101 protein-coding genes and 2 tRNA genes are annotated in these 115,343 nt (G+C 55.0%); 55 read left to right on the top strand and 48 right to left on the bottom strand.

The window, feature by feature from the left end:
* Positions 1–41 precede the first annotated feature (41 nt).
* On the bottom strand, positions 42–695 hold the full coding sequence (locus tag VFA09_11075) for an SOS response-associated peptidase (protein HZU67807.1): 654 nt from the start codon (positions 693–695) through the stop codon (positions 42–44).
* Between the two features lie 298 nt (positions 696–993).
* Between VFA09_11075 and VFA09_11070 the strand changes: the two genes are divergently transcribed.
* The 3 genes from VFA09_11070 to VFA09_11060 all read left to right on the top strand — a co-directional run bounded on the left by VFA09_11070 (position 994) and on the right by VFA09_11060 (position 3,751).
* Positions 994–1,983, top strand: coding sequence for an ABC transporter ATP-binding protein (locus tag VFA09_11070; GenBank protein ID HZU67806.1), 990 nt, complete (start codon positions 994–996; stop codon positions 1,981–1,983).
* Positions 1,980–2,945 (top strand): ABC transporter permease subunit, encoded by a 966-nt coding sequence (locus VFA09_11065; GenBank protein HZU67805.1) that lies wholly within the window; start codon positions 1,980–1,982, stop codon positions 2,943–2,945. The genes VFA09_11070 and VFA09_11065 overlap by 4 nt, the downstream gene beginning before the upstream one ends.
* A gap of 413 nt (positions 2,946–3,358) precedes the next feature.
* A complete protein-coding gene (locus VFA09_11060) occupies positions 3,359–3,751 on the top strand; it encodes a response regulator (GenBank protein HZU67804.1) in 393 nt (130 codons plus the stop codon).
* Here the strand turns inward: VFA09_11060 and VFA09_11055 are convergent.
* The 3 genes from VFA09_11055 to VFA09_11045 all read right to left on the bottom strand — a co-directional run bounded on the left by VFA09_11055 (position 3,748) and on the right by VFA09_11045 (position 7,354).
* Positions 3,748–5,133, bottom strand: a complete 1,386-nt coding sequence (locus tag VFA09_11055; GenBank protein HZU67803.1) for a serine/threonine-protein kinase — start codon at positions 5,131–5,133, stop codon at positions 3,748–3,750. The two genes, VFA09_11060 and VFA09_11055, sit on opposite strands and share 4 nt — an antisense overlap.
* A 211-nt stretch (positions 5,134–5,344) precedes the next feature.
* The gene (locus VFA09_11050) at positions 5,345–5,611 is read right to left on the bottom strand and encodes a hypothetical protein (GenBank protein HZU67802.1); all 267 of its coding nucleotides are present in this window, start codon (positions 5,609–5,611) and stop codon (positions 5,345–5,347) included.
* Positions 5,612–5,923: 312 nt separating this feature from the next.
* A complete protein-coding gene (locus VFA09_11045; GenBank protein ID HZU67801.1) occupies positions 5,924–7,354 on the bottom strand; it encodes a PQQ-binding-like beta-propeller repeat protein in 1,431 nt (476 codons plus the stop codon).
* A gap of 331 nt (positions 7,355–7,685) precedes the next feature.
* Here VFA09_11045 and VFA09_11040 point away from each other — a divergent pair, with 331 nt between their 5' ends.
* Positions 7,686–9,053: a dipeptidase gene (locus VFA09_11040; GenBank protein ID HZU67800.1), complete on the top strand. Its 1,368-nt coding sequence runs from the start codon at positions 7,686–7,688 to the stop codon at positions 9,051–9,053.
* A gap of 65 nt (positions 9,054–9,118) precedes the next feature.
* Here VFA09_11040 and VFA09_11035 read toward each other — a convergent pair whose 3' ends face one another.
* Positions 9,119–9,832: a tryptophan 2,3-dioxygenase family protein gene (locus VFA09_11035; protein ID HZU67799.1), complete on the bottom strand. Its 714-nt coding sequence runs from the start codon at positions 9,830–9,832 to the stop codon at positions 9,119–9,121.
* A 283-nt stretch (positions 9,833–10,115) separates the two neighbouring features.
* Between VFA09_11035 and VFA09_11030 the strand changes: the two genes are divergently transcribed.
* From VFA09_11030 to VFA09_11010, 5 genes are all read left to right on the top strand, one after another.
* Positions 10,116–11,339: a sigma-70 family RNA polymerase sigma factor gene (locus tag VFA09_11030; protein HZU67798.1), complete on the top strand. Its 1,224-nt coding sequence runs from the start codon at positions 10,116–10,118 to the stop codon at positions 11,337–11,339.
* Positions 11,336–12,460 (top strand): hypothetical protein, encoded by a 1,125-nt coding sequence (locus VFA09_11025; protein ID HZU67797.1) that lies wholly within the window; start codon positions 11,336–11,338, stop codon positions 12,458–12,460. Before VFA09_11030 ends, VFA09_11025 begins: the two co-directional genes overlap by 4 nt.
* An 85-nt stretch (positions 12,461–12,545) precedes the next feature.
* The gene (locus VFA09_11020) at positions 12,546–13,298 is read left to right on the top strand and encodes an HAD family hydrolase (GenBank protein HZU67796.1); all 753 of its coding nucleotides are present in this window, start codon (positions 12,546–12,548) and stop codon (positions 13,296–13,298) included.
* Positions 13,299–13,517: 219 nt separating this feature from the next.
* Entirely contained in the window at positions 13,518–14,729 is a 1,212-nt protein-coding gene (gene menA, locus VFA09_11015; protein ID HZU67795.1) for a 1,4-dihydroxy-2-naphthoate octaprenyltransferase, read from the top strand.
* A gap of 411 nt (positions 14,730–15,140) precedes the next feature.
* Positions 15,141–15,626, top strand: a complete 486-nt coding sequence (locus VFA09_11010; GenBank protein HZU67794.1) for a hypothetical protein — start codon at positions 15,141–15,143, stop codon at positions 15,624–15,626.
* On the opposite strand, the gene VFA09_11005 is transcribed toward VFA09_11010, so the two are convergent.
* Positions 15,610–15,939, bottom strand: coding sequence for a cupin domain-containing protein (locus tag VFA09_11005; protein HZU67793.1), 330 nt, complete (start codon positions 15,937–15,939; stop codon positions 15,610–15,612). The two genes, VFA09_11010 and VFA09_11005, sit on opposite strands and share 17 nt — an antisense overlap.
* 299 nt (positions 15,940–16,238) lie before the next feature.
* Here VFA09_11005 and VFA09_11000 point away from each other — a divergent pair, with 299 nt between their 5' ends.
* The 4 genes from VFA09_11000 (at position 16,239) to VFA09_10985 (ending at position 21,850) form a co-directional block, all read left to right on the top strand.
* Positions 16,239–16,958, top strand: a complete 720-nt coding sequence (locus VFA09_11000; GenBank protein ID HZU67792.1) for a C4-type zinc ribbon domain-containing protein — start codon at positions 16,239–16,241, stop codon at positions 16,956–16,958.
* Between the two features lie 39 nt (positions 16,959–16,997).
* Positions 16,998–17,070, top strand: a tRNA-Thr gene (locus tag VFA09_10995).
* A 504-nt stretch (positions 17,071–17,574) separates the two neighbouring features.
* Positions 17,575–19,092: a sialidase family protein gene (locus VFA09_10990; protein HZU67791.1), complete on the top strand. Its 1,518-nt coding sequence runs from the start codon at positions 17,575–17,577 to the stop codon at positions 19,090–19,092.
* Positions 19,093–19,276: 184 nt separating this feature from the next.
* Positions 19,277–21,850: a type ISP restriction/modification enzyme gene (locus VFA09_10985; GenBank protein HZU67790.1), complete on the top strand. Its 2,574-nt coding sequence runs from the start codon at positions 19,277–19,279 to the stop codon at positions 21,848–21,850.
* Between the two features lie 9 nt (positions 21,851–21,859).
* Here the strand turns inward: VFA09_10985 and VFA09_10980 are convergent, their stop codons facing one another.
* Complete coding sequence (locus tag VFA09_10980) at positions 21,860–23,578, bottom strand: LuxR C-terminal-related transcriptional regulator (GenBank protein HZU67789.1); 1,719 nt, start codon at positions 23,576–23,578, stop codon at positions 21,860–21,862.
* A 523-nt stretch (positions 23,579–24,101) separates the two neighbouring features.
* Positions 24,102–24,626: a hypothetical protein gene (locus VFA09_10975; GenBank protein HZU67788.1), complete on the bottom strand. Its 525-nt coding sequence runs from the start codon at positions 24,624–24,626 to the stop codon at positions 24,102–24,104.
* Between the two features lie 422 nt (positions 24,627–25,048).
* Between VFA09_10975 and mazG the strand changes: the two genes are divergently transcribed.
* Together mazG and VFA09_10965 are read left to right on the top strand one after the other, a co-directional pair.
* The gene (gene mazG / locus VFA09_10970) at positions 25,049–26,620 is read left to right on the top strand and encodes a nucleoside triphosphate pyrophosphohydrolase (protein ID HZU67787.1); all 1,572 of its coding nucleotides are present in this window, start codon (positions 25,049–25,051) and stop codon (positions 26,618–26,620) included.
* Positions 26,621–26,656: 36 nt separating this feature from the next.
* Positions 26,657–27,472 (top strand): MBL fold metallo-hydrolase, encoded by an 816-nt coding sequence (locus VFA09_10965; protein ID HZU67786.1) that lies wholly within the window; start codon positions 26,657–26,659, stop codon positions 27,470–27,472.
* A gap of 320 nt (positions 27,473–27,792) precedes the next feature.
* Here VFA09_10965 and VFA09_10960 read toward each other — a convergent pair whose 3' ends face one another.
* The 3 genes from VFA09_10960 to VFA09_10950 all read right to left on the bottom strand — a co-directional run bounded on the left by VFA09_10960 (position 27,793) and on the right by VFA09_10950 (position 30,919).
* Positions 27,793–29,514, bottom strand: coding sequence for an AarF/ABC1/UbiB kinase family protein (locus VFA09_10960; GenBank protein ID HZU67785.1), 1,722 nt, complete (start codon positions 29,512–29,514; stop codon positions 27,793–27,795).
* Between the two features lie 131 nt (positions 29,515–29,645).
* On the bottom strand, positions 29,646–30,665 hold the full coding sequence (locus VFA09_10955) for a hypothetical protein (GenBank protein ID HZU67784.1): 1,020 nt from the start codon (positions 30,663–30,665) through the stop codon (positions 29,646–29,648).
* A gap of 56 nt (positions 30,666–30,721) precedes the next feature.
* Positions 30,722–30,919 (bottom strand): hypothetical protein, encoded by a 198-nt coding sequence (locus tag VFA09_10950; GenBank protein ID HZU67783.1) that lies wholly within the window; start codon positions 30,917–30,919, stop codon positions 30,722–30,724.
* A gap of 268 nt (positions 30,920–31,187) precedes the next feature.
* Between VFA09_10950 and VFA09_10945 the strand changes: the two genes are divergently transcribed.
* Positions 31,188–33,869, top strand: a complete 2,682-nt coding sequence (locus tag VFA09_10945) for a M1 family aminopeptidase (protein HZU67782.1) — start codon at positions 31,188–31,190, stop codon at positions 33,867–33,869.
* Positions 33,870–34,037: 168 nt separating this feature from the next.
* Here VFA09_10945 and VFA09_10940 read toward each other — a convergent pair whose 3' ends face one another.
* The gene (locus tag VFA09_10940; protein HZU67781.1) at positions 34,038–34,544 is read right to left on the bottom strand and encodes a hypothetical protein; all 507 of its coding nucleotides are present in this window, start codon (positions 34,542–34,544) and stop codon (positions 34,038–34,040) included.
* A gap of 240 nt (positions 34,545–34,784) precedes the next feature.
* On the opposite strand from VFA09_10940, the gene VFA09_10935 reads away from it, so the two are divergent.
* The 3 genes from VFA09_10935 to VFA09_10925 all read left to right on the top strand — a co-directional run bounded on the left by VFA09_10935 (position 34,785) and on the right by VFA09_10925 (position 37,976).
* Positions 34,785–35,180, top strand: a complete 396-nt coding sequence (locus tag VFA09_10935) for a hypothetical protein (protein ID HZU67780.1) — start codon at positions 34,785–34,787, stop codon at positions 35,178–35,180.
* 56 nt (positions 35,181–35,236) lie between these two features.
* The gene (locus tag VFA09_10930) at positions 35,237–36,640 is read left to right on the top strand and encodes a DNA repair exonuclease (protein ID HZU67779.1); all 1,404 of its coding nucleotides are present in this window, start codon (positions 35,237–35,239) and stop codon (positions 36,638–36,640) included.
* A gap of 598 nt (positions 36,641–37,238) precedes the next feature.
* Positions 37,239–37,976, top strand: a complete 738-nt coding sequence (locus VFA09_10925) for a hypothetical protein (GenBank protein HZU67778.1) — start codon at positions 37,239–37,241, stop codon at positions 37,974–37,976.
* A 14-nt stretch (positions 37,977–37,990) separates the two neighbouring features.
* On the opposite strand, the gene VFA09_10920 is transcribed toward VFA09_10925, so the two are convergent.
* Together VFA09_10920 and VFA09_10915 are read right to left on the bottom strand one after the other, a co-directional pair.
* Positions 37,991–38,194 (bottom strand): hypothetical protein, encoded by a 204-nt coding sequence (locus VFA09_10920; protein ID HZU67777.1) that lies wholly within the window; start codon positions 38,192–38,194, stop codon positions 37,991–37,993.
* A gap of 380 nt (positions 38,195–38,574) precedes the next feature.
* Positions 38,575–39,240, bottom strand: a complete 666-nt coding sequence (locus VFA09_10915; protein HZU67776.1) for a transaldolase family protein — start codon at positions 39,238–39,240, stop codon at positions 38,575–38,577.
* A gap of 165 nt (positions 39,241–39,405) precedes the next feature.
* Between VFA09_10915 and VFA09_10910 the strand changes: the two genes are divergently transcribed.
* From VFA09_10910 to VFA09_10880, 7 genes are all read left to right on the top strand, one after another.
* A complete protein-coding gene (locus VFA09_10910) occupies positions 39,406–40,428 on the top strand; it encodes a methyltransferase (GenBank protein HZU67775.1) in 1,023 nt (340 codons plus the stop codon).
* Positions 40,429–40,434: 6 nt separating this feature from the next.
* Entirely contained in the window at positions 40,435–41,010 is a 576-nt protein-coding gene (locus tag VFA09_10905; protein ID HZU67774.1) for a hypothetical protein, read from the top strand.
* Complete coding sequence (locus tag VFA09_10900; GenBank protein ID HZU67773.1) at positions 40,979–41,899, top strand: DMT family transporter; 921 nt, start codon at positions 40,979–40,981, stop codon at positions 41,897–41,899. Before VFA09_10905 ends, VFA09_10900 begins: the two co-directional genes overlap by 32 nt.
* Positions 41,900–41,918: 19 nt before the next feature.
* Complete coding sequence (locus tag VFA09_10895) at positions 41,919–43,586, top strand: amidohydrolase (GenBank protein HZU67772.1); 1,668 nt, start codon at positions 41,919–41,921, stop codon at positions 43,584–43,586.
* 294 nt (positions 43,587–43,880) lie between these two features.
* Positions 43,881–44,393, top strand: coding sequence for a hypothetical protein (locus tag VFA09_10890; GenBank protein HZU67771.1), 513 nt, complete (start codon positions 43,881–43,883; stop codon positions 44,391–44,393).
* 350 nt (positions 44,394–44,743) lie between these two features.
* Positions 44,744–46,003 (top strand): transcription termination factor Rho, encoded by a 1,260-nt coding sequence (rho, locus tag VFA09_10885; GenBank protein ID HZU67770.1) that lies wholly within the window; start codon positions 44,744–44,746, stop codon positions 46,001–46,003.
* A gap of 2 nt (positions 46,004–46,005) precedes the next feature.
* On the top strand, positions 46,006–46,776 hold the full coding sequence (locus VFA09_10880) for a 2-phosphosulfolactate phosphatase (protein HZU67769.1): 771 nt from the start codon (positions 46,006–46,008) through the stop codon (positions 46,774–46,776).
* Between the two features lie 56 nt (positions 46,777–46,832).
* Here the strand turns inward: VFA09_10880 and VFA09_10875 are convergent, their stop codons facing one another.
* On the bottom strand, positions 46,833–47,690 hold the full coding sequence (locus tag VFA09_10875) for an endo alpha-1,4 polygalactosaminidase (GenBank protein ID HZU67768.1): 858 nt from the start codon (positions 47,688–47,690) through the stop codon (positions 46,833–46,835).
* Between the two features lie 251 nt (positions 47,691–47,941).
* Positions 47,942–48,667 (bottom strand): DUF1259 domain-containing protein, encoded by a 726-nt coding sequence (locus tag VFA09_10870; protein ID HZU67767.1) that lies wholly within the window; start codon positions 48,665–48,667, stop codon positions 47,942–47,944.
* 305 nt (positions 48,668–48,972) lie between these two features.
* On the opposite strand from VFA09_10870, the gene VFA09_10865 reads away from it, so the two are divergent.
* From VFA09_10865 to msrA, 4 genes are all read left to right on the top strand, one after another.
* On the top strand, positions 48,973–50,043 hold the full coding sequence (locus VFA09_10865; GenBank protein ID HZU67766.1) for a metalloregulator ArsR/SmtB family transcription factor: 1,071 nt from the start codon (positions 48,973–48,975) through the stop codon (positions 50,041–50,043).
* Between the two features lie 42 nt (positions 50,044–50,085).
* Positions 50,086–50,448, top strand: a complete 363-nt coding sequence (locus tag VFA09_10860) for a hypothetical protein (protein ID HZU67765.1) — start codon at positions 50,086–50,088, stop codon at positions 50,446–50,448.
* Positions 50,449–51,708, top strand: a complete 1,260-nt coding sequence (locus VFA09_10855; protein ID HZU67764.1) for an MFS transporter — start codon at positions 50,449–50,451, stop codon at positions 51,706–51,708.
* 85 nt (positions 51,709–51,793) lie between these two features.
* Positions 51,794–52,345, top strand: coding sequence for a peptide-methionine (S)-S-oxide reductase MsrA (msrA, locus tag VFA09_10850; GenBank protein HZU67763.1), 552 nt, complete (start codon positions 51,794–51,796; stop codon positions 52,343–52,345).
* An 82-nt stretch (positions 52,346–52,427) separates the two neighbouring features.
* Here the strand turns inward: msrA and VFA09_10845 are convergent, their stop codons facing one another.
* Both VFA09_10845 and VFA09_10840 read right to left on the bottom strand, forming a co-directional pair.
* A complete protein-coding gene (locus VFA09_10845) occupies positions 52,428–52,871 on the bottom strand; it encodes a hypothetical protein (GenBank protein ID HZU67762.1) in 444 nt (147 codons plus the stop codon).
* A gap of 176 nt (positions 52,872–53,047) precedes the next feature.
* On the bottom strand, positions 53,048–53,410 hold the full coding sequence (locus tag VFA09_10840; protein ID HZU67761.1) for a translation initiation factor Sui1: 363 nt from the start codon (positions 53,408–53,410) through the stop codon (positions 53,048–53,050).
* 263 nt (positions 53,411–53,673) lie between these two features.
* On the opposite strand from VFA09_10840, the gene VFA09_10835 reads away from it, so the two are divergent.
* The 5 genes from VFA09_10835 to VFA09_10815 all read left to right on the top strand — a co-directional run bounded on the left by VFA09_10835 (position 53,674) and on the right by VFA09_10815 (position 59,866).
* A complete protein-coding gene (locus tag VFA09_10835) occupies positions 53,674–54,987 on the top strand; it encodes a serine/threonine-protein kinase (GenBank protein HZU67760.1) in 1,314 nt (437 codons plus the stop codon).
* A 148-nt stretch (positions 54,988–55,135) separates the two neighbouring features.
* A complete protein-coding gene (locus VFA09_10830; protein HZU67759.1) occupies positions 55,136–57,154 on the top strand; it encodes a protein kinase in 2,019 nt (672 codons plus the stop codon).
* 184 nt (positions 57,155–57,338) lie between these two features.
* On the top strand, positions 57,339–58,409 hold the full coding sequence (hemE, locus tag VFA09_10825) for a uroporphyrinogen decarboxylase (GenBank protein ID HZU67758.1): 1,071 nt from the start codon (positions 57,339–57,341) through the stop codon (positions 58,407–58,409).
* Between the two features lie 15 nt (positions 58,410–58,424).
* Positions 58,425–59,357: a ferrochelatase gene (gene hemH / locus VFA09_10820; protein ID HZU67757.1), complete on the top strand. Its 933-nt coding sequence runs from the start codon at positions 58,425–58,427 to the stop codon at positions 59,355–59,357.
* 5 nt (positions 59,358–59,362) lie between these two features.
* Complete coding sequence (locus VFA09_10815; protein ID HZU67756.1) at positions 59,363–59,866, top strand: NUDIX hydrolase; 504 nt, start codon at positions 59,363–59,365, stop codon at positions 59,864–59,866.
* A 28-nt stretch (positions 59,867–59,894) separates the two neighbouring features.
* Here the strand turns inward: VFA09_10815 and VFA09_10810 are convergent, their stop codons facing one another.
* Positions 59,895–61,286 (bottom strand): GH1 family beta-glucosidase, encoded by a 1,392-nt coding sequence (locus VFA09_10810; protein ID HZU67755.1) that lies wholly within the window; start codon positions 61,284–61,286, stop codon positions 59,895–59,897.
* Positions 61,287–61,648: 362 nt separating this feature from the next.
* Between VFA09_10810 and VFA09_10805 the strand changes: the two genes are divergently transcribed.
* Positions 61,649–62,032: an SPW repeat protein gene (locus VFA09_10805; GenBank protein ID HZU67754.1), complete on the top strand. Its 384-nt coding sequence runs from the start codon at positions 61,649–61,651 to the stop codon at positions 62,030–62,032.
* A gap of 122 nt (positions 62,033–62,154) precedes the next feature.
* Here the strand turns inward: VFA09_10805 and VFA09_10800 are convergent, their stop codons facing one another.
* The 6 genes from VFA09_10800 to VFA09_10775 form a co-directional block, all read right to left on the bottom strand.
* Positions 62,155–63,417: a hypothetical protein gene (locus VFA09_10800; protein ID HZU67753.1), complete on the bottom strand. Its 1,263-nt coding sequence runs from the start codon at positions 63,415–63,417 to the stop codon at positions 62,155–62,157.
* Positions 63,418–63,726: 309 nt separating this feature from the next.
* Complete coding sequence (locus tag VFA09_10795; GenBank protein HZU67752.1) at positions 63,727–64,158, bottom strand: FixH family protein; 432 nt, start codon at positions 64,156–64,158, stop codon at positions 63,727–63,729.
* A complete protein-coding gene (locus VFA09_10790) occupies positions 64,155–65,009 on the bottom strand; it encodes a Rieske 2Fe-2S domain-containing protein (GenBank protein ID HZU67751.1) in 855 nt (284 codons plus the stop codon). Before VFA09_10790 ends, VFA09_10795 begins: the two co-directional genes overlap by 4 nt.
* A 50-nt stretch (positions 65,010–65,059) precedes the next feature.
* Entirely contained in the window at positions 65,060–65,653 is a 594-nt protein-coding gene (locus VFA09_10785) for a sigma-70 family RNA polymerase sigma factor (GenBank protein ID HZU67750.1), read from the bottom strand.
* 216 nt (positions 65,654–65,869) lie between these two features.
* Positions 65,870–66,400, bottom strand: coding sequence for a DinB family protein (locus tag VFA09_10780; GenBank protein ID HZU67749.1), 531 nt, complete (start codon positions 66,398–66,400; stop codon positions 65,870–65,872).
* A gap of 35 nt (positions 66,401–66,435) precedes the next feature.
* Positions 66,436–67,155 carry a histidine phosphatase family protein gene (locus tag VFA09_10775; protein HZU67748.1) on the bottom strand — a complete coding sequence of 240 codons (720 nt, stop codon included), beginning with the start codon at positions 67,153–67,155 and terminating at the stop codon, positions 66,436–66,438.
* Positions 67,156–67,673: 518 nt separating this feature from the next.
* On the opposite strand from VFA09_10775, the gene VFA09_10770 reads away from it, so the two are divergent.
* The 3 genes from VFA09_10770 to VFA09_10760 all read left to right on the top strand — a co-directional run bounded on the left by VFA09_10770 (position 67,674) and on the right by VFA09_10760 (position 70,132).
* Entirely contained in the window at positions 67,674–68,048 is a 375-nt protein-coding gene (locus VFA09_10770; GenBank protein HZU67747.1) for a hypothetical protein, read from the top strand.
* Between the two features lie 178 nt (positions 68,049–68,226).
* Positions 68,227–68,931: a hypothetical protein gene (locus VFA09_10765; protein HZU67746.1), complete on the top strand. Its 705-nt coding sequence runs from the start codon at positions 68,227–68,229 to the stop codon at positions 68,929–68,931.
* Positions 68,932–69,514: 583 nt separating this feature from the next.
* Positions 69,515–70,132 (top strand): hypothetical protein, encoded by a 618-nt coding sequence (locus tag VFA09_10760; protein ID HZU67745.1) that lies wholly within the window; start codon positions 69,515–69,517, stop codon positions 70,130–70,132.
* Between the two features lie 115 nt (positions 70,133–70,247).
* Here VFA09_10760 and VFA09_10755 read toward each other — a convergent pair whose 3' ends face one another.
* Together VFA09_10755 and VFA09_10750 are read right to left on the bottom strand one after the other, a co-directional pair.
* Positions 70,248–70,709 (bottom strand): GNAT family N-acetyltransferase, encoded by a 462-nt coding sequence (locus tag VFA09_10755; protein ID HZU67744.1) that lies wholly within the window; start codon positions 70,707–70,709, stop codon positions 70,248–70,250.
* Between the two features lie 156 nt (positions 70,710–70,865).
* On the bottom strand, positions 70,866–71,474 hold the full coding sequence (locus VFA09_10750) for a hypothetical protein (protein ID HZU67743.1): 609 nt from the start codon (positions 71,472–71,474) through the stop codon (positions 70,866–70,868).
* A 408-nt stretch (positions 71,475–71,882) separates the two neighbouring features.
* On the opposite strand from VFA09_10750, the gene VFA09_10745 reads away from it, so the two are divergent.
* The 6 genes from VFA09_10745 (at position 71,883) to VFA09_10720 (ending at position 79,448) form a co-directional block, all read left to right on the top strand.
* Positions 71,883–73,118: a sugar ABC transporter substrate-binding protein gene (locus tag VFA09_10745; protein HZU67742.1), complete on the top strand. Its 1,236-nt coding sequence runs from the start codon at positions 71,883–71,885 to the stop codon at positions 73,116–73,118.
* 3 nt (positions 73,119–73,121) lie between these two features.
* Positions 73,122–74,075 carry a sugar ABC transporter permease gene (locus VFA09_10740; GenBank protein HZU67741.1) on the top strand — a complete coding sequence of 318 codons (954 nt, stop codon included), beginning with the start codon at positions 73,122–73,124 and terminating at the stop codon, positions 74,073–74,075.
* 23 nt (positions 74,076–74,098) lie between these two features.
* A complete protein-coding gene (locus tag VFA09_10735; GenBank protein HZU67740.1) occupies positions 74,099–75,001 on the top strand; it encodes a carbohydrate ABC transporter permease in 903 nt (300 codons plus the stop codon).
* A gap of 9 nt (positions 75,002–75,010) precedes the next feature.
* Positions 75,011–76,915, top strand: a complete 1,905-nt coding sequence (locus VFA09_10730; protein HZU67739.1) for a hypothetical protein — start codon at positions 75,011–75,013, stop codon at positions 76,913–76,915.
* A gap of 355 nt (positions 76,916–77,270) precedes the next feature.
* The gene (locus VFA09_10725; GenBank protein HZU67738.1) at positions 77,271–78,065 is read left to right on the top strand and encodes a DUF899 family protein; all 795 of its coding nucleotides are present in this window, start codon (positions 77,271–77,273) and stop codon (positions 78,063–78,065) included.
* 294 nt (positions 78,066–78,359) lie between these two features.
* Positions 78,360–79,448: a GrpB family protein gene (locus tag VFA09_10720; GenBank protein HZU67737.1), complete on the top strand. Its 1,089-nt coding sequence runs from the start codon at positions 78,360–78,362 to the stop codon at positions 79,446–79,448.
* A 223-nt stretch (positions 79,449–79,671) separates the two neighbouring features.
* On the opposite strand, the gene VFA09_10715 is transcribed toward VFA09_10720, so the two are convergent.
* The 4 genes from VFA09_10715 to VFA09_10700 all read right to left on the bottom strand — a co-directional run bounded on the left by VFA09_10715 (position 79,672) and on the right by VFA09_10700 (position 83,108).
* Entirely contained in the window at positions 79,672–80,820 is a 1,149-nt protein-coding gene (locus VFA09_10715) for a hypothetical protein (protein HZU67736.1), read from the bottom strand.
* A 12-nt stretch (positions 80,821–80,832) separates the two neighbouring features.
* Positions 80,833–81,216, bottom strand: a complete 384-nt coding sequence (locus tag VFA09_10710; protein HZU67735.1) for a VOC family protein — start codon at positions 81,214–81,216, stop codon at positions 80,833–80,835.
* A gap of 179 nt (positions 81,217–81,395) precedes the next feature.
* The gene (locus VFA09_10705; GenBank protein HZU67734.1) at positions 81,396–82,556 is read right to left on the bottom strand and encodes a hypothetical protein; all 1,161 of its coding nucleotides are present in this window, start codon (positions 82,554–82,556) and stop codon (positions 81,396–81,398) included.
* A gap of 15 nt (positions 82,557–82,571) precedes the next feature.
* Positions 82,572–83,108, bottom strand: coding sequence for a sigma-70 family RNA polymerase sigma factor (locus tag VFA09_10700; protein HZU67733.1), 537 nt, complete (start codon positions 83,106–83,108; stop codon positions 82,572–82,574).
* Between the two features lie 167 nt (positions 83,109–83,275).
* Between VFA09_10700 and VFA09_10695 the strand changes: the two genes are divergently transcribed.
* Positions 83,276–84,052 carry an NAD+ synthase gene (locus VFA09_10695; protein ID HZU67732.1) on the top strand — a complete coding sequence of 259 codons (777 nt, stop codon included), beginning with the start codon at positions 83,276–83,278 and terminating at the stop codon, positions 84,050–84,052.
* Between the two features lie 189 nt (positions 84,053–84,241).
* Positions 84,242–85,879 (top strand): CocE/NonD family hydrolase, encoded by a 1,638-nt coding sequence (locus tag VFA09_10690; GenBank protein HZU67731.1) that lies wholly within the window; start codon positions 84,242–84,244, stop codon positions 85,877–85,879.
* A gap of 306 nt (positions 85,880–86,185) precedes the next feature.
* On the opposite strand, the gene VFA09_10685 is transcribed toward VFA09_10690, so the two are convergent.
* From VFA09_10685 to VFA09_10670, 4 genes are all read right to left on the bottom strand, one after another.
* On the bottom strand, positions 86,186–86,614 hold the full coding sequence (locus VFA09_10685; protein HZU67730.1) for a plastocyanin/azurin family copper-binding protein: 429 nt from the start codon (positions 86,612–86,614) through the stop codon (positions 86,186–86,188).
* Positions 86,615–86,716: 102 nt separating this feature from the next.
* Entirely contained in the window at positions 86,717–87,346 is a 630-nt protein-coding gene (locus VFA09_10680; protein HZU67729.1) for a plastocyanin/azurin family copper-binding protein, read from the bottom strand.
* Positions 87,347–87,490: 144 nt separating this feature from the next.
* Complete coding sequence (locus VFA09_10675) at positions 87,491–88,273, bottom strand: type III pantothenate kinase (GenBank protein ID HZU67728.1); 783 nt, start codon at positions 88,271–88,273, stop codon at positions 87,491–87,493.
* A gap of 40 nt (positions 88,274–88,313) precedes the next feature.
* Positions 88,314–88,994: a hypothetical protein gene (locus tag VFA09_10670; protein ID HZU67727.1), complete on the bottom strand. Its 681-nt coding sequence runs from the start codon at positions 88,992–88,994 to the stop codon at positions 88,314–88,316.
* Between the two features lie 292 nt (positions 88,995–89,286).
* Between VFA09_10670 and VFA09_10665 the strand changes: the two genes are divergently transcribed.
* Positions 89,287–90,306 carry a Virginiamycin B lyase gene (locus VFA09_10665; protein ID HZU67726.1) on the top strand — a complete coding sequence of 340 codons (1,020 nt, stop codon included), beginning with the start codon at positions 89,287–89,289 and terminating at the stop codon, positions 90,304–90,306.
* Positions 90,307–90,482: 176 nt separating this feature from the next.
* Here the strand turns inward: VFA09_10665 and VFA09_10660 are convergent, their stop codons facing one another.
* The 3 genes from VFA09_10660 to VFA09_10650 form a co-directional block, all read right to left on the bottom strand.
* A complete protein-coding gene (locus VFA09_10660; GenBank protein ID HZU67725.1) occupies positions 90,483–91,610 on the bottom strand; it encodes a Virginiamycin B lyase in 1,128 nt (375 codons plus the stop codon).
* A gap of 34 nt (positions 91,611–91,644) precedes the next feature.
* On the bottom strand, positions 91,645–92,514 hold the full coding sequence (locus tag VFA09_10655) for a hypothetical protein (protein HZU67724.1): 870 nt from the start codon (positions 92,512–92,514) through the stop codon (positions 91,645–91,647).
* Between the two features lie 171 nt (positions 92,515–92,685).
* Positions 92,686–93,348, bottom strand: coding sequence for a helix-turn-helix transcriptional regulator (locus tag VFA09_10650; protein HZU67723.1), 663 nt, complete (start codon positions 93,346–93,348; stop codon positions 92,686–92,688).
* Positions 93,349–93,630: 282 nt separating this feature from the next.
* Here VFA09_10650 and VFA09_10645 point away from each other — a divergent pair, with 282 nt between their 5' ends.
* Positions 93,631–97,320 (top strand): UvrD-helicase domain-containing protein, encoded by a 3,690-nt coding sequence (locus VFA09_10645; protein ID HZU67722.1) that lies wholly within the window; start codon positions 93,631–93,633, stop codon positions 97,318–97,320.
* Between the two features lie 30 nt (positions 97,321–97,350).
* Here the strand turns inward: VFA09_10645 and VFA09_10640 are convergent, their stop codons facing one another.
* Positions 97,351–101,112 carry an AAA family ATPase gene (locus VFA09_10640; protein HZU67721.1) on the bottom strand — a complete coding sequence of 1,254 codons (3,762 nt, stop codon included), beginning with the start codon at positions 101,110–101,112 and terminating at the stop codon, positions 97,351–97,353.
* Positions 101,113–101,211: 99 nt separating this feature from the next.
* Here VFA09_10640 and VFA09_10635 point away from each other — a divergent pair, with 99 nt between their 5' ends.
* The 3 genes from VFA09_10635 to VFA09_10625 are packed head-to-tail and all read left to right on the top strand — an operon-like array spanning position 101,212 to position 103,108.
* A complete protein-coding gene (locus VFA09_10635; GenBank protein ID HZU67720.1) occupies positions 101,212–102,147 on the top strand; it encodes a VOC family protein in 936 nt (311 codons plus the stop codon).
* 49 nt (positions 102,148–102,196) lie between these two features.
* Complete coding sequence (locus VFA09_10630; GenBank protein HZU67719.1) at positions 102,197–102,637, top strand: ester cyclase; 441 nt, start codon at positions 102,197–102,199, stop codon at positions 102,635–102,637.
* 48 nt (positions 102,638–102,685) lie between these two features.
* Positions 102,686–103,108 carry an ester cyclase gene (locus tag VFA09_10625; protein ID HZU67718.1) on the top strand — a complete coding sequence of 141 codons (423 nt, stop codon included), beginning with the start codon at positions 102,686–102,688 and terminating at the stop codon, positions 103,106–103,108.
* Positions 103,109–103,145: 37 nt separating this feature from the next.
* Here the strand turns inward: VFA09_10625 and VFA09_10620 are convergent, their stop codons facing one another.
* From VFA09_10620 to VFA09_10600, 5 genes are read right to left on the bottom strand one after another with little or no spacing between them, the layout of a single operon-like run.
* Positions 103,146–103,955, bottom strand: a complete 810-nt coding sequence (locus tag VFA09_10620; protein HZU67717.1) for a lysophospholipid acyltransferase family protein — start codon at positions 103,953–103,955, stop codon at positions 103,146–103,148.
* Positions 103,952–104,650, bottom strand: a complete 699-nt coding sequence (gene cmk / locus VFA09_10615) for a (d)CMP kinase (GenBank protein HZU67716.1) — start codon at positions 104,648–104,650, stop codon at positions 103,952–103,954. The genes VFA09_10620 and cmk overlap by 4 nt, the downstream gene beginning before the upstream one ends.
* A gap of 49 nt (positions 104,651–104,699) precedes the next feature.
* Positions 104,700–105,440 (bottom strand): pseudouridine synthase, encoded by a 741-nt coding sequence (locus VFA09_10610; protein HZU67715.1) that lies wholly within the window; start codon positions 105,438–105,440, stop codon positions 104,700–104,702.
* A complete protein-coding gene (locus VFA09_10605) occupies positions 105,437–106,654 on the bottom strand; it encodes a DUF2851 family protein (GenBank protein ID HZU67714.1) in 1,218 nt (405 codons plus the stop codon). Before VFA09_10605 ends, VFA09_10610 begins: the two co-directional genes overlap by 4 nt.
* Position 106,655: 1 nt before the next feature.
* Positions 106,656–108,101, bottom strand: coding sequence for a hypothetical protein (locus VFA09_10600; GenBank protein ID HZU67713.1), 1,446 nt, complete (start codon positions 108,099–108,101; stop codon positions 106,656–106,658).
* Between the two features lie 527 nt (positions 108,102–108,628).
* Here VFA09_10600 and VFA09_10595 point away from each other — a divergent pair.
* Together VFA09_10595 and VFA09_10590 are read left to right on the top strand one after the other, a co-directional pair.
* Complete coding sequence (locus VFA09_10595) at positions 108,629–109,630, top strand: hypothetical protein (protein ID HZU67712.1); 1,002 nt, start codon at positions 108,629–108,631, stop codon at positions 109,628–109,630.
* Positions 109,631–109,651: 21 nt separating this feature from the next.
* Positions 109,652–110,257 carry a hypothetical protein gene (locus tag VFA09_10590; protein HZU67711.1) on the top strand — a complete coding sequence of 202 codons (606 nt, stop codon included), beginning with the start codon at positions 109,652–109,654 and terminating at the stop codon, positions 110,255–110,257.
* 288 nt (positions 110,258–110,545) lie between these two features.
* On the opposite strand, the gene VFA09_10585 is transcribed toward VFA09_10590, so the two are convergent.
* A tRNA-Phe gene (locus VFA09_10585) sits at positions 110,546–110,618 on the bottom strand.
* Positions 110,619–110,935: 317 nt separating this feature from the next.
* Here VFA09_10585 and VFA09_10580 point away from each other — a divergent pair.
* On the top strand, positions 110,936–111,643 hold the full coding sequence (locus VFA09_10580) for a LysM peptidoglycan-binding domain-containing protein (GenBank protein ID HZU67710.1): 708 nt from the start codon (positions 110,936–110,938) through the stop codon (positions 111,641–111,643).
* 87 nt (positions 111,644–111,730) lie between these two features.
* On the opposite strand, the gene VFA09_10575 is transcribed toward VFA09_10580, so the two are convergent.
* The 3 genes from VFA09_10575 to ppk1 form a co-directional block, all read right to left on the bottom strand.
* Positions 111,731–112,381 carry a TMEM175 family protein gene (locus tag VFA09_10575; GenBank protein ID HZU67709.1) on the bottom strand — a complete coding sequence of 217 codons (651 nt, stop codon included), beginning with the start codon at positions 112,379–112,381 and terminating at the stop codon, positions 111,731–111,733.
* A gap of 176 nt (positions 112,382–112,557) precedes the next feature.
* Complete coding sequence (locus tag VFA09_10570) at positions 112,558–112,953, bottom strand: response regulator (GenBank protein HZU67708.1); 396 nt, start codon at positions 112,951–112,953, stop codon at positions 112,558–112,560.
* 139 nt (positions 112,954–113,092) lie between these two features.
* Positions 113,093–115,234: a polyphosphate kinase 1 gene (gene ppk1 / locus VFA09_10565; GenBank protein ID HZU67707.1), complete on the bottom strand. Its 2,142-nt coding sequence runs from the start codon at positions 115,232–115,234 to the stop codon at positions 113,093–113,095.
* Positions 115,235–115,343 lie beyond the last annotated feature (109 nt).

Raw genomic sequence — 115,343 nt, 5'->3', positions numbered from 1 at the left:
CAACTCTATTATCGAGCCCCACATCCCCGCTCTAAACGCTGTCAGGCCAGCAACTCCGCGCTGTCGTGCTTCGGGTCGTTCACCAGGCGCGATACAGGGCGCGCCGTCATCTGATTCGATGGATAAGGAGCCAGCAGCTTTGTCAATTCATGCTCATCGCGCAAATCTGGATTGAGCCAGAGGTCGCGCGTATCGGGCAAGAGAATTGCCGGCATGCGATTATGAATGGGGGCTACTACATCATTAGGCTCCGTCGTAATGATTGTGCAGCTCAGAATCTGCTGTCCATCGGGAGCCTTCCAATGATCCCATAGGCCCGCGAAGGCGAACGGCTCCCCGTCCTTGAGGGTAATATACCAGGGAACCTTGCCGCCATGCTCCTGCTTCCATTCATAAAAGCCATCCGCAATCACCAGGCAGCGTTTGGAGCGCAAGAGTCCGCGAAAACTCGGTCTCTCCGCCAGCGTTTCCGCTCTGGCATTGATCATCTTCGAACCAACCGATTCATCCTTTGCCCAGGATGGGATCAGGCCCCAGCGTAACCATGCCAGGTGCGCCGACCCGTTACGCATGATGGAGACGACATCCTGCGTCGGCGCCACATTGTAGCGCGGCTGCGTATCAATCGTTGGCGGCACGCCGAACGTCTCGGCGACGGTTTTGATGTTGACGGTGAGTGTATAACGACCACACATGTGTTTCTCTCCTCTTCTCCATACAAGAAACATATCCATCTATCTATTACTATTGTATTCTTTTTTAGCATAACGCATCCGGTCTATCCTGTGAAAGGATGACATAGGGAGATACATACGCCTGGATAAGGACACATTAGCAAAATAGTCCCTCGCTGTTTACCTGCTACGATGAGTATCGATATTAACGATAGTACAGCCATTGCCTGTACAGGGGGGAAGCGTGTTGTTGAGCGAAGAACGGCAAAGCGCGTTTCCGCGTTGAGACAAATGAATATGTAGAAAGAAGGCACGTGTGATGTTCTATCCCGGTACTCAAGACATGCCTCAAACAGCGCGTGGGGAATGGCCCTTTCAGCAGGCGGCCCAGCCACCGCGCGAAGTCATCCTGCAAACAATCGGATTGACGAAAGCTTACGGCAAACGATTGGCAGTCAACAATCTGAACCTCGAAGTAGCACGTGGAGAGGTTTTTGGTTTTCTTGGCCCAAACGGGGCCGGTAAAACGACGACCATCCGTATGCTCCTCAACCTGATTCGCCCTACGGCGGGCGAAGTACTGCTCTTCGGTGAGCCACTACAACAAAATGCCCGTGGCCTTCTGCCAAGGGTAGGAGCGCTTATCGAGCAACCCGCCTTTCAATCCTATTTGAGCGGGCGCGATAATTTGATCGCCGTCGGAGGCTATACCGGCGGTATTTCACAGGAGCGTGTGGACGAGGTACTCAACATCGTCGGCCTGGGCGAACGAGGTCGCGACCGCTACTCCACGTATTCGCTCGGTATGCGGCAGCGCCTGGGTATGGGAGCTGCGCTGCTGACCGATCCCGAACTGTTGATCCTCGATGAACCCGGCAATGGCCTCGACCCCGCCGGTATTGTCGAGATGCGTGAATTGATCCGCAAACTTGCGCAATCAGGTAAGACCATCTTCGTCTCAAGCCATATCCTCGCCGAAGTGCGCCAGGTCTGCACGCGCATCGGCATCATTCGTGGTGGCCAGCTCATCGCTGTGGGCGGCGTAGAAGACCTCTTGCGCTCCACAAGCCGCTGGGAGATCGAAGTCCCCAACCCCGAACGGGCCAGTCAATTGCTGGCAAGAGTGCCCATCCTGCGCTCGGTCAGTATCGAAAATGGGCTCGTCGTACTCAACGCTCCCAGTGTTCGCGGGCGCGATCTCATTTACTATCTGACCCAGAACAGTATCTGGCCGGAGAGCGTGAAACGCAGCGAGGAAGATCTTGAACACATCTTCTTGCGGCTCACAGAAAAGGAGGCAGGACTATGAGCCAGACGATCTGGCCGTCAGCGCCGGTTCCTTTCCAATCAACAGCCGAAGCTCGTACCGCTACGCTCTGGGAATTGACGCGCAATGAACTGTTCAAACTCTGGCATCGCCGGCTGGTCTGGGGCATGCTGATCCTTGATCTCGTCTTCGTTTTTGCCGCGTGGTGCGTCCTCGTTTACTATGCGACAAAAACCTCGGATGGGTTTACCCCTGGACATTTACTGGGTGGAGCAAACGGGCTGAGCGACGCTATCGGCCAGCCGATGACGTTGGGCAGGCGCGCTGGTGAATTCATTGCCGCCGCCCTTGGAGCGCTCACCTTCGGTGGCGAATTCAGCAGTGGCTCTATACGCCTGGTACTCAGTCGTGGCGTCAACCGGGCCTCTTACCTTGCGGCCAAGTACATCGCGCTCGCTATAGCCTGTGTCGCGCTGGTGATTGCCGGCCTGCTGATGAGTATGCTGCTCACCAACTTTCTGCTGATTGTTCACCGGCCCGCTCCTACCCTGCTCAACCTTAATGGGCCGACTCTGCTGACGATACTCGCTATGTGCGGCGGTACGCTTGAGAATTTCCTGTTCTGCCTGCTCTTCGGCGCAACCCTCAGTATACTCGCGCGTTCGGCCGCTTTCGGCATCGCTGCCTCATTTGGCTACCTCATCGGTGAGGATATCGCGGCAGCCGTATTGCCCGTTATAGGAAAATCACTGCACACACCACTCGGCAACCAGCTCGCCAATCTGCTCTTCACAACCAACCTGGACGCTTTTTACGCCAATTCGCTGCCCACATTCCTGGCAAAAGGACTTGACCAGCTCGATGGTGTCATTGCCTGCAATCTGACAGCGAAGGCTTGCGTTCCCGTCAACATCGGCCAGTCATTTGCCGTGGCCTTGATATGGGCGCTGGTACTGGGGGCTATTTCAACGTACCTCTTCATTAAGCGCGATGTGTTGCAGTGAATAAGTAAAGCCTGATCACCGATCAAATCGGCGGTCAGGCTTTTCAATCTCTTTGATCCTTTCAAAAACATTTTTATTCTTACTGCTTTTCTGTTACCCTTCCTGCTCTAATCAGTACCAGGAAACATGCACATTGTGAGTGAAATTAAAAAGTGTTATGGAATGATATAACACATTAAAAAAATATAAATAATAATTATTGCTGTTGTTACTCTTGAATTTAACCGAATTCTTGGGTAAAATTACCAGAGTCAGGTAACTTTCACTGTCGAAATATATCCGCGTAGCATGGATGTTACATAAAGTCTTGGAACTGGCTAGGACTGTGTAGTATCAAAAAAGCGCTGCCTGTCCACTACAGCGCTTTTCTGTCAGACATGAACCGGGGGAGGTTTCTCAGAACGGAGTTTCATATGACGGCTTGCATCCTTGTAATTAATGACCAGCCCGCCATTCTGGACCTCTATTATGACCTGTTGAACAGTGACGATTACGAGCTTGAGCTATCCGACTATACATTTGAAACCCTGCAGACTATCGAGCGCCTCAACCCGACGCTCATCATCCTGGATTTTCCGGTATTGAATCGTGCCAGGGTCTGGCAGTTGCTGGACCAGTTGAAGATGCACCTGGCCACGGCTTCAATTCCGCTTATTCTCTGTTCTGCCGCCAGGAGTGATGTCCGGGAACAGGAGGACTATCTACAGCAGCAAGGCATAGTTATTTACTACAAGCCTTTCCATCCTGAGGCTTTTATCCAGACGGTGCAACAAATGATACATAGTCCTATACGCAAAGCATGCTAATGGCCGCGCTTTTTGCCATGCTTCCGGGGCGTGAGGGGTGTCTTATTTCCACGCGGGGCATCTTTCCGCCTGTGCTTGCCTGTCCCGGCATGCGATCTATGCCCTGATTTTGGCACCGCTTTCGCCGGATGGAACCCACGAACATGCCCTGGAGACTTCGCCGGGCCGGAAGGCATGACAAATGTGACTGCTGGCTTCGCCCGTGGTAACCCGGCGCCTGCGTCGATTGTTTTGTCCGGCTGTTGTGTCGCATCATTACCGGCATGGGCGGGTTTTCCCTGGCTCATAGAAGAGGCTATAGCATTGCCGGCTACCGCGTCATTATCCAGTAAAGATGAACTGCTATGCGCGAAATCTCTCTCCAACAATAAACCTAACGAAAGTGGTAGCGCTATCAATACGAGCATGGAGAGCGATAGGGTTCTCTTTCTTCTCGCTTGCCATGAGCCATGCAGCCAGGGCCCTTTATGTACTGCCCGGCTTTCTTCTCTGCTATGCTGTATTACCTGTACCGGAGGGAGCGAAAGTGTGACAGGGTCCGGCAACGCGCCCTGCCTGTTGTCCCCCGTCAAGGCCCGCGTATATGCCAGGGTCATTGCCTGCGCGTCAGGAAAACGCTGCCGCGGGTTCTTGTCCAATGCGCGCAGGATCACCTGCTCTACCGCTTGCGAAATATGTGGATTCAGGGCCGAGGGCAGCGGCGGCGACTCCTGCGCATGCTTCCAGCAGATGGCGAGGGCATCAGTACCGGTAAAGGGGAGCCTACCCGTCAACATCTGATAGAGCAGGATACCCAGCGCGTAAATATCGCTATGAATGCTGTAAGGCATCTCAGCCAGCTCTGGCGCCATATAGTGCGGCGTGCCGATCAGGCAACCAGGTTGGGTGATGCCCGTCTCCACAGCCAGCGTCTTTGCCAGGCCGAAGTCGGCCAGATAGACATACTCTTCATCGGCTGTATCGAGCAACACGTTCGAAGGTTTGATATCTCGATGGACGATTCCATGCTCATGCGCGCACTGAAGCGCCCCTGCCAGTTGCGCCAGTACATTGCCCGCCTCTTGCTGTGTCATTGTCTCCCGCGCCAGTCGTTCGCGCAAATTGCCTCGCCGCATATAGGGCATCACCAGGTAACAATAAGCGCCGGTACAGCCATCATCCAGCAGGGGTAAAATATGTGGATGGGCAAGTGCGCGCAGGATAGCAATCTCACGTTGCAGGCGCCGGCTATATTCCTGAGAATCGCTGGCGACCAGCTTGACAGCGACTTGCCGGCGCTCCTGCTCGTCAAGGGCCAGAAAGACTTCCGACATGCCACCCTGGTGCAGGGCTTGCAGCAAACGATAGCGTCCCCCAATAACCATAGTGCAATCTTCAAGCATTATATCTTCTCTTTCCCTTGCATCCTGCCCCACTACACAATCGCCTGCCTGAGCACAGAGCATTGAGGAAGGACAGGCTGCATGGATTGGTACAGGGGCTAACTTCTTCTCACTTCACACATGTTATACGGCCTCTCCCATTTTTTCGTGACGCCATAAATCGGGATATAACGTTTCTTTGTCACCATCCTGCCCCGCCGCACGTGTCATTTTACGAGAATACCTTGTGAATGGAGTTGAATGTATCGATGCTGATGGAGGGGAAGGAGATACTGGCCCGGCTCACCTGGCAGCCGCGCCTGGCACGCCCAGCATAACTATCTTTGGCGCGGCCAGAGTCGAGGATTGGGCAGATAGTGACATAATGCGACATCGCTCGCTGTCGGTGCCGCTTCCCTGCCGCCCGTGCTACTTCAGCGAATGTCCCATTGGCTACCTGTGCTTGCAGAGTATCACGGTAGAAGATGTCATCTCCCACTCCTCGAATTTGTTGGAGAGATGCGCGGTGTCGCAGCCACATAGGGGCCGGTGATGGAGTTTACCAGGCAAAATTGGTCAGAACCGCCTGTCCCTGTCATTCTGAGCTTGCCGGGCTTTTGCGCGGCCGCAACTGTTCGACTAAAGTCGATCAGAACCGCCTGTCCCTGTCATTCTGAGCGACAGCGAAGAATCTACATTGCCCGACGACTCGCACGCCCAGACCGCGGATTCTTCGCTGTCGCTCAGAATGACAGGGCAAGGGAGTATTTACCGGTTTTGCTTGTGAAAATTCATCACCGGCCCCTCAAATCTATTGCTTCAACCCGGGCAAAGAGAAGGCATACATGACCCCATTGATACCGACATAGAAGAAGCCGTTGGCTACAATGGGATTGCTAAGACCGAATCCTCTTCTGCTATAGGTCCACAACTGCGTACCTTTTTTAGCATCGAGCGCAAAAAGGTTTACCTGCGGGTTACTGGTATATTCGCTGCGCGTACTGCCCACATAGACAACCCCGTTCGCTACTACAGGCGAGCCTGTTACGACATCCCCTATGACTTTGTACGCCCAGATGAGCGCGCCGGTCTGTGCATCCAGCGCGTACAGGTGTTTATCACGCGAACCGATATAGACTGTTCCATTCGCTACGGCAGGTGTGGAGAGGATAATTCCGCCAGTTGAAAATTTCCAGATGAGTGTACCAGTTTGGGCATTCAATGCGTACACATCCTGGTCACGTGTGCCAAAGTAAACCACTCCATTCACTACAGATGCCGTAGACTGCACAAGCCCACCCGGGGTGAACTCCCAGATGAGCGCTCCGGTCTGCGCATCCAGCGCGTACATGCCGTCATCTCCAAAGTAGACCACTCCATTCGCTATGGCCGGCGCACCCAGTACTTCACCCGCAGAATACTTCCAGATGAGCGCCCCGGTCTGCGCATTCAGCGCGTACATGCCATCTTCTCCAAAGTAGACTATCCCGTTAGCCACCACAGGCACAGGAGTCGGATCGTAGGTGAATCCTGTCGAGAAGCTCCAGATGAGCGTACCTGTCTGTGCGTCTAAAGCGTACAGCTGTCCATCGTCGCTGGTTCCGTAGACGACCCCATTCGCAACGGCTGTTGCTAATACCCTTATGTTAGACTTCCAGATAAATTTGCCCGTCTGGGCATCAAGTGCTTGTAAGTTTCCATATCCACTCACATAGAGTACTCCGTTGACTTCGGAAGTCGCGTTAGCGTCTTTAATTCCTTGAGTATAACTCCAGTTGAGTACCAGGAATTGGACATCGGATGGGCTGAGAACGTTCTCATAGATATTGTCACGCGAGTTTTGCGCATCGAAGCCAATTGAGGGCCAATCCGTGTTGATGAAGAAGTTTGCCTGGGCGCTCAGGCCGCTGCTCTGCCCGGTAGCCTGCACCGGGGTGACGCCTGGACCATAATTCTTGGGAATGGTGATTTTTGCCGTAAAGTCTCCCTGCTGGTTGGTTTTCGACTTGCCGGCAGGCTCATTATCAATCGTGATAACGATCTGCTCTTGAGAGCCAAATCCCGTTCCTTTTACTGTGACTTTCGTAGTAGGTGGGCCATAGGCGGGCGAAAGCGTAATGCTTGGGCTGCCGCCTGATGCATGAGCAACAGGCCGCGGCGAACTCAGGAGGGTCATACCGATCAAGCACATGAGCAGGAGCGCGACCCCGGGTACTCCTTTGAGGCGGAAAACAGGCACCATGACGAGTCCTTTCTTTTTTCGTAGAGTGAGAGAGGGGTGAGAGGGTTCCCCATTGACATTGCCCTCTGACCTCCTCTCGTTTCGGATCAGCAGAGCAAATATGGCTATACTGAGTATAGAAGATGTAGGGCTTTTTATCAAGAGAAGCAGAGTAGAGATTTCGTAAAATTGTTGACTTACCGGTATTTTGGATGAGAGAGGTGAAATGTGGATAAGTATGTAGACAAATGTTCTAATTTGTGGAAAAATCAGGCGATCCACACATTCCTGCTACCTACTTGACGACCACACGCTACGGGCGTATGCTTAAAGAAAAGAAAGGATACTCTCTATGACGCAATTAGAAAGCTATATAACCGAGCATGAAGCGCGGTTTCTGGACGATCTGAAAGGCTGGCTGCGCATCCCCAGCATCAGCACGCTGCCAGAATATGCCGGTGATATCCGGCGCGCGGCAGAATATGGTGCGAATCAGCTGCGCGGCATTGGTTTTGACAACGTCGAGGTAATTCAGACACAGCATCATCCGCTCATCTATGGCGAATGGCTCATGGCGCCCGGCAAGCCCACTGTTCTGATTTATGGACATTATGACGTGCAGCCGGTTGATCCTATCGAATTATGGAACACGCCGCCGTTTGAGCCAACCATTCGCGGCGATAATCTGTACGCACGCGGGGCATGCGATGACAAGGGGCAGACCATGCTGGTATTCAAAGCCCTTGAATCGTTGATGGCCGTCAATGGCAAACTGCCGGTCAACGTTAAAGTGTTGATCGAGGGCGAGGAAGAGGCCGGCGGCGAATCCATTGACCACTATGTCAGGACCCATCCTGAGCGCTTGCAGTGCGATGTGGCTTTTATTTGCGATACCGGCATGCCCTCCAAGGACATTCCAGCGCTCGTCAATGGGCTGCGCGGCATCGTCTATACCGAGGTCGAGGTGCGCGGGGCGAAGCGCGACCTGCACTCGGGCGAATTTGGCGGTGTGGCTCCCAATCCCCTGCACGCGCTGGCGTTGATCATCAGCGGCCTCAAAGATGCCCAGGGGCATATCCATATTCCAGGTCTGTACGACAAGGTGCGCCAACCGACACAGGCGGAAAAGGAATTCTGGCAGAACGACCCGCTGCATATTAATGAATCGCTGCTCGAAGAGATGGGGGTCTCACAATTCTCAGGTGAGAACGAATATCCCCCCATGGAGCGCATTGCTGCCCGCCCGACGTTAGAGGTGCATGGCATCAGCGGTGGCTTCACGGGCGAGGGCGCTAAGACGGTCATTCCCGCCGTCGCCAAAGCCAAGATCAGCCTGCGCCTGCCCGCCGATTTGAAATCGGACGAAGTCTTTACGCTCTTCGAGCGGCGGGTGAAAGAACTGGCCCCGGCGGGAGTCCAGGTTTCCGTTCAGAATGTACACGGCGGTGAAGGCGTGCTATTCCCGGCGGATAGCGCGCCCATCCAGGCGGCGGCGAGCGCGCTGAAGGAAGTATACGGCAAAGAGCCGATTTTCTTGCGCGAAGGTGGCTCCATCCCCATCGCGGCGCTGTTCTACGAAATCTTGCGCGCCTCTGTCGTCATGATGGGCTTTGGCCTGCCGGACGATAACCTGCACGCGCCTAATGAAAAATACTCGCTTTCCCAGTTTTACAAGGGCATTCGCAGCGTAGCCAGCTTCTTGCAGAAGCTAGGTGAATAGTCAAATCTGGTTGAACAGGCAATTTTTATCCGCAGGGCAAAGATTGCCTGTTCAACCAGATTTGACTATCTCAATCCCTGCTCATCGGCGATCTTCGTCAACTGGTTGCGCACCTCCCACAATTCGGGGTAGAAGACATCTTTCAGGGTAAGTTCGAGAAGTTCCATCGGGGTGCCACCGGTGCCGACTGAGCCTGGGCCGATCATGCGCCGTGCCAGCTTGAAATGCTGGGTGCGGAACATCTGGAAAACCTCGTCGTAATCGGTCAGCGCCTCGGCCAGCGCCATCAGCAGCGGATACTTATCCGCGTGAATATATACTTCTGGCAGTGTGACATGCTCGTGTTCGAGCAGCGCGACAAAATCATCCCATAAGAGCGGCGAAATGGTCATCAATGCATGAAAGCCGGGTGAGTCCGTGCCCGCGCCATCGCCCAGCACCTTGCGGAAGCCATGGAAATCCCAGGGCGTCATCGTCTCCAACATGCGCAGATTAGCCAGCATCAGGTGTTGCGTCTTGATTACGCGCTCCATCAGGCGCAGTGCCGGGGGTATATTGAACTGCTGGAGCAATGTGCGGATGGTGCGCAGCTCGAAGGCCGACTCTTTCCACCACAACTCGAACACCTGGTGAACCACCTGGAACTGTAACTCATCATGATGAGCCAGCTCGCTCTCGGGTTTCTGCAGCGAGAGGAGTTCTTCTGTACGCAAATAGCGCTCGTACACGCTCTCTCCGGGCGCGCGTTTCGCCTTATGGGGAGCCATATTCTTTACCATAGGATAGCGGTTCCTTCCTTCTCTGGAATGCCAACAAAGACTCCGGCGTCTCTCTATCAAAAGCATATCACACAACCTTCAAGAGGGTAAGGGTATAACTATCCATTCTCTGATCGCTTTCTGACAAATTTTGATGACCAAATCGGGTGATATCCCACCCCGTGCTGTAGGGACAGCGGCTGTCCCTACAGTAACCTTTTGCGACAAACCTGGGACTTTAGAATAGAAGATGTAAGAGCGTACCCTTGTGGTCGCCCTCCAATTTCTCTGAACAGGATCAACTATGGAAGCACTACCATTGCTGGTGATAGCCGCTCAAAATGGAGACCTGGATGCCTTCGCACGAATCGTGCGGCGTTTCCAGGGCATGGCTTTCACACTGGCATACGCCATGCTGGAAGACGCGCAACTGGCCGAGGATGTGGCGCAAGAGGCCTTTATCGAGGCGTACCTGAACCTGCCGAAATTGCGCGAACCTGCTGCCTTCCCTGGTTGGTTCCGGCGCATCGTCTTCAAACAGGGAGATAGAGTAGTGCGCGGCAAGCACATCACAACCGTACCGCTCGAGCCTGCAATGCCTTTTGATATCGCGCTGGAGCATCTGAATCCGGCGCACCTGGCCGAACATTCCGAGATGCAGGATTTCGTGCGCGGTGCGATAGAGACGCTTCCCGAAGGCGAGCGCATCGTCACGCTGCTTTTCTACGCCGGTGACTACACGCTCAAAGACATCTCCGTCTTCTTAGAAATACCCATTACTACCGTCAAAAAAAGACTGTACGACGCCCGCAAAAGGCTGAAGGAGCGCCTGATGGATGAAGTACGCGATACTCTACATGGGCAGCAAACAGGCTCCTCGCGGCACTATCCCGACAAGATACTGCTGTTCATCAACATTCGCCGTGGCGACTTTGATGCTGTCAAGGCGCAGATCGAACGCGACCCGACGCTTGTGACGATGAAGATGGGCTGGGATGTAACGGCCACGCTGCGCTACCAGATCGTGATACCGGGCGGAAATACTGCCCTGCACGCGACGGCAGAACGCGGAAATGTTTCTATTGCCGAACTGCTCATCGATTACGGGGCTGATGTGAATGCCACGACACGCAGTGGTCTTACACCAATGTACAACGCGATTTTAGGACACCATACCGGCATGGTGCAGCTATTATTGGCGCGAGGCGCGAACGTCAATGCTACCATTGCCAATGGGCTGGCTCCATTGCATCTCGCGGCCATGAAAGGCTATAGTGATATCGCCGCGCTGTTGCCCGACAACCGGGCGCAGGTAAACGCGCAGAGCCGCGCAGGTCGCACTCCGCTGCACTGGGCAGCAATCAACGGGCATGGAGCAATTGTACAATTGCTGCTGGAAAAAGGGGCAAATCTCGAAGCCCGCGACGAATTGGGCCGGACGCCTCTGGATTGGGCGCTTGCGAGAGGTCAGCGCGAGGTAGCTCTCATGTTGCAGCAATATAGTCATGCAGGAAAGGAACTATCATGAATAACGATACAATGATTGCGGATGTCGAACACCTGCTGGGACGTGTAATCAACAGCCAGGGCGAGCCAATCGATGGTCGTGGAGCAATCTACGCGCCGGCTCGTTTGCCGTTGTATGATTTCAGGACAGGCGAAACGAAGGGTGGAGTTACGCCAGTTTCGATGTTTGAGACAGGCATCAAGGTTGTTGATCTGCTCGCACCTATGCCCCGGGGTGGCATTACTGCGATGCATAGCATGCCGGGCGTCGGAAAAGTCGTGGTGCAGCAAGAGATAATCCATAACCTCACAACGCACTACGATGGCTATGTAGTGGGTGCCGGTATGGATGAAAGCTTGTACGGAGCCAGTGAACTGATGGCGCCGCTCGAAGAACTATCGGACAGGCAGAAATTGGTGGTCGTCTTCGAGCAAATGAGCGATGCGCAGCAAGTTCTTGAGCGCATCCTTCGCACCGCGTTGACGATTGCCCGCGAGCTTCGCAAGCAGGGACACGAAGTAATGTTCGTGGTCGATAAAAATATCGTGGCCAGGGCAGGCGGGCCAATGCTGAATGCACTAAAGCGTGCGGTTCAGGAACATGGATTGATCGCGCTCTTCCTCACTCGCGAAGAAGAGGAGGGCAACGCGCCTGGTGACGAAGAAAATGATGCATCGATTATCCCGGATACGCGCATCTTTTTTCGCCGCGAACTGGCGAAACAGGATATCTGGCCCGCCGTAGACCGCATAGCATCAACCTCTCATTTACTCAGTAGAGGCGACGGCTTGCCTCGCCCTGGAGCCATGGACGACGACTCGTCTCCCCTCACTGAGGAGCATAAACAAATAGCGCGACAGGTACGAGAGTTGCTGCAACGTTATGGCTCATCACAAGGCTCAGCAGGAGATGAGCAGATGGTGGGCCGGGCGCAGCGCGTGCAGAAATTTCTGACCCAGCCTTTCTTTGTAGCCGAGGCATTTACGGATATCCCAGGCGAATTTGTCCCGCTCTCCGGCACCTTACAAGGCTGCAAGGAACTGCTAGAGGGCCGTTATGGTGATGTGCCTGTAGAGGCATTCTACTTCACCGGCACGATTGAGCAAGCGCTGGCGAAAGTACGTCGAGGCATATCCGAATAAGAAGCACTCCCTGGTTTGTACCCCATGTTATACTGTTGCATATGGCCTCTCCTGATGAACTTTGTGATAGAAGCAGATAGGAGGTATGCAACATATGACCGTGCCACGCGCCGTGATTTTCGATTTAGGTGGTACGCTGCTGGATTGGCCCGATTGGGAGGAGGGCGTGATCCGCAGTTGGGGACAATCCTACGATCAGCTCGTTGCCAGCGCCCCCGGCAACCATTGGCCCGAACGTGATGCCTATATTCAGGCGATGTGCGAGGCCGAACAGGCACACTGGCGGCGCGTGGTCTCCGAGCAATGGAGCGGCCCTCCCTCTTCGTTGATCAGCGAGGGATTTCGCCTGCTCGGTCTGCACGCCTCTGAAGCAGAGATACTGGCCGCTCTCGATGGGTACGCCCGCGCGGTCGATGGCTGGGCGGAGGTTTTTCCTGATGCGCGCGAGACGTTGCTGCTGCTGCGGGAACGCGGATATCGCATCGGATTGCTCTCGAATACCTGGTGGGCAGCCGAATGGCACAATGCCGACCTTGCCGCCCACGGTCTGAGCGGGCTGTTCGATGAGATGGTTTACACCTCGGATTTGCCACACTCTAAACCACATCCGTCCGTATTTCTCGAAGTCGCAGCGCGCCTTGCCGTAGAATCTGCCGCCTGTGTCATGGTGGGGGATCGCATGATAGACGATATTGGCGGTTCCCTGGGAGCCGGTATGCGCGGCGTGTGGAAGCAGACGGATTATCCATGGCCCAAAGCGGAGCATATTATTCCCACAGCCGTGGTCACTCATCTTGCCGAAGTGCCAGGATTGCTGCGCGAATGGGGAGGAAAGTAATCATACTGGAACTTTTTTCTCTTCTAGCACGTCTTACATGGTAGAAGGTATACTCTTCCTATGCATCCGATACCCAGGAGACGAGGAAGAGGGCGACTACAAGGGTACGCCCTTACAACGGTAGACTCTTCCTATGCATCCAGTACTCAGGAGACCTATTTTTATTTCAATACATACATCTATCATACTCTACACATTTCTACGCCAGAAGGGGGGCGTATGCAAAGCGATCATCAATCTCAGAACAAGGATACCCTCGACCAGGAAGCAAAAACAATCAGGGTAAACTCGGCTTCATCTACTACTTCTTCTCATATTGTCACCGCGGACGCGGTACAGGCTGAAGAGGTTCCTACCATCCCATTAGGATCACTGCAGACGCTCAGCACCCTGCAGCCCGAAGTTTCCGTGCATGCTGTAGACTCAGACGCTGCGAGGGTTATGCCTGCTCCGCTGGTTGTTCAACCGTCGGAGTATCGCCGCGGCATCGGAGAATGGCTGCAGTTATGGTGGGAAGGCATTCGTCCTGGCTACCTGCCGCTCTCGCTGCTCCCGGTTATTTTAGGAAGCGTGCTGGCATGGACACAGAGCATCTCTACTCATATTCCTCGAGGAACCTTTCATCCCTTGCGCTTCGTCGTCTTGCTGATAGCAGTCTTGCTGCTACAAGCAGGCGCTCACCTGGTCAACGATTATTACGATCACATCCGGGGCATTGATAGAAGTAATTCTCTAGGTCCGGGTGGATTGATTCAACAGGCGCTACTTAATCCCAGGCGAGTTCTCTCCCTGGGGTTGGCTTCCCTCATTGTAGGAACGGCGCTGGGCATAGTCGTGGCCAGTGCAGCAGGCCTTCTCTTCCTGGTATTTCTGGTGATAGGCGCGCTCTGCGCGTATTTCTACAGTGCTACCGCGCGGGCTTTGTCTTCGTTGGCATTGGGCGAACTGGTAAGTTTCTGCATCTTTGGCCCTCTACTCGTCCTGGCATCTTATGTGGTGCAGACCGGCCAGGTGAGCCGGACGGCGCTGCTGTATAGTCTCCCCCTCGGTCTACTGGCGGCCGCAATCATCCTTAGCAATGATATGCGCGATATTGAAAGCGATTCTCAGGCCGGCAAACATACCCTGGCCTACATCCTGGGGCTTAAATGGAGCCGGGCGCTGTATGTAGTGTTGCTGTTTGGAGCTTACGCCCCGGTGATTGCCTTAGCAGTGCCACGTGGCGCACCGCATCTGCTGTTGATCGTTTTATGGACGCTACCGCTGGCGATGGTGGCGCTGACGGGAGCTATACGCACACAGGCCACGACTGGCTTTCATCTTGTCATGCGCGAGACGCTCAAAATCGAAATCTACTTCACGCTCTTACTCGTGGCCGCGCTGATCGTTTCTACTTTCATGGGCATTCTTCCCCATCTCCCTATTCTGTAGGCAAGTTGAAACACCAGAAGACTGGCCGCATGAATCGGCCCCTACGGCTCGTAGGGGTCGATTCATCGTGCCCATCGCCGATTGATCGGCCTTTCGTCCATCGCTCGATTATTTTGTCAAATGCACTACCGGCCCGCGCCCTTCGACGGTTTATTGGGTTAAAACTCATTACCGGCTCCCGGTTGCCATGGTAATTTGTCAAACTCTATTGTTGTCCATCCCCTCGTCCTTCCTCTTCTTTGGTGTTGAAAAATTCATTGTGCTCAACACCATTTACAAGGATGGAACACTGTGTTACACTGCCTGTGAGGAAGTGGACCATTCGTGGCAGTTATTTCGACCGCAGGGACGCAACGGAGTAGAATGTAACGCATTTCAATTCGTCCGTCCACTTTAAAGGAGGGTACTTCTATGCCTGGCTGGGAACATGAACTGGCCGAGTTGTTACAAGAGCTAGGGGTCACGCAAGAAGAACCCAGAACGCACCGCCGGCCGGCAAGTAAATCTGTGTGGCGGAATATCAAACGCCGGTCGCAAGCAAACGAAGCTCTTATTTTTGGCGATACTGAGGATACTGCTGATATCGACAGGCTCAACGATGTTGGAGATGTCGAAGATGAGGATGAAGACGACGAGGCGTGGCTAACCGATCTCAGCTTGATGCGCCGTGAAGTAGACTCGATTGTACGCCAGGTCATCCGTCTGATGCAGCGCGGAGACCTGGATGAAACCCTCAAAGACGATGTAATGGTGGTGTTGCGCGCGCTGCGACGGCGTGCTATGGTCACAGAGCAGGCGGCAGCGAGCGAGGCCGCTTATATAGAGGCGGCCGCCGCCATGCTGCATTTCTGTCGTCTCGTGCTACAGCTAAGTGAAACCGCTATCGAAGACCTGTGACCTGGCGCGTAGCCTCCAGGCACACGACACCTTTCGGGCCAACTTCGGCGCTGTGACGCGTCCCCGCTGGCAGAATCATGCAATCACCGGGGAAAAGATCGATGGCGCGCTCTGCCTCAGGTAGATCCGGAAGTATGAAGCGGATGGAGCCGCGCACGCAGTACAACACTTTTTCATATGTATGGCTATGAACGGCATACGTATCACCGGGAGCATTCGACCACGAGTACGGAGACAATCCCTCCTGCTGCATGCGTTTGCGTAATACCTGTTCCTCGGGCAAGGTGGCTTCTTGCCAGCGAATGATCTGCATCTAGACTCTCCTTCCTCAAATCAAACTTTCTCTTAGTATATACTCGCGTAAAGAGTTTGCGATAGCAATCCAAAAAACGTGAAAGAGCAGGTTAGTGTTTCTAGTGATTACGCATAAGCAGACAAGGCCAGGAGTGCGGAACGAAAAAGCCGAGGAGATTCTTCGCTTCGCTCAGAATCTCCCGTCACTTATAGATAAGCGCCAGGGTTTTTCTCTTGCGCTTATCCTCTTGCGAAGGTACAATAAAAGCCGGACCCCACCACGCTTCGTCGGTCGCTCGGAAAGGAGATCGTCTATTCATGAGCACGACACAAAGTGCCGCCACACTCTACCAGTTACAGCAACTTGATCTCGAATTGGAACGCCTGGTTGCTGAACAACAGGCCCTGGCAACCACGTTACAGGCAAATACGCAGTTGAAGAAATTGCGTATGGATCATACCAGGGCCGAACAGGAGCTTCGCGCCGGTCTACAAGCGCAGAAAGATGCAGAATGGACGCTTGAGGAGTTGAACCGGCGCTTGAATACGCAAGAACAGCGCCTCTATAGTGGCAGTATTACGAATCCCAAGGAACTCGCTACCTTGCAGCAAGAAGTACAGCACCTGCGAGCCCAGCAAAGCCGCCAGGAAGAAATAGCGCTTGAAATCATGGAAGCCGCGGAAACGCTGCAAGAAACAACGGACCACGCAATGGATGCGCTGCGCAAGGCAGAGGAAGAATGGGCCAGGAGTAATGCCGCGGGACTGCTACGTCGCGACCAATTGGAGACAAAACGCCAGGAGCTACAAGCAAAGCGCGCGCAGCTCGCAGCTGCTGTAGATGCTGAACTCCTCAAACGCTACGAAGCCTTGCGCCGCTCGAAACAGGGACGGGCCATCTCCAGGGTCGAGCAGAACTCCTGCCAGTGGTGCCGCGTCATCCTCACTCCCAGCGAAATGCAGCGTGTGCGCACCAGTTCAGAACTCCAGACATGCAGCAACTGCGGGCGCATTTTGTATTACGACCGCCAGGTTTGAGAAAAGCCAATCTTGACAACTATGATATGCTAATTTTGTGCCGATGTAGCTCAGCTGGTAGAGCAGGCGATTTGTAATCGCCAGGTCGCGGGTTCGAGTCCCACCATCGGCTTAAAGTTCCTCATCTCCACCAGAAAAAACCTCTGCTTCCCTTTACTTTTGAAATTTTACAGGTTATACTTTTCTATGTAGAGAACACATCTAATGGGAACGAATAGTTTTCTCGCCCATTGTATTGTGCGAGAAGGGTGCCTAAAAAACCGTGTTTCCGAATACGTAGTGACTATGATAGTGGGGGCTATCGGGCAGCGCGAGGTATCAGGATAGTAGGAAGCCTGCTCAACGTACCTCGTGGCATCAAATTACCCTTGTTTCACTTAAAGGCTCTAGAGCTACCCGCATGTTCTTTTATGCCAGGTATCATCATGCCAGCCCGGTGAAACATCTTGCATACCAGCCCCGTATGTATGCTTCGCTTGAGGGTAGAGAAAAGGTCTTGCCATCTAATTATGGCATCACCCCTGCTGGTGGCCCCCACATTTATAGTAGAGATTGTTTGTCCTTGTGTCCAATTGTCTATCAATGATAGACAGGTATTTGGAGGAAACAAAACCACATGAAAAAAATCATCAGTGTCCTGGGGGCCCCTCTGTTCATCGGAATGCTCCTGCTGGTGGCTTTCGCGGCGCCGGTCAGCGCGCAAAGTAACGCTAATCCTGGCTTCAAGCTGCCAAATAGCCCCGTTTCAACGAGCGTTCTGATCGCGCAGGGCATCCGCAATGGGACCATCCACCTCAAGGGTGGTGCTTCCGGAGGGGATATCTCAACCGATCTCAAGTGCAAACCTGCCCCTTGCGCGTTCAAAGACAGGCAGGTTTCGGAGGGTGGACGGCCCGCCAACGAAACGCCGATCGCGGCCAATCCCAAGAACAATAAGGACCTGCTGACCGGTGCGAACGACTATAACTGCCCCAATATCCAGGGCTTCTATAGTTCGACCGATGGCGGCAAGAAGTGGTCTACCTTCTGCATGCAGAGCTATGCCGGTGGTTCAGGCGATGGCGATCCGACGGTTGGCTACGACCTGAATGGCAACTCCTACATCGGCGGTATCGATACGGGTACACCCGATGGCAGCGACATTGTGTTCCAGAAGTCCAGCAATAACGGTCAGACCTGGAGCGCTCCCGCCCCTGCTGTGAAGCCGCTCTTCTCCGGCGGCCTGACCGACAAGGACTGGATGCAGATCGATGACAACTCCAGCAGCCCATTTGCCAATGCCATCTACATTTCTGTGACGCAGTTCAATTCGAGCGAGACCGGGGATGCGATCTCGGTGTCGCATTCGGATGATGGCGGCAACACCTGGAAGACCGTGCAGGTAGACACAGTGCAGAACCTGCCCAATCTTGACCAGTTCAGCGACCTGGCGATTGGTAAAGATGGCACCGTCTACGTCAGTTGGATGCGCTGCCTGACCAGCGGCCCGGCTGGTGACTGCGGTGGCACGAAAGTCAACGAACTGGTGTCCAAATCGACTGATGGTGGCAACACCTGGAGTAGCCCGGTCACCATTGCCCAGGTCCAGCTGGTTCCCGATAGCTGCAGCTGCGCCTACTATGGTAACATCCCCAACACTCGCGAGCGCGTCAGCAATATCCCCGCCATTGATATCGACAACAGTGGCGGCAGTCACAAAGGCAACCTCTACGCAGTGTTCTACAACTGGACCGGCAGCCAGATGCAGGTGGAAGTCGCCACCTCCACTAACGGTGGGACTACCTGGGGCGCGCCGGTACGTGTGACGAACGCGGCCAACGACGAGTTCTTCCCCTGGCTGACCGTCAGCGCAACCGGCGTTATTGGCGTCTCCTGGATGGACCGCCGCAACGACAAGAGTAACCTTTCCTACGAGGAATTTGGGGCGCTCTCAACTGACGGCGGAGCCACCTTCGGGACGAACTACCAGCTCGCCTCCAAGCCCTCCAATCCGAATAATGATGGTTTCGGAGGCTCGTTCATTGGCGACTACACCGGCAACTACTGGGCCGGCAAGAACCTGTATGCCGTCTGGACGGATACTCGTACCGGCAATGACCAGGAGTTCATTGGCGGCATCAAGAGTAAATCGTAGTAGGAACGGCGCCTGGTGCCTGCCCGCGTTAAGGGGTGCAGGACAGGTACCAGACCTGTTCCTACAGGGACGGCTATAGAAAAGGGCGAGTCGTGCAACGGGGCAACGACTCGCCCTTTCCCTTGCAATCGATCATGCCGGGCGCTACACTAGAGGAAATGAAATTACTGGCAGGAGATTGCAGGTGCTTGCAGGCAACCCCTCACAAGAGCAGGGAAACGATAGTTATAACACGGCGGAAAAATTGGCCGGGCAGATGGCCGCGCTCGCCCATAAAATGCGCGAACACATCATTACTCTCTTTGAGAATGGCACCAGTTCCTGCATGCTACAAAGCCTGTTCGAGGCATGCAAACGAGAGTTACAGCCGGGCCTGTCGATAGCCGATTTCGCCGATCTCTACGCCCAGGCAATCACCTATGGACTCTTCGCCGCGTATTCTCAACCCGATCTTTCCTCTGGCCAGCGAATAGCCCCGGTCTCATATGAAACGTTCCTGGCGCAGTATGATCCACGATTACGTGGTAAGCGCGGCGTTTACTATACACCGCGGCCCGTCGTCTCCTATATTGTGCGCTCGGTAGATACCCTTCTACGTGCCCATTTTGGCCGTCGCAACGGTTTGGGCGGCCCATTCCCTCTGTCTGATGAGCCACGAATGCTGCTACTTGACCCTGCCTGCGGCACGGGCGCTTTTTTGTCTACTGCCATAGACCTTATGCGAAAGCCATATCGCGATACAGGTAATGCTGACATGTGGCGAGAGTATGTGCGGAAGCAGCTCTTGCCGGGTATGGTGGGCTTCGAATTGTTGCTGACCCCCTATATGATCGCGCACCTTAGCTTGAGCAGGCAACTGGCCGCGCTCGATTTACCGGAGGCCGAGCGCCATGATTTTGCCTATCGTTTCGAAAATGGCGAACACCTGCACATCTATCGCGGTAATGCGCTGGAAGGAACCATTTACGAGCGAGGGGACAGGGACAAGCCGCTGTCCCTACAGGCTCCGATTATGGTAGTATTCGGCAATCCACCGTTCGCGGGGCATTCGATGAACAAGGGTACGTGGATTGCCTCTCAGCTAGAGGCATATAAGGATGGCTGTCCTGAACTGAAGAAACCGGCGCAGGCGAAATGGCTCAGCGATGACTATGTAAAATTCATACGTCTTGCTCAGTGGTATGTTGAGCAATCAGGGCGAGGCATTGTCGCATTTGTGACGAATCACAGCTATCTTGATAATCCCACATTTCGAGGCATGCGCCGCAGCCTGCTGCAGGCATTCGACGATATCTACATCCTTGATCTGCATGGCAATAGCAAGAAAAAGGAACGCTCCCCTGATGGTTCAAAGGATGAAAACGTTTTTGATATTCAGCAGGGAGTCGCCATCGGTATCTTCGTGAAATGGCGCGAAGAACAAAAGAATAGTTTTGCCGTCCTACATCACGCCGACCTGTGGGGAACGCGCGAAATGTATCAACTGGATGCGCAAGGCCAATCCAAACTGGTAGGCGGCAAGTACGACTGGCTCGCAAAAAATGATCTCGCCAGCACGAGATGGACGATCATGCCAACGGACGAGCCGCACTATCTCTTCGCGCCACGAAAGACCCAGTATCTCACGGAATATGAAGCGGGTTGGAGCATCCCCGCTATCTTTCAATTGAGCGGCGCCCCTGCACCCGGCATCATTACCTGCCACGATGATTTCGCGATATCCTGGAGTAAAGATGAGGCCGCGCAAAAAGTCGAGCGATTGCTGGCAACGCGAACGGAGGCCGAGGCACGGCAACTTTTCCGTCTCTGCTCGCAAGACCAGTGGCAATATGAGCGCGCAAAAAAGGAACTGGCGCAGGAGAACTGGCGCCAGGACATCGTGGAGATTCTTTATCGTCCTTTCGATAGACGCTGGACGGTCTTCAATCGCTCTGTCGCGGTTCACAGGCGCGACCGTGTCACGCGACATATGCTGCACGGAAGAAATATTGCGCTGGCGATTGGGCGAGCCGGACAAGTCATTCATCCAGAATCATGGGACATTGTATTCTGCACGCGCCATATCACTGAATTCAACCTTTTCCGTCGTGGTGGGAACTATCTCTTCCCGCTTTACCTCTATTCACCTGGCGGAGAACGCCACGTGAATCTGGCACCGCAGTTCATCGAAGAACTATCGTCCTGCTTAAGCATGCTCTGGCTATCCGAAGGACGTGGTGACTTACAGCAAACATTCGGGCCAGAAGATGTCTTTGCCTATATCTACGCTGTACTATACTCCCCGGCCTATCGCGAACGTTACGCGCCATTTCTCAAGCGGGATTTTCCTCGCGTACCTCTGACCTCGAACGTTCATCTTTTCCGCACATTATGCGATCTCGGCAGCAGGCTGCTTCGTGTGCATTTGATGGAGGATGTTCAAAAAGAGGAGGATAGGCCATCAATCTCACAAGGCAGCAATGTTGTTGAAACGGTGCGCTACGAATGTGATAAGACCGGTGAGCGTGAAGCAAAAGGACGCATCAGAATAAATGGTGACCAATATTTCGCAAATGTGCCGGTAGAAGTGTGGACATTTTCCATCGGTGGCTACCAGGTTTGCCAGAAATGGCTGAAAGACCGCCTGGGACGGAAACTTGGGGATGATGAGATAATGGAGTACAGGCAGATCATTGAGATATTGAGGGAGACGATCCAAATCATGCGTCAGATTGATGGTGTGATTGAGCAATATAGTGGATTTCCATTTTCAACCTGATCCTCTTTCTTACAGCCACTTTTGCCTCGTCGCCACCACCGCGGCCTGCGTCCTATCCTTCACCTGCATCTTCTGCATGATGTGATGCACGTGCGATTTCACCGTCTCGACGCTGACCGAGAGCTTTTGCGCGATTGCGCGATTGGTTGCTCCCTCGACTAGCAATTGCAGCACCTCTCGCTCGCGCCTTGTCAGGATACGCGAGGACTCACCAAGCGGGAAACGGGCCTTCACGGTCGTTCCTTTGCCAGGCTTACTCGATATCTCTACTATTCCGCCGGCCTGCCGCACACGCTCCTGCATTGTTTTCAAGCCGAAGGTGACAGCTGCCGGTTGGGCATGCAGGTCTTTTTTAGAGCGAGAAGTGGCGGCTTTCCTGGGAGCCCTTTCTGTCTTCTGCCCGGTGCTGAAGCCAATGCCATTATCGCTTACCTGCACAATGAGCAAACCGGTCAACGCACGAATGCGAATCGTTACATGCGTGGCATTGGCGTGCTTGCGCACATTATTGAGTGCCTCCTGCACCAGGCGGTATACAGGCACTTCCAACGAGGGAGGGCAGATATCAAGATTTTCTATCTCGTAATCAACCTTGATCGCCGGTTCGTTTCGCCTGAACTCGTGCAACAATCCTCGCACAGCCGCCGCGAAACCCTGTTCCTGCAATTGTGCCGGCAGCAGTGATGAGATGCCCTGGCGCAAATCTTTCAGTGTATCGATCAGCACATCACGCGCCCTGCTCAGTTCTCGCTGAGCGCCCTGCGGCTGCCGCTCGTATATACGCCGCACCAGTTCCAATCTGTGAATCACATGCGCGATATTCTGGGCTACTCCATCGTGCAGATCACGAGCGATACGGCTGCGTTCCTGATCGATAGCAGTTTGTATTTCGACAGCACGCGCTTGTTCTTCGCCCCGCGCCCTGTCATTCTGAGCGCAGTCCTCCATCTCATTCTGAGCGCAGTCCCCCATCTCATTCTGAGTGTAGCGAAGAATCTCACTGGCCCTCGCCTCAGATTCTTCGCTGCGCTCAGAATGATGGGGCGCGGGGGCACTTATCGATCCTGATAGTTGATATTCAACATCGCGAAGCGATGGCTTTTCCCCCTCAAGGCTAGCTTCTTGAGAGCTGGTGAGATAAGCGGATAGCAGCGAAATGCAGATGAGTAAATCGCCTTCTTCAAGCGCTTTCAGCTCAATTGCTGGCTGTTGCGGACCAAAACAGAGGACGAGTACGCCCAGGGCATCGCCTGCTGTTCGCCCTATGCCCACGGCGCCAACAATTCCAGGGCCCTCACGCCATACCCAGTACCTTTCCTCTTCAAGCGTGCGCGGATCACCATACATATCTGGAATGTACTGCAGTCCCGGCGTACTCAGAGCGGAGCCAAAGAGTCCATTCAAGGGAATCTCAATACGTTCAGCATGTCCTTGAACTAACGACGGCATACCATAAGATTCGTTCTTATTCGCCTGAATACTTCGTAGCTTGTCTGAGGCCTGCTGTTCCATGATCGCATCTTTGCCAGGAAAAGTATGATGCGGAGGGCGCCCGCTGCGCTCCAAAAGGGCAAGCACATGGCGCTTCTTATGAAACAGGAACAGGAGGGCCAGGCGCGCGCCACTGCTCTTACGCGTATAATCCAGCAAAACCCGCCGTCCATGGGCAATTGAGGGATCATGTTGTAGTTGCGCGACGAGTTGTAAGAGCATATTCGATGCTGCCACAGCTTTCTCTATCCAATGTTGTATCTTCTTCTGTCTTCAGCATACAGGAAGGAAAAATAGGGGGAGGGCCCCTTTTGCGCATTCGCCAGCCCTAAAAGGAGGAAGAAATCTGGCGGCGAGCGCGCAAAGGAGCCCGGTAGAAAGGGGGAAAGCGGGCGTGGAGGAGCGCCCGTGGTGGGACAATCTAAGAAGGGACACATTACAGGGAGGACGGAGCACGCTGGCCGAGGGAACTGGCCAGGCTCTTTACAGTTCACCGCTCGCTTGCTATTCTCAAGTATAGCTGATCGATTGTAGAAAATCAAGCAACCTGCGTGGTAAATTAGTACTAAGTATTTCTATGGAGCCTGCGGATAGAAACAAGGTGAACAGCCTTTTTACCATGAGTCCGGTAAAAGAGTTGTTCACCCTGTAGATTCTTCGCTGCGCTCAGCATGACAGGCCCCGGAGACACCTGGCTGTTTCCGGGGCCTGTCATGCTGAGCGCAGCGAAGAATCTCTAATGATTCTGCCAGGAAAACATTTATTTATGGGTGAGAGTGGCCGATGACGAGGATGGATGTTCCATGGGCGTTTTGTCAATGGTAAGCAGAGTCCTCAATTCGGAATCCGTTACTGTCTTGTTCGTCTCAGGGTCAAAGACCACGTTATCGCGCGCGCAGTAATACAGGCGGTCATAATGCGCCATCGCGCGGTCGTATGCAGGCAGGTATAGCGTCGATTCGTTATCACCCTTTACCACCCGTAGAAAAGCCATCAATGATAATACCAGAGCCACAACGATAGCTATCATTGTGATGATCACCTGCGCCAGGTTCGCGGCTTCCCCTGTGGTTTCTGACCCAACCAGGACGAAAATAAAAAATACACCAATACCAACCAGGAGTATCGCAGCTATCATATATTTGAGCATGGATACGCTGCCTACTGGCAATGCTGGCGGCGCGAGTCGCTCAACACCTGCCTCGTAGGCTGTCTGTAATTTTTTTACTTGATCCGCCCGGTTGCATACCGGGCAAAGGGGTTTCTGACTGATAGAAGATGCCATAATCGAAATAACCTCCTAGTCTTATCGCCTCTGTAGGGGCAACGGCGATAAACCATCATTCTACTGCTATGAAAAGCATATCACGAAGTCACTTATTCGACAATGCCAGATCTGTTATTTAGTACGCGCGATTGCTAAAACTCAAAACATCGCTGGCATAAGGCTGTCGCAAGATGATGTGCTACTTAGAATTGTAATACATATGCTTACAAAAAAGAAAGCATGCACCTTCTACTGTGACTATTGCTGGGGTATAAAACCGGGCTCTACCCTTTTCCAGATTCCTGCATTATACCAGAATTACTCCTCCATGCTATTTCGCTGACGCTTCAGGCTACAGGAAATCGGAGTTGCCTTACATTTGACACGTAGCTCTCTACTCGCTACACTACAGTCAGGTATGTAAAGAGAGAGGAAGAGGCATGACAACACCGGCAGTAATCACTATCCTGGGCCTTGGCCCTGGCCGCTATGACGATCTCACCTTGCAGGCACACGCATTGCTCGCTCAAGCGGCCAGAGATGGACAAACGGTCTACTTTCGCACGCTCATTCACCCCACCGTTGAACCAATCCGGCAGGCTTTGCCAGGTCTGCGCATCGAGTCTTTTGATTCTTTTTATGATGAGTCAACCGATTGGGACAGCCTCTACAGTCAGATTGCTGAGCAAGTCTGTTCGCTGGCCGCTCAATCGCCAGTAATTTACGCGGTGCCTGGTCATCCTTTAGTGGGAGAAGCCTCGGTGCAGCTGGTGATGCAGATGGCGCGAGAGCGAGGCCTCAGTATGAGTATCATTGCCGGCCTCTCATTCCTTGAACCCGTTTTTACCACGTTAGAACTCGACCCGCTTGCAAAAGGCACGCAGATTCTCGATGCGACCAACCTTGCGGCGCTGCAACAGGACGAGATAGCGGGCAAAATTATTCCCACCGCTCCTCTAGTGGTAGCGCAGCTCTATAACCGGCGCCTGGCAAGCGCGGTAAAGCTGGCGCTAGGCGAGATTTATCCCGATGAATGGCGTGTGAAACTGGTGCGGGCAGCGGGCGCCGGTGCTGGAGAAACCACTGCCGCCAATGACCAGGCGGTGATCGAAATGCCGCTCTATGAGCTTGATCGCAATCACTTCCCCAATCACCTCAGCACGCTCTACGTTCCGCCCGTGGATGAACTCACCGCGCTGCGGATGCCTGAAACCCTGCGCTATATTACGATGCGGTTACGTCGCGAGCCGGATGGCTGCCCATGGGATCGACAGCAGACGCACGCGTCGTTGATCCGTTACGTAATTGAGGAGGCATACGAGGTCGTAGAGGCGATTGAAAAGAACGATCTGGAAGGGTTGTCCGATGAACTTGGCGACCTGCTGCTCCAGGTTTACCTGCATTCCGAAATTGCGCGCCAGCACGATGAATTTACGCTGGGCGATGTCTATGAACATGTAAATGCGAAGTTGATTCGCCGTCATCCTCATGTCTTTGGTCAGGTCGAGGTAGAGAATGCCGGTCAGGTCGTGCAGAACTGGGAGGTCATCAAGCAACAGGAGCGCGCAGCTGCCGGTAAAGACGTGAAGACTGAAAGCGTACTGGATGACGTGCCCTCGGGCCTGCCCGCGCTAATGGTAGCGCAGGAATACCAGAAGCGGGCTGCCAGACTGAGTTTTGATTATAAAAATACACAGCAGGTGCTGGCGAAGCTGGAAGAGGAATTACAGGAATTGCAAGAGGCCAGCACGCCCGAAGAGCAACTTGATGAAATGGGCGATGTTTTGTTCATCGCGGCTCGCCTGGCCCGTGCCTTACATGTTGACGCGGAAGAGGCGCTGCGCCATGCCAATCGCAAATTTCGCCGCCGTTTCCAGGCCCTGGAACAGCTTATTCGCGATGAATCGGGTGATGGAGGACGGCCACAAGGGTATGCTCCTAATGCGTATACTTTAGAGCAATGGCTTGAGTTATGGAGAAAGGCCAAAGACTCAATACAGGCCGAACCTTAATAGAAACCCAATATATCGCATCACTGGAGATTGAAGATGCAGCAGCCATACACGATCATTCTGGCCCCCAATCCCTCGATTATGACGGGTCCGGGCACCAATACCATCGTTCTGGGCGATGGAGTCGAAGGGGCAACGGTTATCGACCCGGCGATAGACGATGTTGCCTATCTCGATGCCATTTTGCGCGAGGGAGCGGAACGTGGCGCTATCCGACGCATTCTGATCACGCACGGCCATCCAGACCATATTGGAGGTATCAATGCCTTGCGCAAACGCCTGGGGACGCATCTCGTGCATGTCTTCGCCTTCAATCGAAAGGGCACGCCGGATATCGACGAAGAGGTCCCGGATGGAACCATATTTCCGGCGGGTGATGACACGCTCCGTGCCATTCATACCCCCGGCCATCGCTTCGATCACCTGAGCTTTTACCTGGAAAAAGCGCGCGTCCTCTTTGCCGGTGACCTCATTTCCGGCATCACAACCAGCGTGATCGCGCCTCCCGAAGGTGATATGCTGGACTATCTCAACTCACTCAAGCGCTTACAGGAACTGGACATAGCGGAGATAGTGCCCGGTCACGGCCCAACCATACGCGACCCACAGGCGAAGGTAGCGGAGTATATCGCCCATCGCCGCTTGCGCGAGCAGCAGGTGATGGAGGCATTAGAAGATTTACCGCGCGGCACGAAGATTCCAGAGATCGTCAAACTCGTCTATACCGATGTCGATCCAAAGCTGCACTCGATAGCAGCCTGGTCGGTAGAGGCTCATCTTATTAAGCTGGAACGCGAGGGGTTGGCGGAGCGAGTGGATAATGGGTGGGCATTGGTTGAGCCAACGGCTTGATGCGGATTACTGAAATTTGCGATCTCTTTAAAGAAAGATGGTAAGATTTATTGCCACCTGGATATGCGTTTGCGGCACTGATCTTTAAAGAGGCACAGCAATATATGCGTTCAGTGGGCAAAAAGAGAAACGATTTGAACAGGCCGAGGTAGCGGTTGCTATCCACGTAACTTGCTTCCCCTGATGAATTTTACCTTTCAAGATCGAGAAGTACCTTCAGGCCGTGTCATTCTTCGCTGCGCTCAGAATGACACGGCCTGGATCGCTTAGATTACCAATCCTATTGGCAAAATTCATCGGGGTAGAGCGGAATCTGTTGATTACCGCCTCACTAACAATCTCAATGCCGTCAAGGCGGAGAGCCCTAGAAATATCCAGCTGGCGATAGCCTGGTGGATATCGCTCAAAATGATGCCGCCGGCCAGAGAGGCAGCGAACATGACTATCCAGGTGAGCTCGCTCAAAGAAGAGGTTGTTCCATTGCTCAACCCATTGACCTGACCATTCCTCCTCCCACGCCTGGCGTTGCCCCGTGACCTGTGTTCGGGCAGACCTACATGAGCTTTCACCTCGAGTTGTCCGGCATCTATTTTATTCAGCAACTGTTCGATTGAGCGCGGCAGGGTCAGTAGTATGCGGCCCGATTCCAGCAGTTGGTTCAAGAGCTGCTGGACAGACTGACCAATACCCTCGGCATCAAGTCCAAGGAATTTGCGCGCGTAAGGAGTTGCCACATCAACAAAATTGAACTCCGGCGCCAGGCCGGTTGCCACACCTACCAGCGTACCGATTGCCTTCCCTGTAAAGGCGAATTGGGCGGGAATCTGAAATGGCTGGCCATATAACAACCGTCCCACCTCATCAGTTATCTCAGAAATATCTAGCTCGCGCGCCTCACCCAACGTCATGCCATAGTACTGCTCCATCATGATCGAGATGCCGCGCTCGATAGAGGCTATATTCGCACCCTCGCCGATGAAGCCCAGGTGACTCAATGCCTCTACCAGTCCATGTGAGTCGCGTGTGACAAAGCTCAAGAACAGGTCCTTCAGAGCCTTCTTCATGCTTTTGTTTAAAGAACCTACCATACCGAAATCGACGAATTCGATAATTGGGCCGGTACCGGGTGGTCCTTGTTTGACAAAAATGTTTCCTGGATGCGGATCGGCATGGAAGAAGCCCGCCTCGAAAAACTGGTAGAAATAGGTGTTGACCGTGCGCTTCGCCACCTCGAGGCGGTCGATACCGGCAGCATCCAGCGCGGCATAATCGTTGATCTTGATCCCATCTATCCATTCCAGCACCAGCATGCGGCGCGAGACATAGTCCTCATAGACCCTGGGGATATAGATCGTTGGATCATCTTTGAACATCTCTTTGAACCGCTTCGCGTTCGCCGCCTCGGAGACAAAATCGATCTCCTCATAGACGGTACGCCGAAATTCACGGTAAAAGCCCATCAGGTCGATGAACTCGCCGGTATCGACGAAGCGGTTGATTACCCAGATAACGAACTTCAGTGTACTCAAATCCATGCCGACAAGCCGCTCGATGTTGGGCCGCTGAACTTTGACAGCCACGGTTTCGCCGGTTGATGCAAGCACAGCTTTATGCACCTGGCCGAGCGAAGCGGCTGCGGTGGCCTTTTGCTCCAACACGCTGAAAACCTTCTCGACCGGCCTGCCGAGTTCTGACTCGATCACATCAACAATATGGCTGAACGGTTCCGGTGGCACTTCATCCTGCAATGAAGACAGGACTACCAGCGCCCGCTCCGGTAGAAGATCAGCGCGGGAACTGAGGAACTGTCCCAGCTTGATCATCAGGACACCGAGTTTGATGGCCGTCTTGCGAAAAGCAACCAGCACCTCGATCAGCACATCAACATTCGGTTGTACTTCGTAATTACCGCGTTCACGGGCGCGAACCACGCGCCGGCGTTCGCGATAAATAACCCATATTGTCCATAAGAGCAGGCGCGAAACGCGTAGAAAGCGTACAATTTGCGAAAATCTATTTATTCTCGGAGTATTTCTTCGCATCGAAATGCCTTTCAATTCTATGTTAGCATATCATGTACGATGGATGGCGGATAGGGGTTTGAAAGGCTGGGGGAATATCGCAAGGCAAAGCAATTTGAGGATTCGAGGTGCCCTACGATATGAAAAAAGGGTTATTTTTTCTTCTTCCTGCCGTTCCTGACAGGACGCCGACCATTCTGGTGCTGAGTAATCATAGAAGCTGATTGAGGTGCCTGTTGCTGTGGAATTTGCTGCTGGGCAATCTGTAGCATACCAATCATCGCTTCATTATTACCATTTTCAACGATCTTATATGCTCCTGTGTTAGCAAAGGTAAGTGTGATAGCTGTATAGAGATCACGAATTGCTTCATGAAGATCTGGTACTGTTCTCAAATCAAGTATCTTAACCCCTAAAGCCTGAAGTTCCGCCATTCCTACTCGTCGACCATGGGAACGGAAATTATTATGGTTTGCAAGATAAGTAGCAATTCGTTCGGCCTTTTGATTCGCATCTGGCTCATCTGCAAACATGTATTGCTCTAGCCACTTGAAAACCAGTTCTTTTGCAAGAGCGAGATGATTATCACATTGTGCTAATAATGCTGGACCATACCAGCCGAGAATAGGAACCCAGGCAGGAAGTTTTTTAGGATCGCCATTTATTTCATCCTGAGCAGCTTTAAACTGATCTTTAATTGCTTGTGCCGGGGCAAAAATGGTTCTTCCATCCTGAACGAAAGTCATTTGTGGATCAGTGGGACCTAATTCTGATCGTTCGTCCATTAATAATACTTCGCCCGACATAGCGAGCATAGTAGCAGCGCTCTTTGCCACATTAGGAATAATAAAGCGAATATGGGAAAAGCGATCTCGCAAAAGAGCTACTATTGATTCTGTTGCTTCTGCCGATCCTCCTGGACTATGCAGGAGGATATCAATGCCTGCTCCATGAGGAAGATTGCGAGTCACCTCATCAAAACCATCTTTATCGGCTAGCGAAATAATAGTCAAGTTACCAGTAAACTGAGCTTTGAGAGGGTTTGGAGTAATGAAGTCCGTTGCGTAGACAACCAAAGAACGACCTGTTATGTTCTGAACATCCGTAATTTTTTGACGACGGACAACATCAATAGCGTCAGACCTATTAAGTCTGACTATTTCTTCTTGCACACTATTCCAACTACTCATCTTACTTACTACGTATCCAATCTACACGGTACGATCTACTAATGATTCTGCTTATCTATGCTCGTTGTAGAGGTGCTCTGATATATATGGGGACCATATAAAGCGTTTAAGGTCTCCTGGTATTTTGCCAGGGATATTCCAAAGAGTTTCATCGCCTCAGCAACTTGAGGATTTTGGCGTTTGAAATCGGCCAGTTGTTGCGGTAATGTAATTTCGCCTTCCTTCTCTTCTGGCATTTTTTATACTCCCTTCATAAGGCAAGCCAGGACAGATTTCTTTCATGTAATCAATCCTACCAGGATATAGGCTCAGATGTCAACCCGCCCGAACAGTATTCTTCAGAGCCTCTAAAAGTCTTGTACATGAGCGTAAATTTGTCCTGTTCTCGTGAAGATTTGACTTTAAATGACTCTGCGTCCCTCAACGTTGCGCTCCAATCTCCCACGTACTATGATTAAGAGTAGTAGTAATCCCCTGAGAAAAGCTAGTAATTGGAGGTCTCCTTTGGAAAGTTGTACGTGTGGATACGATTTCTATGAACACGATCTGAATGTATCCGGTTCTTATGTCAAGGCGCGCTCCTTCTCGCTACCAGAAGATCGACCGCATTATGCCCCTGACCGGCCCGCCGACGACCGGCATATCCGTCTCGAAATCGTGCTTGACTTCGAGAACGAAACGGTGAGCGGGACCGCCTTTCATACCTTCTCTACCCTCTATGAAGAGCTGAAGACCATCACATTAGACGCCGTAGAACTGCATATCGAGCAGGTCAGCTTGATGGATGGAACGCGCTTACAATATAACGCCGATGGCAAAAAGCTCACCATAACGCTGGATCGTACCTATCATCATGGTGAAGAATTTACCATCGCCGTACGGTATTCTGGAAAACCGCGTACAGGTTTGCATTTCATCAAGCCTGGACCGGAAGATGCGTCGCGTCCCGTCCAGGCCTGGTCTATGGGGCAACCGCGCTATGCCAGCTACTGGTTTCCCTGTCTTGATGCGCCAGGCGAACGCGCTACCAGCGAGATCATCGTCACCGTCCCAGCGCGGTTCCAGACCATCTCCAACGGCGTTTTGCTTGATGTAACGCAGAATGATGCCGATTCCCGGTTGGGAGGGATACCCACGAAGACCTATCATTGGCGGCACAACATACCAACCGCGGCCTACCTGATTTCACTGATAGTGGGAGAATTTGCCGTCATTGAAGATTCCTTCAGGGGCAAACCCGTTCAATACTACGTAAGGCCTGACCGCAAGGACGATGCTCTGCTGCTCATGGGCAAGACGCCGCAAATGCTGGAATTCTTTTCAGAATATACGGGCGTTGAGTATCCCTATGACAAGTACGCGCAGACGGTCGTCGAACTCTATACCGGCGCCATGGAGCATACATCGGCGACTACCCATAGTTTCATGCTGTTGTTGGACCAGCGCGCGGCCCTCGACTTCAACACGGTTGCGGTTGTTGCCCACGAACTGGCGCACCAGTGGTTCGGCGACCTGGTGACATGCCGGGATTGGGCCAGTGGCTGGCTGAACGAAGGCTTCGCCACCTACTTTGAGGAGCTATGGACCGAACACGACCTGGGAAATGACTACTTCAAGCAGTCGATGCTCAATCTCAAACAACGCTACCTGGGAGAGGACCGCAACTATCGCCGTCCCATCGTCTACTACGTCTATCATGACCAGGGATTTGAGTTATTTGACCGGCACATGTACGACAAGGGTGCCTGGGTCTTACACATGCTGCGCCACCGGTTGGGCGATGCCGCGTTTCGCCGCGCTATCCATGCCTACCTTGAACGATACCGCGAGCGCGAAGTTGTCACTGCCGATCTTGAACGCACAATAGAAGAGGTCACCGGGCATAGCCTGGAGCGGTTCTTCGAGCAATGGGTCTATTCAGGCGGCTATCCAGAGTTTGAGGTGAGCTATGCCTGGGATAATGAACACTCTATGGCAAAAATAAAGATTCGACAGGTACAAAAGGTGGATGACCTGACACCCTGCTTTGTCACGCCTGTTGATCTTGCTTTTACGCTCCCATCATCCGGCAACCCCACCAATAATACCGGCGCACCGCAAACGCACACTGTGCAGATGCGCGTAGTGGTTGGCGAGGATGGGCAAAGCGAGCAGACTTTCTACTTTCCCCTGGAACGCGAGCCGGTCATGGTACGTTTTGACCCCGACGGCTGGTTGCTTAAAACGCTGAAATTTGATCGTCCTGACTCCATGATGCGCTACCAGCTCGCGCATGATCCCGATATCCTGGGACGCATTGAGGCCGCCGAAGCGCTGGGCAAGAAAGGCGGCGATGAAAATATCGCTGCTCTTGCAACAGCGTTGTTCCACGACCCATTCTGGGCTGTAAGCAGGGATGTCGCCAAAGCTCTGGGCGCTATTGGAACCGCGAAGGCGCAGGATGCTCTTTTGCAAGGATTGCAACAACTCGATCCGGCCCAATTCTCACGCGTGCGCGCTGCCATCGCCACCGCTCTGGGAGAGTTTCAAGCGCCCGAGCAGGCGGAACTGGCGCAGCGCTCGGCCCAGGCGCTCAGCACTTTATTGCAAAAGGGAGATACCAGCTACCTTGTAGAGACCGCGGCAGCGGAGGCGCTGGGAAAGACGCGCACGCCTGGCAGCGTTGAACTGCTGGAAAAGCTCTTGTCGCGGCCAACCTGGAACGCGACGGTCGAAAAAGGCATCCTCACAGGGCTTGCGCTGTCAGGCGAAGACCGCATTGTCGAAATTCTCAGTTCCTGGTTGGCAGATACCCACCGCCGTCCTACCGAGCGCCTCGCGGCGGCTTCCGCCATCGAAGTCATGGGCAAGCATCGCTACCTCTACAGTGAAACGGCCTGCCAGCGAGCCATCACGGCGCTGTGTATGGCGGTTGAGCATGATAACTGGCCGCGCGTACGAGCCGTGGCAGCGCTGGCGCTGATGCCATTTGGCGATAAACGTGCCATTGCGCCCTTAGAGCGAGCCGTAAGCCACGAACTCGAATCGCGCGGGGAGCGTAATATGCGCACTGCCATAATGGCTCTCCGTTCCGGTGGCAGCAGCGATGAACAGTTAAAAGAACTGCGCCAAAACCTGGATCGACTGCGCGAGGAGAACCGCAAGCTGCAAGAGCAATTGAGTGCTCTGGAAGCCAGGATTTCCTGACTTCTGTCATCCACACAGTGCCGATAATGAAGTTTTGCCATCAAAATTGGTAAGCGTCCCTGGTCGTGTCATTCTTCGCTGCGCTCAGAATGACACGACCAGGGACGCTCCGATTGCCGGTTTTGGTGGTAAAACTTCATCATCGGCACTGTGTGAATTATCTACAGGCTACTGTGCAGTTGCTACCGGTACAAAAACATCGCCTTCAGAGCCGCAGGAGCTCACGTGCAACCCATCATTTTTCAGTGCTGCGCTGCCGCATGTATATGTTCCCGTTGTACGCGGCTTATTGGGAGCGATATACATCTGAACCGTATCGGTTATAGTACACTTGCCATTCTGATTCTTGATTGAGAAGTTATGAATGGTGCCCGTGTCCAGGCTGCTTTGCGAAAAGGTCAATATGGCAGGATGACAGGCTGCATAGGCCTGGGCGAAGCAACTCTCGTCTTGCTTCGCGGTACTTCCTTCAGTCGGTACCACGAGATCACGGATTGTATGCACCATACCGCAATTCCTCACCACCGGCGGCTGCGCTGTAGGTGTCGGAGTAGGCGGAGTAGATGGCTGGCTGCCAACAGTAGTGCCGTTATAGCCACAGGCGCTCAGTAGCACCATCAGAAGCAAGATACCCCCTCCAACCAGAAATGCCCGTATTTTTTCCCCTTTCAACATGCGTTTTCCTCCTTTTTCTTTGTTTGTCCGTAGTTGTTTGTTTCTGCCGGGGTGCATCTCGATGATCGCCCCTCCCTTACTCATAGGTAAGACGCTGGCGACCGCCAAAAGTTCCCGTACTTGTCTTCAGGGCATATTCGCGCTATAGTAGGGCTGGCGGAAATGATTCCGCATTTTTCACCGCGAAAGAGAACAATGAGAATAGATACGCCGCAATCAGTTGCGGCGTTGGAGTCAATAATGGTAGATATCATTGCTAATCTGCACTTTCTTAATATGGTGCTGGTGCTGGCAACGGGAGCAATATCCGCTATCTGGGGCTTCATCCTTTTTTTTCTGAAGAAGGCTATGAACAGGCCATGGCGCATCATGCTCATCATCACCGGCATCGATACAGCGATCCAGGCTTTGCTTGGCATCACACTGGTGCTGCTGGGCCAGAGGCCAGGCGCTCCTGGTGATAGCCTGTACTATCTACATTATGTGTATGGTGCTATCGTGGCCCTGGCCATTCCGATTGCCGTTACCTATGCCACCGGCGGCAAGAATCAGCGGCGCGATGTACTGATTTTTAGCATTGCCGCATTAATACTTGTAGCGGCGGCCATTCGTGCCCTCATGACAGGGCCATCGTAGGGGCCAGATTTATCGCGCTCCAGGGAACTTAGTTCGAATAGAGGTAGGAGAGAAGGATGCGGGCCTCGTTTATCCATATCGCGGATACTCATCTCGGCTACGAGCAATATGGTGTGCGCGAGCGATTCAATGATTTTAGCCGGGCATTCTGGGATATCATCGATGACGCGCTCAATCGCCGCGTCGATTTTATGGTCATTGCCGGCGACCTGTTCAATAAACGCGCCATTGACGCGCTTACGCTGATTCATGCTATCGAAGGGCTGAAGAAGCTCAAAGAGCGCGGTATTCCCGTGGTGGCAATCGAGGGCAACCATGACCGCAGCTATTATCGCGACGGTATTTCCTGGCTGCAATTCCTCTGTCACCAGCAATACCTGATGCTGCTCGCGCCGCGTATGCGCGATGGAGTCCCGCAACTCGCTTCCTGGGACCCTCACACGATGGTCGGCTCCCATGTAGACCTGCTGGATGGTCGCCTGCGCGTTTATGGCCTACCCTGGCAGGGCGCCGCTACACTGCGCAGCATGGATGGACTGGCAAAGGCAATGGAGGCGGTTCGTGACGAGGAAGAAGCCGCCGGCATCGAGTACCGCCTGCTGATGATGCATACCGGCCTGGACGGTATCGTACCGCGCATCCAGGGGCTGCCAACCATGGCACAATTCGAGCCGCTGCGCCACCAGGTCGATTACCTGGCCCTGGGTCACGTACATAAACCGTATGAATTCTACGATTGGATGTATAATCCTGGCTCGACCGAGACCTGCGGCGCAGAAGAATCGGCATGGGAGGACCGCGGCTACTATTATGTCGAAATCGATACTGAGCATCCAGAAAGCATCATCGACCCGCACAAGCAGGCACGCTATCATCGTGCCACACACCTTGTAAGCAAACGCCGCCCATTCATACGCCACGACTTGCGCGTCGATGGCCTGCAAGAGCCAGGCGAACTCTATACGCGCCTTGATGAGTATTGCCGCCGACATGGGCCTGACCACGATGAGGATGCCGTGCGCCCGCTGGTGCAGATAAACCTGGTAGGAACGCTGGCCTTTGACGCCGGTTCGCTTGACACAAACTATATGGAGGAAATAGTACGCAACCATTTCGCTCCTCTCCACGTGCGCATTGACAACAATACCAACGACCAGGACTATGTTCCTGATGACGGCGATATCGATGGGCGCGACCGCTCGACCTGGCACGAACTGGAGCGCCGCATCTTCGAGGAACTGATCGGTCGTGATAGTCGCTATCTACCTGCACGCGAGCAATGGAGCAGGGTCCTTGCTGAACTGAAACAGATGGCGCTGCAAAAGGACGATCCCACCCGGATCGCGCTCCACTTGCGGGAGAAGCGCGCAGAACTTCTAGTTTCAATCTCCAACGGGGTGTCGGGCAAAGGCCCGGTTCCTGCCGCTTCTCCGCGGGGAGTGTATAGTGACCAAACCTGAATATGTCTGGTGCAAATGCATAGGCATCTAGGGGCCGATTCATCGCGCCCATCGGCGATTGATCGGCCCCGCATCAATTCCTACGATGTTTCATCAAACTGCATTTCCTGGCCCCTACATCCCCTATGGACGGAGAACCAGGTAGTACTTTTTTCTTGACAAACAACTATACCAAAAGGTATACTTGTGTAGTAAGTTGAGTTAGTCAATCAACTTACTACACTTCGGGTTATTGGAGATAAGTACCTGTGACACGTTGAACCGGCTCAGTCTATAGCAGTTTCTTGACGCGAGACTGCACGGAGTCGTTTGCCATCGTCATCTCCTCTGAGCCTTTCACATGCACAAAAGCCTTGCCGGCCTTATCTCCATAGACCCGTTTTTTCTAAGAAACTCAGGTAAAGGTACTGATTAGCCTGGTCTAACCGGGCAAAAGAACAAAGTGCCGCTCCAGGCTTGCCTCAAAATCGATCTAGATTACCTTTCGACCAGTTTTTCTGCGACTTGAAATTTTGTTCCAAAAACCCCTTGACATAGAATATTTGTTCTGCTACTATTACGCATGTGGAACAGAGTTTCTTAAAAAGGAGGTATTCCTATGGGGGCAACACAGGCTAAAAAACAGCTCGCACCGGTAGATTTTGACGAAGAAGAAGATGACTCTATCTATCAAACACGGCCTCCTAGCAGCGCCCGCAGGTACATACAACCTGTAGAGCATGACACGCTAGAAGATACAGATATTCAAAAGGCTCCGTTCATCCAGAAGCGGCGCTCCAGCGCGAACGCGACCACCAGCACGGGCATGATTTCGCAGGCGATTGGCCCCAAGACAACTGCCCCCCGGACCTCCGTTCCTCCTCCAAGGGCAAGCTGGAGGTATCGAAGCGTAATTCGTCGTTTCCCCCTGGTAGCTCTTATCATCGGAATGCTGCTTATGGCCCTGCTGGCGTATCTCTTAAGCTCGTTCGGTACATGGTGGCAAATTCATCAGGATGATGTAACCTATGGTCGGCCTCGCACTTTCCAGGTTGACGCGGCCGTAGGGCACAACGATGGTTCCGCGAACCCATCGCACTTTATCTTTCTTAACCTGAACCGCCATGTTGAAATCATCGAATTTCCCGGCGGGGACGCCACGCACGCGCATATCTATATCGGCCCCACCTTGTTTGGCGATGGGCAGGATTTAACCCCCATTACGGGTGAATTCCGCGATGTGAATGGCGATGGCAAGCCGGACATGATTGTGCATATCCAGGACCAGGTTCTGGTGTATATCAATACGGGTACCGAATTCCGCCCGGCGCAACCCTCTGACCATGTACATTTGTGACGTCATGTTCTGTTTCAGTCGGTCGCGCCTTTATTCTCGCGCCGGCTCAGGCTAAAGTACGAAAAGGATATAACGAAGACAAACATGCCGATCACTATGTACGCGGTCTGAAAATCCACCCCTGCCGCAAGCGCGAAGCTACCCAGGATAATGAAAGCGCCAATGAGGAAGAATAGAACACCGAGAGCCGCATACAAGTTGTTGCTGCGATAGACCATGGCGATTACTCCTTCCTACATATTCTTCTATCTAAAAGAAGTATACAACAAGAAAAAGCCTGAAGGAACTCACCCTTCAGGCTTCCACCCTACCACCTGGCCACCACAAATACCGCTACATCTGACAACAATTCCTCTAGGCTTTTCCCCCTACCACTTTACCACTACTCCCAGGATGCCTAAAAATCCCCTCCCTAAACTATCTTCCCCTGGCATACTATCCTGAGCTTCTCCCCGCCTTTTGTCTGTTGTCACTTGAAAATCCCCATTCGCTTGTTACAGGACATACTATACCATGTCAACCTGACGAACCTATGAAAAGGGATAAGTGAAGTATGACAAATTTTTCATATTTCGATCAACTGATCAATTTAAAAACATTACAGTTTATTCATTTTTTGCCAATCCTGGGAAAATCGCTCGATGGCCTCTTCGGTCAGGGGATCTGTGATCATGTTTAGCAGCACTTGAGGTGCGATGGTTAAATCATCCGCCCCGGCAAGTAGAGCGCGAGCGGCATCATCTCCCGATTTGATGCTGGCAACCAGAATGCGCGTGGGAAGACCGGCGTTGTGCAGCACACCGGCTATTTCAGAGATGCGCTCGCTTGCGTCAATGCCCGAACGTTCCATACGCCCATAATATGGTATAACGTAATCGGCTCCGGCCATGGCCGCGCTATACGCCTGCGCAACCGATGTGACGGCCGTAAACGCTATACGATGCTGCTGGCGCTTCAAACGCTGCGCCACGCGCATACCAGTAAAAGTCATCGGAATCTTGGGAATGACACGACCTGGGTTAGCCTGGATATATGTCAGGGCCTCCTGATACATATCCTCGTCTGTAGTCGCGCCCGGCTGTATAAAGATCGCGCCATCCATTAGATGCAGCAATTCGTTGAGGACGCGCTGGGGACTTAATTCCTGGCCGCGCTCGCGCGCCTGCAACAAAATAGTCGGGTTGGTGGTTACGCCCGCCAGGGGTACCGCCTGAACCACGTTCGTGATATCCTGGAGAAACGCGCTATCGACGTAAAGAGCCATGCCTGTACTCCATTCCAGCCTATGATGTTCTATCGTTGTATAACCATTATACGAGAATGTTTCAGGGCTTGACACGCTTTACCTCTTGATGAAGCGGGATATATGAGGCATACTGAGTGCATATCAAAGAACTTCTGTACCTGTATGTAGAGGCAAACAATTAGTATGGCGGCATTTCATTCCTGTTTATTATGTGAAACTGTCCAGCTGGCTATTGACGATCACGTACTGATTCTGAACTCGGCGGAAGATGAATTCGTAACAATGGCGGCCCAGCAAATTCCGAGAGGCAGACTTATACTTGCCGAAGATAATCTAGCTGCCCTGTCGCGCTTTGAACAGTCCCGAGAGCGTAATGCGCCTGGCGCATACGAACACATCCCCTTTCACGAATACACCGTGCATGCAGCACCGGCAACCATCGATATAGCAGTGATGAACATCCTTTACCAGCCGGGCAATGCCTGGATACACTATGGCTTGCAGCTAGCCAGGTACGCGCTGAAGCCGGGGGGACATCTGTATGTCACAGGGGCTAAGGACCGCGGCATCCTTTCAGTGACAAAACGCATGCAGGAATCCTTTGGCAATGTTGAGACGGTGATGATCAGCAAGGGGCGGCGCGTGGTCTGCTCGCGCAAAGATGAAACTCTGGTCCGTGGCGAGGTCCAGGTGGTGAAGCCAATGCTTACTCCTTTCGCGGACGGCGATTTAGATGAGGGGACACGTCTATTGTTAGAGGCCTTAGAGGTGCATGCGACCGATGTGGCCCTGGATATCGGCTGCGGGGCCGGGTACATCGGCATGCATATCGCGCATTTAGCCAGGAAGGGGCAGGTGACGATGGTCGACACAAGCCTGGCCGCGGTAGATGTGGCGAGACACAGGGTGGAGCAGAGCGGTCTGACCAACGTGCAGGTTCTACCCAGCGACGGCATCCAGGCAGTTCGCTCGCAACGCTTCGACCTGGTTGCGACGAACCCGCCATTCCACCTGGGCGGCGTCCAGACCACCGAAACGGCGCAACGCTTCATTCGCGAAGCCGCGCAGGTGCTGCGCCCTCGCGGGCGTTTCTACCTCGTCGCGAACCGCTTTCTGAAATACGAGCCTGTGATGCGGGCCAATTTCAAGATGGTTGAGGAAGTTGGTGGAGATACGAAATATAAAGTGCTACGCGGACTGATTTGAAAGCCAATGCTTGAATTTCATTTCATTGTGATAGAATTAGCTAAGATGACACCGGATGATTTCAGGCAGCTAGGATTGCCAGGCATCCAGCCATTTATGATCCTGACAATGGGCGGCGCGACTCGTGAAGTGGCAGATGAGATTTTCAATAATCTTAAGGAGGCAGGTAGGGAAGAAACATTGCCTGCCGCGTTTACATTAGTATCGTTAGCGTTCGGCAAGGGAAATATAGCAGACCAGCAATGGCTGAGAGAGAGGTTTAGAATGCATAACGTATTACGTGAAACACCTATCTATCAAGAAATGACAAAGGAAGCTCGCGAGGAGGGCTTGCAACAAGGCTTGCAACAAGGCCTACAGCAGGGTTTACAACAGGGCCAGCTGCAGGGCATTCGCGAGACACTGCTGGACATAGTTCAGGAACGCTTTCCAAAATTGCTTCGTCTGGCCCGCAAGCAGGCCGAAGCCATTGATAAACCTATACTCTTGCGACACCTGATCGTAAAACTTACTGCGGCACAAACAGCAGAGGAGGCAAAACTCTACCTTCTTGAGGCGGGCGAGGACGAAGACGCAGAATAAATCACGCCCTCGCGCCACCCTTGCCTGGCTCCTGCTCATCCTGGCCAACATTCTCTGGGCGTGCAGCTATGTTGCTGCTAAATATGCCCTGCGCGATGCCTCGGTTCTGGTCATGAACGCGCTCAGGATGATAATCGCCGCTATTGTCCTGCTGCCGTTCCTCATCGCCATGCGCAAAGATTTGCGGCTAACCCGCAGAGATTTGCCGCAACTGGCGCTACTTGCTTTCATCGGATTGGTCATCAATAAAACTTTTGAGTATGGCGGATTATCATTATCCACAGCTTCAGATGTCGCGCTGCTCATTACCAGCGAATCGTTGTATACGGCGATCTTCTCGTGGCTATTGCTACGCGAGCGCTTCAAGCCGCTCGCGGTTATCGCGCTGCTACTTGGCTTTGCCGGCGTCTACCTGATCGTCGAGCGCAGCCCGTTACCGAACATTCCCTCGGGTGGGGGTATTTTGCGCATGGTGGGTGACTTGATGGTTGTGCTGGCATTGATCTTCGAGGCATTTTATACTGTACGTGGGAAGGCGCTGCTGGTGAAGCACTCACCCTTATTGATCACCGCCGCGACCATCGTGGGCAGCACTATTTTCTGGATTCCGATTGCCGGCAGCGATATCCTGCTCAACGGCTGGCACCCGTTAGGCCTCGCGGCCTGGCTGGGAATAGGCTGGCTGGCGCTGATGTCCACGGTGATTGCCTATTTAGCCTGGTTTAAGGGGCTGGCAACCGTCGATGGCTCCGCCGCCGCGTCGACGCTGTTTATCCAGCCGCTGCTCGGTACCGTCCTGGCAATTCTTCTGCTGCACGATCAGCTGCTTCCCACAACAATCGCGGGTGGAATATTGATCATCGCCAGCGTCTATTTGATTTCGAGATAGTGCAACTGGGGATATTAGAATGACGACGATACTTTATTTGAACGGTACGATCTATACGATGGATGCGGCGCAGCCGGGGGCGCAGGCCATGGCTATCGATAGCGCCAGCGGGCGCATCCTGGCCGTTGGCGACAACGACGAAATACGCCGCATGGCGGTCAGAGACAGCGAAATGATAGACCTGCGCGGCAAAATAGTCCTGCCCGGCTTTACCGACGCCCACATTCACCTCATCGAGGCAGCCTATCGCAGGCACTACATCGACGCCAGTGGAACGAGCAGCGAGGCAGAGGTGGCAAGACTGGTGCAACAGCGCGCAGAGCAAACTCCACCCGGCCAGTGGATACAGGGCGGGCGCTGGGATAAAAATCTCTGGCCCGGCCAGCAGTTTCCCAGCCGCGCCTCGCTCGATGCCGTCGCGCCTGCCCATCCCATCGCCCTATGGAGCAAAGATGGGCATCTGCTATGGGTCAACTCCCTGGCCTTGCAGCGAGCCGGCATCACCAGGGCAACACCCGATCCGGCCAATGGAGCAATCCTGCGCGATAGCAATGGCGAACCCACCGGCGTTCTAGAGGAAGAAGAGGCAACCTCGCTCGTCTACCGCGTTATCGACAAACGCGATCCCATTCTGACTCGACACCTGACGCAAAATATCATCAAAGACTTGCAGCGTTCCGGCATAACCAGCATTCACGATATCGAGGCTAGAGAATCCTTCACCCTGTTCCAGCAACTGCGCGACGAGGGACAACTGGGCGTGCGCGTGGACATGTTCTTGCCCCGTCACATGCTGCCGGAGCTGCGCGAAATAGGATTACGGGCAGGCTTTGGCGATGATTTGCTGCGCTTTGCCGGTATCAAAATCTTTGCCGATGGCACGCTTGGCTCGCAGACCGCGGCCATGCTCGAAGGCTTCGAGGGCAATCCCAACAACAAAGGTATCCTGACATTGCCGGAAGCAGAGATGAAAGAGACGGTCAGCGCCGCCGCCGAAATGGGCATTAGCATTGCCATTCACGCCATCGGTGATCGCGCGGCCCATGTGGCGCTGAATTCCATCGAATACGCGCAACGATTGTTGGCCGATCAATCGGCGCTGGGCGCGATCAATCGGCCCCTACAGGGACCGGGGATTGGTTCGTCGTCCGGGGGTAGGACGAGGCGCTTGCGCTACCGGTTGGAACACGTGCAATTAATTACGTCCGAGGACCTTGAGCGTATGAAGCGGCTCGGCGTAGTGGCCTCAGTGCAGCCATTCCATGCCGTCGCGGACCGCGATATCGCCGAACGCTACTGGGGCAGGCGCTCTCGCCACGCCTACGCCTACCACACCATGCAGCAGATGGGCATCCCGCTCGCGCTCGGCTCCGACGCACCTGTCGAGACATTTGATCCAATTCGCATCCTCTATGCCGCCACCATGCGCAACGACACCGCTACGCCACAGCGTCCGCCCTGGCTGCCCGATCAGGCCTTGCCGGTGGCACAGGCGCTCTGGGATTACACGATGGGCGCGGCCTATGCTGCCGGGCAGGAGGATCACAAGGGGTCGCTAACCCCTGGCAAACTGGGCGATGCAGTCGTTTTGCACGAGGATATTTTGAGCGTGCCACAGCAGAAAATGGCCGAGAATGGAGTGCAGGCGACGATTCTGGGGGGCAGGATCGTGTATGGGGAGATCTAACATGAGGGGCGTCCTCACCCCAGGGCGCGATGATGCAGTTTGACGAAATACACTGGTAATAGGCATGGGGCCGATCAATCGGCGATGTGTACGGTGAACCGGCCCCTACCCCTTATTTTATGCCCCTCTGTATACTGGACTCACAAGGAACTTGACGACTGCCAGTCAGGAACCGGAGCAACTACAAGGGTTTACCCTGTAGGGACGGGCGTTCTTTCCTTAAAACCTGCACAGGTGACGAGGACAGGCACAAAGCACTGTCCCTACATTTTTTTGCCAGGAGTCCAGAAATCCATGCTAGTAGAATCAGGACAGGCACAAGGTGCTGTCCCTACAATCCCTGAGCCGGAACGCCTGCCAGAATGCGAAAGAAATCTCGATTTGTATCTCGAGCAAATCTGGTATCACTATTTCTTTGATGTACCGCGAGCGAATATTGTGAAGATCGCCTATTGCCATCCCTGGAAACGGCGGCTCGGCCTGATCCGGCTTTCCCTCGATAACACGATATCATTTATTGGCATCAATGCTTTGCTGCGCAACCGGCAGGTACCAGAATATGTGCTGATTACAACCATCGCGCACGAACTGACGCATTATGCGCACGGGTTTGGCTCGCCTTTGCCGCGTATCCATAAGCACCCGCATGCCAATAACATTGTGAATCGCGAACTTGAAAAGCGCGGCTTAGGAGAATTGGCCCATCAATGTGATGAATGGATTGACAAATACTGGTTCGCGTTCTATGATATTGAACGTGGGTCTGGCCGGAAGGAATCCCCCGGGTTGATGACGGGTGGGGCATAAGGGCCTCAGAGGAGCGATGCGAGGCGCGTTTCAATCTCTCGCGCCTGGGTGCGACGCTTCTAACTACCACGCGCTGCTGGTAACCCACGTACACGATCATTCGTATTATTTCCAGATGGCCGGAATACAGGAAAAGCTCTTGACATCTGCCTTTACGTATGATATATTCCTGCTAGCTCCTGAGGTATGTATCGCGCCATTCCAAAGTTCCGCAGGTCTTTCTGTAATGTAGTGTTGTTGTAAACAGCCGCGTATTTTCCATTAAATTCCAGGTTCATCAAAGAAAGGAGAAAGGGCGTGTCACTTTCCATACTTCCCACGGTTGTGGATTCGCCCCGCCCTAGAACAACGTGAATATTGCCGAACTAGAAACCAAAACCATAACGGAGCTGCGCGACATCGCTCGCGACCTCGAACTCTCCGGTTACACCACCCTCAAAAAACAAGACCTCGTCTTCCGACTTCTCCAGGCCCATACCGAACAACAAGGCAACATTTTCAGCGCGGGGGTTCTGGAAATCGTTGAAGATGGATTTGGCTTCCTGCGACAGGAACGCTTCCTACCCGGCAACATGGATGTCTACGTCTCACAATCACAAATTCGCCGCTTCGGCCTGCGCACAGGTGACATGGTCTCCGGCCAGGTTCGACCGCCCAAGGACAACGAAAAATACTACGGTCTCTTGCGCGTCGAGGCTATCAATGGAGTCGATCCCGAAATTGCCAAGCGCCGCCCGCATTTTGATGTCTTAACGCCGATCTTTCCACGCGAAATGTTCAATCTCGAGACGGGTCCCTCGAACATCTCCGGGCGTATCATCAATCTCGTCGCTCCTATCGGGCGCGGACAACGCGGTTTGATCGTTTCTCCCCCCAAAGCCGGCAAGACGATGCTCCTCAAATCCATCGCCAACTCCATTACCGAAAACTACAACGATGTCCATCTCATGATCGCGCTCATCGGCGAGCGTCCAGAAGAAGTCACCGACATGAAACGCTCGGTCAAGGCCGAGGTCATCAGTTCCACATTCGACGAGCCAACCGAGGCGCATACACGTGTTGCCGAGATGGTGCTGGAGCGCGCCAAACGCCTGGTCGAAGGCGGGCGCGACGTAGTCGTACTCCTCGATAGCATTACGCGCCTGAGCCGCGCCTATAACCTGGCCGTGCAGCCCAGCGGTCGCACGCTCTCCGGCGGTCTTGATCCAAGCGCGCTCTTCCCACCCAAGCGCTTTTTTGGCGCCGCGCGTAAGATCGAAGAGGGCGGCAGCCTGACGATCATCGCGACCGCGCTAGTGGATACGGGCAGCCGCATGGATGATGTGATCTACGAAGAATTTAAAGGCACCGGCAACATGGAACTGCTGCTCAACCGCAAGCTGGCCGAGCGCCGTGTCTTCCCCGCCATCGACATCTCGCTTTCCAGCACGCGCCGCGAAGAATTGCTGCTCGACGACAAAACGCTGCGCGCAGTGGTCGTCATGCGCCGCATGTTCTCAACGCTGGCCGATCAACGCGGTATGGAGGCAATGGAGGCGCTGCTACAACATATGTCGAAGACAAGCAACAACATGGAGTTCCTGGCCACACTCAACAAGAGCATCCTGTAAGCGTGAAGCATATCCACATCTTGCGCGCGGGCTTTCTTCGTGCAGGAGAGGCACACGGTGTTACCATCGTTATCGATGTGATTCGCGCTTTCACAGTAGCCGCCTATGCGTTCGCGGGTGGAGCGAGCCGCATCTGGCTTGTGCGCACCACGGACGAGGCATTTGCATTGCGTGGGAGAGAGCCGGAAGCTCTGCTGGCAGGGGAGATCGGCGGGCGATTGATTCCGGGCTTTGATTTCAATAATTCACCCGCGCTGATGGCAAAGGCTCCGGTCGCGGGTCGCCTGCTCATCCAGCGTACCGGAGCGGGAACGCAGGGGGCGGTCAACGCTGCCCATTCACGCTACCTGCTGATCTGTTCGCTGGTCAACGCCACGGCCACCGCTCACTACGCTTCCATGCTGGCGGCTGAGACGGGCGAACCTATCACCCTGCTGCCCACAGGGAGACCGGACGAGACATTTCCTGAAACTGAGGATGATTTCTGCGCCGATTACCTGGAAGCGCTGATTACTGGTCGCGAGGATGCCCCACAACTGCTGGCGGACAGAATCGCGCGTTTGCGCCAGGGGCGTTTTCCGCAGTGGGAACAGGGAAATGAGCAAGATTTCCCTTTTGAAGATATCGAAAAGGTGCTGAACGCGGATCGCTTCCATTTTGCTATGGCCGGAACCCGGCAGGAATGGCATGGGATTACATATGTTGAGGCGAAACGAGTAGACCTGGTGATTCCTCATAAGCCTGCCAGAGATTCTTCGCTGCGCTCAGAATGACAGGCCTGCGCGCAGGCCTGTCATTCTGAGCGCAGCGAAGAATCTCTGGCACCAGTTCAGCGACACGCCACACGATACGGTCCCAGATTGAGGTGTTTCTTCATCGAATTGAAGTTCATGGCATTCGCTTCTGGGCAAAACTGCGACGGATTCAACTTGTATTCGACTTCCATTACTGCTTTGTTGGCCTTGATGAACGGCAAGAGCTTGTCGCATTCTTTGTACTGGAAGCACTGCTCATCGAGCGACCAGTCAAAGTAGGGCAGCAGGTCGTTGACCTGATCCACATCATTTTTCAGCGCGACCGATAGGCCCAGCGAGTGCGCGGAATTGGCAAGCCAGACGTTATAATTGAGCTGATCCTGGTAGGTCAGAGGAAAGCCGGTCTTGTTGCTGTAGCCATCGACATTATCAAACTCGACGCCATCGAAGCCCTTGGACTGGCAAAGCTGCATGCGGGCTTGCATGATTGGCTCCAGAATAGAAAGCTGGCGAATATCCAGCCAGCGCTCGCCCGGCCAGCCGTTATGCCTGCCCAGCACCGATTTGGGAAACTCTTTCGCATCGGGCCGCCACTTCTCCCAGGTGCCAGCATCAATATAGCAGATCACGATGCGCCCGGCAGCATGCAGCGACTGCACGACGCTGGCCGGATTATCAAACATATCGATATCGTACATGACGACATTGAACGACTGATCGACCTTGCCCGATAGTTGCCACTGCCAGCTCGTATTCAAAGCCGGTTGCCAGCATCCAGGGCATGGAACGGGCGGCGGCAGCGATGTCTTCACTGTAGAGCTAGCAGGAGCGGCATTTACAGGAAGACTATAGGAAAAGAAAAGCACTACAACGAGTACAAGTGCGGGCAGAAAACCTGCTGATCGGGTCATCTTTGAACGCATAGCTGGCATGTGGCTTGCCTCCTTCGCTGATCTCTATTGCGATCAAAAGTAGCTTATCCATTTTTCAATCGCAGTATAACAGATGAGCAGCGAAATTTGCTATGGCTTTATTCCCAACTCGCTCACAAGAAGACACACCACTGCTTAACACAAGAAATGAAGGCCCCGATGCCGCTGAATCGTCCGGTGGAAACGGCTATCAGCGGCATCGTATCTATACTGAACTACGAGTGCGACAGGCGCCGTATTCAGGTACGCACTCAGGAAGGAGAACCCTTCGAATTTGTCTGATCGAGGCCCTTACGAATCTCATGGGCCAGCGTGACGGCATCGCCAATCTTCGCGTTGTGTGAGAAATAGAGCTGTGGGTGCTCGTCAGTCTCCTGATTGTAGAGGCAGCCGATCTCCCATCCCTGCTTGCGCATGACTCCCACCACGTTCTGAACCTCGGAGGCGATCATGGAAAAGTCGGGGGCCGCAACCGCCTGCTGGCCTTTGCCGAGCGGTAAAAAAGAGATCGTCGTGGCTATATTCAGGAAAGGATTGATCTGGACGCCACCCAGAACAATCGTATCCCGGCGCGGAACCATGATAGTGACCACCCCTGACGCGCCTATAGTAGGCGAACCGCCAAGGATTTGGCCCAATTCATCAGCAGGCAATGGCGTTTTGGGGTGGGAGGGAGCAGTCTGAGGCAAAGGAGTGCCGGTGACTTTCACCGCCACAATCGCTGCCTTCGCGAGTTGGAGCGGGTCGCCAATTCCGCGAAAATGAATGAAGTATACCTGGGGAGTAAGGTCGTAGAAGTGCTGGTGAAGGGCCTGGAAGACAAGACCTCCCGCGAGGAGCTTGTCGATGAACGGGTCGATCTCCGAAGGAAGCAAGCCACCAAAGTCGCCATTCAGGATGGCCTTTCCCTGGCCCAGCGACTGAAAGAAGAAATTGCCGTTGTTCTCCCAGGCCGGTTTGTACGGGACATGCCCCACTACAGCACAGATTCTTCGCTTCTCTCAGAATGACATGCTGGGCGACGCACCCGCGCAATGACGGAAGCCATTGTACCGCGGATTCTTCGCTGCGCTCAGCATGACAGGCCCCGGAGACACCTGGCTGTCTCCGGGGCCTGTCATGCTGAGCGCAGCGAAGAATCTCTCGCACACTCATGGGTAATCACCAGGGACACTTTCCTTGACAAGCACCCATCCTTCAGTTACACTTCCCTTATACGAAAAATATCGAACGAACACGTTGTTCGCACGAAAAATATCGAACACATGCTTGAGGTAAACAGATGGCCGTTCGTGACATTCCGGGAAAATGGACTCCCAGCATAGAAATAGACTTTGGCCTGGCCTATGAATTCCTGATCAGCATGATGATCTGGAACGATGATCGCGAACAGTATCCCTATGAGATAGGAAACGAGTGGTTTGAGACTGCGCGGGCTAAAGTTTCTCCGCAGTTAGTGAGCGCCATTGAGCGTTTAGGTTGCTGTAGCGACCGGGGCTGGATCAACCTGCTGGGCCTGGCATATGAGTGCGCACCGCCAAAGGATGTTCCCACATTCATTGAGCATGTGAGAGCCACCGATGCCCTGGAACTGCGCCTGCACATGATCGGCTATTACCAGCGGCGCTCGCGTCGAACCACACCGCTGGATGTCATCCTGCAAGCAGCTGAGGGCGATACTGAGGCACAGCGGCAATTTCTTCAGACCTCGTTTCGTGAAGATACGAACTGGCAGGAAACGCTGCGTTATATCTTTTCTATCGAGCCGGAAACGATGAAAAACGCGTTTCTCGATATCTTCGCGCAATGGTACGAACGGGTCTTTTGCGAGATGGAAACACAGGTGCTGCCAATCCTTCAACGCGATGCAGAGGCAAAGCAGGCTTTGCAGGCCACGGTGCCCTTGGAGCGCCTGGTAGAAACCGCTACCAACGGGCTGGAATTCGTGCCTGAGCCGTGGCTGCGGCGCGTGCTGCTCGTTCCCAGCTATATCGAACGCCCCTGGAATATGTTTTCGGAATACCAGGATATGAAAATCTTTTGCTACCCGGTTGCCGATGAGAGCATGACAAAGGACAGCGCCATCCCTCCGGCCCGGCTGGTCAGAATATACAAGGCGCTGGCCGACGAGCGGCGGCTGCGCATCCTCAAAATGTTGATGACGCGCAGCTATTCGTTGCAGGAAATGGCCGATGAGTTCGGTGTTGCCAAAACCACCATGCATCATCACCTTGCGACATTGCGCACGGCAGGGCTGGTGCTGGCACGCCCCAACGAATCGCAGTACAGCCTGCGTCACAACATGTTATCCGAAGTCGGTGACCTGCTAGATGCTTACCTGAAAGGCCGGTAATGAGATAATTCTTACCTATTGCTAGAAAGGGACCGGTGAGCGATGTCTCCATTATTACTACAGGATTTGGCGAGGCAGCAACGCGAAAGCCTGGAACGTGATGTCATACATCATGCTCCTCTCGCTCTCACATACGGGTCTGGATATTGGAACGACCCCAGGGAAGATAAAGGATTCTTATTTCCTCTTTTCGCCAGGTCAGGCGCTTTGCATGGACATCCTGGCTTCAGAACGCAAATAAGATCTGCCGCGTTTGGTCGCCGCCTGACCCTATCGCTCTTCCTGCTATGCATCTTGATGCCGCTCTTCGGCATGGCTATTGGGATAAGCCTGCCCATACTCATCTTAGGAAGCCTGCTTTGCCTGCTGGTTATTCTCCTCAGTATAGTGTCAGGGCGGATCTAAATGGATATGTTCAAAGCGCTGCGCAATCGCACGCTGCTGGCCGTTTCGCTGACAGTGTTCGCGGCCTATACCGGCAGCGGCATGGTAGGAACCGTGCGCGTTCTTTATACTGAGTCACGTGGAGCATCGCTCGCCCTCATCAGCCTGATGGGGTCGGTCTACCTGATCTCGACCTTTGCGTTTCAGTACCCTATCGGCTGGCTGGGTGATCGCTGGGAACGCAAGCAGATTCTTATATTGAGCCTGCTGGCGCAAGCTATGCTAACCGGCCTCTACCTGTATGTGACGGACCCGGTGATGTTCATCGTACTGCGATTTTTCGAGGGCATCGCAGCTGCTGGTATGCTACCATGCGCCCGCGCGATGATTACTGAGACGGTATCAGTAGAGCAGCAAGGCGAGGCATTTGGACTATTTGGGGCTTTCTTCAACATCGGCTTTCTACTGGGTCCCGGCATCGGGGGCATCCTGGCCGTGACGGGCTACACGAGCACCTTTGTCGTCGCCATTATTTTTCGTCTCATCGCCATCGTGCTGCTGCTGACTTTAATTCATACGCAGCGGCAACAGAAGAAAATCGTTGAGAGGATAACGACGACCACCTCATACAAGATGTTATTCACGCCTGCTCTCATAGGCGCGTACCTGATTGCTTTCGGCAACTTCCTCTACATGGGTTTCGAGATCACGCTTTTTCCATTGTGGATGCACGATCACCTGGGAGCATCCGTCGCCGTCATCGGCTTCGCGTTTATGGCGTGGTCTGTGCCCAACGCGCTGCTGGCGCCGCTTGGTGGTCGCGTTGCCGACCGCTGGCCTCGTTCGTGGTTGATCCTCATTTTCGGGCTTGCGCAGATACCGATCTATCTCGCCTATGCCTCAGCCAGTATCGCGCTGACCGTTGTAGTGCTATATGGCGTGCATGGCGCGGTGTATGCTTTCATACAGCCCTCCCTCGACTCGCATGTTGCAGCGTCGTCGGGGAGCAACTTTCGCACCAGGGTGCAGGGTATGTACGCCACATCTAGCTCAATAGGCGCTTTTATTGGCGCAGCCGCGTCCGCTCCTCTCTACGCCTTCAACTTCCGCCTGCCCCTGTTTATCTTCGGAATATTGTGCGTCTTCTATGTTGTTATTGGCGTCAGGCTGATACGCACATCCGAGCGTAAGCAGATTATTCTTGCGCAGCCTGAGGAACAAGTTATTCAGAACGTTGTTTCCTCAGAACTGCCTATGTATTCTCCAGTTGAACTGGAATGAACTGGTAAAGAATAATTTGCGGTGTCATCTTGTTTCATCATACAGTTACCAGGACAGGCATACAACAAGAAAGTTGAGGTTATAGATGTCCCAGTTAGATACGATCACGCTGGCCGGGGGATGCTTCTGGTGTACCGAAGCAGTCTTTGAGCGGCTCAAGGGGGTCACATCCGTGATTCCTGGATATGCGGCATCGCAGGTGAAAAACCCATCGTATGAGGAAGTATGTTCGGGGAGAACAGGGGCAGCGGAAGCCATTCAAGTGACGTATGATCCATCCATCATTTCTCTTGAAACGCTGCTGGAAATCTTCTGGCACCTCCACGATCCCACAACACTGAACCGGCAGGGCAACGATATCGGTACGCAATATCGCTCGGCCATCTTCTACGCGAACGAGGAGCAAAAACAGGTTGCGCTGGCATCGAAGGAAGCGTTAGAAAAATCGGGCGCGTATAAAAGGCCGGTTGTGACGGAGATCAGCCCATTCACCAACTTCTACCCTGCTGAAGACTACCACCGCGAGTATTACGACCGGAACGGCTACCAGCCCTATTGCCAGTACGTAATCGACCCCAAGGTACGCAAGCTAATGAAGGAGTACCGCAAAGAGGTCAAAGAGGAGTATATCAGCTAGGATAATTGCATGAACAAGGCCAGGACATGCCCGAGGGCATGTCCTGGCCTTGTTCATGCAATTATCCTAACCGGATTACGCTTTAGAGCAGCCGCTGCACATCGATTTCCTTTGGGAAGCACATACTTTCTAGATCACCTGACCAGAAAAGCTGCTTCATCACCTCGGCAGCCGCGTACAGGAGATGCTGGAGCGCCGCCTCGCGCCCCTGTTCGTAGGCGGAACTGCCATGATAGGCGCCAATGCCGGAAAACCAGCTATGGAATGGCGTCTGCGCGCTGAATCGTACCAGATAAATCTCCACTTTCAGCAGGCCATTTTCAATCGGCACCATAATACGCAATTGCGGCACGTGGTCAATGATGTCCAGGCGATAGAACACGCCGTAATGATCGCGTGAAGATTGAAAAATCGAGACTTCTGGAACGGAGTGTTCGTCCGGGTGTTCTGGGTGCTCGCGCTCTGCGTAATCCATCTCAACTCCTAAATCCGCCAATATTTTTTCAAGTTGTTCATGAATGTTCATCTCTCTATCCTCTCGATACTGAGGGAATTCCCCTGGGGACAGCGCCTTTGCCTGTCCTGGAACCCCCGACGAGGGCAGGCACCAGACGCTGTCCCTACGGAAGATTAACCAGGATTACCCGATTACGTGGCTATTCCAACTTGACAATAAGAAAGCGGAAATGGAGAGGAGAGATTTCATCCCCCGGCACGTTTGACCTTATATCCCAGAGCGGTCATTTTCGCGATCACTTTATCACAATGATCGCCCTGGATTTCGATATTTCCATCTTTAACCGTTCCACCGGAGCCGCAGAGTTTTTTCAGTTGTTGTGCCAGGGCTGCCAGAGCTTCGCCGCTGGCAGGTACACCTGTAATGACCGTCACAGTTTTGCCACCGCGTCCTTTGCGATCCCGCATTACGCGCACAATGCCATCGCTTTTCTTTAAAGAGGCCACTGGCGTCGTTTGATCACACCGGCAGCGTTTATATGGCAATCCACAGGTGGGACAGGTATCAACTCTTCCTCCATCGGTGGAGTAGACAAGGCGATCCGGCATATATTTTTCCCTTCCAGGATTGAGGTTGCGTCCATAGATAGCAGCAATTGTATCACACGGGGCCGATGATGAATGCTTACAACCGCACCGGGACATGCTGTAGAGACAGCGGCTGGTGCCTGTCCTGGTACCGCCAACGAGGACAGGCACCAGCCGCTGTCTCTACAGCAATACGTTAAATAATTTGTATGACACCATTCCTTGCAAGAGAACGTGTTAACTCTGTAAGGTATGGTACGTCCTATTATCAGGGGTCCAAGAGTATGCTACAACCGCAGGTGACAATACTGAATCGCTATCAACTGCAATATCTCCTGCGCCGTGGGGGAATGTCCGAAGTCTACCTGGCTTTTGATCTCGAAATGCAGCGCGAGGTGGCTATCAAATTAGTTCCAGGAGACGATTCCGATTGCTTTAAGCGCCTGAAGCGCGAGGTGCGAGTGCTGAGCGCCCTGGCGCATCCACATATTTTACCTACCTGGAATCACGGTGAATGCGACGGATGGTATTACCTGGTGATGCCATATATGAGCCAGGGAACATTACGCGAGCGCTTAGCGGGCAGGCTCCTGACGCCTGAAGAAGCCGGTCAGATGCTCGAGCAGGTAGCAGGTGCCTTGCAGTTCGCGCACGAGCATGGCATTGTGCATCGCGACATTAAACCCTCGAACATCCTGCTTGACGGTGAGTATGGAGAGTCGTTCTACCTGGCCGATTTTGGCCTGGCAAAGGCAATTGAAGAGGGTAGCGATATCACACAAACCGGCTGCCTGGTGGGAACCCCCGAATATATGGCGCCCGAGTTGACGGAGAAACCCGAAAGCGCCAGCAGCGATATCTATGCCCTTGGCATCGTACTCTACCAGGCACTTACGGGACAGCTGCCTTTCCGGGGCAGTACGCCGCTTTCTATTTGCTGGAAACACCTGCACCTGCCACCTGCACCACCTTCGCAGCTCAACCCTGCTATTCCGTATGCGGTGGAACAGGTCATTTTACGTGCGCTAGAGAAAGACCCACGGCGTCGCTTTCAAACGGCGCGAGAAATGGCGCGGGCCTATCAACGGGCGTTGACATTGGGAGAGGTTCCCACAGATGATGGCCTCGATGCAGTAGCGGAAAATCTTGCCCCGGTACACGTTGAGGTAAGGAAAACTAGCGAGATATACCCGCCGGTAGCGTTCAAGATGCCGGAAGGACTGGAGCGGCTCCGCAGAGCATCCAGGGAACACAGGCCAGGTAAAGTGCGCATGGGATGTATTGCTTGTATGGCCGTGCTAATGCTGCTGGTGACACCGTTAACGCTGGGTATCATGCTGGGACGGAATGGAATAACGGCGCCAATCGTGGCAGGCGCGAGTGATGGTTTTGGAGCTGCCGCCCTGCAACCGGTGCGTCCATTTTCGCCTACTGCGTCTCCCACACCGACACCGGCGCCGGTGAAGACTTCAACGCCCACCGCCCATGGTCCTACGGGTGCTCCAGGGCAGCCACCTGAACCACCTGAGCAGCACCATCCGAAAGGCCCCGGTCATGGGCACGGACATGGACATAAACACGGACACGCTGACCATTAGATGGACGTGGCTGTAGAATGTAGAGGTTGACATCGGTCTCCAGGGGTGATTATACTGCCTGGAGCCCTGTAGAGACAGCGCCTTGTGCCTGTCCTCGCCTGCTAGTAGCAGTCGGCGTAGCAGGTTCAATGGCAGAAATGATAAAACTATGCCCGGATTAGAGGGAACCACTTTAGGTCGCTATCGCCTGAAGCAAAAATTAGGCCAGGGCGGAATGTCTGAGGTCTATCTTGCCTACGATGAAGACCTGGATCGCAATGTGGCGATTAAGGTGGTAAGCAGCAGCCATTCGGAATATATCGAGCGTTTCAAACGCGAGGCCAGGGCCATCGGAAAGTTGACCCATGAGCATATCTTGCCCGCTTTTGATTCCGGGGAGCAAGGGCCGTGGCATTACCTGGTAATGCCCTACATCGATCATGATACCTTGCGCGAACGATTGGAGCGCGGCGATTTGACGCTGGAAGAGACCGCTGAATTGCTGCAACAGATCGCCGCTGCCCTGCAATGCGCTCATGACAACGGCATCGTACACCGCGACATCAAACCCTCGAATATCCTGCTGCGCGATGATCACTACGCATACCTGGCCGATTTTGGACTGGCAAAGTCAGTAAGTGGGGCCAACGATCTGACACAATTGGGAACGCTCCTGGGAACCCCTGAGTATATGGCCCCTGAACTGGCGGAAGGCCCTGCCACCTCCAGCAGCGATATCTACGCGCTGGGCGTGCTGCTCTATCAAATGGCGACCGGCCAGCTGCCATTCGATGGCCCAACGCCCATGGCAGTCTACATGAAACAGCTGCACGAAGAGCCGGTTCCTCCCTCTTATATCAATCCTGCCATCCCTCCCGCTGTCGAGCAAGTCATCCTGCGCGCGTTGGATAAGGACCCTACCTATCGCTACCAGACGGCAACGGAACTGGCCGAGGCTTACACAGAGGCGCTCGCGACCTCCACTTCCATCGCAGAACAGCCTCCTTTTTACGAGATGAACGACCTGGAAGAGCCTATGCCGCCCGTATATTCAGAAACGCCTCCAATACTTGCTGAGACACCTCCTTTCCTGCCGGTACAGGAAGCACAGATTGTCTTGCCCTCTGACCCGGTCGCAGAGCCTACCGCGATTCCCCAGGTTGAGAGAAGAAGTTCTGGCAACCGGCGCTCCTTCAGAAGGGGCGGGCGCGGCGAATTGAGATCCCGCACAAACCCACCTGTAGTGACCGCGCGAGGTAGATCGAACCGCGGACGATTTTCTGAACCTGTATCAACACCAGAGCGCTCCCCATCGACTCCCGCTTACCCCATACAGCGTCCGGCAGTGGCACGTCGACGCCGCAGACGCAGCCCAAGGAACGGTTTCTTGATTACCGGGCTGATGGGAGTCTGCGTGTTGTTGTTCATCATTGCGCTGGTCGTCTTTGCCATCGTTAACCACACACCTGCCTCGCAATCGGGTACATTGCTGGGCACAACGCCCCAATCCGCAACAGCGATTGTCACCACGCCTGGAACTGCTGCTACTTCAACCACCGCCGCTACTCAACCAGCATCCACCCCTGATCTTCAGGCTACACAGCAGGCAGCTGATGCCACAGCGACAGCGATTACGAGTACCGTTCCGCTGCTGAAAGATAATTTGAGCGGCAATTCTAGCGACAACTGGCCCAATGATGGCACCAACTGCATCTTCCGTCAGGGTACATATCATGTGGTTGTCACGTCGGCAAATTACCTGCAGCCATGCGAACTCAATGGACAGACCTTCGACAATGTAGCCATACAGGTAAATGTTTCCTTGCTTTCCGGCAGCGATGCAGGATTGATTTTCCGCGCCAATGCCGATCAGTTCTACGATTTCGAAATCAATAATAAGGGTGAGTTCTTCTTCCGCCGCCATGACGCGGGCGCCGGCGCTCAATACGTCTATCTCATCAAGAATACAGCGAGTAATGCCATCGCGCCGGGCGGGCAAAAAAATACCCTGCTCATCATTGCCAGCGGCAGTGACTTCAAACTCTTCATCAACGGAACCTTTGTGGGCGAGGCACACGATACCACCTACACTTCGGGCCAGATGGGTTTCGTCGCCGGCACGCTCAGCCCGGATACCAGTGGTGAGGCCAGCTTCGCCAATCTCTCGGTATACCATGCCGGTTCATAACCAGCATAGCATTTTCCGCGAAATCTAAGAAATTGAGAAATTCTTCCCACCTCATGAAGATTTACATAGATTTTTGTTGCCATAAAAAGAAGGCCGCGCTATTATATAAAGGCGAAAAGGTCGCTTTGTCCCATCGCTTTTCGCTTCCGATTATCGGTGAAACCAGATTGAAAAAGGAAACAGAATGCAATCAAATACACTATCATCTGTTGTATCGCAACACAGCGGAGTAGCGCGTTTTCTAGATGCCTGCCATCACCGGCAGCCAGACGCCACGCCCATATGGTTCATGCGCCAGGCGGGGCGCTGCCTCGCGGAGTACCGCGAACTGCGCAAACGCTACGATATCCTCACCATGGCCAAAACGCCCGAACTGTGCGCCCAGGTCACGTTGATGCCGGTGCATGAATTTGGCGTCGATGCCGCCGTGCTTTACGCCGATATCATGTTGCCGCTAGAGCGCATGGGCATCTCTTTTGAGATTGAGCCGGAGATCGGGCCGATCATCCATAATCCGGTGCGCAGCATGCAGGATGTGGAGGCCCTGCGCGTCATTGATGCCGAGGAATCCACGCCGTTTGTGATGGAGGCCATCCGGCTTGTGAAGCACGAATTAGCGGGCAAACAGGCCGTGATCGGCTTCTCCGGCGCTCCATTCACGCTCGCCTGCTACATGATCGAGGGGCGCCCATCGCGCGATTATGCCCTCGCTAAATCGTTGATGTACGGGCAGCCGGAGGTCTGGCACGCTTTGATGAATAAATTGACCGAGGTCGTCTCTCGCTATCTGCTCGCGCAGATCGGCGCGGGCGTCGACGTGGTGCAACTATTTGATAGCTGGGTTGGCTCACTTAGCCCCAGCGTTTATCGCCGCTTCGTGCAGCCCTATTCAAAACGCATCTTCGAGTCTGTACAACAAACGGGCACGCCCTCTATTCACTTTGGCACCGGCGCGGCCAGCCTGCTGGAGTTAATGGCCGAGGCCGGGGGAGATGTTATCAGCGTCGATTGGCGTGTCGATCTTGACGATGCCTGGCAGCGCATCGGCTATGACCGTGGCATTCAGGGCAATCTCGATCCCACGCTGCTGCTGACCCCCTGGCATGTGATCGAGCAGGGCATGCACGATGTACTGAGGCGCGCCGCCAACCGGCCCGGGCACATCTTCAACCTTGGTCATGGCGTGCTGGCTCCTACACCACCAGAGATGCTGCGCAGGCTGGTCGACGCCGTTCACCAGGCCACACAGCGCTAAGAAGGATCAAGAACAATGAGCATTTCTCGTGTCGGGGTTATCCTGATGACCTATGGTTCTCCGGCGACGCTTGACGATATTCCCGTCTACCTGCAAAACGTGCGCGGTGGACGCGCTCCCGATGAAGCGTTGATCGCGGAATTCCGCCGCCGCTATGATCTGATTGGAGGTTCGCCGCTGCTGCGCATCACGCGCGAGCAGGCGGCAGCGCTCCAGGAGGAATTGAACCGCCAGCATCCCAACGGCCCGCGCTTCCATGTCGACGCCGGTATGCGCTTCGCGCCGCCGTTCATCGCAGAGGTGGTGCCCGAAGTGGCTGCCGGCGCGCAGGAGCTGGTGGGCATCATCATGTCCCCGCAATATTCGCCCATTATCATGAGCGGCTATGTGCGCACATTACAGGATGCCGTCGCGAACCTGCACCGCGATGATCTGCAACTGAAGATAGCAGGAGATTGGCACCTGCAGCCCTTATTCTTACAGGCTCTGGCCGAACGCGTGCGGCAGGCGCTCGACCGCTTCCCGCCGGGTGTGCGCGAGCGCGTGCCGGTGCTGCTGACGGCCCACAGCATGCCCAAACGGGTGGTTGAGAACGAGCCGGATTATATTAACCATCTTAAGGAGACGGCGACGCGCGTTGCGGAGATGGTAGGTCTGCCGCCCGAACGCTGGATGTTCTGCTACCAGAGCGCCGGTCACACGCCGGAAGAATGGCTCAAACCGGACTTTGCCGATGTAATGCCGGAGCTGCGCGCCGCCGGTTACACGCACGTGCTGATCGCGCCGGTGCAATTCCTGGCCGACCACCTGGAAATCCTCTATGATATTGAGATCGGAGCGCGCGCCCAGGCTGAAGAACACGGCATCGAATTCGCGCGTATCGAATCGCTGAACACCTCGCCGTTGTTCATTCGCGCCCTGGCCGCGGTAGTAGAGGAGACTATGTAATTCTTATGGCCTCGCAGTTCAAGTATTGCCCGGCCTGCGCCACGCCGCTGCTCGAAAAAACCGTCTCCCACGTGTCGCGACCGGCCTGTCCTGCCTGCGGCTTCATCCTCTTTCTGGAGCCGAAGCTGGTCACGGTGGTTGTCGTGCAGCACGGCGGAAAAATCCTGCTGGGCAGGCGCAACATGGAACCGGCTCGCGGCAAATGGACGTTCTTCGGTGGCTACGTCGACCGCGGCGAAAAGGTCGAGGACGCGGCAATACGCGAGGTCAAAGAGGAGACAAACCTGGACGTGCGGCTTGATGCCCTGCTCGGCCTCTATAGCGAGAGAGGCAATCCTCACATCCTGGTTGCCTATGCCGCCAGCATCATCAACGACGACATCAGTGAGATGGCACCACAGCCAGAAGAGATCAGCGAACTGGCTCTCTTCGCGCTCGACGAAATACCCGACCTGGCTTTTGCCTTTGATATACAGATATTGGAAGATTGGAAAAAGCAGTTATACTGATCAAAATGCGACGCGCGTCGCATTTTGATCAGTATAATTGCTCTCCTTTTGAGGCAATCACGTCGCGATACCAGTAGCCGCTATCCTTGATAATGCGCCGCAGCGTGGGATAATCGGTATAGGCGATGCCGAAGCGCCTGGCAAAGCCAAACGCCCACTCGAAATTGTCCATCAGCGTCCAGATAAAATATCCGGCCAGCGGAACGCCATCCGCGATGGCAGCTCGTGCCTGTTGAAAGTGATCTTGCAGGTACTCTATACGCTGTGGATCGTGTACCCGCCCATCGGCGCTGATTGTATCGTCGAACGCCGCGCCGCTCTCCGTAATGTAGAACCGGGGAATCGCATATTCCTGGTACAGGCGTGTCAAGACGGCAGAGAGACCGGGAGGATAAACTTCCCAGCCCATGGCGGTATATTCGGAACTCTGGGGTTGTACCAATTCAAGGCTCAGTGGACTCTGTCCTGGCACATGGCGAACGATCATGCGGAAATAGTAATTGACTCCCAGGAAATCGACCGGGCGCGCAATGATCTGCAGGTCTCCGTCTTCCATCTTTGGCGCCATGTTGCCCAGTAGAATTTGCACGTCGGGGGGGTAGTGCCCGAGAAAAAGAGGATCGAGGAACCAGCGGTTCAGTTTTCCATCCAGGAATTGCGCGACTCGCCGGTCTTCTTCCGCCTTAGTCGCCGAAAAAACCGGCGTAACCACGAGCGTTATGCCCACGCGTGTTCCCGCATCGCCGTTAGCGCGCAGGGCGGGAATCGCCAATCCATGCGCCAGTAAGAGGTTATGAGTGGTCTGCCAGGCGATACGTGGATTGCGCAGCCCCGGAGCATGCTCGCCCGATTCATGGCCCATAAAGGCACTGACCGACGGTTCGTTGAGCGTAATCCAGTGATGCACCCGGTCTCCCAGGCGGCGCGATACAATATCAGCGTAGTCCGCGAAGGCCGGCGCCGTTTCCCTGCTCGCCCAACCACCCACTTCATCCTGCAGCGCCTGCGGCAAATCCCAATGATAGAGCGTTACGAAAGGCTCGATATTCGCGGCCAGCAGGCTGTCTACCAACCGGTCATAAAAATCCAGGCCGGCGGCGTTGACCTGCCCCCTGCCGGTGGGAAGGATGCGCGGCCACGCAATCGAGAAGCGATAGGCATTGATGCCCAGGTCTTGCATGATGCGCACATCTTCCAGGTAGCGATGATAGTGATCAACGGCAACCAACCCGCTGTCGTTGTTGAGTACTTTCCCCGGAGGCGGCTCCCTGGAAGTATCCGTAATTGGAGAAGTGGCGCTGGAGTTCTCGCAAAAACGATCCCAGATCGATTCGCCTCGCCCATCTTCATGTGCCGCGCCCTCGATCTGGTAGGCTGCCGTGGCGACGCCCCAGCAGAAGTCTTCAGGAAATTGAGTCATGCATTGTGTCTCACTTTCTCTCGTTTCCTTCTCGTATATCACAAAGAGGCGGTGAAAGGCAAACCCGTCAATAACATTCCTGACCTGCCATCTAATTCATTCCTAATTTGTTCTCATATATATCTAATGCCCTGTTTACCGCTCCTTAACCCTAAAATCTTACACTGAAAGCAAGGTTACATCGATGTGACTCTTAGCAAAGAGCGGATGAATGAAAGCAGCCTTGAACTTTTCGATCACATTCTCACTGCTGGCAGGTTGCTTATTATGCATGTGGTCTTCACATGGCAAGGATGTTTTTGGCGGAAATGTAGTTAAGAAGCTGCCGCAAGGTAGCCTCTAGAATAGGAGAACGTACAGTTATGATGAACAGGAATGCGTGGTATACAGGCGGCTCATGGACGCGCTGGCAAAGCTGGTGCAACCTGATACTTGGGATCATCCTTTTCATTGCGCCGTGGTACACAGTTACCTGGGAAATCGCCAGGAGTTCGTGGAACGCCTGGATTTTTGGCGCTCTGACCGTGCTGGTAGCATTATGGGCGATGGCATTCCCCAAAGGCATCATCCCCCCGGTGATTAACTTTCTGATTGGCATATGGGTATTCATCTCGCCATGGGTGCTTGGTTACGTGGCCCATACGGGGATGGCCTGGAGCGCCTGGATCATCGGCGCGCTGGTAATTATATTATCCGCCTGGGCTATCGCAGTCGCCCAACGGCCCGGCGCTCCGGTCGGTGTCTGACCCGATCAAATTTGGGGGAACAGCAAGGGAGAGAGGGCGACCACAAGGGTGCATCCCTACCCTGTACGAAGCGCTTCGTACAGGGTAGGGATGCACCCTTGTGGTCGCCCTGGTCATATATATCAGGCAAGCAACTTCGCGATAGCCTCTATCTGATTGCTGCTCAAGGCTCCTGCTATTTGAATGCCGATACCCTGCTCCGTCCAGGTGAGCGTGCTGGTGCCGTTGGATGTCGAGAGCGTCGCCGTTGTTCCGCGCAGGTCGACCTGCTGGCCGGAAACAGGCAGGTTGGCTAAAGATTTGCCTTCCGAAATGGTAAAAGTCGTGCTGCCCATGGTGTAATTGAGCGCGTAAATCTGGTTACCGGGCGCACCAAGCGCGTCGACACCCTGCAACTGGTAGCCGGACTGCGAGGCAGGAATGCTTAAAAGATGATAGCCCGCCTGCTGCTCTGCCTGCGCCAGCGTAATCATGCCGGTGCCCGACGAACTGTTCTGCTGCTGCAAAGGAAGCACTTTGACACCTGCCGGAGGCGAGAACGTAAAGAGGCTGTCCGGCAGCGCCGGGTTCAGTGTGAGCGTAGGCACGTTCAGCGTCACCAGGCCGACATCCGAAATCGTCAAACTGATGCGCACCGGCAGCATGGTCGACTTGTCCAGGTAGACATCGCCATCGTAGTTGAAGTTTCGCGACCCCGGGGTCGCGGCCGCGCTTTGCGGCGTGACATGCACCCTGTATGTTTCCACGCCATTCACGTTGACAGAGGAAGAGACCAGCGTCGCATTGCTGCGCGTAAACACCGATTGCACCAGGTTCAAAAACGAGAGAATCTGATCGCCGCTCCCATTTGAGTCGCCAGAAGGAGTCGCAGTTGGTGTACCTGCGCCATTACCAGGAGATACCGGGCCGGTATAGACAACCTTTTGCGCCGGATCGTACTGCCAGACCTGTTTTCCGTTGGAAACAATCAGCGAGCCCGCGGAGAAACGTGTGATGGTGGATTGCCGTACAAGCGTGCGGCTCTTGTCCGGCGTCGCATTCCACACCTCGGTATTGACGGTCCCATTGTAGACCTGTCCGCTGATCGCCATATCAAAAATGCCATGCACCGTCTTCGCTGTATTCAGCTTTTGCGCTGCCTGGCCGAGCAACTGCTGCCCCTGGCTCTGCGCAGCCCGCGTTGATGAAGGCGCCGCTACATGCTTCTGAACCGGTTGCGTACCAGAACTTCCACAGGCCGCAAGCAACAACAAAAGAAACGCCAGGAAAACGGGCGACAATGCCCGCCGGGATCGATAACGGGTTTTGACGAAATCACGTGGCGATGAGGCCGATAAACGTATATCATTGCCCTCTGCGGCATCTTGTCCGCGATATATGCACATGGATGGTTCCTTCGTATGTATCACTATGTATGATTGTGATGATACTTAAGTATAGCATAGTTGGATGGGATGAGGATGAATCTTTATTGCGGCGATTCTCCTGATGGTGGGCAGAGATTCTTCCCCATTCGCTCCGCTCAGGGCTTGCGGCTTCTTCACTCAGAATGACATGGCCCCGGAGACACCTGGCTGTATCCCGGGCATGTCATTCTGAGGGATTCTTCGCTGCGCTCAGAATGACATGGCCCCGGACACAGCCAGGTATCTCCGAGGCATGTCATTCTGAGCGCAGCGAAGAATCCCTCACTTCTACTGTGCTGATACCTCGAACATCGCGATGGCCCCTGGCTCCCCAGGCGCGGAAATAGCAACCTGTATCGCCCAGGGACCGCTCATAGAAAACTGGACTCGGGCCAGATACATGCCGTTGCCTGAGGGACGCGCATCCGCGCGATCCGTTCCCATATCCATCGTTTCCATGTCGCTTGCCAGGGTAACGCGCGCATTGGAGACGGGCCGGTGCGTGGCGCTCAGCAACACTTGAATCGAAAGAGAGGTGGGGTGAGTAACCGGTGGTGGATTGGGATTGACCTGCAAGGTAACGGAATAAGGCCCGGCCTGCGCAGTCTGCACCTGCGCGGTGGTACGTTGAGGAACAATATTGGTGATGATGGTTCCCAGCCCCGTCATCAGGATAAGAAAGGCGACTCCGGCAGCGATTGCCAGCAAACCCCGCTTCATTTTGCTCCCGTACTGGCCGGAGCCGGAACCCTGACCTGGATCACCTCGTCCTTGCCCTGCTGCGTGACTCGCGTATCCAGCCGCGGCAACGACGCCAGGTAAGGTAACGGGGATGCAGCATCCGGCTTGCCATATTCGGTAAAGAGGCCACCGTGACAGGGGCAGACATACTTGCGGTCCTTCGCCTGCCAGTTGACGATACAGCCCATGTCCGTGCAGGCCGCCGAAAACGCGATGATCGCTCCAGCTTTCTCACCCTGGTCCCCATCGCTGCGAATGAGGTAGCCTATGATGGAATCGGTGGTAAAGCGAATCGCCGAATCGCCAAGCTCGGCCAGTTTCGCCACCGTGACCCAGACTCCTTCTCCCTCGGGCACAAGGGACGCTGCCCATTGTTGCTGCTTCGTGGTGGTCTGTGGTTGCGATGGGTGTTCAAGTACCGCGCCAAGGCCGACTCCTACCACCATTGAAGCAGCGGCAGCGGCACCGCCGCCGAGCAGGGCACGCCGGGAGACGCGGGGCGGCTTTTGCGACTTCTTAGCAAGGAAAGGGAAATGCTGCGGCTTCGCGGGCTGCTGGATTTCCTGCTCGAGGCGGCCCTTCAATTCTGCCGCGAATTCGGGGCGTGGTTCGGCTTCATCGAGAGAGGCTGAGCGAAACAGCGCGGCCATACGGTATATCCTGGCTTTAGCGGGCGTCAGCGTCTCCGGCGGATGGGCAACATGTCCCGCTTGAAGCTCCTCGATGAAGTGCTCCAATTCCAGATAGTCCTCAAAGCGTTCCTGGTCTTCGCCTGCCATAATGTCCTGTTCTCCGCTAGAAGAGGGTGTCGCGATATCTACCTTAGACACCCCTATTGCCGGCTCCTTGCACTACTACTATACTATAGTATCATATCGTATCACATGGCCTCCGTAACCATGTCTTCCAGATCGGCCGCGCGCTTCAAAGCACGGAATTGTAAGACCTTGACGTTCGCTTCCGTCAGGCCCATGCGAACTGCCGTATCCCGGATTGAGAGATTGAGCAAGAAGCGGCATGTCAAAACTTCGCGATAATGTTCGGGCAGAGCGCGCAGAATACGCTGCACGCGCTCCGCCGGATGGCTGTTATTGGGCATAGCGCCCTCTTCAGCCGGTCCTTCCCAACCCGCTTCCAGCAATTCATCGAGTGAGCTTGTCGAAATACGATAATGCGTTCGCCAGTAATCGGCAATGGTTGTACGCGCTACCTGAAACAACCACTTCTGGACGCTGAGCGCCCCACGTTCCGTATCGACTCCCCGCACTGCTTTTATAAATATCTGTGACGTCAGGTCCTCGGCCTCTTCGCGATTGCCCACTTTACTGTAGACGTAGCGATAGATCAGACCGAGGTTCTCCTGGTAGAACGTCTGAAATTCCTGCACACCGGCTCCCCGAAAACTCTGCCCATCGACGGCATTCCTTACCGCCGCGAGGTCCGTTCCCGATTGTTTTCCGCGCAGCGAACCCACGGTGTACTCCCTGCTAAAGCCTGTCATTCATAGCTTTTTTGCTTCGCCCGGTAGGATAGCTGATGATCCCGGCGCCCGGACCTCTCGCTCATAGGAAGATGTTTTTTCGTACAAACATTACTACGCCGCAGGGTTACACCGCCCGCTTGATTGTATGATGCAATCAGTTAAGTCCGAAGCACATTATATACCAATTGCGCCTGGTTGAACAGCGCTCTAAATTGTCATCCCCTGCTTGCCCAACGCCCCGCGCAGCAGCGAAATCTCCCCATAATGCGTAAACAGGTGCGAAATAGAGACCTGGCCAATCGTCAGAATGGCGGGCATCGTACCCAGCGGTTTCACCGTCACCACGCGCGCGGACAGCTCCGCCCCGCCATCGGTAATGCCTGCCAGGTAGTCCTCGTACGCACGCCAGACCTGCTCAGCATACTGCATGAAAAGGGCGGGATCGGCGATATGGAAAGCACGCGCCTCCTCGGTTGGCATACCGGTTCCCTGCACGCGCGGCGGCAGGCCCAATCGCTCGTGCCAGTTGCCCTCGGCCCAGATGGTCGGGCGTCCCTGTAAAATAAAGTTCAGAATATTGTCCTCGGTGCGCACGCTATGCCACATCAAGAACGCGATGCTGTTGCCGCGCCCCGCTATTGTGGCATTCCACTCTTCGGGCGTCAGATCGCTGACGGCCTCGCGCATCCAGTCATGCAGGCGTTTCTGCTCGTGCCGGAAAAATTCGATGATGTCCATGGTTAGGTAGCCTCCTTTGTGTATGCGAGTCTCTCTTATAGATTATTCTCCTCAAATGGCGCCTCCGGTTGCTCCGCCCCTTCGGCAGGTTGAGCGGCGAGATCGCGCCAGGGGATGCGGACGCGCGACGCGATATCGCGCAGGTGCATGTCATCGTTGTAGTGAATTAAGCGCCAGCGGGGCGGCCTATCAGGGCGTATGCTCCTGTGCCAGTGGGTGATAGAGGTGTTGTAGGTGTCAAAGCCGGTTTGTGGATAGTGGACGGTGTTGATGCCGAAGAAATACAGGAATGAGATACCGATGACCCCGCCGTGGCAAACAATGACGATAGTTTTATCTGCGTACTCGCGTAGTATGCGGTCAAGCGCCGTACTGACGCGCAGCACAAACTGGCCCCAGTTTTCACCGCCGGGAGCCACCGGGCGAAAAGGCGTCTCGCGAAAGTTGACGATGCCATATTTCGCGCGATACTCTTTCTCACTCATACCATCGCCAACACCATCGTGCAGCTCTTGCACCTCGTCATCAAAGACGATCGGTAGGCCCAGCGCAGGTGCGATAATCTCGGCAGTTTGACGCGCGCGCTTCAATGTGCTGGAGATCAGAACGTCGGCGCGAATTTCGCCGGTCGCGGCCAGGCGGTCGCGCAGGTGTTCCGCCTGCTGGATGCCCAGCGGTGAGAGCGCCGTGTTTCCAATGATATCATGTACGGCTCCCAGAGCCTCACCATGACGAATTAAATACAAATGCGTCATAAAAAAGTATTGCCTCCACTCATATCTTTCTGCCAAAAATAAGCCATTTTTATTATCTTCGTTGCTGCTCAGGAATTGGATGTCTGTATAGCACAAACAGACTCTCATTAGTAAAGACGTTCTTTCCCGTCCTTTTTATGGCACGCTGCATGCTTCCTTGTCAAGTTACTTAATAATGTAACCATAGAAGCATAGTTGCGTTGAATGAGACTCACACCCGTTAAAAATTCCATCTCTTCCTTTAATATGGCCTGGATGGGCAAACGGCCAGTAAGGGTTACCTATACTGCTGTGATGGAAATATGAGTAAAAGTATAAAAATACCATACTCTTACCGTGGTTGCGCTCTTCCTTTCATAATGCGTTTGTTCTGCTTGACGCGCCATTTCTTGTGTTACAAGGGATGTTTGATAGGGACAAAGCGGCTACTTAGCCGGGTGACCAATTACATGGACATTTTCCAGAAAGTGTGCTATATTTGTAAAAAGTTTTTTTTCAGGAGTGGGGGTTACATATCTATGGCAGACAAGCATAAGGGGAAACCGGCCGCGTACGCGCAGGAGCGTATCCGGTCATATGTGACCGAAATTTATCTCCAGCCTCTGAGCTCCAAAAACATTCAGGCTCTCTCAGTAGATACGGTGTTTGCCGGCAAGTGCCATATTGAGGTCGGGCAATATCTCGATCCTCGTATTGCGCATACCCTTCAGGAGCGCGTGCTGGCCATCTTTGCCAGCAAAACGCAGGATCAGTTCCTGGTTTGTACCTCTCATCGCGGCGCCTGGCAAGATATGCCATATGTCTTTGGAAAACGAGAAGTCACGGACGTTCAGGAAGCCGCGCGTGTAAAAAAATCCGCACAAGTTCTTTCGCCCGCAAGTGCCGATTGCTGATGGCCAGAATCCCAATTACGCGAAATATGCTACAATAATTCGTAAGCCTTTATGTGCCATACAGAAGGCCTGGGAATAGCACTTCTGGGGGATCTGCTCTTCCGTAAAGTGCTGTTTCGCCTGCTTGTTGTTCCTTTTAGCTTCGACCATGTGAAGTTTCAGAAAAGGTGGACAACCCATGAGCACTCGCCTGGCCAGGCAAATTGTTTCCCTGCACTCCGACGTTCCCTTGATTGCCGTCATCTTAGCCTCGCTCACCTCATTTGTATTGATCGTCCTCCACGCGCTCGGCTGGCAGGTGTGGTTAATCATGATCCTTATCCTGCTGGCCTGGCTGCCCGTCTTTACCATTATTACGAGATCGCTTTACCGGCGCGATCGCTGGATCGCCTTCTTTTTCGTCCTGCTGATTTCCCAGAGCGTCCATTTCATAGAACATATCGCGCAAATGGTCCAGATTCACATCATGGGTCTGAGCGGTACGCAGGCGCATGGACTGATCGGCCAGCTTGACCTGGAGTGGGTGCATTTCCTCTTCGATGCCTGCTGGGTACTCGTTTGTGTCTACATCCTGTTTTTCCTCTATCGCAAGACAAACCCCTGGCTGTGGCCGCTCATCATCCTGGCCACCTGGCACGCCATCGAGCACGTGGCGATCATTCATTACTACATCACAACCGGCGTTGTTGGCTCGCCAGGTCTGCTGGCGCAGGGAGGCGCTATCGCCGGCGGTCTGCCAATCACGCGTCCCGACCTGCACTTCCTGTACAACCTGGCGGAAGAAATCCTTATCATTGTCGCCTATATCCACCAGGTCAGGCGGCTCCCTGCTGCCGCCAGTGACGAGGTGGGAGCAGCGCAGGCAAGGGTTGAGATGGCTTAAAGGGCCTGGAAAAACAAAAATTTGGGGAGAGTGAGAGGAAAGGGCCGGCCTGTAACGGGATAGGTGGACAACCAGGAACCCGGCACAGTGCCGGCCCTTTCTTCCTTTCCTTACGTACACGTCCGGGGTATGATTTTTTTACAAGTATCGGCGCTGCCTGGTAGTGCCCCAGGAACTGTCATTGATTCTCAGGCATGTCGTTCTGAGCGCAAGAAACCGAAGTCCTTCGTTCCTCAGAGCTTCGGTTTCTTGCGCTTAGAATGACACGTCCCTGGCGGCCTCGTAAAAACTCTACCTGATATCCTGGCCCCAGGACGGAGCAAGCTCCCTATCCCCGCCCCCCACCCCTACTGATTTCCCTATTGTTCTCCTTATTCCTCATCTCTACCGCAAAAATCAGCACGTCATCCATGCAAAGTAGTCACAGTATCGCCGGGTGATGAGACTACTAAAAGACCAGTACATGATCTTATTTCCAGGGGCAAAATCAAGCATACTTTCTACAACGCTTCGATGGATAACGAAGCGGTGATTAAAACTTATGAATATAAAAAACTGTTTCAGTTAGAAAAGGAGCATTACAATGCAAACTCCCCGTCTCTGGAATGTGTGTTTCAAATTGGGGTTCGTCGTGTTTATGCTGGCAGGTATTTTGAGCCTGAATGGCGGTAGGGTGCTGGCTGCCTCCAATCCTGGTTCCATTACCGAATATACGATCCCCAGCACCAATAGTTTTCCCGGCGACATTACCGTGGGGTTCGACGGCAACCAGTGGTTCACCGAGAGTGAAACGAGCAAGATCGCGCGTATCACATCCAGCGGTCAAATCACTGAGTTTCCTACCCCCACTCCCGGTAGCAGCCCGCAGGGCATTACGCGCGGCCCCGATGGCGCGCTCTGGTTTGTCGAGACGTCTGCCAACCAGATTGGGCGCATCACCAGCAGCGGGCAAATCACTGAATATCCTCTGCCGACTCCCAATAGTTTTCCCGAAGAGATCACGACCGGCCCTGATGATGTCTTGTGGTTTACCGAGTCAGGCACCAGTCGCATCGGGCGCATGCTGCCCAGCGGCCAGTTCGCCGGTGAATACCAGGCCACACCTGGAAGCACGCCTGAGGGGATTACGAGCGGCCCTGACGGCAATGTCTGGTTTACCGAGTTCAACTCGAACGGTATCGGCAGCATTATCCCTAACTAAGAGGATGCGGACATTGTAGCAGCAGTAGTCAGTCTCTCAGGGTAATGTTTCAGCGACCGGCGTAGCGCAGGTGGGAGAAATGGAAAGGGAATTGCAGGAAAGCAGGGGATAGAGCTTAACCCAGTTCTTTCTCATACAAAATGACTTCCAGACCGCCATAGTTATCCCTGCCAACCTCGCGATAGCCGTTTTTTTCGTAGAGCTTACGGGCGGGAATTTGCAGGATCGATGTATCCAGGTGCAAGGTTTTGTAGCCCATGGCGCGGGCGCGGGCTTCGAGTTCGTTGAGGATGATTTGGCCAAGCCCGCGACCCTGGTAGTCAGGGTGGACACGCATACGTTTGATTTCGGCACGCCGCGGACCCGTGTGGCGAAAGGCTCCCATAGCCACGAAGACCCCATCCCATTCGCCGATCAAAAATTCTCCCTGGTTGTTAAGATACGTTTCCTCAATGGTATAGATATCATCGTCCCAGGGGCCGCGTCCCAGATAGGCACCGGTCTGCTCAAGAGCATAGACATGCAGGTACTCGATAGCTTCTTGATCGGCGGGGGTGTAACGACGTAGGGTGAACATGGAATGTATCCTCATATTTTCTCACAAAACGGACTTTCATCACCTGCGACAGTGGAAAAAAGAGACGCTAGCCGACCTGCCCATTTTAAAATAAAAGGCGTACCTTCCTGATCTGGAAAGAATAGGAAGATACGCCCTACCAGCGCCTGCTTCAGCCTATACCCAGAGGTGCAGGCCGTTGGAAAAGTTCAATGTTACGGCAAATGTCAGGTACATCAGCCAGATGCCGGTAAGCAACTGCCAGATACCGACCAGGCGCGCTCCCATGGGGAAGAAGCCAAAGCGCGTGGGAGCTTCCGTCAGGTAGATCAAAGACAGACCGATAAAGACGATCACGACCGGAACATCGCCCGCGATTGCGAAAACAATCACGCCCAGTACGGAGATCAAAAAGAATGCAATTGCCATCCAGGCGTCGGGCAATGCGCTGGCACCGATGAAACGCCGGTGCGCCATGGCAAACCAGTGGATACCATATGCCGTGAAAGCCAGCGCGGCCATATAGAGGGGTGAAGTCGCCGCGCCTCCCGGCTTGGCAAAGACATTGAACCAGGTCAATCCGACCAGGAGAGTAATGCCGGTGATAAACTGCATGAAGCCCGGCATCCAGAATGCCCACATACCCATCGACCGGCTCACATCCAATGATTCCTTGGGGTAGCCGAATACCGCGTGGCCTCCCCAGACGAAGTAGCCGGTGCCGAGGCCAAAGAAGCCAATCGCGAGTGGAAGAAATGCCGACGGGGGAAAAACAAACTGTGTCATGTCAAATCCTCCTCAAAAAGTTCTATACGACAAGTCCATGTAAATGCCGAGGGAATAGGAAGCATGAATTAGCTCGTGGTGCGATATATTCCCTGTATACCAAGTATACAGGGAAAAAGGAGAAACTGCAAACCCTTGCGTCTCACCGTCTCAGCGGGGCAAATGTATTCCTTCGAACTATATTATACGTGTCTTAAATATCGCAGGTTTCAATATAGAAGAGATTGCTAATATATAATGGATGTGATTTCAGTCTAGCAATTGAATTTGCGGGCGTGGTCACCTTTAGATAGATAACTCCTACTCATTGTTGGGCAAAGTAACCTATTCTTTTATCATCCTCTCGATAAAAGAATGAATATAGATGATTCAGAATCCTGGGTTTCTTGAGAAGAAAGGAGATACGGCATGAGGAAACATAAGCTCCTCGCCATTCTTGCACCACTGACGCTGCTTGTGATGGTCCTGGCCGCCTGCGGTGGAGGCGGAGGTGGAAGCGGTAACGCTAATTCCGGCAATCTAACAATATGGGCCATGGGAACAGAGGGCGATAATCTGAAGGTACTCGCGAACGATTTCATGAAGCAGAATCCCAATATCCACATTACGGTGCAGTCTATTCCCTGGAGTGATGCGCATAGCAAGCTGCTGACCGCGGTCGAAGGGAACCAGACGCCCGATATCGCCCAGATGGGCACGACCTGGATGGCAGAATTTGCCAAGACCGGCGCGCTGGATACCACTCCCAGCAGTTTTAACCCGAGCGATTTTTTCCAGAGCGCCTGGAATACCACCGTTTATAACGGCCAGTCTTATGGCGTCCCATGGTACGTCGATACTCGCGTGCTGTTCTATCGTACCGATATCGCCCAGAAGGCCGGTATCACCAGCCCACCTCAGACCTGGCAGCAACTGCTGGCGGATGCCAAAGCCATGCAGCAGAAAGGCGGAGCGAAGTACGGCATTTCGTTGCAATCCAACGACTGGGAAGAATGGCTGCCTCTTGTCTGGCAGGCCGGTGGGCGAGTCTACAACAACAACCAGTTCACCTTTAATACCTCTCCGGTAGTACAGGCCCTCGCCTACTACCAGCAATTTTTCAAACAGGGCCTCACGCCCATGACGGAGCCGCCAAACTTCGATGTTGCGCAGGGCTTTGTCAGTGGATCGACACCGATGTTCATTTCAGGCCCATGGGAGATCAGCCTGATCCAGCAAGAGGGCGGAGCGGCAATGAACGGCAAATGGGCGATCACCACACTGCCTAAGGATATCACGAACACCTCGTTCGCCGGGGGAGCCGATATGGTCGTCTTCAAGAACAGTCCCAATCGCGCTGCCGCCTGGAAGTTCGTGCAATATGTTACGCAGCCGGCTGTGCAGCAAAAGTGGTATGAAACCGTTTCGGACCTGCCCGCGGTGAAGGCGGCCTGGAGTAGCGGTACGCTTGCTACAAACAAGTACCTGACCATCTTCCACGATCAATTAAGCGACACCAAGGGCCCTCCCACTATCGTCAACTGGGAGCAGATCGCTAACATGATCGATGACCAGATGCAGCAGGTGATGTTTGGGAAGATGACCCCGCAGCAGGGCGCGCAGACGATGCAACAGAAAGCGCAATCCATAGGCACCGGGAGCTGATGAATGAGTACTACAACTCGAACATCTACCGTCACCCCGGCGGCTCGCGCGGCGCACAAAGCGCCGCGCAGGTCGCGGGTGAGGCTCGGTGGTCGCCTGGTACCCTGGCTCTTTGCATCGCCGTGGATCATTATCTTCGTGGTCTTCATGGCCGCGCCCATCATCGCCTCGCTGATCCTGAGCTTCACTGACTTCGGCATCGCTAACGTAGCGAATCCGTTCAACCTGAATTTCATTGGCTTCCGCAACTACGTGCAGCTTGCCCATGACCCAGATTTTATCGCTGCCGTACTGAACACGCTCGAGTTCGTGGTCATCGGCATACCGCTCGATGTCGTTCTCGCTTTGTTGATTGCCGTCGGGCTGAATCGAGGTGTGGGGGCGTTTCGGGCAATTTTCCGCGTCGGCTATTACCTGCCGGTCGTCACCAGTATCGTTGCCATTGCCGTCGTCTGGCGCTATCTCTATGACCCCGACGTGGGCCTTATCAACAATGTGCTGCACGCGGTTGGTTTGCCGGGCATAAACTGGCTCGGCGACCCGAACCTGGCGATGCCCTCGATCATCTTCATGGCCGTCTGGCATAACCTGGGGGGCGCGATGATCATCTTCCTCGCCGGGCTGCAAGGCATCGATAAGACGCTCTACGAGGCGGCTCACATCGACGGCGCGGGTTCTTTCGCGCGCTTTCGTTACATCACGCTGCCGCTGCTGCAGCCCACGATGCTCTTCGTGGTGGTTACCACCAGTATCGCTTTCCTGCAAGTCTTCGCGGAGCCATTTGTGATGACCGGCGGTGGCCCGCTCAACCGCACGCTCACCGTCTCGATGTACCTGTACCAACAGGGCTTCAATTACTTCAATCAAGGGTACGCGAGCGCCATCGCCTATGTGCTGTTCGTAGCGATTGCCATCGTCTCGCTGGTTCAGTTCCGCATTCTGCGGCCTCAGACATGAGTGAGCAATAGGAGGTAGAGATTATGTTGGACACCCAGACTACCACCCCGGCCTTCGCGGTACCGGCAGATGCAACGGAGGAGCAGAAGAAACAGGCGCGCATCGATGCCCTCAAACGGAACTGGTGGATCTACGCCCTGCTTACCCTGGGGTTGATCGTGATGATCATCCCTTTCGTCTGGATGATTCTCAGTTCGCTCAAGAATCCTGCTGAGCTGGCTCTTGTGCCGCCGGACTGGATTCCCCAGGCGCCAACGCTGAATAACTTTTACCGGCTTTTCAACAATTTCAATTTCCCGCTGTACTTTCTGAATTCGATCATCCTGGCAGTCAGCATTACGGTATTGAACCTGCTCTTCTGCTCTATGCTCGGCTACGCGCTGGCCAAGCTGAAGTTCGGCGGGAAAAATGCGCTCTTCCTGCTGGTGCTGTCAACGATGATGGTGCCTGCCGCCGTCACCTATGTATCCTTGTTCGTGCTGATGAGCAAGATACACCTGGTCAATACGCTTCCGGCGGTGATCCTGCCCGAGGCCGCGGCGGCATTCAACGTGTTTTTGATGCGCCAGTTCATGCTCGGCATCCCGGATGAACTGCTTGAAGCGGGGCGCGTCGATGGCGCCAGCGAGTTCTTCCTGTTCTGGCGCATAGCGATGCCGCTCTCGAAGCCGGCCCTTGCCACCGTGACCATCCTGACGTTCTTGAGTTCGTGGAACGACTTCTTCTGGCCCTTGATCGTGCTTACCAGCGATCAAAAATATAACCTGCCGGTGGCGCTGGCGACATTTGCGGTTGGTCAGCACTCATCCGATAACGGGCTGCTGCTGGCAGGTGCAGTAGTAGTCGTGCTGCCGATTATCGCGGTCTTCCTGGCGCTCCAGCGCTACTTCACGCAGGGCATTGCCTTAACGGGCCTGAAAGGGTAACGATACCTCATGGATACGTCTTCGCAGCAGCATACCGGCGCGCGCGCTGAATGGGAAGAACACATCGGCCAGCGCTCTTCCGGCGGGGCAGTGTCACAGGGGCAATATGCCACAGTCGAGTTGCCACCGCCGGGCGGCCTCACTGCCGAAGCGGGGGCAGGCCAGGTGACCTTGCGCTGGCAACCCGTGCCCGGGGCAGTTGGATACCTCGTGCAGCGCAGCGAATCGCCGTCCGGGCCTTTCGCGCCCATCGATCACGGCGGAGGCGATGTTATTCCCGTACCCGGGCCGGTGTATGCCGATACGACAGGCACACCCGGCAGGCGCTACTGGTATGCCGTGGCCTCGCTTTCAGATGTCAAGGGAAAGCCGGGCAAGCTCACAGGGCCTGTCGAGGCACAAGCGGGAACGAGCAGTCCGGCGCTGCTGAACCTGAATGTCAAAGCCCGGACGGCGGCGGGCCATATTCATCGAGTGTGGCAAATGCTCGGCTCGGAGCATCTCTCACAACTCTTCTATGGTGAAGGGCCGGGCAGCAACAATATCGGCGCGGAGTTCGCGCAGGCGCTGCGCATTGCGCGCGCGGAACTGGGCGCTACTCACATCCGTGCCCATGCCATCCTGACAACGCCCGCGCGCCTTGCCGGTGTTGCTCTCGCGGATGGTCTCACACAGGAAGATATCGAACATCCTGTCTACCATGAGGTTAATGGAGAGCCGCGGTACGATTTCACGAACATCGACCGCATCTATGATGACCTGCTGGAAATAGGGCTGCGCCCGGTGGTAGAGCTTTCTTTCATGCCGCGCGACCTGGCCTCTGATCCTGACGCCACCGTCTTTGCCTATCGCGGCATCATCTCGCCGCCGCGCGATTGGAAGCGCTGGGAAGCATTGATTCATCGACTCGCCGCGCATCTCGTGGAACGCTACGGCATCGAGGAAGTGACCCAATGGGGTTTCGAGGTCTGGAATGAGCCCAACCTGAAAGTGTTCTGGAGCGGCACCCAGGAAGAATATTTCCGGCTCTATGAGCTAAGCGCCCGCGCTATCAAGTCGGTCGATGAGCGTCTACTCGTGGGTGGCCCATCAAGCGCGGCGGCGGAATGGATCTCCGCCCTGCTGGACTTCGTGCGCGGCAAGCAGCTTCCGCTAGATTTCGTCTCGACTCACACCTACGGCAACCTGCCACTGGACATACGGCAGGCGCTCAAAGCCTATGGATGCGAGAACGTCAAGATCTGGTGGACGGAATGGGGCGTATCACCAACGCACTTTGCCGCCGTCGACGACGAGGCGTTCGGCGCGCCATTTGTACTACATGGCATGAAAAGCATCCAGGGACGAGGCGATGCCCTTTCTTACTGGGTCATCAGCGATCACTTCGAGGAGTTGGGACGGCCATCCAAGCTGCTGCACGGCGGCTTCGGGCTGCTCACCATCGGCAACCTGCGCAAGCCGCGTTTCTGGGCGCTGGCCCTGCTGCAAGACATGGGCACGGACCTCGTGCGGCTTGACCTGCAAGGAGATGGTGCCGGGTCGCTGGTAGATGCCTGGGCCACTCGCAAAGCGGATGGCTCCATAGACATCCTGGCCTGGAACGGCACGCTCGACCAGTCCAAAGTCCAGGGCAGTCCCCTGCTCAATCGCCGCCTGCGCATCAGCATCGAACAGCTTGAAGACCGCCCCTATCACTGTTCGCTGGCACGCGTCGACGCCCGCCACTCCAACATCGCTGCTCACTGGCAATCAGAGCGCGACTGGCCCACAGCCGCGCAATGGAAACAATTACATGCCGCCGATAAACTCGACGAGCAATCATTGCCCGATGTGAAACCAACCGGCAGCATTGCCCATTTCGATCTCGAGCTGCCGATGCCAGGAGTATTGAGGCTGCGGTTGACGCCTGGATGACATATAGTTTTTTTGGCAAGCTCCCTCTTCCCCGCATCCGCTACAACCCCCGCCCCTACTGGCCTCGCAAAAATCTGCGATTGCTTTAGCTTCATTGCCTGCGCCAGCAGCCAGAAAGCACTGCGTATCATGACGATTCCTGCCAGGACGATGATAGTGCCGGTACTCAATACGCCGGAAAGCAGGCTTGAGACGAAGTAACCGGGAGGCATGAGCGAGAGATTGAGACAACATCCGAATTGCCATTTTCTTTCTCGGCTCATAGAATAGATACACGTGCAAATTGCAAGAAAATCTACGCTCTCCATCAGTCATCTCGAATGCAAGAGGGAGAGAGAAAAGAAAGGAACCACCTATGAACCCATATGATCAGCACCATTTCCCCAAGGGCCTCGACACTTCTGCGCTGCCCGCGGTGGTTGACCGGGCCACCTGGCAGGCGGAACTGGACAAGCTGCGAGTTCGGGAAAAGGCGCACACCCGCGAAGGGGACGCGATCGCGGCGGCTCGCAGACGCCTGCCGGTAGTGGAGATGGACCCCACCATCCAGCTGGTTGGCCCGCATGGACCAGTCACGTTGCTGGAGGTCTTCGAGGGCCGCAAGCTTCTGATCGTCTATTTTCACATGTGGCACACCGGTCAACCCGCCAGCGCCCAGTGCGAGGGCTGCACCTTCTCCAACAGCCAGGTTCGCGAGCTATCCTACCTGCATTCCCGTGACGTTACCTACGCGACGTTCTGCGAAGGCCCATACGAGGAGAGCATCCGTTACCGCGACTTCATGGGCTGGGATGTTCCCTGGTACTCGGTGCCACAGGAGTCCGTGGACCAGCTGGTCGCGGACCGGCACTTCGGCATCCTGGTCTGCTATCTCCGAGACGGTGACCGGGTCTTCGAGACCTACTGGACCACCGGCCGCGGCAATGAAGTGATGGCTCCTACCTACGGACTGTTAGACATGACTGTGTATGGCCGGCAGGAGACCTGGGAAGACTCGCCCGCTGGCTGGCCGCAGCGGTGGGATTCCAAAGGTGGCCAGTTCCGGCTGGACGGCCGCCCGACCGCCCAGTGGTCCCGGCTTGCCGCCGGGCGCTCCGACGACCTCGGCACCCAAACCACTGCCCCAGGCGGCCACCCAAACCAGCCATGAGCCCTTTGAGCAACGCCATTTACCACCTTTTAGGGTAATGTGCTATACTGGATCATCCCTGCCGTATACATTCCCTAATCGATGAATTTTGACAACGATGATCAACCATGTCATTCTGAGTGAAGCGAAGAATCCTCTTGTGGCGCGCGAGATTCTTCGCTTCGCTCAAAATGACATGGTCGACTTTGATTGATTCAATTTCAGCAGGGACAGCCCCATACTCAGAATGACATGGCCGACTTTGATTGATTCAATTTCAGCAGGGACAGCCCCTTACAAGGAGCAGAACGGGACATGGAACAAACACCGGGCGGCAATCACTGGAAAGATCACTATGCCAGCGAGCGCGAACGACTGATCGCGGCGCTCGGCACAATCCCTGATGGCGGAATCATCGAGCAAATCGAACACGTTGGAGCAACCAGCATACCTGGCCTCTTCAGACAACCATGCGTAGACATTGCCCTTGCCGTGTGGCCGTTCCCTCTCGAAGCATCCGCGCGGGAAGCCCTGGCATCTCTGGGCTACGAACTCGATCCCGGCTTCGCAAGCGCTCCCGAACAGCGCTTCCGGCACGCGAGCGGGATGTTTCGTCTTTACCTGATCGAGCCTGGAAGCCCGTTATGGACGGATTATATTCTTGTGAGCGAGTACCTGCGTCATGATGAGGCGGCTCGGCAAACTCTGTCGGCTCGCAAGCAGGCATGGGTTGGTGACATCGAGTCAGGCGACTACCACGAGACAAAGAGACATTGGTTCGATCAGATGCTCGATGATGCACACCAGTTATGGATCGAGCGCGAGGGCTTCTCGCCCCTGCAGCGCGTGGCCGATGAGATGCGCGATTATCCTCATTCCTGGTACATCTGTGGCGGCTGGGCGCTCGACCTGTTCCTTGGGCAAGTGACGCGCGTCCACCAGGATGTCGACGTGGTCATATCTCGCGCGGACCAGCTTGCCCTGCAACAATATTTGCTGGAGCGCGGCTGGAAGCTGGTGACGCCATTTGAAGAGCGGCTGCATCCCTGGCCGGTGCATATGCGCCTGGAGCTGCCGCGCCACCAGGTACATGCCCACCGCAATGGAGCATTCATGGACTTCCTGCTGACCAACCTGGACGGGGAAGTCTGGCGCTTTCGCCGGGAACCGTTCATCATACGGCACATGAGCCGGGCCGCACTCCGATCTGACGGCGGAATCCCCTTTCTCGCCCCCGAACTGGTGCTGTTATTTAAAAGCAAGAACACCACCGGAAAAGACCGCGGCAAAGACCAGTCCGATTTCGCAAAGATCTGCACGCTGCTGGAACCCGAACGCCGTGCCTGGCTGCGCTGGGCCTTGATCGCCACCAATCCATCACACGCATGGATTGAACAGCTGTGATGAATGGACCTGGGGCCGATAAATCGGGGCCTACGGCCCCGCCGCGAGGCCGGGTATCACACCGCCAACCGGCCCTGCGGCGAAGCTGGTTATAACATGGTGAACCGGCCCCCGCGGCGGAGCCGTAGGGGCCGGTTCACCGTACACACCGCCGATTTATCGGCCTCCGTTCATTGCTGGAGTAGTTTATCAAACTCCATTATCGGCCCGCGGCGCGCTTATCCTAACAATAATGCTCGACCAGCGTCGTACTATCCGAGTGACCTACGGCCCACACGTCTGTAGGCGAGGTCGCGGCTACTCCTTCGAACTGTGCGCTATTCGTGCCGGGGCTGGGGCTTTTTACGACATGCCATTGTTTGCCGTTCCAATGCTCGGTGAGCGTATGGGCGACAAAATCGCTGGTCTGGTAGTATCCCACGGCCCAGACATTACTGGTCGAGATTTCTGCCACTCCAAGCAGGCTGTTGCTGACAGGGCCAGGGCCGGAGCTTGACACAACGCTCCATTGCGTGCCGTTCCAGTGCTCGGTCAGCGTCTGGCTGTCGGCGTATCCGACGGCCCAGGCGTCATTGGCCGAGGTCGCCGCGACGCTGGCCAGGTAGTTAATCTGCGTGCCGGGGCTGGGGCTGCTGACTACGCTCCACTGCGTCCCATTCCACTGTTCGGTCAGCGTATCCCAGATGCCGTTGCTACCTACATAGAATCCGACGGCCAGGACATCACTGGATGAGACAGCGGCCACGCCGGTAAGAGCGCTGACTTGCGGAACAGGGTTGGGGCTGCTAACCACGCTCCACTGCGTCCCGTTCCAATGCTCGACCAGCGTCTGCTCCACCCCACCGATTGTCGTCGTGGATTGACTGTTTCCGACGGCCCACACATCATTGGTCGAGACCACTGCCACGCTGAAAAACTCGTTGCCTGCCGAGCCAGGATCAGGGCTGCTGACGATATTCCATTGCGTGCCATCCCAATGCTCGGTTAGCGTTTCAGCGATACCATTAACGCCTTCCCAACCTACTGCCCATATATCGTTGGCCGAGACCACTGCTACGCTAGTAAGCGTGCTATAAAGCGTGCCGGTGCTGGGACTGCTAACGGCGCTCCACTGCGTCCCATTCCATTGCTCAATGATCGGCTGGCCGCTGCCACTCTGTCTACCAGAGCTGCCAACAGCCCAGGCATCAGTGGCCGAAACCGCGGCCACGCTACCAAGACCATCGGGAAAGCCGGGGTTGGGACTGCTCACAATCTTCCAGCTGCAAGCCAACGGGGCGGCACTGGCAACACCAGTAACGCTGGCACTGATGAATAGCATTGGGAGGAAACAAAGCATCATCATTGGCTTTAAGAAACTGCTGAGTTTCATAATAGATTCCTTTCAATCGGAATGAGCATCCACTTCGGGGATGCGTTCGGCAAAGAGGATGAGATTGCCATAGGGGTCTCTGATGAAAAACTCTTTGAGACCCCATGGTTTAGCCTCTAGCATAGAACAAACGGCGTTTGTTGGCAGGTATTGCTGGTACAACTCATCGATGCGGGTAACGCTAATCCAACACACCGAATGGCTTTTGGGAACATCTGAGGAGTAATTCAGGTGCAGAGCAACTGCGTCCCGTTCGACAATGACAAAGCCTTCGTCGCGATAGGTAGTCTGAAATCCCAGTTGTTCGTAGAAGGCCAGCGCCTGCTCCAGATTATTGACGACAAAACGAGGGGAAACCGAGAGAAAGGCTGGCCGGTTACTGTGGTTACCTGACATGTATTCGTTCTCCTTTCATTGCATACAAAATCCACCTGGCTATTCTTACCATGAACCTCTTGTATGGAAAACCTGTAACCAGCCAGCAGTATTACTCTTTTAGGGCCTGGGCCATCGCTGCCGTTTGGCTCGCGGCAGCGATGGTTGTACAAACAATCAATGCGGTGCGGTCAGCATCCTTACTGGCACTGCCCGGAGGGTTTCACCTGCGGCGAATTCACCGAATTTGGACTGGTCGTGATAACCTCGGCCACACCGGGGAAGGTATGGTCGGGCGGCAATGTGCCTGAAACGCTAAAGGTGTACGTTTTTGTGGTCTGCCCCGGCGCGAAGGTAACGCTCGCGTTCGTGCTGGAGCGGCCATTGTTCGCCGTCCACATGAACTGCACGGTGCCGCCACCGCTGCCGGCAGCGGCATGGAACGTGGCCGTATAGGTGAACGTGACCTGCGTATTGCAGGCTATCCCCGCGATTGAGGATGGACTCACCACTAAATCGACACCGGTCACCTGAAACGAGGTCTGCTGCGTGCAGGTGCCCGTTGGCTTGATCAGTTTCGACGTAATGCTATTGGGACTGGTCGTCATCACTCCGCCGTTGCCGGGAAAGGTATTATCGGGCGAGAGCGCGCCTGACGAGGTAAAGGTATACGTTTTTGTGGTCTGCCCCGGCGCGAATTGTATACTGGCCGGCGTACTGCCCCGTCCATTATCGACGGTGTAGGTAAAATCTACCGTGCCGCCGGGACTATTGGCCGGAACGTGGAACGTGGCCGTATACGTTACGGTGAGATTGCTGCCACAGGCCAATCCCGCAATCGAGGACGGTTGAACCGCCATATCGATCCCGGTCACCTGGAACGTGACCGGTGTCTTTGTAGGCGTGGGCGTATTGGTAGCCGTGGGCGTATTGGCCGGCCTGCTTGTTGGCGACGGCTGCACTATGGGCGTTGTTTGACCGTGATTTGGCTGACCACCACTAGCCGGTTGGCGCGAATGACTCAAAACGAAGAGCAGCGAACCAACAAGTATGGCCGCGATCACAACGGCGGCGAGCGCGCCAAGGCGCTGCTGCCATACCTTACCATTAGAAGAAGATCTGAAGCCGATAAGTTTCATCGTGTTTTCCTTTTCTCCCCCGCGCACCATAGGCGGTGCGGGAGTAAATGCTGATTGATTTTCATACAAAGGTTTTATATTGTTTTTTTGCAGACGCGTTCGTATACGAGCGAGTGATTGGATATCCTCGCCGTGTGTATCGTAAAGACGATGCAGGTCCCACATAAGCTGTTCGTTTTGCCTGCTTAACTCCTCGGGAGTGAAATCATTGTGCATTCCCATGCTTTTTTCTCCCTTCTACTGCCGTTTGTAGAGAACGCCTAAGTGGGCGATGGCGCGTGAAAGCATCTGCCGCACGGCGTCTTCTCGTTTATCGAGCAGGATTGCGATGTCAGCAAAAGGCAACCCGGAACTGTAGCGTAGTTGCAAGACCTGCTGCTGCACGGGAGATAATTGTTCAATGGCCCTGCGCAGTTGATCTAATTCTTCATGTCGTTCGGCCACCCATTCTGGTGCCCGCGACTCATCCTCGTAAATAGAGTCCGCCACCGTTTCTAAGCTGACAACAGGACGACGAGCCTGTCGTCGATAGCTATCGACGAGCTTATTATGCGCGACCCGCCGCAGCCATGCCAGCTGCTCCTTTCTCTGTAAACCTGGCAGGTTATCATGCTCCCATGCCGCCGCGAAGACCTCCGCAGTCAGGTCCTCAGCATCTTCACGCGAGCTAACATGCAGGCGCATATACGCGAAGATGGTCGGCCCATAGAGGTCAAACAGCGACGTTTCCGTGCTGTTCTCCTGCTCGCCCTGGCTGCGTTTCTGCTGTTGCATGCTAGCTCCCTCTCCCTGTCTCCTTGCGCGACAAGGAATTTCACTAAAGATATCGCTGAAAGCAGAACTTTGTGACAAAATTTCGGATCAGATTTTCTCTGTATCCATACTAACATAGGAATCCGTATTTTATGTAGAAATCGAAGGTAGCAGGAAAAAACAAACCCATGTTAAACATCGATTGCGCGCAAACAGATCGCCAGATCAGCAGCTTTATCCGCGACGAACTGCGTACAAGCGGCCAGCACAAACTCGTCATCGCCCTCTCAGGTGGCATCGACTCAGCCGTATCATGCGCATTGGGCGTGCATGCCGTCGGACCGGAAAACATCATCGCCGTCATGTTGCCCTATGGAGCATTGAGCGAAGAGGCGACCAGGGACGCCCGGCAACTCACCGCGCAACTGCGCATCCCCAATGAAAATACGAAAATCATCGACATACAACCCGCCGTGGATACCATCGTACAGCAAATACCGGACATCAACGACGCGCGACGCGGCAATATCATGGCGCGCATGCGCATGATCTACCTCTACGACCTGGCGAAAAAATACACCGGCCTCGTGCTTGGCACCGAAAACAAAACCGAATACTACCTTGGCTATTTCACGCGCTTCGGCGACGAGGCGTCCGACATCGAACCCATCCGCCAGCTCTACAAAACGCAGGTGCGGCAGATGGGCGAATATCTCCAGCTTCCCCAGAGCATCCTCACCAAAGCTCCCTCCGCCGGCCTATGGAGCAACCAGACCGACGAGAAGGAATATGGCTTCACCTACGACGACGCCGACAAAGTCCTCTATTACTACTTTGATGAACACGTCCCCCTTGACGAGATAGAGGGCAAATCCGGCGTGCCACGCGAGGTAGTCGCCCGCGTGATGGAATGGGTGCGGGCCAACGATTTCAAGCATCACGCGCCGAGGGTATTTGGGGAATAGGATGAATTACACTGTGTGATGGGAAAAGGCGGCCACAAGGGTACGAAGATGCTACCCAAACAAGCGTCAAGGTGAGCCCATTGAGTGCAAGGCCCTTTCTCCTTAAAATTCTTCATTATGTCATGTAAGTCCCTCCTGTGCTATAGTATTGAAAAAAGCATGACCGCTTATTTTCGCTGTTGGAGAAATATGATGTCATTCCTCACCCGCATAATTGGCACGCTTGCCAAATTTCCCCCGGCTGAAACATACGATCTGATTGTGGAACGCGATTTGAAGGTGCCGATGCCCGATGGCGTGGTGCTGCTGGCGGACCGCTATGCGCCACGCGGCAGAGAGAATCTGCCTATTATCCTGGTGCGCTGCTGCTATGGGCGGCGCGGTTTCTTCGGCATGTTCTTTGGGCGGCTGGTAGCCGAGCGTGGCTACCAGGTGGTGGTTCAGAGTACGCGCGGCACCTTTGGCTCGGGCGGGATATTTGAACCATTCATCCACGAACACGACGATGGACTGGCAACCGTGGCATGGTTGAAGCAGCAACCGTGGTTTTCGGGCGCGTTCGCGACCAATGGCCCCAGCTACCTGGGCCTGGTGCAGTGGGCCATCGCGCGCGAAGCGGGACCGGAGTTGAAGGCTATGGCCATTCAGGTCAGCACGTCCGAGTTTCGCGGCCAGACGTACATGGGCGGCTCCTATGCCCTCGATACAACCCTCTCCTGGACGCATATGATGGCCAACCAGGAGCGCCCGGCGAGAGCGCTCCTGAGTCAGCTTACTGCCAGGCGCAAGCTGAAGCCGCTTTTTATGCACCTGCCACTGCGCGATCTCGATAAACTTGCCGATGGCGAGCATGCGCCGTTCTTCCAGACGTGGCTTGAACAAAGGCCGGCGGATGATCCCTATTGGAAATCGCAGGACTTCAGCGATACCGTCAAGGATGTGAAAGTACCGATCAATATGGTGAGCGGCTGGTATGATATCTTCCTGCCGTGGACGCTGCGCGATTACGCGGCTCTGCGCGCCGCCGGGCAGCGACCGTATCTCACCATTGGTCCCTGGGCGCACGCCTCGATGGAGCTGATGGACACTGGAGTGCGGGAATCGCTGGCATGGTTCCGCGCCTACCTGTATAACGACCACAGCCAGTTGCGCAAATCTCCGGTGCGCATCTTTGTCACCGGCGCCAATGAATGGCGCGACCTCGCGGACTGGCCACCGGCAGGCAGGCGACACGAACGCTGGCATCTTCAACCGGGCGGAGGATTGGCCCCGGAAATTTCACCCGCGTCCCCGCCCGACCACTATCGCTACGACCCCGCCGACCCTACTCCGGCAGTATCCGGACCGGTACTTGCGGGCAATAGCATGCCCACCGGCAACCGCGAGTTGGAGGCGAGGCCGGATGTGCTGACCTATACCAGCGCACCGCTGGCAAGCGACCTGGAAGTGATCGGACCGGTGCGGGTCGAATTGTTCGCTCGTTCCAGCCTTCAACACACGGACTTCTTTGCCCGCCTGTGCGATGTCGATGCACGAGGAAAATCGCTCAACGTCTGCGATGCGCTGCTGCGGGTCGAGGCTGGCCAGCAGCCGGTTACTGCAGATGGTTGCTGGCAACTGAGTATCGACCTGTGGCCAACTGCGCACCGCTTCCGCCGGGGACATCGCCTGCGCCTGCAAGTATCAAGCGGCGCGCATCCACGCTATGCCAGGAACACAGGCAGCGGGGAGCCGCTGGCAACGGCAACGAAGCTGGTGATCGCAGATCAGGAGATTTATCACGATCCAGAACATCCATCGAGTATCGAGTTGCCGGTAAGCGAGTAGATTTCAAAATAACCCCGCAATAAAGGCCGGCACTACGTTTTAATAAATTAATTGAACCTATCCTGGGCGGGACCGATCATGGGTTTGAACAAAATATTTCGGTAATGAACCCGGGGCCGATAAATCGGCGCAACGGGCCGTTCGTAGGGGCCGATTCATCGCGCCCACCGCCGATTCATCGGCCTTCCGGGATTATCAGAGTAATTTGCTCAACTGCATCATCACCCCCCCAAAAAACTGGCCCTGGATGCTCATCGTATCCAGGGCCAATCGGTACAGGCAGGGCCTGCACTTACACTGCTCTCGTCAACTCACGATAATGGTTGCCTTCATGAATGGATGGATGTTGCAGTGGTAAGTAAACGTACCCGCCGTAGTAAACTTGAAGCTGAACTTACCTCCCGGTGCAATGATCCCGCTGTCCCAGACTCCCGTATCGCTCGTGGAGGTGTGCGATACCATCGTCAGGTTCTTCCAGGTCACGGTGGTACCAACTTTGATCTTCAGCGTCGTGGGACTGAAGGTGAAGGTGCCGTTTTTGGTAATGATCTTGACGGTTTTCTTGGTTTTGGCATCGGGCGCGGCCACTGCCGAGTGTGCCTGGCTGACTCCTTTACCTGCCGCGAATGCCTGTGATGTGCTAGAAACTACAAACGACATTACAAGGGTCAGAACCAGTAGAAATACCCCCATTCCACCCAGAGCGAATTTCAATCGCTGTGTTGCCATCGTCATAGGATGTGCCTCCAATCTTTGGAAATACCGGTACACCACCATCGATGCACCTCAACAATAAGTACGCGACAGGTTACACTTCTGAATAACCGCGCTGCTCATCTACGTCACAATGACCTTTGCCGTCATGTAGGGATGGAACATACAGTGGTAGGCAAAGGTGCCGGCTCCTGTAAACTTGAAACTATAAGTACCACCAGGGTTAATGGTGCCGCTGCCAAAAGAACTGCCCGTCACGGTATGTGGCGCCTGGGTACTATTGACCCAGGTCACAATGGTTCCAGGGACAACGCTGATTGTTGCCGGGCTAAAGGCAAAGTTGCCATTTTTCAGCGTGATGATCGTGACCGTTACCTTTGGCGGCGGTGTGGGAGTAGGAGATGGCTTAGGGGTTGGGGTAGGAGATGGTCTGGGCCTGGGGGTGGGCGTTGGTGTTGGGCGCGGCGGGGTTGTGGCCGTCGGCGTTGGCTGCGCCCTGGTGGGAGCCGGCGTTGGACTGGACTGAGATGATGCTGTGGGAGATGATGTAGGGGTCAAACCTGCGCTGGTCGGAGTATTAGTAGGGACGCTTGCAATAAACGTGCTTGTTGGAGTCGGCGTTGGATTGCCGTTCGTGCTGCTGCTACCACCGCCACAGGCGGCGACGAGCGTCAGGATAGCCAGCCCTACCAGGCTAAACCAGGCCAGCCTTGCGCGGCGTGACGGGACCGGGAAGATGCGTTTAGGAATCATAGTTTCCCCCTTTTCCTGGGCCTTCTTGAGCGACAATATGCTTAAACTCAATCAGGCTCCATCTGAAGAGATATACGGGAAAGGGTTACGCTATAGCCGTTCGCTCCCTGGCACTTTTTGGGTGTAGGCAAGCGTGGAGAAATATTAGCCCCGGAGCTTCATATAAGCCAGCCGCAGCCCTTCGAGAGGTAAGTATTGATTCACGTACTGGATTTCGGGGATGATGGGGGACATCAACTGCGCCAGCCCACCGTGCGCAATGACCTTGACCTCGTTTTCGTCCGTCACGCCCGGTATCTCTTTGCGCAGGCGGCTGATCAGGCCCTGCACGAGTCCCACGTGCCCGTAAATAATGCCGGACTGCATGTTCTCAATGGTATTCTTGCCCAGGGCGGCACGCGGCGGCGTCAAATCGACGCGAAACAGGCGCGAGGCCGCGCTGCTCAACGCCTCCGCTGAAATGACCAGGCCGGGCGCAATCGATCCGCCCAGGAAATCTCCCTCGCGCGAGATCACATCAAAGGTTGTGGCCGTGCTGAACGCGATGATAATGGCCGGCCCACCATAGAGGTGGTGCGCGGCCAGCGAGGTGACTATACGATCTGAGCCAATCTCCCACGGATTATCGACCAGCAGCTTCATGCCCAGGTCTACGCTATGATCGAGGACGATTGCCTCCTTCTGGCAATAGATTAGGGCCAGTTCCTGGAAGACCGGCGTCAAAGGGGGAACGACGCTGGACAAAATGATGTCATCGATATCGGCAAAAGAGTACCCGGCATAACGCGCCAGGTCATTCAAAACCATGGCATATTCGTCGGTCGTGCGCTGGCGAGCCGTGGAAACGACCCAGCGATTTTTCAGCGCCGTGCTATTATACAGGCCAAACTTGATATTGGTATTGCTGATATCGATGGCAAGTAACATAGGAGTCAGACCCTTTCCTGGCCCGTTTAGGGATTGAAACTCAGGCTAATTGCTGCACGCTGGCCGCGTATTGCTTCAAAAGAGCGGCAATGATGTAAGGATCGCCGTAAGCCGCATCCGTGACGACAATCACTTCGCTTTGATTGCGATCGTCAACGAATGCCAGCGTGGTGGGAGTGCGCATGCGCTTGCGGCGGGCGCCCTCGCTTCCTGTGGCAACATTGCGGCGACCAAAAAACATGCTGCCCAGTTGCTCGCCAAAGCCGGGCATCTCGCGAATCGGGTTGCTCGTGGTCGTGCGCTCCGGCTGTGGTGGGCGACCGCCTCGTGCCGTGACGTGTCGCACATACATCAGCGGCACATGAATAATCCTGGAGCCGTCCTGCTTGACAAAATCTTCGGGCGTAATCACGATCACATGCTTATCGGCCTGGCTCAAGCGGCGCGCATCCATGATAAGCGCCCAGATGCTGCCCAGACCAACATACAGCATAATTCCGAGCAGTATTGTAGTGAAAATGATAGCAGCTGCGCCCTGCTGGTAATTATGCGGGATGGTGAGCCACGCGATGACCGCGAAAAGACCCAGCCCGACGATAACACCGAAAATCCAGCCGAGGATGCCTATCGCGACTTTCCTGCGCGACAGCGGGAAAACGATCCAACCATGGGGCATATCACCGCCGGTTTTGACTCGATCCAGTATCTCCGTTGATTCCATGGGTTTGCTCCGTTTCTGAATGGGAAGAGTCCTGTATATAGATTATATCAGACTTATTACGTGTCGAGATAATAAAGATCAGGGCGATTGAAAAGTCGCGAGACCGAGCTTGATTTTGTCGGAGCGCCTTGTACAGTTGACCTCACTTGACTCGACTTTTCAATCGCCCTGGAAACGAACAGAGGAGGCTTGTGCCCACCGGTTGCACATGCTACACTTGAGAGCAGTACAGCATTGTTAGATTGTTGAACATACCGGCAGACTGTGTTTCATGCAACAAAGGAGATGGGCCATGAACACTTTCCAACTCACACGTCACCTGAGCCTGGTACTCTTGCTGTTCGCCTTGCTGCTCCTCACTGGAGTGCCTTTCGCCCAGGCCCAGCAGCGCTCTCTACCTCACACTGCCGGGCAGATCACCGAGTACCCGCTGCCCCCGGGCCACAATCCGTGGGGCAGTATTGCCAGTGGACCCGATGGCAACCTGTGGTTCCTGGAATATCCCGGCAACCGGGTTGGGAAAATGACCACCCATGGCAGCTATACCGAGTACTCTATCCCCACCCCAGATAGCCGCCCGGTGGGCATCACGGCCGGTCCCGATGGCAATCTGTGGTTCACCGAGTGGTGGGGCAATAAGATTGGCAAAATTACCACTAATGGCAAAATCACCGAGTATCTCATCCCCACCCCCAATGCCTTTCCCGCTAACATCACGACCGGTCCTGACGGCAACCTGTGGTTTGCCGAGTACGCCGGCGACAAGATCGGGAAAATCACCACCAGCGGGCAGATCACCGAGTACTCGCTGCCACATGGTGGGGGACCATTTGGCATTACCGTAGGTCCCGACGGCAATCTCTGGTTCACCGAATACGATGGTGTGCGTCGGCTGGGCAGGATCACCCTGAGCGGGCAGATCAGCGAATATCCCATCCATTACACCTCGCGCAAGTGTACCAAAGGGGGAGTAGCCGATCCCTATGGCATCACCAGCGGACCCGATGGCAACCTGTGGTTTACGACGACGGGCTTCTATGGCTGCATTGGTAAGATGACGCTCCAGGGCCAATTTACCACCTATCCGATTCCTGGTCCAAGCGATCCACAGGGGATCACCACCGGCCCAGATGGCAGGCTCTGGTTTACCGAACAGGTGGGTGCGATTGGACGAGTAACTATCAAGGGGAAATTCAGGCAATATTCCTTCTCTGGTACAGCCCAACCAGATGGGATTACGGTGGGACCCGATACGAATCTCTGGTTTGTGGCACCGGGAGATGATGCGATTGGCACCATTACCTGGAGTTAAGGAGCGTGATCCGCTCTGAACAAAGGAAAAAGCAGAATTTAGGAACCTTTCTTCAAGGAAGAGATTCACGATTTGAGCATACTGATATTCCACCCGAGGAAACGAGCGAGGAGATAGATCGTCTATCTCCTCTTTCGTTCTCTGTTCAGAGATTATTTCCTTGAACAACTAAATCATCACTGCGTCGTAATTTTGCCAATCTTGTTTCCTGAGTATTCGGCGAACCACAGGTTACCGTCCGGGCCAGCCGTGATGTGATCAGGCAAGCTATCGCTCTTTGGGATGGTGTATTCGGTAACCGTCCCTGTTGGCGTAATCGTACCGATCTGATAATACTCGGTAAACCACAGATTACCGTCCGACCCGTTGACAATGCTATTAGGAAGACAGCCCCCGTTGGCAAGCGAGGCTAACTCACTCAATTGCACCTGTCCACTGGTCGTGATCTGACCAATTTTGGCCTGTGTGCTAAACGGCGGCACATCGCCTCCCACGTTGATTTGTTCGGTGAAGTAGAGGACTCCACCAGAACCCAGGGTAATATCATTTGCCCTGGCATGATCTGAGGGCAGCTGATATTCGGTAATTGTACCATCGGTGGTGATACGCCCAATATTCGCTCGATTGTTTGAGATAATGGCATACTCGGTGAACCAGAGACACTGCGCCTGCATGCCATCGCCACACGGGCCGCTGGTGATACCTTCTGGCTCGCTATTGGCATTGGGCAACATGTATTCCGTGAGCTGGCCGGTCGTCGTGATCTTGCCGATGCGGTTGCCGTCAAACTCGGTAAACCAGAGATTGCTATCAGGGCCGCTGGTGATGCTCTCGGGTTCACTGTCATCATGAGGAAGTGCATACTCGGTGATCTGGCCAGTCGTGCTAATCTTCCCAATGCGGTTGCCATCAATCGAATTGAACTCGGTAAACCACAGGTTGCCATCGGGTCCGCTGGTGATGCCTTCCGGTTCACTCATCGTGGTGGGCAATGTGTATTCCGTGAAGACGCCGCCTGGGGTAACCTTTCCAATCTTGTTTCCGTGGCCTTCGGTAAACCACAGGTTGCCATCAGGGCCGGTGGTGATTCCAACCGGCTGGCTCTCTTTAGTGGGGATTGCATACTCAGTGACGGTGCCAGCCGTCAGCGGTGAGGCCTTGCTCGTAGAGATGCCTGGGCTGAGCCGTAATGCTGTAGCAGTCTGAGTGCTTATGACCAGTCGTGAGAGGCTCAGTCCCAGCACCAACGGTGCCAGGAGCAACAATCCGAAGATCATCCGTCTGTGCCGTATCGCACATTTCATAGTGAGACTCCTTCTATCTCTGCCTTGAAGCGAATCAAACTCCCAGGATACAGCCTGCAGGCGAATTGCTCTCCATTTCCTGGATGATATAGTAGTCATCGATACCGTGTGAATTGACCCACTCCTGGTTGGCCTGACCCCCATCATAGGGGTAAGGCGTGGGACCAAATTTCCCGGCACATAGATCACCAATTTCCCCCTCTCCCCTCCAGCCCAGATCAAAATCCCCTCCTCCGTCAGTGGCTGCTTCAAACTGCTCGTGTGCCGAAGCGTTGATGGCCCCATCGGTCGCATAGCTATTAGGATCATTGGGATGGGTGGGAACGCCGCACATCCCTCCTTGTTCACAATAGAGGATATATCCAAAGATGGTTGGATTATCTTGCGGCCCAAAGGATCCATGACCCGTCACTATCCCTGCGACCGTATTGGCCCCTGGAAGCAGGTAGATCGGGAAGTAGTTGTTATAGCCCCCGGTAGGCCAATTGTTGTTGACGATGGCCAGCTTGACTTCATTGATGAAATCCTGAAGCGTCAGTTGCGTGTTGTAGCTGGTACCAGTATCTTCCCAAACGCCTGCCAACGCTGCCGAGGTAGGCGTCCCATTGTTCCCGGCATACTCAGTGAGCATGTTGTACAGGCGATTGCCACCCACATCACGATAGTACTGCTTGATAGCTGACATATAGGTACTCATCGCACCCTGATCTCCAGGAAACCAGAAGATCGCGTAGACATTCATCGTGCCAGGCGCGACCGGTCCGCCATAATAGGTCACCGGATTGCTGTCTGGCACTCTGGACTTCGCTCTGGCCGTCATCCCTGCTGATCGAGGAAGCACCGTCATAATAACAGCAAGGGTGAGCAGGCAACAGAGCACGACAGGGACTGCTTTTCCTTTCATACTAAAAGGCTCCTTTTCCTTTTTCGTGAAAGACTGCGCAAACACCGATCGGTTTGCCTTCCAAGCATACCCTGAACACCGCCATTTCTCATGCCTTTTTAGACCATTTTTTCTACGCTCAAGAGCGTATTCTTCGCTGAGCTATGTACGCTCTTAAGCGTAGGTAGAGGATCAGGGACCGGTAGTGGATGAAGCAGAGATATCTTCAAGAGGCGGAAAGAGACCGGAGAGATAAGCAGCTACAGCGGCATCGCGTTCGTTGTGAACGCCCAATTTCTCATAAATATGCTGCCGGTGTTTGGCAAGCGTGGCCCGGCTGATACTTAACTTCCTGGTAATCTCTTTCTGATTGTAACCACGGCAGATCAGGACTAACACGTCGTGTTCGCGCCTGGTTAGCGGTGCGGGTACCTGCTGTTTGGACGCCGAGAGCAAACTTTGCTGCAAGGCACCGGCTTCACAGGTGTACAGGAGCCAGCCACAGGCCTGAGCAAGCAGGTGAGCCGGCGCAAGAGGGAGCGCAGGACGTGTTGGCTCCCCTGGATCAGTCACGACAGCGGGCGTCCCATACATCTGGTCGCGAAACTGGATAGGGAAGCTGACGGCCACAGCTGCAGGAGGTACCGGTGCTTCATCAGCAGCGTGCTGGTCTCGCGAAATAAATAGCGCGCGTGCATGTGTGGCCACCAGGACTTCCTGGCTGAGGCGATCAACGACGCCCTGGGTCTGGTCACACAACGTTTGCCCAACACGAAAGAGATGTTGGAGGATAGGTACGCAGTCTGCAATGTCCGCATCAGATGTTAGCTCTGGTTTTGGTTGTTCAGGTTGCATCTCCGTAGAGATCCTTTCCAAATAACTACCCGTTTATACAAAAAAGAACCAATGTTCTATTATAACCTTTGTCATGGAGCATTGTATATAGTCTGGTACCTTGGCATTACCAGGGCTATTGAAAAGTCGCGAGAACGAGCTTGATTTTGCCGGAGCGCCTTGTACAGTTGACCTCACTTGACTCGACTTTTCAATAGCCCTGGAAAAAGATATCCCAGTATATTCACCACCAGCATAACATGGTAAAATGCATTGTGGAGAAACTTATTTCGTGGGGAGATTATGGACGAACGCATGCAGGCCGAGGCAGCGGAGGCGATAGAAGCGGCTCGCGAACTGCTCTCAGACTTCAGGGCGGCGCACCCTGATTGGCAAAACGATAGAACGCCGGTGGATGAACTGGCCTCCTGGCTCGAACTGGAGGTCGCGACATTTCATCCTGATGACTATCCGCAGGGGACGTATGGCTTCTTCGAGGCGAGTGAGAAAATGATCTGGCTCTGCCGCGGCCTGCCCGAAACGTTCCGGCGCTTCACCCTGGCGCACGAACTGGGCCACGCCGTGTTGCACCACACGGACGACCACCCAACTTATCGCCGGTTAGCTGCGCTCCCAACTACTGCCGACCCCGTTGATTCAGGAAACCTGGAGGAAGAGACCTGCCAATCACATGATGTACGCGAGGAAGTGATCGCGCCAACCTTCCAGCAGCAGGCCGAAGAATTGCTCGGCGCAGGCGTGGCATATGACCCGCGCAGCCGGCGCGAGCTGGCCGCTAACATCTTCGCCGCCGAACTATTAATGCCGCTTGAACGCGTGCGCGCGCTCTACCTGTCATCGCATATCCCTGCCAACCAGCTTCCCGCCATCTTCGACGTTTCACAGGCAGCCATGCTTAATCGCCTGGCAGAGTTGCTTCGGGAGCAACCAGAACGCCCTGCGACAAACCTTTCTGGTCGTCCTGATACACCCAAAAAACAGTACGACGAGTTCCAGCGGGCCGCTATCGAGGCCCCAACGCCAGCGTTGATCGTGGCCGGGCCGGGCAGCGGCAAAACCAGCACGCTGATCGGGCGCGCCGATTACCTGATCCACGAAATGGGCGTCCAACCAGGGCACATCCTGGCCCTGACCTTCTCGCGCAAGGCGGCAGGGGAGATGCAGGATCGCCTGCAAGCGATCCTGGACGTCGACAGCATCCCACCAACCGTCAGTACATTTCACGCATTTTGCGCCGAACTGCTACGTACCTATGGTCATCTCGTGGGACTGCGGCAGGATTTCACCTTTGTCGATGATGTTGAGGGGTATTTTCTGCTACGCCGGTTGGCCGCGGACCTGCCGCTGCGCCATTACCAGAACCTGGCCGCGCCAACGATGTATTTCCCTGCCATTCTGAGCGCCATCTCACGCGCCAAAGACGAACTGGTCACGCCCGCACAATACAAAAAACTGGCCGCGGATATGCTGGCGCAGGCGCGCAATGAGGAAGAGACACAGGCGGCTGAGAAGGCGCTCGAGATCGCTGAAATCTACGCGCTCTACCAGCAGCGCCTGGAGCGGCAAGGCGATACCGATTTCGGCGGCCTGATCATGCTGGCAGTACAGCTTTTACAGGAGCATCCCGGGGTATGCAGTGAGTTGCGGCAAAAATACCAGCATATCCTCGTTGACGAATTCCAGGATATCAATCGCGCCAGCGGCGTACTATTGCGCCTGCTGGCGGGGGAACAGGGAAATGTCTGGGTGGTCGGAGACGCGAACCAGGCCATCTATGGCTTCCGCGGCGCTTCACCGGCCAATATCGCCAACTTTCAGGACGATTACCCGGATGCTGTCATCCTGCCGCTCAGCCGCAATTATCGCTCGCGCCCGGATATCGTTCGCCTGGCACAGACCTTCCGGCGCGAACTGCTGGAAGCAGGAACGGATGCTGGCGAGTTGGGCAGCGTGCAGGCGGCGCGTTCAGATCTGCCCGCTACTTATGTCACGCTGGCGGTGGCCGCGAACGAGGCCGACGAACTGAACGGATTGGTCGGCGATATCCGGCGCAAGCATGCCGGGGGCTACAGCTTCCGCGATATCGTCGTGCTGTGCCGCACAAGGGCGCAGGCGCGCAAAGTCACGCAGGCGCTGGTAACGGCGGGACTGCCTGTGAGCGAGCGCGGCGGCATGCTGGAGCAGGAACACATCAAAAACCTGCTTTCCATTGTGATGTTACTGGCCGATAGCAGCGGTATGGGCATTTTGCGCGCGGCCCGCCAGCCCGACCACCCCTTGAGCCAGGACGATATCGAGTCCCTGCTGCTGGCGGCCCGCGCGCAAAAATGCGACTTGATCGACCTGCTTTTGCGCGGCGAGGCCCCGGCTAGCATGAGCGCGCAAGGCTCTTCATCGCTGGCACGCCTGTCCGCGATTTTAAAGGCGCTGCGGTATAACACCAGCGTCTGGGCGCTGCTGGCCGACTATCTCTTGCTCGAAACCTCGCTGGTGCGCGACCTGCTCTCCACCCCGAACCATCCCCAGAGCGGCGCGCTGCTGGCGGATTATGACGGTCTGCTGCAACTTGCTCGCTACTATGACCAGCAGCAGCAAACACTGCGCGCGCAGGAGGCCCTTGCGCGCGGCGAAGATATCCCCCAGCCGCCACCTTTAAAGGAACAGGCAAAAGGCTTCCTCGATTACCTGAGCGTGCTGCTTGCGCTGCGCCAGGATGGCGGAAACCGGCGCGAAGGCGCTGAAAACGGGAATGAACCACTCCCTGACGTTATTCGCGTGATGACCGTGCATGCCAGCAAGGGCCTGGAATTCCCGGTCGTGTACCTGCCTTTCCTGGTCTCGCGCCGTTTCCCCATGCAGAAACGAGCGCAGACCGCACCACCACCGCGTGGCATGCTTCCACCCGGAAGCGAAGGCGACGCCGCGCACGAAAGCGGAGAGGCCTGCCTCTTCTACGTGGGAGCGACGCGCGCCCGCGACCATCTCATTCTGAGCTACAGCGAACGCTACGGCAAAATGACCTACAAGCGCTCGCCGTATATCGACGCGCTCGTCAGGGGCCTTCCAGAGGAACGTATCACACGCCTGATCTGGCAGGATGAGCTGCCCACGCTTGTCCATGCCACGCCACAGGGCGGGGCAAGCTCCCTCACCCCACCTCCACCACAACCCCCGCCCCTACTGGCTATCTCCTCGCAGCCCGGCGAAAGTTTTATCGCGGCCATGCAGCCGGAAACGCTCAGTGCTACCGCGATTGAAAATTATGCTACCTGCCCGCGCCGCTATGCCTATAGCAGCATTTACCACTTCCACCTTGAGGGGGGAGCATACCAGCTTTTCTGGCAGGCGACGCGAGAAACGCTGGATGCGCTGCAAAAGCGACTGGACGAGGACAGGCAGGCAGGAGATCAGCAGGGACAACTCTTGAGCAGGCAGGAGGCCGAGGAACTGTTCGCACAGCATTGGCACGATCACGATGGACATACCTTTCCTTTCGCCTCGATCTACGAGCAGCACGGACGCGAGGTGACCGAACTGCTGCGCCGCAAATTGCTTGAGGGTAGCGATGGAGACACACGAGAGCAACTGCGTCAAAGCTATAGCGTGACTATCGCGGGCAAAACGATAGAGGTGCCGGTAGATGGCGTCGAGGTGGCCGCGCAGGACGAGAAACCGGTCAGGTTCATCCGCCGGCGTTTTGGCAAGGGCAAGACAAAACCGGCGCCGGGCACCAGGGAGCTGCTCTACGCGCACGCCTCGCGCCAGCACCATCCAGGCCAGAACGTCGAATTGCATTACCACAATATGAGTACCGGCGAAACGTTCGAGGTCAAGCTAACAGAGAAAAAGGAGCAGAGCCTTTATAATGAACTGGAACAGGCCATCCAGGGCCTGGAACGCCACGAGTTCCCGCCGAAGCCCGACGCGTTTGCCTGCCCAACGTGCCCATTCTATTTGATTTGCCCGGCATAACTCACTGGTGACAGGATGCTATTCTACCTCTTATCCATTCCCGCCAGCCCGGTACTGGTCCGGCAGCCGTCTTACAAGCGGCGAACTTAAAAAGACTTCTTTCCGCCTATCATCGCCAATACTATCCGCAAGCTGGTACACGATATCAGCCGCCCGCGCAAAAACCTGCGCGGCGCGTTCCGTATCGCCCTGCTCCAGGTAGAGGTCTCCCAGTTCTGCCAGCATTGGCCACAATTCCCCCGGCAGGCCGATCTCCCGCGCCAGCTGCGCCGCCTCCTGCAGGTAGGCAATCGCGCCGTCCAAGCGGTGCTGATAGCGGGCGAGCGATGCCAGGGAGCGCAGGTATGGAATGCGATGGCGCCGATTGCTGCCAATACTTTCTCCAACGAGCCGCGTGTAATTTGCTGCCAGCTCGACCTCGCCGGCACGCAGCAGAGCCTGCGTTTCATAGCAGCGATGCAAGCGAGTGGCAAGTAAGAAGAGGGGAATATCAGGCTCGATTGCCAGCCGTGCGAATGCCGCAGCCTCTTCCCACAATCCGGACAGGGCGCAATCCGCGCAGACTTCTGCCGAGGCCACGCGCGTGAGCGGATAGGATTGAACCGTTTCATGAACTGCCATAGATGCCAGGTGAGCCGCACGCGCCTCGTCTAAGGCCAATATCGCCCGGTAAACGGTGCCCGCAAGCATCTGGCTGTTCCCGGTCCAGGTTGTGATATCATGCGTGCGCGCTATATCCATACATTGTTGAGCTAGCGCCAGAGCCTCACCGTATTTCCCCATCTCCATATACGCCGTTGCCATATGGTAGAGCGTGTTGGCTTGCCCCCATAGATTTTCGGCCTCCAATGCGATTGCGCGCGCTTCTTCCGCAATGGCCAGCGCCGCCGCTGGCTGGCCAGTATGAATCTTGACACTGGCCAGCAGGCAGCGGCAATCAACCTCCATGGCCCGGTTGCCCAGCCGCCGGTAGATATCCAGCGCTTCCTGAGCATAGGGCATACACTCTTCCCACTGCCCACTATCTTTTATCCCGTAAGCGGTGACATTGAGGCAGCGCGCCACGAGTTCTGCCCAGTCAAGCTGTCGCGCCAGCGTTAAAGCGCGCTGGCCGTGTTCGACTGTCGCGCGTACATCGAAGCGATAGAAATACAGTTGTGCCAGGCTCCACTCGGTCTCTGCCAGCGCGGTAGTATCATTGCTTTTCTCACCGGCATCCAGAGCCTGTTGCAATAGCAGCATGGCCTGGTCGAGATCATAGGACTCGTGAATTATCACCGTCGCCAGGTGATTGAGCGCTATACACTCCATGCCTGGGGCATCTAGCTTGTGCGCGAACGCCAGCATCTCCTGGTAGATGGTACGCGCGGCCTCAAGCTCGTTGATAAATTCGTAGGCCCGCCCTAACTGATCATAGAGCATGCGCATCGCTTCCGCTGTAGGAGCATGGGATTCCCCCGGTGTCGCCTGCCATTGTGCGGCGATTTGCCGCGCCCGCTCATAGTGCGCAATAGCATCACGCACCGCGAAGAGTTGCATAGCGTTTTCGCCTGCCGCGATGCTGAAAGAGAAGGCCTGAACTGGCTGTCGGGCAGCGAGAGCGTGATGCACGAGTTCCGCGGCGGGGGCCGCAACTCTCTGTAGCATGTCCAGGGCGCGGCGATGAAAGATACGCCGTCGCGCTTCACCCGCTTCGGTGTAGACAACGTCGCGGATCTTATCGTGCGTGAAAAAATAGGTACCGGTTGGAGCGTTAAGATAGTCTCCGCTTTCAGTACCGGCCTCGTAGAGCAGGCGCCTGGCCAGCAATTCATCCAATGCCGGCAGGCCCTCGTTCTCACCCAGATCTGCCACCTGGCATAAACGTTCAAAGGTGAAGTGGTGGCCAAGCACCGCTCCGGCTGCCAGCAGCGTGAAAGCTGGTGGCGTCAACTGATCGAGGCGGGAGCGAATCACTTCGCGCACGCCCGGGGGCAGAAAGTGATGCAGGTTCGAAAGGTCGTCCGCCCGGCCTTCGTAGTCAATGCGCCAGCTTCCATCCACCTGGCGTCGTGTCGAGAGCACTCCATGATCAAGCAATGCCTTCAGCGTTTCCATGATGTAGAAAGGCTGCCCCTGAGTTTCGCCAAAAAGCCATTCCCCTGCAGCCTCCACGCGAGAAGTGCAGATAGCGCGTACCAGTTCAAGCGTGCTATCCCGCGTAAGCGGCTTCAGTCGCAGGCCGGTTACCTGGAGATCTCGCTGCAGGCTCTCCAGCGAACGCGCCAGGTCGCTCCCGGCGCCGGCGGATTCCAGGCGCTGGCCCAGCAGCAAAAGGATGGGCGTTCCCTGTTCCATCCAGCGCCGCCCGGCATAGTGCAGCAAATCAAGCGAGGCGACATCGATCCAGTGAATATCATCGAGGAAGAGCACGACCGGCGCGTATCCGGCCAACGCCTGTAGCAGGCGCGTGATTGCTTCAAAGAGGCGCAGGCGGGCGATATTTTCATCGCCCGTTGGTTCGGGCAGGTCGGGATAACGCTCGCGCAGTTCGGGCAGCAGGCGGGCGAGTTCGGCCAGCCAGGGATCGCTCAACAGGTCATCGGGAGCGTTCTCACGTTCGATACGCAGCCGCAGGGCATCCACGAGCGGTTGGTAGGGCAGGCGACCGCCCGCCTCGAATGCCCGTCCTTGCAGCACATCCGCGCCCATTTCCGCAGCCCGCCCCAGAAACTCGCTCGCCAGGCGCGTCTTCCCCATACCCGCCTCACCTCTCAAAATCACCGCCCGCATTTGACCCCGCTCGACATCGCGATATGCTTCGATCAGGCGAGCATATTCCTGGACACGCCCAACCAGTGGACCTACCAGGACTCCAGAGGTTGATTCCTCCCACTGCTGAGCGGAGCTTTGTTGCGGCGAAAACGCCTTTCCGCGCTGTCCTCTCGACCTGGTCGTCGTACCTCCGGTAGCGTGGCCCACTTCAACTTCTCGCCCGCGCACCACTCCGCTCTGTATGCTTGCCGCGAGGGCTTCCATTTCTGCCGAAGGCCGCATATCCAGCTCTGAGGAAAGATAGGTCCGGTAGGCTTCGTAGGCCTGTAGCGCGGCATTGCGATGACTCGCGGCCAGGTGCGCCTCCATCAAGCGCATGCGAGCGCTTTCATTGAGAGGATCATGCGCAATCCAACGAGCAGCGGTCTCGATGGCATCCGCGACGGCCCTATCTCTCAATTGCGAAGCGGATAGCCGTTCCAGGAGCAGGCTCATGCGGCGATGGCAGGTTTCGCGTTGCAAGAGCAGCCAGTTATCAAAGTCGGGGGCATCGTTCAACGAAAAGCCCTCCAGAAAAGGGCCGCGATACAGCCCGGCAACCTCCCGTAGGGGCCGATTGACCGCGCCCACCGCCGATGTACCGGCCCCCGTCGTATTGCGCGCCTGAAGCCGTTCATCACCACGCCCACCGGCATCGAGGGCAAGTGCCGCCGCAAGCGTATGAACGTCAAGTTCAACATTCGACGTGAGATCGAGACCCAGAACCTCTCGTTCGATATGCAGGTGCGATGCCCCGGACTCCTCCATATCATGGAGCACGCTGCGCAGGTTGGCCAGCGCCCGGCGCAGCGTAGTACGTCCCTGGACGACATCGCTCTCGGGCCAGAACAGCGTCGTGATCTTCTCGCGCGAATGCAGGCCGCCCTCTACGGCCAGGTAAATGAGCAGGGCCAGTTCTTTACGCGTGCGGAATTTCACCGGTTGTCCAGAGTGGAGCACCTCCGGAGTTCCAAGCAATGCGAGGCTCAATTGACCCATTTGTTCACGCTCTTTTCACGTCTTTGCCACGATGCCCTGGTACAGTAGGCGCAGATAGTTCAAAGATATTCTAGCCTACTGTTCAGGAAGATACAAGAGATGGAAACTGATGTATTCGCTCCCGAAATCCGCTTCGGCCTGGCCGCGCTGAGTGTCTCGCACCTGGAACGCTCCATCGCGTTTTACCGCGAGACGCTTGGCTTTCGGCTGGTGCAGCGTGACAATGACAATGCCCTGTTGGGCGTGGACACGGCTATGCTCCTGCTTATCCAGGAGAAAGATGCAGGCCCCAGGCCCATCAACGCCCTGGGCCTGTATCACATCGCGATCCTGGTACCTGGCAGAGCAGACCTGGCAGGCTCCCTGCGTCACCTGCGCGAGGTTGCTTATCCACTGCGCGATGCCTCCGATCACATCGTGAGCGAGGCGCTTTACCTCGACGATCCCGATGGCAACGGCATCGAGATCTATCGCGATCGCCCGCGCAGCACCTGGCCCTGGCAGAACGGGCGCTTGTATGGCTCAAATAGCAGCGAACCGCTGGACCTGGAGAACTTACTGTCGGAACTGGACGAGAACGACTATACCTGGCGAGGTTTACCATCCCGCACATGTATCGGGCATATCCATTTGCAGGTTGCCGATCTCGGCCATGCTGCGACCTTCTACCGCAAAGCGTTCGGTCTGGACGAGACAATCACGGGCATCGCAGGAGCGTGTTTTCTTGCCGCGCACGGCTACCATCACCATCTTGGCCTGAACACCTGGAACAGTCTGGGGGCATCACGCCCGCGCGAGAATGTCGTTGGGCTACGCTTCTTCGTCATCTGCCTGCGGGATGCGGCGGCAGTCGAGCGCATCGCAGCACAACTGGAGGCGGCAGGTATTCCCTGGGAACGCTGGAAACACCGGGGACACGGGGCAGACTTGAACGCGCTCGTACTGCATGACGCGGATGGCAATACCATTCTTGTCATGGCCGATCTGCCGCAAAGCAACGAGGAGGTGATCTCGCTCGCGAAAATGCAGAGATGATATCGTCCGACAACATCCAACCAACACAGATTAGAAAGGAACACATCCCATGTCAACCGAAACCAACAAAGCCGTTGTCCAACAATTCCTCGAGGCCTGGAGCAAAAATGACCTCGCTACCCTCGCGTCAATTGTGACCGGGGACTGGACCAACTTTGATGACAATCTGCCGCCACTGCCGCGCGGTCCTCAAGGCGCGCAGGCGCTGAGCAATCTCTTCCACGCGGGCATACCGGATATGCAGGTAACCTTTGAGTCCGTTATTGCCGAAGGAGATCTGGTGGCTATTCGCTGGTTGAACCAGGGCACGCACACCGGCGAACTGCTGGGTATTCCGCCAACGGGCAAGAGCGCCAGCGTCAGGGCGACCGGCATTTTCCGTGTTGTCGACGGCAAGGTCGCCGAGAATCACGTTAACTTCGACGCGCTTGGCATGTTGCAGCAACTGGGCATAGTGCCCCCGCTGGGACAGCCCGCGCAGGCGATATAGTATGCTATGGTCATTCCATAGCAATAATCCAAAAAAGGAGTACTTTCCATGTCAGCAGAACAGAACAGGACGTTAGGTTATCGTTGGGCGGATTTATGGAACCACGAGAAAGAACTCAGCGTCATTGATGAGATCGTCGACCCCAATTTCGTCTCACACAGCGCGCCGCCTGGATTAGCGCCGGGTATCGAGGGAGTTCGACAATGGGCCACGCTCTTCCGTAAGGCTTTCCCGGATATCTATTCGGTCGCCGATGACGTGATCGTTGAGGGCGACAAAGTAGTAGAGCGTTTTACATCAGGGGGAACGCACAAAGGGGATTTCTTCGGCATGCCACCAACCGGCGTAAGCGGCTCAATCACCGGCATCAACATCTTTCGTGTCAAAGATGGCAAAATTGTCGAGCACTGGGGCAACAGCGACGACCTGGGCCTGATGCAGCAACTTGGTATGATTCCATCGATGGCGTAAACGAAAGGTGATACTAGATAACGAGGGTGCCCGGAACCTACAGGCTTTCGGGACTCTCGTCGTCTGGCATTACCCTTCTTCCCTCTTCCCCATACACACCCTTGTATGCGGGGGGCAGCATCGCCGCGATGCTACGCATGACCTGCTCGGTCGCCACGTCGATATCTTCGCGCGTGATCTTTGTACCCGCCGGTTTCAGGATGATCGGTGGACCATAGGCGATGGTAACGCGCGGGCGAAACTTTTTCAGCACGTGTTCGCTGCCCCAGATCGCTACCGGCACGACCGGGGCGCCCGAGCGCAGCGCGATCATGCCCAGGCCTGCATGCCCTTTTGCCAGTGTGTGCGTCTTGCTGCGCGTGCCCTCAGGAAATATCAGCAGCACTTTGCCCTGTTTCAACTGTTCATCAGCTGTGCGGATGGCCTGGCGGTCACCTTCACCACGCTTGACCGGGAAGCCGCCCATGAAGCGCACAAGCCAGCCTACATTGCTATGGAAAGCCTCCTCTTTCGCCATCGCGACCACTTTATAAGGAAGAAAGGCGGGAATGAGCGGAATATCAGTCCACGAAAGATGGTTGGCTGCGATAATGAGAGGCCCTTTCGATGGGAGATTCTTGCGGCCCAGCACGCGCACGCGCATGACAAACGGAAAGATAATGCGCGCCAGAATACGAATCAGATTCCAGGCGATGAGCGGCGTATCATACGGTTCATACAGATTTTTTTCCGGCTTTTTTGCCTTAGCTGGCTTTTTCAGATCAGCTGTTGCCTGTTGCGGAAGCGGCGATTGTTGCGGGTCGTTGTGCCCACCAGAAGAGGTAGTTGAATTGACATCCTGCGTCATACTGGATCCTCCAGGTAACTAGAGATGAGATCGAGTACCTGCTCAATTGTAAGGTTGTCGGTCGCAATTATAATGGCATCCGGGGCAGGCTGCAGGTTAGCGCGATCGATCTCATCACGGCGCGCAATATCCTGTACTACTTCTTCTAACGATGGAAGTTGCCTGTTCGCTGCACCCGTGGCTTGCTGTCGCTGTTCCAACTCGGCATAACGGCGGCGAGCGCGCTCCATCAGGCTGGCGGTAAGGTAAATTTTTAGTTCGGCATCGGGCAGCACCACGGCTCCAATATCGCGTCCCACCATGACGACGCGGCCTGTCTGGTGTGCCATGGCCCGCTGCTGAGCAATGAGGATGGCGCGTACTTCGGGGTGGGCCGAGACGATGGAGACGGCCCGCGTGACGGGGGCGCTGCGGATATCCCAGGTAATATCGCGTCCTCTAACGGTGACGGTATACTGGCGGCCATCTTGAATATGTGGATGGCTAATGACGATGTGGGCATGCTCTGCCAGCCGCGCCAGGGCGGGTCCATCGGTAATATCGACGCCTTCCTGCAATGCCAGCCACGCGACCGCGCGGTACATTGCCCCCGTGTCGATATAGAGATAACCCAATCGCTGCCCCAATAGTTTCCCTATCGTACTCTTGCCAGACCCGGCAGGCCCATCGATAGCGATACACGCTGGCTTCTGCATGTTCCCTCCATACATTTATCGATGCCGATACTCAGTCAGAGGGATTATATCACATCAGCCCTCTCACCTCTTCATCCCTTAAATACCTCCACTCCCCCACCGGCAAATCCCCCAGCGTGAGCTTCCCCACGGCCACTCGTTTCAACTCCAAAACCTTGTATCCTACGGTAGAGATCATCCGGCGCACCTGCCTTTTGCGCCCCTCGTGGATTGTCAGCGCCAGCCTGCAATTCGCGCCCGCGCGCTGCAAAATGCGTACTTGCGCGGGCGAGGTGCGGTAGCTGCGTTCGTCATCCACGACCACCGTTACTCCTTCGCGCAGGGCGGCCAGGGCTTCCTCAGTTGGACAGCCCCGCACCAGCGCTTCATAGTGCTTCTCAGTCGAGTAGCGAGGATGGGTCATGCGCTGCGCGAAGTCGCCGTCGTTGGTCAGCAGGAGCAGGCCGCTGGTATCAATATCCAGGCGGCCCACCGGATAGACACGCAGGCGGCGCAGTTCGACAGGGAGCAGATCCAGTACGGTCGGGCGGCCCTGCGGATCAGCGGCTGTGGTGACGTAGCCGGTGGGCTTGTGCAGCATGATATAGACGTGCCGGGTGGGGGTCTGCACCGCCTTACCATCGACGGTCACCGTATCGCGTTGCGGATTGATGCGCGTGCCCTGACTGGTAATCGTAGCACCGTTCACCTGCACGCGCCCGGCTGCGATAAGCTCCTCGGCATGGCGGCGCGATGCCACGCCCGCACGCGCCAGAAACCGCGCCAGCCTTTCGCCCTCCTGCTGCGTCATAGCGTCCTCCATTCGTACTTACCGGCGATGCAGCGCGCGCAAAGCTTCTCGCGGCAGGTCGCGGCATAGATATAGTGCAATCCCTGCTGCTGGCAGGCGCTCCTGGGTTCACCACTCAACTGAAGCTGGCGGCACATCGCCCGTGTGATGGTATTGGAAGGGAGCGCCGGATACCTTACATAGAGGCTTTCAGCCTGTTCCGCGAGCCGCGCATCGTTCTCCAACAGGCCCACAGCAGCGGCAAATGGGAGTACCACATTGCAGATCAGGATGTCCGTTCGCGCCGGGCTCAGGCCTTCGAATATGGCACGGATACGCTGGATAATTTGCGATGACCTGCTGGGATGCGACCCGCTTTCATAATAGGGTAGTGTAAATACCTCCGTGGCACAGGTGGGAAGTAGCACTTCTCGCAACGTCTCCCACAAGCCGGTGGCGCGCCAGCTTCGAACGAGGCGGCCCAGGATGCCCAGGCGGCGGGCATCTAGAGGCGGTGGCTCGTTGCTGTGACCCAGCGGTTCGGGAATGTCGCCTTTGTCCAGCATATCGAGCAGGTGCAGACCGGCGGCGCGAAAGAAAACGCGATCTCGCCCGTATCCAAGACCCTCTGCAAGCGCGCTTATCAAGCAGGTATCATAGGCGCTGAAATCGCCGTGGGGGGATGCCGCGCGCAAGAGGGCGAGCAAGGTCTGTGTCTTCTGTTCGAAACGCAGCAGGCCGGCAAAGGTCAGCAGGCGAGCGCATTCCGCGTCGCTCACGCGCGAAAAGCTTTCCCGGCACGGCCAAACAGGTGGGTCATAGGCGAGAGGCGGCAGGTCATTGAGACAGCAGGTGGGGATGATGCGACCATCCTGGCGGCGTATCGGGGTCACGTCATCATAAATTAAGACGACATGCAGGATGACATTGTTGTAACGCGGGTCGCTATCGTGAGCATGAGCACACCAATCGCTGGAGCGGATGTGAAATTCGACATCGCCTACCACCCGTTTTTCATCTCGTTGCCGCCCGGAAGCGTCCCGCGCCGGTAACTTTCTGCCATGCATAAAAATGAGGACCGCGTCGCGCACATCCGGTCCCATTGAGCCTCCCGGACGGCCCTGGAAATCCACCCGGCAGGTGGCGCCATCGCTGAGCGGCATGACGATATCGCGTGATACTGTCCACCAGCGGCGAGCAACGTCGGTTTCCTGGAGATAGGCATACGCGTTCACTTCACATCGACTCAGGTGGGTGAATTATAGGAATCTTTATGGTGCTATCCTCATCATCTACTTCAATCGGAGCACTTTCTGCCACTTCTACCTCAGTAGACGCCCTGTCGAGTTTTTCAAGGTCTTCGAGTTCGCGTTCGGTAGCGGCATAGGACATGCCCTCGGCAACTTCAGCCTCCGCTTCGGCGTTCATGGCATTATTGACCGCCTGCTCCTCGTTCGCTTCGGCATCGGCCAGAAAAGCCAGCGCGCGCGTTAGCTCATCTTCCGCGTTTCGCAGCGCCAGGTCGGCCTCTGCTCCGCTTAAGGCGCCACTGCGGATGGCGAGCCGCACCTGCCCCAATGCCGCCTCGGCCTCTTGCACGCGGCGGCGCGCTTCCCGCGTTTGCGCGCTGCTGGCCTCCGCAATCGCTTCCGCTGAGGCCGCGCGCTCGGCAGCAATTTCGGCAACAGACCTTGCCGCCAGGGCATCTACGATCTCCTCTTCCACCTCTAGCGCGGCGATCTCGCCATCCTGGATTTCCGCGGCATCCTGGGAAGGCGGAGTTTCTTCCATCGCGACCGCCTCGTCAGGCGAGCCTGCATAGACTTCTATCTCTATCTTCGAATAGCCCCCGGCCTCGTCTTCCTGTCCTCCGCTTTGGAGAAGCTGCTCTTCGCCGGAATCTTCAAGCCCAGCGCCAGGCTCAGGGGCTGTACTTTCCTCCCGTTCGGCCTCCTCGGCAGCGCGTTCGGCTTCGCGGGCAAAAGCCCTGGCACGCTCCGCCTCGGCCTGAGCCCGCGAGAGTTCTTGTATGAGATGGCGACCAGAACCCACCTGCTCCACACGGGCAGCTATCTCGGCTGCTCGTTGCGCCGCGAGACGCGCGTTTTCTTCCGCGGCTTCGGCTGCGGCACGTGCATCCCGGACACGCTGCGCGGCTCTACTGCTGGTCTCTTGTGGAGCGGCGGTCCCGACTTCTCCGGCAAGTTGCTCCCGGCTCTCGCCAGCGTAAGCGAAAGGTGGGCCTGCATGTTCAGCATCATCAACCAGCAAGACTTCCTGCATAAACGCATCACCGGTAGAAGGCTCCTGCTGCGTCTCGCCTGCGGCCTCCTGCCCGGAAGCTACCGGCGATGGCTCAATTTCCGCCTGCCCCGCGGCCTTTTCCTCTTCATTACCGGTTGCGGCTTGCGTCTCTTGAACTGCTAGAGCTCCTGTTTGGGACTCGCCAGAGAGCTGCTGGCGAATTTCTGACAGGCGGCTCTCTACACGCTGCACGCGCCGCGTGCGTTTCTGCAAACGCGCCTGCGCCCGCTGAAAGCGTTCCAGCGCTTTGGCCTGCGCTGCCTGGGCTTCTTGCAGGCGTTCAAGCAGGCGTTGCTCGCGTCTCTGCAATCGCTTACGTGAATCTTTGGTCAAAGATGGCTGCTCCTCTGGTCGAAGAGATGGCTTCTGCTCGCTCATGCCTCTATCCTCCATGCAAAAGCCAGGCGTACTGGCTACTTTTTACCCCTTGATCTTTATTTTTGAGCGCCCTGCATCATAATCCTGTGATCTTTTTTACCAGATGTGTCAAGCAGCGAAGCCACGTTGCAGCGCTGCCTGAATGGAATCAGCGGACTGATTCCCTTTCAATAACGCGAAATCCAAACCCTTTTTGCACCTGCTACTACTCTCTATACATCTTGACTGCAAAATTGCGGAAACTTTCCAACGTTTCACCCGATAAGGGTATCGATGGCATCAATGTTAGAGCATACCCCATGGGAAGGGAGATTGCAACCGGTGTCAAGCGTCTCGCCACAACCTTCGTAATTGCCCTTTCCCAGACTACCGCATTCTCAATAGAAGTCAAGAGATGACGGGACTCTAGCTTCCAAAGAAACGGGACGTTTAGCCCATATTGTGAGCCGATAAACTGGTCGATATAGGTATCTGGCAACTAATGAGTTTCGGAAAGTTTGCCTTCATAGGAAGCGAGGTACTACATTATGCAATTTCGACGCCGGTTTGCCGGCATCATCGTTCTACTGATTCTACCAGGCATGTTTATTGGACTGAACGCAGTCAGGTTACAGGTGGCAAGCGCGAATGCCATATTGAAGCCGCACCATAGTCCGGCCAAAAATAGCCTGCAAATACTGCCCAGAAAGCAGAAGGCGCTGTTGGGCGTGCCTGCCAACACTATCTCACTGTACGAAAACACGACCAATAACGTTACGATGTACAACCAGGGATGCGGCGCCGCCCAGGGAGCGCCCGGATTGATCATCCTGGACTGGGGCCAGCCGGTGTATTTTGGCGGGAACGTGTACGGTACTTACGACTTCGGCGGCCATGACGATACAGATACCGCCATTATGCACGCCGTGGCCAACTTCGCCCAGGGCGTCTGGTACTGCCGCACTCGTTACACGGATATCGCCATCGCCGTCGGCGAAAGCAACTACTACTCCGATAATGCAATTCCCCTCACCACCTGGGCCTGGTACGCCGATGGCCAGCAGTGGGGCGAGATGATCAACACCTTGCAGAGCTTTATCAACGACAACCATTATACGGGCGTGGTCGGCATCAACGGCGCCGGGGACCTGGAAGTGGAGTGGAACAGCTTCACGCTGACGAGCAGTCTCGTGAACGGCTATAACAGCGTCACCCGCCATGTCTACTTCGATTTCGGCGACGACTCCCCCGGCTGGTGGAGCAATTACCAGGTCTGGTACATCGCCTATGGCGCCACGGACCAGTTGCCCCTGCCGGAGATCTACTACAACGCCGACGCGACCTACGACTGGGAGCCGCTAAGCATCTGGGCCTGCTACAACGAGGGTGAACCCATGTACTTCAAGGGCACGATGGCCGAGAACGCCCCCGGCACCAACTCGCCCTACCAGGCCTTCGTCGATATGTACAACGCCGAAGCCTCGAATAGCTGCACGGCCAAAGACCTGCCCGGCATGATCTTCTCGACCGAGATCTTTTACGCTCATTAGCCAGAGAGAAACGAGAGCAACATGCAGAAACGCACCGCTAAACGTCGTCGCGTAAAAACAAGAAAGCTGGTCGCCCGGCCCGGCATACTCTCCCTCCTGCATCGCGGCTGGAAGCCGGGCGCGCTGGCACTGCTGATCGCCTGCATGTGGCTGGCAGCATATGCTGCCAGCAGGAACCAGCCCTCAACCATCGCTGCTACCACTTCTGCGCAGGCAACAAACGCCTTCTATGAAACGCCCACGGAGAGCCGCAATACGCCCATCGCGCAGCAAACGGCAGGTGTATTGCCGCTCTCCGTGGGCGGGCCGATTCCTGTACCGGCCAACGTGTTCCATCCCACCAATATTGCCCGCGTGATCGTTAACGATGTGATGATGTCTATTTACGCCGGTTCAATGGCACGCGCGCCAGATACCGGAGCGCTGGTCATCTTACGAGAGAATCTAAAGACGGGTCAGCAAAGCCTGCATATGTATGAGACCACAAAAGGGGTTGGGGCGCTGACGATTGTGGGAGTGAGGAACGGGGTGGTGATGCTTGATGCGGGTAATGGTGAGCGGGGGGAGTTTGATCTGGGGCGGGGGGAGTTCCGGTTTTTAGGAAATCACCAGAACACGCTCTCTTGAACAAACGTTTCATGTGTGGTATCCTCTAAGCAGTACCGAGACTTTGGAAGAGTGTTTGAGCGCGAGATGGTCTACGTGGGGGTGAGCGCCGGGAGCATGGTGGTGACCCCAACTTCGGAGAGGCCTATCACAGGGGAGACGACGATAGTGATGGTGGAGCCGTCCCTGCCTACGCCTGAGTTTGTGGTAATTGTTGCACTGAGTAGTGGGAGTGAAAAACGTAACAAGCCTGAAGCTAGTCTAGAAGCTGTTTCAGGCTTGTTATTTCGTTCGGGAACCATAAAAAAGTGCCAAGGGACGGAATCGAACCGACGACACCAGCATTTTCAGTGCTGTGCTCTACCAACTGAGCTACCTTGGCATGCTTACTTCCTGTGAAAGGTCTCTCGCTCTCCCCCTCACGCGACACACTATAGCATGGCCTCTCCTATCCGTCAAGACCCTTTTTGGCCGAATTTTGTAACACCAATCCCCCCAAAGCAATCTTTCAGGCCTTTACCACGTTTAGCCCTTTTGTCCTACATTTCAGATTGTTTCAAGCTTACTCATCCTGTCCATATACTAATATGCACATCAGTATACATTTATTTGGTTGCGGGAACTGTGACCTGACTGAGTACGTGAGTTTTTCCCGCGACGCGGCAGTCGAATAGTAAATAGAAGAGGGGTTAATTGCAGATGCAAGTACACCAGCGAATCTGGCACTATCTTCAGCAGCATCGAATAGCCAGTATTGTGATCGGACACATCTCGGTGATCGGGATACTGGGCTTACTCGTCCTGGGGAATGGGTTGGGGATGAACATATTTGGCGCCTTCGCGCAATCCGCCTGCTCCAGCGGGGATCAGACGTATATCGTCGTGAGCGGCGATACATTGGGAGGCATCGCGGCCCGTTATGGTACAACCTGGCAGAAACTGGCCACCTATAATCATATTCCCAATCCCAATCTGATTTACATCAATCAGAAAGTGTGCATCCCAGGCGCACATTTAGGCGGCTCCGGTGGCTCCGGCGGCTTGAACGCGCCAAAAGGCCTGGGGAATTTCTTCCCCTATGGCCAGTGTACGTGGTATGCCAATCAGCGTTACTACCAGTTGCACGGCATTTACGTGCCGTGGACGACGCAATCGGATGCCTGGCAGTGGACCGCGCGCGCCTACCAGTTTGGCTGGCACGTCTCAAGCTCGCCAACGGTCGGGGCTATTGTGGATTTGCAGCCATGGGTGCAGGGAGCGTATAGCCTGGGGCACGTAGCCGTGGTCGAGCGCATCCTTCAGAATGGGAATGTTATCGCCAGCAATATGAACTGGGGCATCTATTACTGGGAGGTAACATATGTGCAGTTTTCTCCAGGCCCTGGTGTAACGTTCATCACCTATTAATCGGCACATAACAGTAAGACAAGGGTAAAGCCGGCGGTTCAATCAGGTCACAACCGCCGGCTTTTTGATTCTTGCTTGTGACTCTATCTATTCGGCCTCATCCTGTTGCGCCTGTACCTTTTCTACTGTCACAAGCAGCGACCGGGGAGGCAGAGCAAAGAAAAGCGCCAGGATGAACGTGAATGTCAGGCTAGCAGGCGTATTGAGCCAGGCTAACCCGAAAACAACCAGATAGAGTAGCGGCCCGAACAAATATTGCCTGCTGATAGCATTTACCGAGTGCTTATCGGCATCTTTGCTGATGAGGCGATTGTGATAAGAGGCATAGCGCCACAGAAGATTAAATGCAATCGCCATCAGCAGGTTTACCCCCGCATAGAGCACAGTCGATACGTGCTCCCCCTGATTATGTGAATATTGCTGCGCCAGCAGCGCTGTAGGAAAAGGGATAAAAACGATTACTAGAAGGAGCAAGAGGTTTAAAAGCATCAGGCCGGTATCTGTACGCCGGATGTGTGTAAAAAGCCGGTGATGATTAATCCACATAATGCCTATGGTCAAAAAACTGGTGACAAAAGCCAGCAAGGCCGGCCACTGATTACCCAGGAAGGAAGCCAGGCCCGCGTCTTGTAATTGCGTATCGGACGGTAACCTGATATTCAAGACCAGCAGGGTAATCGCGACGGCGAACACTCCATCGCTAAAAGCTTCCAGGCGGCCGGTTTCTTTTTCTTCCATCCTCGATAGTCCTTATCTGATAATTTCATAGGCGTAGAAAACACAAGTTAGTATATACTTAAGCGAGGTTACTTGTCAGCAGGAATAAAGAAGGCCAGGGATGAAGCGGGAAAGAATCAGAAAGTCCTATAGAGACGAATTACCTCGCTCGCGCAGCACAGGGCAACCTGTCGATATCACATGTTTGCTTCCAGTGGTGAGGACGGAAGAAACTGGCGAATGATCAGCAAGAGTTCATCCACGTCAAACGGTTTATAAATCACGGGAATACCTTTCTGGCGCAGCGTTTCCTCTTGCTCCTGCATGGTCTGTACCGCTGCCGTGCAGAGGATGATGGGAATGTCTTTTGTTGGCCGGTAGAGCTTCAGTTTCTGCAATAAAAGCAGGCCACCATAATGCTCGCCCAACTTGACATCCAGGATGATTAAATCGGGATGCAGCGCCTCAATATCGGCCAGGTGCTCGTAGGGGAGCAGCGAAGCAAATACCTCATAGCCTTCAGATTCGAGCAGCAAGCGGTAGAGATCGAGAATGGATTGGTCATCATCAATAACCAGAATGCGAGAAGACATTCACGTCACCTCCCTTCCAGTTTAGGCAGGGAATCCATTTGTACCGTAAATATAGTTTTTTAAGGTTGAGAAAGCATGTAAGAGGAGCGAGGTTGGGTTATCTAACTGGTCATCATTCAAGAGCCACCGGCCTTTCTCATCACGCTCCTGATGGCAGAGCACTGATGGTAGCATTGCTGGCAGGCACAGCCGGGCTTACAATGGGATGATCAATAAACCAGGCCTGGCTATCGAACGGCTCCTCGCCTGGTTCGGGCAGCACAGGTACATAATGTCCATCTGCCTTTAGCTCGCTGGCATTCACGGTATCAATCATCACCTTATCGAGCAGGTTCTCGCGGATGGCCTGACGCAGCGCGGGGTCTTCAATCGGGAACAGCGTCTCGACGCGGTTGTTCAAGTTGCGCTGCATCATATCGGCGCTGCCCAACCAGATCTCCTCATTGCCGCCGTTGCCGAAGTAGAAGATACGACTGTGCTCCAGGAAGCGCCCAACTATGCTTATGACGCGAATGTTGTCGCTAACGCCGGGAACGCCGGGACGCAGGCAGCAGATACCACGCACGATCAGATCGATGCGCACTCCCGCCTGCGAAGCGCGATACAGCAGGTCGATGATCTCGGGATCAACGAGCGCGTTCATTTTGAAAATCAGGCGCCCATTGCCATGCTGCTTCTGCATATGCATCTCGCGTTCGATACGTTCCTCGATGCCCTGGCGTAAGCCAACGGGAGCAACCAGCAATTTACGATAATGGGTCTGCCGCGAGTAGCCCGTGAGTGTATTGAAGAGGGCCGAGGCATCCGCGCCGATATCCGGCCTGCAGGTGAACAGGGAGAGGTCTTCATAAATTTTCGCCGTTGTCGCGTTATAATTGCCTGTGCCCAGGTGAACATAGCGACGCAGCCCATCGGCCTCCCTGCGCACCACCAGGGCGATCTTTGCGTGCGTCTTGAGTCCTATCAGACCGAAAACCACATGCACACCCGCCCGCTCTAAAGCCTTGGCCCATTCGATATTATTCTCTTCGTCAAAGCGCGCCTTCAATTCGACCAGCACTGCTACCTGCTTGCCGTTCTCCACGGCATCTAAAAGCGTACTGACGACTGGCGAGTTTGTCCCCACACGATACAACGTCTGCTTGATGGCAAGCACGCCGGGGTCATGCGCGGCGGCACGAATAAAGTCGACCACCGCGTCAAAGGTATCGTAAGGAAGGTGAACGAGCCGGTCATGCTCGCGAATGGCGCCAAACAGGTCATGTCCTTTACGCAGCTCCGGTGGCGTGCGCGGCGTAAATGGCGTATCCTTCAAATCCGGGCGATCCAGGCTGTGCAATTCCATTACATCGCCCATCCCCAGCGGCCCATCGATAACCGACACGTCATCCGGCGTAATCTCCAGGTTATCGACCAGTAGATCTAGAATATCCTGCGGCATCGAAGGATTCACGGCAAGGTCTACGACGACCCCAAAACGACGCGCGCGCACCCCCTGCTCAATCGTTTCAAGCAGGTCGGAAGATTCGTCTTCGCGCAATTCGATATCAGCATCGCGCAGTACGCGGAAGGGATAGGATTCCCAGACATCGAAGCCCTGGAAGAGCATACTCAAATTGGCGGCAATAAGCTGCTCCATCCACACAAAAGCTACCGCCTGCTCTTTATTCCCTGAAAGAGGCACCGGTACCAGGCGCGGCAACGTGGGCGGAACTTTCACGCGGGCAAACCGCTTGGTGTCAGGGGGATCGGTGATTACAACGGCCAGGTTCAGGCTGCGATTCGAGATATGCGGAAAACGATGCCCGGCATCAACCGCCAGTGGCGTCAGCACCGGAAAGACCTCTTTTTCGAAGTAGGTACGCATGGCCGCCTGCTGCTGCTCATCAAGTTGCTCGTAATCGAGGATGTAAATATGCTGCGCCTCCAGCAAGGGCAAGAGCTCATCTTTCCAGTAGCGTCGCACCTCCTGTACGAGTGGTGCCAGGCATTGCCTCACCGCGGCCAGCTGCTCCTGCGCCGCCAGCCCATCCGTGCTAAGCGTTGTGACATGCGCGACGATCTGGTCTTTCAAGCCCGCCAGCCGGATCATAATGAATTCATCGAGGTTGGTTTCGAAGATCGAAAGGAATTTCACCCGCTCGAGCAACGGGTGGCGACTATCCTGAGCCTCCTGGAATACGCGCCGGTTAAACTCGATCCAGCTTAGCTCTCTATTAATGTAAAGTTCTGGGCGGCCTAAATCCGAAACGGGAGTGGCAGCCGTAAGATCATGATACATGTACGAAACGGTCCTGTGATCTACGATAGAAGGCACAATATGGCTATAAGGAATCCTCGAATATTTTGTTCGACTCCAATATCTCACCCAATATCTCATTTTATCACCT

The organism is Ktedonobacteraceae bacterium (assembly GCA_035653615.1).
Classification (GTDB): domain Bacteria; phylum Chloroflexota; class Ktedonobacteria; order Ktedonobacterales; family Ktedonobacteraceae; genus DASRBN01.
This window is presented reverse-complemented; position numbering and strand designations above follow the sequence as displayed.

Excerpts from the sequence above, each read along its gene's own strand:
- VFA09_11075 (HZU67807.1), bottom strand. The coding sequence starts at position 695 with ATGTGTGGTCGTTATACACTCACCGTCAACATCAAAACCGTCGCCGAG.
- VFA09_11070 (HZU67806.1), top strand. The coding sequence starts at position 994 with ATGTTCTATCCCGGTACTCAAGACATGCCTCAAACAGCGCGTGGGGAA.
- VFA09_11065 (HZU67805.1), top strand. The coding sequence starts at position 1,980 with ATGAGCCAGACGATCTGGCCGTCAGCGCCGGTTCCTTTCCAATCAACA.
- VFA09_11060 (HZU67804.1), top strand. The coding sequence starts at position 3,359 with ATGACGGCTTGCATCCTTGTAATTAATGACCAGCCCGCCATTCTGGAC.
- VFA09_11055 (HZU67803.1), bottom strand. The coding sequence starts at position 5,133 with ATGCTTGAAGATTGCACTATGGTTATTGGGGGACGCTATCGTTTGCTG.
- VFA09_11045 (HZU67801.1), bottom strand. The coding sequence starts at position 7,354 with ATGGTGCCTGTTTTCCGCCTCAAAGGAGTACCCGGGGTCGCGCTCCTG.
- VFA09_11040 (HZU67800.1), top strand. The coding sequence starts at position 7,686 with ATGACGCAATTAGAAAGCTATATAACCGAGCATGAAGCGCGGTTTCTG.
- VFA09_11035 (HZU67799.1), bottom strand. The coding sequence starts at position 9,832 with ATGGTAAAGAATATGGCTCCCCATAAGGCGAAACGCGCGCCCGGAGAG.
- VFA09_11030 (HZU67798.1), top strand. The coding sequence starts at position 10,116 with ATGGAAGCACTACCATTGCTGGTGATAGCCGCTCAAAATGGAGACCTG.
- VFA09_11025 (HZU67797.1), top strand. The coding sequence starts at position 11,336 with ATGAATAACGATACAATGATTGCGGATGTCGAACACCTGCTGGGACGT.
- VFA09_11020 (HZU67796.1), top strand. The coding sequence starts at position 12,546 with ATGCAACATATGACCGTGCCACGCGCCGTGATTTTCGATTTAGGTGGT.
- menA (HZU67795.1), top strand. The coding sequence starts at position 13,518 with ATGCAAAGCGATCATCAATCTCAGAACAAGGATACCCTCGACCAGGAA.
- VFA09_11010 (HZU67794.1), top strand. The coding sequence starts at position 15,141 with ATGCCTGGCTGGGAACATGAACTGGCCGAGTTGTTACAAGAGCTAGGG.
- VFA09_11005 (HZU67793.1), bottom strand. The coding sequence starts at position 15,939 with ATGCAGATCATTCGCTGGCAAGAAGCCACCTTGCCCGAGGAACAGGTA.
- VFA09_11000 (HZU67792.1), top strand. The coding sequence starts at position 16,239 with ATGAGCACGACACAAAGTGCCGCCACACTCTACCAGTTACAGCAACTT.
- VFA09_10990 (HZU67791.1), top strand. The coding sequence starts at position 17,575 with ATGAAAAAAATCATCAGTGTCCTGGGGGCCCCTCTGTTCATCGGAATG.
- VFA09_10975 (HZU67788.1), bottom strand. The coding sequence starts at position 24,626 with ATGGCATCTTCTATCAGTCAGAAACCCCTTTGCCCGGTATGCAACCGG.
- mazG (HZU67787.1), top strand. The coding sequence starts at position 25,049 with ATGACAACACCGGCAGTAATCACTATCCTGGGCCTTGGCCCTGGCCGC.
- VFA09_10965 (HZU67786.1), top strand. The coding sequence starts at position 26,657 with ATGCAGCAGCCATACACGATCATTCTGGCCCCCAATCCCTCGATTATG.
- VFA09_10960 (HZU67785.1), bottom strand. The coding sequence starts at position 29,514 with ATGCGAAGAAATACTCCGAGAATAAATAGATTTTCGCAAATTGTACGC.
- VFA09_10950 (HZU67783.1), bottom strand. The coding sequence starts at position 30,919 with ATGCCAGAAGAGAAGGAAGGCGAAATTACATTACCGCAACAACTGGCC.
- VFA09_10940 (HZU67781.1), bottom strand. The coding sequence starts at position 34,544 with ATGTTGAAAGGGGAAAAAATACGGGCATTTCTGGTTGGAGGGGGTATC.
- VFA09_10935 (HZU67780.1), top strand. The coding sequence starts at position 34,785 with ATGGTAGATATCATTGCTAATCTGCACTTTCTTAATATGGTGCTGGTG.
- VFA09_10930 (HZU67779.1), top strand. The coding sequence starts at position 35,237 with ATGCGGGCCTCGTTTATCCATATCGCGGATACTCATCTCGGCTACGAG.
- VFA09_10925 (HZU67778.1), top strand. The coding sequence starts at position 37,239 with ATGGGGGCAACACAGGCTAAAAAACAGCTCGCACCGGTAGATTTTGAC.
- VFA09_10920 (HZU67777.1), bottom strand. The coding sequence starts at position 38,194 with ATGGTCTATCGCAGCAACAACTTGTATGCGGCTCTCGGTGTTCTATTC.
- VFA09_10915 (HZU67776.1), bottom strand. The coding sequence starts at position 39,240 with ATGGCTCTTTACGTCGATAGCGCGTTTCTCCAGGATATCACGAACGTG.
- VFA09_10910 (HZU67775.1), top strand. The coding sequence starts at position 39,406 with ATGGCGGCATTTCATTCCTGTTTATTATGTGAAACTGTCCAGCTGGCT.
- VFA09_10905 (HZU67774.1), top strand. The coding sequence starts at position 40,435 with ATGCTTGAATTTCATTTCATTGTGATAGAATTAGCTAAGATGACACCG.
- VFA09_10895 (HZU67772.1), top strand. The coding sequence starts at position 41,919 with ATGACGACGATACTTTATTTGAACGGTACGATCTATACGATGGATGCG.
- VFA09_10890 (HZU67771.1), top strand. The coding sequence starts at position 43,881 with ATGCTAGTAGAATCAGGACAGGCACAAGGTGCTGTCCCTACAATCCCT.
- VFA09_10875 (HZU67768.1), bottom strand. The coding sequence starts at position 47,690 with ATGCCAGCTATGCGTTCAAAGATGACCCGATCAGCAGGTTTTCTGCCC.
- VFA09_10865 (HZU67766.1), top strand. The coding sequence starts at position 48,973 with ATGGCCGTTCGTGACATTCCGGGAAAATGGACTCCCAGCATAGAAATA.
- VFA09_10860 (HZU67765.1), top strand. The coding sequence starts at position 50,086 with ATGTCTCCATTATTACTACAGGATTTGGCGAGGCAGCAACGCGAAAGC.
- VFA09_10855 (HZU67764.1), top strand. The coding sequence starts at position 50,449 with ATGGATATGTTCAAAGCGCTGCGCAATCGCACGCTGCTGGCCGTTTCG.
- msrA (HZU67763.1), top strand. The coding sequence starts at position 51,794 with ATGTCCCAGTTAGATACGATCACGCTGGCCGGGGGATGCTTCTGGTGT.
- VFA09_10845 (HZU67762.1), bottom strand. The coding sequence starts at position 52,871 with ATGAACATTCATGAACAACTTGAAAAAATATTGGCGGATTTAGGAGTT.
- VFA09_10840 (HZU67761.1), bottom strand. The coding sequence starts at position 53,410 with ATGCCGGATCGCCTTGTCTACTCCACCGATGGAGGAAGAGTTGATACC.
- VFA09_10835 (HZU67760.1), top strand. The coding sequence starts at position 53,674 with ATGCTACAACCGCAGGTGACAATACTGAATCGCTATCAACTGCAATAT.
- VFA09_10830 (HZU67759.1), top strand. The coding sequence starts at position 55,136 with ATGCCCGGATTAGAGGGAACCACTTTAGGTCGCTATCGCCTGAAGCAA.
- hemE (HZU67758.1), top strand. The coding sequence starts at position 57,339 with ATGCAATCAAATACACTATCATCTGTTGTATCGCAACACAGCGGAGTA.
- hemH (HZU67757.1), top strand. The coding sequence starts at position 58,425 with ATGAGCATTTCTCGTGTCGGGGTTATCCTGATGACCTATGGTTCTCCG.
- VFA09_10815 (HZU67756.1), top strand. The coding sequence starts at position 59,363 with ATGGCCTCGCAGTTCAAGTATTGCCCGGCCTGCGCCACGCCGCTGCTC.
- VFA09_10810 (HZU67755.1), bottom strand. The coding sequence starts at position 61,286 with ATGACTCAATTTCCTGAAGACTTCTGCTGGGGCGTCGCCACGGCAGCC.
- VFA09_10805 (HZU67754.1), top strand. The coding sequence starts at position 61,649 with ATGATGAACAGGAATGCGTGGTATACAGGCGGCTCATGGACGCGCTGG.
- VFA09_10800 (HZU67753.1), bottom strand. The coding sequence starts at position 63,417 with ATGTGCATATATCGCGGACAAGATGCCGCAGAGGGCAATGATATACGT.
- VFA09_10795 (HZU67752.1), bottom strand. The coding sequence starts at position 64,158 with ATGAAGCGGGGTTTGCTGGCAATCGCTGCCGGAGTCGCCTTTCTTATC.
- VFA09_10780 (HZU67749.1), bottom strand. The coding sequence starts at position 66,400 with ATGGACATCATCGAATTTTTCCGGCACGAGCAGAAACGCCTGCATGAC.
- VFA09_10775 (HZU67748.1), bottom strand. The coding sequence starts at position 67,155 with ATGACGCATTTGTATTTAATTCGTCATGGTGAGGCTCTGGGAGCCGTA.
- VFA09_10770 (HZU67747.1), top strand. The coding sequence starts at position 67,674 with ATGGCAGACAAGCATAAGGGGAAACCGGCCGCGTACGCGCAGGAGCGT.
- VFA09_10765 (HZU67746.1), top strand. The coding sequence starts at position 68,227 with ATGAGCACTCGCCTGGCCAGGCAAATTGTTTCCCTGCACTCCGACGTT.
- VFA09_10760 (HZU67745.1), top strand. The coding sequence starts at position 69,515 with ATGCAAACTCCCCGTCTCTGGAATGTGTGTTTCAAATTGGGGTTCGTC.
- VFA09_10755 (HZU67744.1), bottom strand. The coding sequence starts at position 70,709 with ATGTTCACCCTACGTCGTTACACCCCCGCCGATCAAGAAGCTATCGAG.
- VFA09_10750 (HZU67743.1), bottom strand. The coding sequence starts at position 71,474 with ATGACACAGTTTGTTTTTCCCCCGTCGGCATTTCTTCCACTCGCGATT.
- VFA09_10745 (HZU67742.1), top strand. The coding sequence starts at position 71,883 with ATGAGGAAACATAAGCTCCTCGCCATTCTTGCACCACTGACGCTGCTT.
- VFA09_10740 (HZU67741.1), top strand. The coding sequence starts at position 73,122 with ATGAGTACTACAACTCGAACATCTACCGTCACCCCGGCGGCTCGCGCG.
- VFA09_10735 (HZU67740.1), top strand. The coding sequence starts at position 74,099 with ATGTTGGACACCCAGACTACCACCCCGGCCTTCGCGGTACCGGCAGAT.
- VFA09_10730 (HZU67739.1), top strand. The coding sequence starts at position 75,011 with ATGGATACGTCTTCGCAGCAGCATACCGGCGCGCGCGCTGAATGGGAA.
- VFA09_10725 (HZU67738.1), top strand. The coding sequence starts at position 77,271 with ATGAACCCATATGATCAGCACCATTTCCCCAAGGGCCTCGACACTTCT.
- VFA09_10720 (HZU67737.1), top strand. The coding sequence starts at position 78,360 with ATGGAACAAACACCGGGCGGCAATCACTGGAAAGATCACTATGCCAGC.
- VFA09_10715 (HZU67736.1), bottom strand. The coding sequence starts at position 80,820 with ATGAAACTCAGCAGTTTCTTAAAGCCAATGATGATGCTTTGTTTCCTC.
- VFA09_10710 (HZU67735.1), bottom strand. The coding sequence starts at position 81,216 with ATGTCAGGTAACCACAGTAACCGGCCAGCCTTTCTCTCGGTTTCCCCT.
- VFA09_10705 (HZU67734.1), bottom strand. The coding sequence starts at position 82,556 with ATGGGAATGCACAATGATTTCACTCCCGAGGAGTTAAGCAGGCAAAAC.
- VFA09_10700 (HZU67733.1), bottom strand. The coding sequence starts at position 83,108 with ATGCAACAGCAGAAACGCAGCCAGGGCGAGCAGGAGAACAGCACGGAA.
- VFA09_10695 (HZU67732.1), top strand. The coding sequence starts at position 83,276 with ATGTTAAACATCGATTGCGCGCAAACAGATCGCCAGATCAGCAGCTTT.
- VFA09_10690 (HZU67731.1), top strand. The coding sequence starts at position 84,242 with ATGATGTCATTCCTCACCCGCATAATTGGCACGCTTGCCAAATTTCCC.
- VFA09_10685 (HZU67730.1), bottom strand. The coding sequence starts at position 86,614 with ATGACGATGGCAACACAGCGATTGAAATTCGCTCTGGGTGGAATGGGG.
- VFA09_10680 (HZU67729.1), bottom strand. The coding sequence starts at position 87,346 with ATGATTCCTAAACGCATCTTCCCGGTCCCGTCACGCCGCGCAAGGCTG.
- VFA09_10675 (HZU67728.1), bottom strand. The coding sequence starts at position 88,273 with ATGTTACTTGCCATCGATATCAGCAATACCAATATCAAGTTTGGCCTG.
- VFA09_10670 (HZU67727.1), bottom strand. The coding sequence starts at position 88,994 with ATGGAATCAACGGAGATACTGGATCGAGTCAAAACCGGCGGTGATATG.
- VFA09_10665 (HZU67726.1), top strand. The coding sequence starts at position 89,287 with ATGAACACTTTCCAACTCACACGTCACCTGAGCCTGGTACTCTTGCTG.
- VFA09_10660 (HZU67725.1), bottom strand. The coding sequence starts at position 91,610 with ATGAAATGTGCGATACGGCACAGACGGATGATCTTCGGATTGTTGCTC.
- VFA09_10655 (HZU67724.1), bottom strand. The coding sequence starts at position 92,514 with ATGAAAGGAAAAGCAGTCCCTGTCGTGCTCTGTTGCCTGCTCACCCTT.
- VFA09_10650 (HZU67723.1), bottom strand. The coding sequence starts at position 93,348 with ATGCAACCTGAACAACCAAAACCAGAGCTAACATCTGATGCGGACATT.
- VFA09_10645 (HZU67722.1), top strand. The coding sequence starts at position 93,631 with ATGGACGAACGCATGCAGGCCGAGGCAGCGGAGGCGATAGAAGCGGCT.
- VFA09_10640 (HZU67721.1), bottom strand. The coding sequence starts at position 101,112 with ATGGGTCAATTGAGCCTCGCATTGCTTGGAACTCCGGAGGTGCTCCAC.
- VFA09_10635 (HZU67720.1), top strand. The coding sequence starts at position 101,212 with ATGGAAACTGATGTATTCGCTCCCGAAATCCGCTTCGGCCTGGCCGCG.
- VFA09_10630 (HZU67719.1), top strand. The coding sequence starts at position 102,197 with ATGTCAACCGAAACCAACAAAGCCGTTGTCCAACAATTCCTCGAGGCC.
- VFA09_10625 (HZU67718.1), top strand. The coding sequence starts at position 102,686 with ATGTCAGCAGAACAGAACAGGACGTTAGGTTATCGTTGGGCGGATTTA.
- VFA09_10620 (HZU67717.1), bottom strand. The coding sequence starts at position 103,955 with ATGACGCAGGATGTCAATTCAACTACCTCTTCTGGTGGGCACAACGAC.
- cmk (HZU67716.1), bottom strand. The coding sequence starts at position 104,650 with ATGCAGAAGCCAGCGTGTATCGCTATCGATGGGCCTGCCGGGTCTGGC.
- VFA09_10610 (HZU67715.1), bottom strand. The coding sequence starts at position 105,440 with ATGACGCAGCAGGAGGGCGAAAGGCTGGCGCGGTTTCTGGCGCGTGCG.
- VFA09_10600 (HZU67713.1), bottom strand. The coding sequence starts at position 108,101 with ATGAGCGAGCAGAAGCCATCTCTTCGACCAGAGGAGCAGCCATCTTTG.
- VFA09_10595 (HZU67712.1), top strand. The coding sequence starts at position 108,629 with ATGCAATTTCGACGCCGGTTTGCCGGCATCATCGTTCTACTGATTCTA.
- VFA09_10590 (HZU67711.1), top strand. The coding sequence starts at position 109,652 with ATGCAGAAACGCACCGCTAAACGTCGTCGCGTAAAAACAAGAAAGCTG.
- VFA09_10580 (HZU67710.1), top strand. The coding sequence starts at position 110,936 with ATGCAAGTACACCAGCGAATCTGGCACTATCTTCAGCAGCATCGAATA.
- VFA09_10575 (HZU67709.1), bottom strand. The coding sequence starts at position 112,381 with ATGGAAGAAAAAGAAACCGGCCGCCTGGAAGCTTTTAGCGATGGAGTG.
- VFA09_10570 (HZU67708.1), bottom strand. The coding sequence starts at position 112,953 with ATGTCTTCTCGCATTCTGGTTATTGATGATGACCAATCCATTCTCGAT.
- ppk1 (HZU67707.1), bottom strand. The coding sequence starts at position 115,234 with ATGTATCATGATCTTACGGCTGCCACTCCCGTTTCGGATTTAGGCCGC.